This window comes from Spirosoma knui (genome assembly GCF_054780635.1).
The window spans coordinates 57,672-173,014 of sequence record NZ_BAAGVY010000006.1; the positions used below are offsets into that span (position 1 = coordinate 57,672).

The following is a 115,343-nucleotide window of genomic DNA, read 5'->3' on the forward strand; positions in this document are numbered from 1 at the left end:
CGATCACGACCACGCGCTTCATGCCGTTGTGGCCGGACCCGATGGTAAATATTACTTCAATACGGGCAATGCCGGGCCGCACATCGTTACCGACAAAGACGGCTGGACGCTACGTTCGGGGAGTCTATACACCGGTGGAACGCCGTATAACAAAATCAACCACGGCAATCAGGTCAGCGACGATGGCCGGATTTGGGTCGGTGGGCTGGCGTTACGGATCAACGCCGATGGCTCCAATCTGAAAGTGATGGGCCACAACTTCCGGAATAACTACGAAACGGCGCTCGACTCGTACGGAAATATGTGGCAGAACGACAACGACGATCAGGTAGTGGCCTGCCGAACCAGTTGGCTCATGGAAGGAGGGAATGCCGGCTATTTCAGCAGCGACGGTACGCGATACTGGCAGGCCGACCAACGGCCCGGCCAAACCATACCCACTGCGCACTGGCATCAGGAAGATCCGGGCGTGATGCCGGTTGGCGACATTACCGGAGCCGGTTCGCCCACGGGCATGGTCGTGTACGAGGGCGATGAGTTAGGGCCGCAGTATCGGGGTATGGTGCTCAGCGCCGAAGCGGGACGTAACGTAATTTATAGTTACAGGCCCGAAGTGTGGGGCGCTGGCTACCGACTACCTCGTACGGACTTTATCAGTACGTTTCCCAAAGTAGAGGAAGATTATAAATGGAATAACGTTGACCAGGATACGCGCAAATGGTTTCGGCCCAGCGACGTAGCGGTTGGCACTGACGGAGCACTTTACATTGCCGACTGGTACGATCCGATCGTGGGTGGTCACCAGATGCAGGATCAGAAAGGATACGGGCGGATCTATCGGATTACCCCGAAAGGCCGAAATCTGAAAACACCTAAGATAGACCTGCGTACTACCCAAGGCCAGATTGCGGCTTTGCTTAATCCGGCCGTAAACGTTCGTATGCTCGGCTTTGAAGCCCTACAGGAGCAGGGTGATAAGGCCGTAGAGCCGGTCATGGCGCTGTTGTCGTCGCCAAATCCATATCACCGCGCCAGGGCGATCTTTCTGCTGGCTCATCTGGGCGCTGAAGGTCAGTTTGAAGTCGAACGGCTGTTGAAGGCGGTTGACGCCCCCGTGCGAATGGCGGCCATTCGGGCACTACGTAGCATCACGCCGGAAAATACAAAATCGAATCCTGGACTGACCGCTTCACAGAAAGCCCTATTGCCGTTGTTAGGTAACTTATCCAGCGACCCAAATCCGGCCGTTCGTCGGGAAGTTGCCATTGCGCTGCGCGACATTCCGTATATCGACTGCCGGTATATGCTGCTCAATCTGCTGAAAGGCTACGACGGGCAGGACCGATTTTATTTGCATGCGCTTGGTATTGCGGCCGATGGCAAAGAAGAAGCCGTGTTTGCGGACCTGCGCCCGAGTCTGCCGACCGACCCGCTGGAGTGGGATCAGCGAACGGCGAACCTGATGTGGGAACTTCATCCCGCTTCGTCGGTGACGATGTTGAAGAAACGGGCCGAAGCACAAACGCTTTCAGCCGATGCCCGAAAACAGGCCGTTACGACGCTGGCCTTCATCAAAAGCGAAGCTGCGGCTAAAGCAATGGTTGATCTGGGAAAATCGCCGGACAAAGACGTAGCTGCTCAGGCAACGTACTGGCTCGGCTTCCGGCGGGGAAATGATTGGGCAAAGCTGCTGAATTGGGAAGAGCTTATGCCCACACAGGTGTCGGCCGAGGAGCAGAAGATGCTCGCCAAACGGCAGATACTGCTCGACGAGTACAAATCTGACGCCGAAAAACGGAGCGTAGCGCTCACCATGGCCCGCGACCCGGAGGGGGGCAAGGTGCTGGTTGGCCTGGCGGCCGATGGGAAGCTATCGGACGCGTTGATCAAAAGTGTCGGCCCAGCTATTCTGAGAAATTCGGACCAGACCGTTCGCACCATGGCGAAGGAATATTTTGCTCCTAAAAAAGCGACACCGGCTCCGGAGCCGCCTGCTGTAGCCATCGCTGCTCCAACAACCCCGGAAAAGCCGCCGGTGACTGCACCAGTGGAAACGAATATCACTGATCCGGCCATTGCCGAGATCGCCCTGCTGACCGGCAACGAAAACGCTGGGCTTAGCGTCTTCAAAACAAGTTGTGCTGGCTGCCACCGACACGGCAAACAAGGTAACGATGTTGGGCCGGAGCTGACAAAAATTCATCAGAAATTTGATAAAAACGGCCTGTTGGATGCCATTCTCCGCCCGAGTGCGGGGATTGCGTTTGGCTACGAACCCTGGCTGATTACAACAAAAACGGGTCAGACGTATTACGGCTTTCTGGTAAGCGATGGGAGTCAGTCGATTGTGGTGAAGGGCGTAACGGGGCAAAAACATACTATCCCAACGGATAAGGTTTTCTCCCGACGGCAGTACAAAACAAGCCTTATGCCCGACCCCACGTCAATGGGGCTGAAACCGCAGCAGATAGCCGACTTAACTGCTTTTCTCCTGAAACAATAAACCCAGGATGCGAAACCCCGCCAGATGCTTAGCGGGGTTTCGCATTTCTAAGCAGTTGTTAGTAACGAATGACGTATTGCAACTAATTCGTAGTATCGTTTGTGGAAAACTAAACCATTAGGCATCCAAAGGAATCAATGGACTGTTGACCGGATTATTTACCCGCCCCAACCATGAATCGTACACTCATCAGCTTGTTATTAACCTGCCTGGCCCTAGCCGCTTCGGCCCAAAACCGTCCCTTGCCCGATTATGCCCGTGATTGGCGTCGGGCCGATACGCTGGCGGCTAAAGGACTACCCAAATCGGCGCTGGCCATAGCGAATCGCATCTACAACGAAGCCAAAGCCGCCCGGAACTATCCACAACTGGCCAAAGCGGCCATGCACCGAATGATCTTCCGCAGTTACTCGGATGAAGATACGTACGTAGAGTTGGTACGTTCCATGCAGGCCGATATTCAAGATACACCCGAACCAGCGCGGTCGGTGTTACAATCGGCATTAGCCACGATTTACTGGCAGTATTTTCAAAAAAACCGGTACAAATTCTATAGCCGGGCTACAGTTGATAAGCCAGCTAACCAAAAAACGCTTGCTGATTCGACTTCTGATTTCACAACCTGGGACGCTCATCAACTGATAGCGGAAATTACCCAGGCGTATCTGGCTTCGGTGCAAAATAAGGAGCTGTTGCAGCGTATTCCCGTGTCGGACTATGAGGTACTGATCGACAAGGGGGACGCGGACACCCGTGTGCTGCGCCCTACCTTATATGATTTGCTGGTTCACCGCGCCATTGGCTTCTTTCAAAATACCGAACCCGATTTGCTGAAGCCAGTTTTTCAATTTGTCCTCGACAAACCGAATTACCTCTCCGGGCCTGAAGGCTTTGCGCAGTTAACTATCGAAAGCCTGGATTCGCTGTCGGGCCGGTACCAGGCCCTGCGGTTGTATCAGCAATTGATCCAATTTCACCTGGCTGATAAAGATCCGTCTGCACTGGCCGATGCCGATGCCATGCGACTATCATTTGTTCGGGGATATAGCACCGTGACCAACAAGGACACATTGTATCGGCAAACGCTTACCCAGCAGATGAGTCGCTATAAAGGCCAACTGGCTGAAGCCGTTTATGCATTCGAGTTAGCCAAATTGCTGGCCGATGACAACGGACCCCGGCCGTTACAGGACGCCGACCCACTGGACAGTGGTACGCCAGCGCCCGATCCGGCCAAATGGAACCGTAAGCAGGCTGCGGATATTTGTCGGGACCTGGAGAAGCGGTATCCTAAAACATACATCGCGCAGCAGGCAGCCCGTTTGTTAAGTCAACTGCTCAATCCAACGTTTTCGGCTCAGGTAGAACTGGTCAACAGTCCTGATCAGCCGTTTCGGGCACTCGTTACGTATCAGAACGTCTCCCGCCTACAATACCGAGTTATCCGGCTGTACGCTGCGGAACGACAGGTCTATCGGAATCTTTATAACACGCCGGAACAGCGACAGTTGGTGGTCGATGAGTGGCTCAAGCGGCCAGTCGTGACTGAGGGAGACGTTACGTTACCCGATGATGGAGATTTACGCGAGCATAGTACTGAAATCGCCCTGCGGGGATTACCACTTGGGTGTTACGCGCTGCTGGTGACATCCGATACGAAGTTTCAGGCCAAGGGCGGGACTATAGACTGGGCTTCGTTCTGGGTTTCGTCGCTGAGCTATGTGCTTCAGACCGACTCGAAAAATAAGGATAATACCTTATTCGTGACAAACCGGCAGTCTGGCGAGCCGCTGCCGAACGCGATGGTAGCAGTGGTTGATCCTACAACCCGGCCCATAGCCGGTGGCCAACGAAACAAAGCTACTAATGCCGAGGGGCGTGCGGTTGTTCCTATTAGCGAGGTACCAATGCAGACGGCCTTCTTTTACCAGATTACCCTCGGCAAAGATACGCTGCTCTCTGATCAGCAGTACCGATATAACTACAACACGAACGTAGATGACGAGCGAGTTACTACGTATACAAACCTATTTACCGACCGGGCTATTTACCGACCGGGCCAGCCGATTTACGTGAAGGGTTTATTGTATGAAGGCCAAACAAACCAGTACAATGTAGTGGCTGGTCAGGATGTTGCGATTCGGTTTCTCGATCAAAACAGAGAGGAAATAGGGAAGCAGACGGTTAAAACCAACGAATTTGGTACGTTCAATACGTCGTTTACGGCGCCTGTCGGGCGATTGACGGGAGTTATGTCTATTCAAACGGGCCGGGGTAGTACGGTTGTTCGGGTCGAAGAATACAAACGTCCGACTTTTGAGGTAACTAGTAAACCCATTAAACAGACGTTCAAACTTGGTCAGACCATAACTTTATCTGCACAGGCCAAAACGTTTGCGGGGGCGGTAGTGGATGGTGCCGAAGTACGCTACCGGATCACCCGAAACTTGCGGCAGCGATGGGATGGCTGGTACACCTCCTGGAATCGAATTCCTCAACGGTCCGTAGAGGCCGAGATTGCCAACGGAACCGCAAAGACCGATGCGCAGGGAAATGTTGTTGTTACGTTCGTTGCCCTGCCCGACCCCGAAAAGAAGCGGGAAACCAATCCCATCTTTGACTTTAAAATAACCATCGATGTAACGGATCGGGCTGGCGAGACTCGCAGCAACAATCAGACGCTACGTATTGGCTACACCGCTTTGCAGGCTGAATTACGAATTCCGGCCCAGATTGAAAAAAGCCCCACCGCTGCACCAACGCCCTTTGTTGTGAAAGCGACAAATCAGTCGGGCGAAAAAATCCGGGCCACCGGACAGCTTACGGTATATCGGCTACAGACTCCCCATCGCCTGCTACGCAAGCGGCTCTGGTCTCGCCCCGACCGCCAGTTAGTGACCCGTGCCGAGTTCGAGCGCTTGTTCCCGAACGATGTTTTTGACACTGAAGACAATCCACGTTCGTGGCCCAAGCAAACCGTTGTTCAGCAGCAGCCGATCGCAACCGCTGTCGATTCGCTGATCAAGCCAGACTTGTCTCGCTATGAGCCGGGTGAGTACGTAGCGGAACTAAATTTGACCGACTCAACGGGGGAAACTGTTCGCGAGCGAGCGTATTTTTCGGTGCTGGACGAGCAACAGCCCACGGCGTCGGCGCTGGCGGATGCCTGGTTCCAGGTCCGTAAGGCAACCGCCGAACCGGGCGAAACGGCCGTATTCTGGGTCGGTAATGCGAAACCAGGCTGGGTACTGATGCAGGTCGAAGAGAAACAACGCATCGTTCGGCAGGAATGGCTGAAAACCGATGGGCGGCCTCGCCAGGTAACGTTGCCCGTTTCAGAAAAGCAACGCGGAGGATTTGCTGTCCATTTCACGATGGTGCAAAACGGACGCCTGTATCAGGAATCACAGATCATTACGGTGCCGTTCACAAACAAGCAACTACGTATTGAAACGCAAACGTTTCGTAACAAACTAAAGCCCGGTCAGGCCGAAGAGTGGACGCTGACCATTGCCGGACTGGACAATAAACCGGCTGAACTGGTTGCGACGTTGTACGACGCTTCGCTGGATGCCTTTAGTCGGCTCGACTGGCCAACCACGTTTTATCGTCCTTACTTGTCGACGTTCTATCGGCCAGGTCAAACGATGAGCTTCAATACTCATCGTACCAACGTATTGCTGCATCCCTCCCGGCCTGAGCTTCCCGTTCCAAATCGAAAGTATGATGAGCTAGGCTGGTCGGGGTACCGGTTGACGTTCGCGGGTGGAAAATTATTCCGACATAATCCGATTGGTCCGTATGGCGTTTCCAATCAGGCCCTGCGCATTACCATTAATCGGGCGGGTAAGCGATTGTCCGGCACCGCGAAAAACCCAGATGGAACCGCTGTATCGGGCGTTACCGTCCTCATAAAAGGATCTACCACCGGTGCTATAACGGATGCGCAGGGCATGTTTACCATAACGGCTAATTCGGATAAAGACCCCGTAACGCTGCTGTTTGCCAGTATTGGCTACGTAACATCCGAAGTCACGATCAAGCAAAAAACGGTTTCACTACGTATGCCGCCTGATGTTCAGCAATTGAATGAGGTTGTCGTTACGGGTTACGAAACCAAACGCATGCGAAGTGTAACAGGGGCATTTGCTATGGCAAAGGTTGGGGGAGGAGCTGCCCCTGCACCAGCTATGGCGGCTGATGCTACCGTTGAGGAATTAAACGAAGCGGTTGCCGCCGAACCCGATAAGCCGCGCTCAGATACGCCACCTGTTAATCCCAGACGTAATTTTAACGAAACGGCTTTTTTCGTTCCACAGGTTAAAACCGACGACAAAGGCCGGGTTGTGCTGAAGTTCACCATGCCCGAAGCACTTACGCGCTGGCGGCTGCTGGCGTTCGCGCACACGAAAGACCTGAAAATTGGTACGTTGGAGCGCGAGGTTGTGACGCAGAAAGAACTGATGATCAGCGCTAACGCGCCCCGTTTCTTCCGCGAAGGTGATACCATTCGGCTTACGGCGCGGGTGAACAACCTGACGGATAAACCACAAACGGGCGTGGCTAACCTAGAGCTACTCGATGCGTTAACGGGTGAGCCGATTCAGTCGAAGCTCAAACTGGCCAATGCACAACTGCCGATTTCTATCTTGGCCGGGCAAAGCCAATCCGTCGGCTGGACGTTGGTGGTTCCGACAGGGTTGGAAACGGTTACGTGTCGGCTGACGGCGCAAGCTGCTGGATTTACCGATGGCGAAGAATTCACGGTTCCTGTTTTACCGAACCGAATGCTGGTGACCGATACTAAACCGTTTTGGGTGAATGGGTCAGGTCCTCGTTCTACGCAGACAAAGGAGTTTAAGCTTACTGCGCTGACGAATCTTAATCCTGAACTGCCTGTGCAGCATGAACGGTTGACCGTTGAAGTAACCTCTAATCCGACGTGGTATGCCCTGCAATCGCTGCCTTACCTGATGGAGTATCGCTACGAATGTGCTGAGCAGTTGTTTAGCCGGTTGTATGCCAACACGCTGGCAGCTCACATTGTCGGGAGCAAACCTGAGTTTGCGCAGGTTATTGCGCAGTGGCAGAAGAACCCGCCCCGCAGCCCGCTCGACTCGAACGAAGAATTAAAAGCCATTACGTTGGAAAACTCACCCTGGCTGGCCGATGCCCGCTCCGAGTCAGCCCGGCAGGCGCGGCTGGGACAACTGCTCGATCAAAACCGGATGCGTACCGAGCAGCAGGCCGCTTTCGATAAGCTCCGGCAACTACAGGTAGCAAGTGGTGGATTTCGGTGGTTCGGCGGGATGGAGCCCAATCTGTCGATGACGCTGCACATTCTGAGTGGATTTGGCCATCTTCAAAAGCTCGGTGTTCAGTTTCCAGACGATATGCAGGCGGAGTTGGGGGAGATGCAGGCCAACGCCATCCAGTACGTCGATGCCGAAATGAAAAATTGGATTGAGGAGCAAAAAAAACACAAAGCCGTTGACGGTTGGTCTTTTCTGGAAACGCAATATCTCTACGTCCGTAGCTTCTATACCAGTAAGCCCGTGGCTAAAGATATACTCACCTATGTGAAGCAGCGCGTTGCCGCAGGTTGGCTAAAACAAAGTTTACAGGGACAGGCACTCTCGGCGCTGGCGCTGGCCCGTTTCGAGGATGCGAAAACGGCTAACGGCATTCTGGCATCGTTGCTGGAACGATCGAAAACGTCGGAGGAGCTGGGTACGTATTGGCCCGATAACCAAAGTGGCCTGCACTGGTACCAGACACCCATCGAAACCCAGGCGTATATTATTGAAGCGTTTGAAGAGCTTAACCGCGACCGAGCTACGGTTGATGCGATGAAACGCTGGCTGATTCGTCAGAAACAAACGCAGTCATGGTCATCCACCAAAGCGACGACTGAGGCCATCTACGCCCTTCTGCTGCGCGGCAGCGATTGGCTCGATACGAAACCAAATACTACAGTAAGCCTGGGTGGTCAGCCGATCGACAACCGCGTAACGAAAACAGAAGCAATCACGGGTTATCAAAAAGTAACGTATGCCGCTAGCGAGATCAAGCCGGAGATGGGCGTTATCCAGATTGCGAAGAAAGGAGAGGGGCCTGCTTGGGGCGCTTTATATTGGCAGCACTTCGAGCCGCTTGATCGGGTGATGCCGGGCAGTGCCGGTTTGTCCGTTCAGAAAACGCTCTATGTACAGCGCGATTCACCCGGCGGGCCCGTTATCTCACCCGTTGCGTCGGCAACGAGTCTGAAGCCGGGCGACTTGATCAAGGTCCGGCTCGTGCTGAAAACCGACCGGGAAATGGAATATGTACACCTGAAAGACAGCCGGGCGTCAGGCTTTGAGCCCGTTGCAGCCTTATCGGGTTATAAGTACCAGAATGGACTCGGCTACTACGAATCGCCCCGCGACGCGTCAACCGACTTCTTTATTAGTTACTTAACTGTAGGTACGCACGTTTTTGAGTATGATCTGCGCGTTGCCCAAGCCGGCGATTTTTCTGCCGGGGTTGCTACGGTTCAGTGCTTCTATGCGCCAGAGTTTTCGGCTCATTCCGCCGGAGAGCGAGTACGGGTAAAGTAAGGTTCAGGAAATAACGGCTATGGCTTCCAGCTCGATCTGGAGGCCATAGTGCAGAGGTAACACTGGCACCACCGAACGCGCTGGCTTATGGTTGCCGAAAAACTGCGCGTACCGCTGATCGACCGTACCCCAGGCGTTAATGTCCGAAACAAAAATGGTTACTTTGAGTACGTGTTCGCGTTGGCTGCCAGCGGCTTGCAGTATAGCATCGAGATTGACCAGCACCTGTTCGGTCTGCTCAGCCATAGTGGCGTTGGTAAGCTTCTCACCGGTCGGCTTTATCGGCAAAATTCCTGATAGGTAAGCAAGGCCATTGTGAACGACGGCTTGCGAATAATGGCCTCCGGGGGCCGGGGCATTTAGGGTATCGATACATGTCATAGGACGTGTTAGTTTATAGCGAGCTAACAGATCAAGCGCGTTAAACAGAGTCGCCCAACTGCTCCAGCACTTCAATGGCCACCCGTTCACCGGAGCGTACGGCACCGTCGATATAACCATTCCAGATGTCGGAAGTTTCGGTACCGGCCCAATGGATTCGGCCGACGGGTTCTCGAAGTGCTTTGCCAAGCGTTGTCCACACGCCCGGGCCCATCAGACCTGCGTAACATCCGCGTGACCACTCTTCGTTGATGAACGAATGATCGAGGTAACGAACGGGTTTGAGCGCTTCTGGTCCAAAGAACGTAGCAAATGCATGAAGCGCCGATAGCTTACGGCTTTCATCCGATAAGGCTGAAAACTCTATGGCCTGGTTGCCAAGTACAAACCCCATCAGCACGCCCTGGCTTGCGTCCTTTGGTGAATTATCGAATGTAACCGTTACGTGTCCATCGGGCGTAGCGGCCAATCCATTTAGACCTTGTTTACGCCAGAAAGGGTTGTCGTAGATCGCGTAGCATTTCCAGACCGAACCCATCGGCATTCGCTGAGTTAACTGGGCACGTTGAGCGGGAAGTAGCGGCTGAAAATCAATTTTGGCCGTAAGGGTGGGAGGGATGGCTACAATTACTCGCTGCGCTAAGATGGTAGCCTGTTCTGTAATAACCCGCACCTGCTCATCATCCTGTAAAATAGCTTTCACCGGGCTATTAAACATAATACGGTCCTGGAACGTAGCGGCCATGCGGTCGGCGATGGTTTGAGCACCGCCCACAAAACGCTCTTCCTGAGCCCCGTTCTTTACGTTCATCAGGGTGTCCAGATCCCGACCTGACTTGATGTAGAAAAGCGCATGAAGCAAGGAAATCTCCGCTGGGTCGGCCGCCCAGATCGCTTCAGCGGCAATCTTGAAAAACTGCCGGGCTATGTCGAAACGCATCTGCTTATCCATCCAGGCTGATAATGTCATGGAATCAAGCTGCCGAGCATTGGGCGTTTCCCAGGGGGCTGTAAGGTTAACCGTCTTCGACAGCTTACTAAGTGCTTTGATAGCAGCATCCAGACTGAGTAGCGCCCCAACCGGTAGCGGAGGGATTAACCCCTTGTAGCGTTTAACCTGACCCCGAAAGAACTGGGTGCTTTTCCCTTCGTCAAAGGTCTTGAACGTCTCAACGCTAAACTCCTTTGCAAGCGCATAAAGCCGATCCTGCGTTGGTCCAACCCAGGCTCCGCCCAAATCGACATAAGACCCATCGTCGAAACGTTGCGTCCATACCCGACCGCCAACGCGGCCCTGAGCTTCCAGAAGCAGGACGTTTTTACCAGCTTTCAACAAATCACGCGTTGCGGTCAGGCCCGCGTAGCCTGCACCGATTACCACAACGTCGTAGGAGGGGGAATGACTCATCAGTACGTAGGAATAACTGTGGAAACCTACGTAAAATTTGGGAGCCGTAAAAACAACGAGGCCTGCCGACAGTAAACTAGTCGGCAGGCCTGCACGATCTTGTTAAGCTCTAAACGATGGCGTCGATCAGCGCGGTTACTATGGATACGACAAAGCTAAAGAGTAAGGCAGCAATGAAGCCTGTTACGTGAAAGCCGCTGACCAAATAATCGGTTAAATAGACCATCAATACGTTGATTACCAACAAAAATAACCCAAGAGTCAAGATGGTAATGGGTATGGTCAGTATTGTTAAAATTGGTTTGATAAACGCGTTTAACAGACCGAGCACAATGGCTACAATCAGGTAGGTACCCGCTCCACCGGTTACCGAAACGCCAGGAATGAATAAGCTGGCCACGTAAACGGCCACGGCACTAATAAGAATTCGAATGATGAGACCCATGAAAAGCTTGAGGTTTGGTGAGCAGCGCTGCCCAGATACCTTCGTGATACCTGACAACACCGAACAAACCCCAAACCCGGAGCTATTGTTTATGGTGACGGCTTTGCAACACCGCCAGAATATCGTCGAGGTTAATATTCTTATGCTCCAGCAGGACTAAAAAGTGATACAACAGATCAGCCGCTTCCCCCTTGAACAGGTCGTCGTTGTCATCTTTCGCTTCGATAACCAGCTCAACGGCCTCTTCGCCTACCTTCTGCGCAATCTTATTGACGCCCCGGCTAAACAGCTTCGCCGTGTAAGAACCCTCGGTTGGATTTACTTTTCGCTCGTGGATAATGTCTTGCAAGTAATTCAGGAATTGGCCCTGTCCCTGATTTCGTTCATTGAAGCACGTATCAGCGCCTGTATGGCATACCGGACCGGCGGGACTAGCTTTTATTAACAGTGTGTCGCCGTCGCAGTCGACTAGGACTTCGCTAACGTGCAGGAAGTTATTGGAGGTTTCGCCCTTTGTCCAGAGCCGCTGTTTGCTTCGGCTGAAGAACGTGACAATATTCTCCGCGAGGGTTTTGTCGTAAGCCTCACGATTCATATACCCCAACATCAGAACCTTGCCGGTTACTTTGTCCTGAATAACGGCGGGTACAAGCCCGTCGGGAGATTTATCGAAATTAATTTCGGAATTCATGCTGTAAAGGTAAGCCGCTACGCCCGAATCGTCTGCACAAAAGCCTGAATGCTCTCCGGCGAAGTGCCATGTTGCTCCAGATGACGAATAAAGGCGCTACCGACAATGGCTCCGTTCGCGTATTGGCAGGCCGTATCAAACGTATCGTGATTGTTGATGCCGAAGCCAATCAGACGAGGGTTACGCAGGTCCATGGCCTGAATACGCTCGAAATACGCCCGCATCGGCTCACTGATTCCTTTGACCGAACCGGTAATGCTCGCCGACGAAACCATGTAAATAAACCCATCTGACTCCGCATCGATCATGCGGATACGTCCTTCCGACGTTTGGGGAGTAATCAGGTTAACGTTGACAAGGCCGTATTCCCGGAACGTTGACGCATAATCAGACAGGTATAAATCCAACGGCAGGTCCGGCAAAATAACGCCGTCTACGCCTACTTCGCGGCAGGCCCGACAAAAGTTTTCAATGCCAAATTGCAACACCGGGTTGATGTATCCCATTAGCAGAATGGGTACCGTGACTGGATTGTCGGAGTCCTTCTGCCGACAATGAGCTAACTGCGCAAACAGCGTCTTCAGCGACATGCCGTTTTCCAGAGCGCGACCGTTGCTTTGCTGAATGGTTTCGCCATCGGCAACCGGGTCTGAATAAGGCATCCCGATTTCAACCAGATCAACACCAGCGGCCTGCAAACCACGTAACACGGTCACGGTATCGCCGAGGTTCGGAAATCCGGCAGTAAAATATACATTTAAGATCCGCTCGCTTTTCTGAGCAAACAGATCCGTAATACGGTTTTGGGTCAGTTCCTGTGTCATAAGTAACGCGGGCCGCGTCATTTACAAATACTTTGAATACGTGCTTAGGTCTTTATCTCCTCGGCCAGACAGGCACACGACGATCACATCGTCGGCACGGAGGTTCATTTTGGGAAGAGCGGCCAGGGCGTGGGCCGATTCCAGAGCGGGAATGATGCCTTCAAGCTTGCTAAGCTGAAAACCGGCCTGCAACGCTTCGTCATCGGTGATGGCATAAAAATCACCCCGACCCGAATCGAACAGGTGCGCGTGAAGCGGCCCGATTCCGGGATAATCCAACCCTGCCGAAATTGAATACGGCTCCGTTACCTGTCCATCTTCAGTTTGCATCAGAATGGTTCGGCTACCGTGCAAAACGCCCGGTTTACCCAACGCAGTCGTTGCCGCCGAATGACCAGACGTAACGCCTTGTCCAGCGGCTTCAGCAGCTACCAAACGTACCAACGGCTCGTTAAGATAATGGAAGAATGCCCCAGCAGCGTTACTACCACCACCTACGCAGGCCACCACGTAATCTGGGTTCTCCCGACCCGCTTTGGCCAGAAGCTGCTTGCGGACTTCCTCCGAGATGACCGACTGGAAGCGGGCTACCATGTCTGGATAAGGGTGGGGACCAACCACTGAGCCAATAATGTAGTGCGTATCAACCGGGTTGTTGATCCAGTGCCGCATAGCTTCGTTGGTCGCATCTTTAAGCGTCTGACTACCCGACGTAGCTGGAACTACCGTTGCGCCGAGCATCCGCATCCGGTCGACATTGGGTTTCTGGCGTTCCATGTCGATACTGCCCATGTACACAATGCACTCTAAACCCATCAGGGCACAAACGGTGGCCGTTGCTACACCATGTTGTCCGGCTCCGGTTTCGGCCACAATGCGCTTTTTGCCGAGACGCTGTGCCACCAGAATCTGACCAATGGTGTTATTCACCTTATGGGCACCCGTGTGGCAAAGATCTTCGCGTTTTAGGTAGATGGTTGCACCAATTTGATCAGACAGGCGCTTCGCCAGAAACAACGGTGTTGGCCGACCTACGTAATCTTCAAGAAGTTGCCAGAACTCAGCCTGAAATGACGGGTCGGCAATGATTTGAAGATAGTTCTGACGAAGTTCTTCAACGTTTGGGTAGAGCATTTCGGGAATAAATGCTCCGCCAAAGTGGCCATAAAAGCCTTTATCTGATACCCCGAAGGAGGTAGTTGGTTCAACTGTGGTTTGCATTGTAATCAGTGCTTTACTAATCGTAATCCTAACGCAGGTAAGTGATCAAAATCTTTGTCGGTGGTGTGCAGTTCCATATCCAGGTATAAGGCCGTAGCCGCTATCCAGAGATCATTCTTACCCATGTTACGGGCGGAGGAGTAGAGAGGAGCCGTTTTGAGTTTGCCTTGACTGAACGCATCAACTTGTGCATAAACCGGAATAATCAGCGGCTCTAGATCAGCAATCGGATAACGATCAACCAGGTATTTTACAAAATCTATCTTTTGAGCACCCCAGTCTGCTTTTAAGGAGAAGGCTTCTAGTTCACCGACAACTACTATTGGAATGATAGTTTGAACAGGTGGTAAGCTTCTTTTACGAATGTGATCGATTAAAATATTTGTGTCATAGATCATACTTCACCTCTATCTCCCTCGGCTAATAACTCATCCATACGCCGGTTTTCCTCTTCGGTGAACTCCGGAAACTCCCGTAAGAACGGTTCTCGTATTGCAGTAGCTTCTAGAAAGCGCTCAGCGCCCCAGCGTTTAATATCGCTGGGTTTATAAACGTTCAACTGCCCTTTTTTCATGGGCGGAATTTCATCGTCAATGTGCTTCGTCGTTTCCATTAGCGTTGTCGTTTCTGGTTTAACACAACTGACTATGGCGTAGTTGCAGTTAACACTACACTGCTTCTTCCTCTTCGATTGGCCGTAGGCGAGTGATGAGTTCTTTTACCTTGACAACGTCTTTTACACCCGGCGAGGTTTCAACCTGACTGTTAACATCGACGCCGTACAGCTTCATGCCTTTCAATTGGGCGAGCTGATCGAGGTTATCCAGGCCAATGCCGCCACTGATGAAAAATGGCTTGTCGTTATCGTACCGACTCAAAATACTCCAGTTGAACGTTACGCCATTGCCTCCCGGCTGATCTCCCTTAGCGTCGAATAGAAAGAAATCGCACTGCGCTTTGTAGTTGTTTAACATCGAAAAGTTAAACGACTCGTCGACCCGAAATGCCTTGATGATGTTGATGCCTCTATTCCGCAGGCTCCGACAATATTCAGGCGTTTCGTTACCATGCAACTGCACGTATTGAAAATCATACTTCTTTACGTTCCGCAGAATGTAATCCGGACTGGCGTTTACAAACACGCCGACTTTACGAATCGAACGGGGTAAGGCTTTCACCGCATCAACATCCAGATCATCACCGACGAAGCGGGGCGATTGATCGTAGAAGATGAACCCAACGAAGTCAGGACCAAGGGCGGCAATCTCTCTCAGGTTGTCGGCATCACGCAGACCGCACACTTTGATTTTCATGAGGTAAACGAGTTTGTAAAGGTGGGCATTTGATCTTTAAAATCGGTTACCAGTGCAGCCAGGGCCGCAGCCGGGTCTTGGGTTTTCATAAACGCTTCGCCAATCAGGAAGCCATCAAAGCCTGCCTTGAACAGCGTAATCATGGTAGCAGCATCATGCAGTCCGCTTTCGGTGATTTTGGCGAAGGTGTCCGGAATGCGCTCGACCAACCGGAGCGACGTATCAACGGAAGTCGTAAATGTTTTAAGATTTCGGTTGTTAACGCCAACCAGATCGACTGTATGGGTCAGCGAGCGATCTAACTCCTCTTCATCGTGAACTTCCAGCAGTACCTGAAGCCCCAAGTTTTGCGCTTGTTGACTAAAGTCTGCTACTTCTTCGGGCGTAAGGCAGGCGGCAATGAGTAACACCAGGTCAGCACCCCACGCTTTTGCTTCCAGTAGCTGATACGTATCGACAATGAAGTCTTTACGAAGAATCGGTGTTCCAGGGTTGGCCAGACGGGCGGCTTGTAAGTCGGCAGGTGTTCCTCCGAAAAATGGCTCGTCGGTCAAGACAGAAAGCACCGCAGCTCCGGCCTTAACGTAACCCTGCGTAGTCGCAGCGACGTCGGCCTGATCGTTGATGATGCCTTTGGAGGGTGATTTACGCTTAAACTCCGCAATGATACCCGTTGACCGGAAATCCTGAACGGCATCTCGCGCAGAGATTGGCGGCCGTTTGAAGTCAGGCATTTGTTCTAACACAGACGTGGGTGTAGTTTCCTTACGCTGGGCTACTTCTATTCGCTTCTGAGCAACAATCTGATCTAAAATTGTCATATTCTAAAGGTCATTAACCATCAGCAGCGGCTGACAACAATGACGAGTAATGACTACGAATAACGTACTAACCAATTAACTTCTTAAAACTCATCAACGCCCGTTTGCTTTCCAGCGACTCACGCGCCATCGCTATGGCTTCCTCCGGTCCCTTTGCTTTCCCGGCGGCTAACAGCGCCATGCCCGCGTTCGCTAGAACAGCCTGCTTTTGCGCTGAGGTTGCTTCGTCGTTGAGCACGTTCATAAATATCTGCGCTGACTCGTCTAACGTTTGGCCTCCGGCCAGTGCTTCCGGCGTCAACGTTTCCAGACCTAGCTGCTCAGGTTCAAGTACTTGTTCGGTCTGGTTACTGATTACTTTGAAGGCGCCTGTCAGCGAAATCTCGTCGTAACCATCCAGCCCGTGCAGAATCATGAACTGCTTGTCTGTCTGCTGATAAAGGTACGCATATAATCGCGCCAATTCAAGACTAAACACCCCAACGAGCTGCTTTTGAGGCTTCGCCGGGTTGATCATCGGGCCGAGTACGTTGAAAAATGTTTTAACGCCAAGGTCTTTCCGAATCGGCGCTACGTTCTTCATAGCCGGGTGAAACAACGGCGCGTGCAAAAAGCAGATACCCGCGGTCTCCATTTTGCGCTGAAGCTCACCCACATCGTTCGTAAACGTATAGCCAAGCCGTTCCATGATGGTCGACGACCCAACCAGTGATGACACGCCGTGATTACCGTGTTTGGCTACGCATTGACCCGCGCCAGCGACTATAAACGACGAAAGGGTTGAGATGTTGAACGTATCTTTTCCGTCGCCACCGGTGCCACAAAGGTCCATCGGGTCGTAAGCTGCCAGATCAACCGGAAGGCATAGCTCTAGCATGGCGTCGCGGAAACCTTCGAGTTCTTCAAGCCGTAAGCTCCGCATCATGTAAACCGTCAGAAACGAGGCAATCTGGGCCGCGTTGTATTCACCCCGGCCAATGCCTAGCAATACTTGTCGGGCCTGGTCTTTCGTGAGGTGTTTGTATTCGAATAAGTGATTTAGAATTGCTTTCATAGTCAATTAGTGAATGAGTGATTGAGCAAATGAGTGAATGTTGAAATTTCGCTAACTCACTCATTCGCTCAACCACTGGAACGCCAGCCCGGTCTTTATTTTTTTAGCCAGTTTTCGAGCATTTTAACGCCGTTTTCGGTTAAAACCGATTCGGGATGGAATTGCAGGCCGCGGACATCGAAGCGAGTGTGGGCTAAGGCCATAACCCGGCCATGTTCGTCTACGGCGGTAGTTTTAAGCTCGGCAGGCATCGAGTCTGGCACGACTGTCCAGGAGTGATACCGACCTACGGTTAACTCTTCGGGCACGCCAGCGAAAAGGGGCTCGCCAGGGTCAGTAACGGTGGTTCGGTGGGCAACGCCATGCAGTACGTCACCCAGGTTTTCGAGTCGTGCGCCATATACTTCACCGATTCCCTGGTGGCCAAGACAAATGCCTAATATGCTTTTCGTTGGGCCATACTCGGTCACCAGGTCCTGCATAATACCGGCTTCGGATGGAATCCCGGGGCCCGGCGACAGCATGATTTTGTCGTATTGAGCAACGGATTCCAGCGCTATTTTATCGTTACGAATTACGTCGGGCCGTTGCCCTAACTCCCGAAGAATGTAAACGAGGTTGTACGTAAACGAATCGTAGTTATCTAAAACGAGAAGTTTCATAGTTTAAAGGGAACAGGGAGGAGCGGGAAGAAAGGGACGAGGGGAAGTACCTTCTCCCGTTCGTCTTTTCCTTCCTTTTCTCCGTTACAATGTTTTTGCTTGTTCAATGGCCATCCGCAGAGCGGCTAGCTTGTTGTGTACTTCCTGAAGTTCGCTCTCCACAACTGACTTGGCTACTACGCCAGCACCCGCCTGGTAATACAACGTATTATCTTTACTCATAAACGTTCGGATCATGATGGCGTGGTTGAACTCACCGTCGAAACCCATGTAGCCGATGCTGCCCGAATAGAAGCTGCGGCTTAAGTTTTCGTAGCGGTCGATCAACTTCATCGCCATGTGTTTGGGCGCTCCCGAAAGCGTGCCCGCCGGGAAGGTTTCGGCTACGATCTGTAATGGGTCGGCCGTTTCGGTTAAATCGCCGACAACCTTCGAAACCAGATGAATAACGTGCGAGTAGTACTGAACCTCTTTGAAGGTTTCGACTTTCACGACGTCGCAGTTGCGGCTTAGGTCATTACGTGCCAGATCAACCAGCATAACGTGCTCCGCCGACTCTTTGGGGTCATCATACAGCTTTTGCGCAAGCTCAGCGTCCCGAATATCATCCCCGGTGCGCCGGAACGTACCGGCAATGGGGTAGATGGTGGCTTTACGATCTTTCACCACAATCTGCGATTCGGGCGACGAACCAAAAAGCTTGTAGTTGCCGTAATCGAAGTAAAACAGATAGGGAGAGGGATTCAACGATCGTAATGCACGATACACGTTAAACTCATCACCAATGAAGGGGGTCGAAAACCGGCGGGATAGAACGATCTGGAATACGTCACCGCGCTGGCAGTGGTCTTTACCTTTTTGGATAACCGCTCTGAACTCGTCGTCGGTAAAGTTGGATTGCTCGGGTCCGGCCGGGCTAAACGAATACGTAGGGTAATTGCGGCCCGTGATCAGATCACTGATGTAATCTAATGTGCTTTCTGGCTCTGCTTCACCCTCACGCAGATAACTGTGCTCGAATAAGTACAGTTCATCTTTGAAATGATTAATGGCGAGTACGTAGCGATAAACCGTAAAAACGGCAGCTGGGATTTGATTCTCAGTAGGTACAGGGGCCTGTAAATTTATGTCTTCAAAGCCCTGCACAGCTGGATATCCAAAATAGCCAAACAAGCCATTGGTGATAAAAGGGAAAGGTGCTTTTTCGTGTTGGAAGCTATCCTTGAAGGTCTGCAAAGCCTCGCGCATCCCGTCAACGGGAAGCTCGTTGGTTTGCTCTGTTTCGTTAGGTAACTGAATGGTTAGCCGTCCGGCTGAACCCGGCTGGACAACGTAGGAGAATTTGGCAACGGGATCAAACGCGATGTAGGAGAAGCTGTTGTCGTTACCGTGGTAGTCGGAGCTTTCGAGCAGAATGCTGTTCAGGAAGCGGTCGCGGATGCGCAGGTAAATACTAACCGGCGTAATGATGTCGGCCAGCATGCGCTTGTGGCGGCTGATAACGCGGTAGGTGGTTGAAGGGGCACTAGTAGTCATTGTATGGTTGTTAAATGGTCATTTAATAATCATTTGCCTGTTGTCATCTGGCTGGTCAACGGAAAATAGACGACAAAAAATAAGGCTCACCGGGATGACGGTGAGCCTTGTATATGTTTGCTGGTGAACAACAATAGCGGCAACCCTCATCCCCAATGAGAAGAGTGCCACCACCAAATCATGTTGTTAACCGAATTTTTCATTGTCTTCAATAATCTCGGACGTAGGCTACTAGATTCTGTTTCTTGTCGGGGTGGCGGGATTCGAAGGCGAACGCGCCCCCGGCCACAACCCCTATATCCCGAACATAGGCCGCTAATCCTGTTCTTGTCGGGGTGGCGGGATTCGAACCCACGACCTCTACGTCCCGAACGTAGCGCGCTACCAGGCTGCGCTACACCCCGAATGGTAGGCAAAGGTAATGGCTTTGTTTATGTCTGAAAAATTAAGCGCTAATTTTTTTTGTAATGAAGGCCACCAGCTTATCCGGTGTCTCCCATGGCAGTAAGTGACCCGCCTTTGGAACAACAGTCACTGTGGCGGTTTTAAGGTAGGGAAGCACAAGCTCATGTTGTACGTCAGGCGGTAGGGCCCGATCTTCGCTCCCAACAATAATGTGCACCGGTACGTCGATACCAGCCATACGTTCCGAAATATCTTCTAAACTGCCCGCCGTTAGCCAGGCCATCCAGGCGGGTTTGGCCGTTCGTAAGTCGTCGGCGATAATCTGCTCCCGAACGGCTTTGGATACCTGCGCTTCGGTTATGTTTTTGAGGGTCTCTTCGGCTCCCGGACGCTGGCCATAGGTCGCGATTAACTTTTGCCGCTCATCATCTGGTATGGGTTCGGGAACTGGGGGCGAGGGTGACACCAGTATCAGTGACTGAAGCCCCGAAGGCTGACGGGCGGCCAAAGCCAGTGCCACTTTTCCACTCATCGAATGGCCAACCAGAACGTAGCGCGTTACGTTAAACTGACTAATAATCGCTGTTACGTCATCGGCCATATCATCAACGGAGAATGTCGTATGAGCTGGAAAGCCGCCCTCGGGCTGCGAGTCGCCAAAACCACGGAGGTCTACAGCAAGGCAGCGGTAGTACCTGGATAGATCTGCCGTTACGTGCTGCCATTCCAGGGCCGAACCCCCAAAATAATGCAGGAAAACAAGCGTTACGGGACCACTACCGCTTTCGAGTACGTTCAGCGGAATGCCGTTAATGGGTGTTGTCATTAAACGTTTACTTTTAAACGAGCGGGCTGATCCGTCATCTCCAGCATTTCGCCGTAAGGAACGATGGTTATCTGACCGAATTCTTTTAGCAAGTCTTTATACGCCTGGGCAACGGGCCTGGGTTTACGGTTTAAGTCGTACAGACCGCAGGCATTCACATTGTTGTTTAGTTCGCCTAGCTGCGAATCCCAATCAATTTGATCAATCAGGCTGTACCACGTAAATCCAAGCACGGGAACGCCGTCCTGACGCATGCGCAGGACGTTTGTCCACTGCTTGTAGAGCCAGATTGGTGCCTGATCGGCTTCAAACACATTCGTTTCGGTGTGCATTACAGGCATGTGGTACCGCTCGTAGTAGTCTCTCGTGATTTCGTACCAGCCCAGTACGTCCATTGAAATTTTGATCGACCCATCGGGCAGCTTGATGCGTTCGTTACGTCCGTAATAATCGTTGCCCATGATTTGGTAGCCGGGCGGTTTGCCCACCATAAACCAGTTGTATTCTTCCCGCGTCAGGCCGTTGTCCATCATGTACATAGCTACTGTTGCCGAAGGCGGATTTGCGTACAAGAGGTCGAGCGAAAGAAAGCGAAGTTCGTTATCGAGGGCAGTTTGGGCAGAGGGAGTTGCGCAAAGTTCATGCGTATACTCAGCGCTTTCACTCTGCACGATAACGCAGTCGTTCCGGTACTTGGCAATTTGCTGATTGCCCATAATACTGGCGGCTGCGCAGTGTTTCAGGGCCGTAACGAAGCCGTGGTCCGTTTTCAGCTGTTCATTCCAGATGCCGTCTCTACCGCTGATACGTGCTGTTACGTAGATTTCGTTGACGGGCGTATAGTAACGAACCCAGGGATAACGCTCGGCAACGGCTCCGGCGTATTCCGCGAAGTGAACGGGAAGCTCAGGGTTTTGAAAGTTGCCGATCCAGTCCGGCACGCCAAAGTGCATGAGATCCAGTATCGGGACGATGTCTAAGCGCTTAATTTCGGCCATGACCTCATCCGCAAAGCTCCAGTCATACTGGCCCGGCCCTTTTTGGATACTGTAATAGGGGAGGCCGTAGCGAAGCACCTTAAGCCCCATTTCTTTAACAAGGCCTAAATCTTCGCGCCAGCGGTCATAGTGGCCGCACTCCCGGAGCTGGTCGCGCCGGACAGTGCCGTTCTGAATCGTTGGATACGAGCACTCTATACCTGTGGCGAACATGAAGTTACTAGGGTTGGTATCGGGTAAACCGCTGCCATTATGACCCCGAGCTCCCCCGAACTGGTCACCATCGTAGTCACCGTTGCCGAAGTGCTTTTTGATATTATCTAAAAATCCGTGTTTAGCCATGCTGCTGGTTATTAATCCGCCTGCCGAACCGACGAACCGGTCGGGGTGACACTGAACGCGGTCATGAAAATTGGTAGTTAGTTGTCCAGTCGCTTCTGCCGCGCCAGAAATCGGTCGGCGGTACGTAGCGACAAGGCCATAATGGTTAGGGCAGGATTAACGCTTAAGGCACTCGGAAACGTTGAATTGTCGCTGATGTATAAGTTCTGAATATCGAACGACTGCCCCTCGGCATTGACAACCGCCCGATCCGGATCGTTTCCCATCCGGCAGGTGCCGATAACGTGCGCATTTCGTGGAAATGCCCAGACGTGTTTAGCGCCCGCTGCGGCCCATACATCGCGCATGATTTTGTCGGCATGAGCTGTCATCCGTTTTTCGTTCTCGCCATTCGAGAAGTATACACGAGGTTTGGGTAGACCACGGTCGTCTTTTTCGTCCGACAACTCCAGGTAATTGTGTTCGTACGGCAGGCAATCGCCCAAAATGTTGATACCTGCTACGTGGTTGTACGCTAAAGCGGCTCGTTTTAGATCCTGTCCCCAGAGTTTTCGGGCCCGCACCAGTTGCGACAGATACGTAACGGGCATAACCCCAATGGATTGCAGCAGATACCCCCCGGCGAAGTCGGCGTTGGCAGGCCTATGCGTATCTTCTGAAATTATTGCCCCCGGTATGCCTTTGTACGGACGCACATCTTCGTCAAACTCGCCCCAAATTTGCAGAGCGGTGTGAGCCATGATGTTACGGCCAACCTGACCACTGCTATTCGCCAGGCCGTTCAGTAGCAGCAATCTGGGGGTCTCTACCGTACCAGCACACAGAAAAACGTATCGGCACCGCTGACGTTCTTCCTGTCCGTTACGTATGTAAACGACTTCGCTGATTCGTCCCGAAGAATCTTTTACCAGTTGCGTTACGAAGCTTTCGGGACGAATTTCAGCGCCGTAATGTATGGCTAGCGGAATGTACGTTACGTCCATACTCGCCTTGGCACCCGTGTTGCAGCCGGCCTGACAGAATCCCCGGTTTGTGCAGGCGGGGCGGTGGCCAACACCTTCCCGGTAGTAACCGGCGGATAGCGCTGCGTTTGCTGCCGGAGAGGTTTTAATGCCTAACTCCTTACAACCGCGTTCCATCAACTGCCCTGCTCCATTAACCGGTAGCGGCCCAAGGGCATAGGCCTGTTTTCGAGCGGGCCCCCACGGATACTGCGCCGGACCAGAAACGCCTAAAAAGTGCTCAATCTCGTTGTAATAAGGCTCAATGTCGTTGAAATCAATAGGCCAGTCTTCGCCCACGCCAAATTCGGTGCGGATGCGAAGGTCGTCGGGTTGGACACGGGGCGTGTACGCGGTATAATGCAGGGTAGAGCCTCCGACACCCGTGCCTGAATTGTTATTACCAAAGGGTAACGGATCGGTACCGGCGCTCAGGCGTTCGTCGTTCCAGAATAGTTTCGACTGCGCCCGCTCATCGGTAGGGAAGTCGTCTATGGGTTTCCAGCGCTTACCCGCTTCCAGGGCAACCACCTTCAAACCGGCTTTGGCCAGACGCGCCAGTAAAGGAGCCCCACCTGCGCCCGTACCAATCACAATGGCGTCGACGCGTTCATGAATTGAATACTGCTGCATTATGTAGTAGGGTGTGATTGACCAGCTGATAAGGGTCTCGGTTCGTGGTCGTCCAGTTGATTCAGGCCAATTCGTTGCCAGCCAGGTACGTCGGCCATAGCTACGCAGCCAATCTCCTCCTGCGCCAGTGGGTGACTGTAATAATTTTCAACCGCTTCGGCCAGTAACTCCTCGAAGAAGCGTTCGGCGGGCAACCCTTCCCAGCTCATACCGGTGCTTTGCGCTGTCTGAATACTAGTCAAAACCTGGTCTTGCTGCTCGGAGGACAGTTGCTGAAAAGGTTGCTGAAACAGAGCCATCGCTGTTTCAGCAACGCCTTTCAGGCCCAGGCGATAGGCATCGCGGTCGGGCGGCATCGTGTCGTACCGCCATCCATTCGATTCGTTTTGAGTTAGCCGTTCGTCGATGCCACCGGCCAGATCAATGTATACAGGCCGATCCTGCTGCGGAATCAACCGGTCGCAAATGGCCTGGAGTAAGGCAAATTCATCCGCCGAAAAGAACTGCGGCTGCCTTTCTGGCAAGTTTATCCGGTCCGTCAGGGCCTGACGCGTAGCCGCCGTAACATGATCGGAAGTAAGCAGGGTACGTACCGTGCCAGCGGGATAGTATTCGGTCGGAATCATGTCTAACCGAGTTTGCCGCCAGTCACCTCTACAATGCTGCCGGTCATGAAACTACCGTCGCTGGAGGCCAGCATCACATAAGCCGGGGCTAGTTCTTCGGGTTGGCCGGGTCGGGCCAGCGCCACTTCGTGACCAAAGTTCTTAACCTCGTCCTCGGGCATCGTTCCTGGAATATTCGGTGTCCAGACAGGACCTGGCGCTACGCAGTTCACCCGAATGTTACGTTCGCCCAGTTGAATGGCCAGCGATTTTGTAAAGGCATGAATAGCGCCCTTTGTGGCACAGTAATCAAGCAGGATCGGGTTGCCGACGATACCGACAATACTACCCGTATTGACAATGGCATCCCCTTCGTGTAAATGGGGTAAGGCAGCCTGAGCCATGAAGAAATAACCCAGAATATTCGTGTCGAACGTTCGCCGGAGTTGTTCTTCGGTAATGTCCTCCAGCTTTTGCTGCGCCATCTGGTAAGCCGCGTTGTTGATCAGGATATTTAGTTTACCATACGTATCGACCGTTTGCTGAACGGCTTGCGCACACTGGGCTTTCTGGCGAACGTCGGCCTGAATGACTAGGCATCTGCGCCCTTTCGACTCAACCAAGCGCTTCGTGTATTTGGCGTCGTCGGTATTTTCGTTGTAGACAATGGCAACATCCGCCCCTTCCATCGCAAACGCAATAGCGACGGCTCGGCCGATACCTGAATCGGCACCAGTAATGATGGCCACCTTATCGGTAAGCTTGCCCGCTGGTTTGTAGTTCGATAAGTCACTGTCGGGGGCCGGGTCCATGTCCGACTGGCGGGCCGGATAGGGGAGTTGCTGACCGGAAATGTCTTCGGCTTTGGGCCGGAATTCAGATTCATTCATCGCACCTTGAGCAAAGTAGTGAGTAACAAAAGCTAATGCTGATGGGTAACTGGCTGTCGCATTATTTTGTTGAACACTCCGCTGAAGAAGTCTGATTTACGGGCTATAGACTCTTTAATAAGGCTGTATGAATAGCAGTACGTCTGCAATAGTCAATCTGGCCCGATCAAGCCAGATTCAATGTAAGATTGCCACTTTTGGTATAGCGGATTTCCTCCTCGGCCAGCATTTGCTTTACGGTTTCGGCCAGTATATCCGCGTCGGTTTGTCCGAAGTAGTGCGCGAGCTGCCTGGGCGAAACGCCCGGTCCGTTGGCCAGGGCAACGTACTCCCGGACCTGTTCACGTACCCTGGATGGTACGGCTTCTGCTTTTTTCTTCTTTTTGATGCAGTTGTCGCAGATACCGCAGGCTTCGCCGGGTTTCTCGCCGAAGTAAGCCTGCAACAGTCGGGTACGGCACTGGGTCAGGTGCTCAGTATAAATACTGGCTGCCTGCACCTTACGGGTGGCTAACTCCTTCCGACGGTTTAGCTCCTGGATGTTTATGGGTAGCGTTGGCGCATCGAAGCGGGGTGTCAGAAAGGTAAGCTGGGGTTTGTCCTTCTGTTTTTCGTAAATCACTACGTTCCGCTGGTGAAGCTGCTGGAGCAGGCTTTCGATCTCGTTCTGATTGATCATGTACGCCCGCGCCAGTGCCGACTCCGAGATTGTAACGAAATCAGTAAACAGTTCGCCCCCGTACATCCTCAGGGTCAGCTTCAGAAATGAATCGAAGCGCGGATTCAGGACCTGAAATTCATAGAGCTGGCGGTTATCTAAGACAAAGGACAACCGGGACGGATGAAAATAATTCTCGGTGAGCTGAATGAATCCTTCCAGTTGGAGCTGTTTAAGGGCGTAATGGGTTTCCTGCGGAGGCAACTTGAACGTATGCGCGAAGGCGTTTAAATCAAAGTCGTAACTGGTGAACTCACCTCCGCCCACGGGCACGGCCGTATAATTCGCCACTGCCTGATACACCCGCCGAAGCATGTCGACGGGCTGATAAAGCTGCTCGGTTCGGTAGTGCAGGTTTTCCAGATCGGCTTTCGTATACAGCAGCACAGCATAGGCCTTATCACCATCGCGTCCCGCCCGCCCGGCTTCCTGGTAATACGCTTCGAGCGAATCGGGTACGTCGAGGTGAACAACGACGCGGACATCAGGCTTGTCGATGCCCATCCCGAACGCATTGGTGGCGACCATCACGCGGATTTGATCCTGTATCCAGGCGTCCTGCTTTTCGGCTCGCTGCTGGGTCGATAAACCGGCGTGGTAAAAATCCGCTGAGATTCCTTGCCGGGACAGCCACTGGGCAATCTGCTGGGTTTGTCGTCGGCTCCTGACGTATACGATACCGCAGCCCGGCACCCGTTGCAGAATACGAAGCAAACGGGCCTCTTTGTTTTCTTCCAGTACGGCCGAGTACGATAGGTTCGGGCGGGCAAAGGTCTGGCGAAATACCGGAACCGGGCTTCCGTCGCTGGTACGAAGGGCCAGTTTTTCCAGAATATCCGTCTGTACATCGGGCGTTGCCGAGGCCGTTAGCGCAATAACGGGCGTATCGGGAATCAACTCGCGAAACTCCGCGATCTGAAGGTAGGGCGGCCTGAAATCATACCCCCAGGCCGAAATGCAGTGGGCTTCGTCAACGGCCAGCAAACAGACAGTCATCTGCTTCACCCGCTCGATAACGATCTCGGTCCGTAAGCGTTCCGGCGATACGTACAGAAATTTCGTATTGCCGTAGATGCAGTTGTCGAGCGTCGTGTCAATTTCGCGGTAGTGCATGCCCGAGTAAATGGCCGCAGCCGGAATACCGCGTTTACGTAACTGCTCGACCTGGTCTTTCATCAACGCAATCAGGGGCGTTACCACGATGCATACACCTTTCATAGCTAGGGTCGGCAGCTGGAAACAGATCGATTTCCCGCCCCCGGTTGGCATCAGCACAAGCGTATCCTGCCGGGCCAGCACCGTATTGACCACATCCTCCTGCATGGGCCGGAAGGCGGTATATCCCCAAAATTGCTGTAAAATCTGCCGAACAGTCACGATAGGTAATGGAACGTAACGGGTTAACGAATGCCGCGTTCTTTCCAGTTCACGCGTTTTCTCTTATGCTAACCCCTGCGTTACAAATCAGGTTCTGTCTGCGAATTTACAACGGTACGTAGACAAATTGGATCATAAAGCGGTTTAGACTTGGAAAGCAATTCGAATACGTAATCTCAATCCTTATGATTCAGAAAGTTATCAAGTCCGACGAAGAATGGCGTAGCATCCTGACGCCTGAGCAATACCGGGTGGCGCGTGGCAAAGGTACCGAACGGCCCTTCTCGGGCGAATACTGCGAAGCTCACGACCCTGGTCTGTACGCCTGTGTGTGCTGCGGAACGGAGCTGTTCGAGTCGACAACCAAGTTTGAGTCGGGCACGGGCTGGCCAAGTTTTACCGAGCCGATCGACGAGGAGCGCATCCGACTGGAAAGCGATTACAGTTACGGCATGTCGCGCGTGGAGGTGCTGTGCAACGTCTGCGATGCGCACCTGGGTCATGTATTCAACGACGGACCTCCACCAACCGGTCAGCGGTATTGTTTGAACTCGGTTTCGCTAGTGCTCAAACGTACGGCGGATGCAAACTAAATTTTGGTTGTTTAGACTCAATAAACTGCAACAAACGGCCGTACCGGTACGTATACAATAAGCCGGAGGCCGTTTCAGTAAATCGAACAATTCGTTATTGACCATCCGATTAGACAACCGGCGATTTTGTAACGCTGAATTCCAACTCTCAACACGTTCTGCACAACTTCTACTGTCTGTATGCTTTTTGTGAAATCGCCAGTGCATGTGCTGGTACTGGGTCTATTGCTGGCTGGGATCGTTGGCCCTGACTCGCTCGTGCTGGCGCAAAAAACCGGTAATCAGGAGTCGGCTTCGTCGGCAACGTATCGGCACTTTGTCCGGCAGATGCACGTAGTGGCGGCTCCTAAAACCATCTGCTACAAAACGGAGCAGAACGCCTTTACCCAGATACCCGCTCCCGAAGCGTTTATGAAGGCCCGGAAAAATGCCAGGGCTCGCGTAGCGCCTACTTCGCAGTTTATTGTTACGTACTCGGGCTTTACGGCCGAAGCCCAGGCCGCCTTTCAGTACGCCGTTGATATCTGGTCTAACCTGCTGGTGTCTTCGGTACCCATCCGGATTCAGGCCAACTGGACGCGTCAAAGCCCTGGTGTCTTAGGGTCAGCCGGGCCAACCGATTACCGCCTTGCTCCCGATGGGGCGCAGAAAAGTACGGGCTTCTACGCCATTGCGCTGGCCGAAAAAATTGCCCGTCGTCAGTTGAACAACCCCAACGATCCTGACATCTCGGCCGATTTCAACCAGAACAACAACTGGTATTTTGGTACTGACGGCAAAACGACCGCCGGGCAAACCGATCTGGTTACGGTCGTCTTGCACGAGATTGGGCACGGACTGGGCTTTATCGGTTTCTTTGGCGTGAGCGGCAACCTGGGTCAATACGGTGCGGGTCTGCCTGCGGTCTACGATCACTTCATCGAGAATAACCAGGGTGAACGGCTGGTCGTATCGACGGATACGTATCCAGATAACTCGAATGCGTTATACCGCCAACTGACGGGAAACAACCTGTTTTTAAACGGCCAAATTCTGCGGCAGCGGACCGGCCAGCGGGCCAAACTGTTTGCACCGTCCAGCTTCGATGCAGGGTCGAGTATCTACCACCTGGATGAGAATACGTATCGTCGGGGAGACACCAACTCGCTGATGACGCCCCAGCTGGCTAATGCCGAAGCGATACACTCACCCGGTCCGCTCGTGCTTAATTTCTTCTCCGATATGGAGTGGAAAAACACCTCCGTCCTGCACGACAACGATGCGCTGGTTACGGCCCTTGGCGAAGACATTCGAGACGTAGACTTTCGAACCCGGATTCTTAGTGATACGACGTTAGTGGAGGGCTCGGTTCGATTTTTTTACCGGAAAGGCGCTCCTAGCGGACGAGACACTCTGTTTACGGCCGTAACCCCAACGCGTGTGGGTGCAACGGATGAGTATAGTTTTGTGCTGCCAGCGGCTCAGGCGCAGGGCGACATCTGGTACTACTTCCAGGTGCAGGATGCCTCAGGCCGTACGTTCAGCAACCCCGGTAAGCTGCCAAATGGCGCACAGACGTATCACCGCCTGCAAGTGGGTCCCGACAACATTCCGCCCCTTATCCGCTACAGTCCACCCAAAAATTTCATTTATACAACCGCTGTAGCCGATAGCCTGCCCATCCTGGTCAATATTTCGGACAACCGACCGACTGGCATTGACACGGCTTACGTGGAGTACCAGATCAATGGAGTGGTGCAGCCCAGCCTGACGCTACGGTATAGCCAGGCTACGCAGGTGAGTGACGACAGTCTGTCGTTCAGCGCCCTGTACCGAAATCGACTTGATTTTCCGGCAAATTCGTTAAAAGCAGGCGATGTGATCCGATACCGAATTGTTGCGCGAGACTCATCGCGCGCCCGAAACCAGGCTGTCAGTCCGGCAACGGGCTTTTACGAACTGACCGTAGTGCCCTTATTGGCTCCTCAACGGGAATACGCCAATAACTTTCAGAGCCCGACAACCGCCAGTGACTTTGTCAGCTACGGGTTCAGCATTACGCAACCCGCTAATTTCAGCGACCCGGCGATCCACTCCGAACACCCGTACCGAAATGGCAGCAGTTACGCCTACGAGAGTAACTACGAAATAGTGCTGCGAACACCCATTCAGGTCAAAAACAATCCGGACAGCACGGTGATTCGCTTTGATGAAATTGTGCTGGTGGAGCCAGGCGAGGCTGGTAGTACGTTTGGCAGCGCTGATTTCTATGATTATGTAGTTGTAGAAGGCTCCAGCGACAACGGACGAACCTGGCGACCGCTAGCCAATGGCTATGACTCAAACGCGAACGCCGACTGGCTGGCGGCCTATAACCGCAATACGACAACCGGTTCGCAAAACGACCGAAACTCAACGACTGTCGGCATTCCCAGCCTGTATAAACCCAGAGCCATCCCTATTTTGCGTACGGGCGGTGCCTTTCGGGCGGGCGATCAAATCCTGATACGTTTTCGCCTGTTTGCCGACCAATTGTCTCACGGCTGGGGATGGGCCATTGATAACTTACGCATTCAATTGCCCCCTCCATCGCCGGTCCTGGCTACAGAACCCACCAGCGTTGGGCGATTTACGGTGTATCCTAACCCGGTTAGTAGTGGTGCGGTACGTATCGACGCTGATTTTGCTAAGCCCGTGTCAGAAGCTGGCCTAACCATCACGAGCGCAGCGGGTCAGCCACTTCGGCAGCAGACACTCCGGGTAGGAGGGGTCAAGCTTAGCGAACAGCTGGACATGAGTCAGTTGCCAACGGGTCTTTACTTCCTTAAACTCCAGGCGGGCGATGCTGTGTTAACGCAGAAAGTGATTATTGGAAAGTAATACGTTAATGGGCCATGCAATGAGGAGGAAAGACGTTCTTCATTGCATGGCCTATTAATTGTCGCTCTTGATGGCGTTGAACTTTACAACGTGTATCCTAAGAACACCCCTGTTGTCCGGGTAGCCATAAAGTTGTTGTCAAACGAGACCGTTCCGTTACCGCGTTCGTGTCTCAATTCGATAAAGCTTCGTTTATGCTGTAGGCCAACTCCGCCAACCACGGCTTGTTCGTAAGCCCGGTCGCCAACGGATCGATACGTGTTACTCATCTGGATAGCCAGTCCGTTCGTTATGCCCAAGAATATGTACCCTTTCCAGCGCAAATCACCTGGCTGTTGCCAACGAAAAGCGGTTAATAACTTAATGTATGTGGCATTTGAGGAGATGTTTCGCTGGTTCGATATTGCCTGATACTTTTGATAGCTAAGTACTCCATAAACTGACCATTGCTGCCGATTAGTAGGCAGGAACAGATTGCCCCAAAGTCCGCCACTAATTTGTGGTGAACTCGTTAGCGGAAACGAATTTACTCCAGGCCCGTACCCCGTGCTTAGATCTGGTTCGAATCGAATATCTGTTTTTGTAGCGCCCGCCTGAATGCCCCAGTCAAATCTAATTTTTCGGGCCGACGTAGTTGCCACTGACCGTTTCGCATGGGGTCTGTTACCCTGGCAGCCGTTTAAACTAAGGACAAATTGTTGAATCGCTGACAGTTGGAAAGGCAAATAAGGCGTCTGCTTTTGCAGCGACGGACAAGCCTGCGCCAGTATAAACAATTGTTGCCGAAACCGATGTTGAGTCTTGATTTTATCCTCGGCATCGTAATACGTAATAAGTACCAATTCCTCAAGATCAGCGTCGGCTACTTTCACCCAATAATGATCTCTGGCCATTTTATCGTGGTGATGAAAAAGCGATACGCTGTCGCTGACTAGTTCTCTGAGTAAAAGTGTTTCAGTGCCCCACATAGGATCTGGCCCATTTTGAATCTTGCCAACCTTGTAAGGGGTCTGATCGATACGTACGGTTTGCCGGATAAAACGTTCGTCAGACGGTTGTAGATATACCGCCTTAATCGCATCAACCGGGTAGTCTTGGTACGTAGCGGTTGACATTGGGCGAAACCGGAAATTGGTGGGCGTACTTTCAGTGCCTCGGTTGAAGAGCTGGCCGCGCAACGTATCGTTCTGATTGATAACAATATACCCATCTACCCAGCCCATCGTTGGGGTCTGTGCCTGCACAAAAGCGTAATTGAATAACAAAATGCATAGAACTCCGTAAACTATCCTCATGCGAAGGGTGTGGATTAAATGAAAGGTGGACGATTTGAATTTAAACGTATTCAACGCGCTAGATACTAAAAATTAATGATTGATATGACATGTAAGATGCTTTGCTCAAAAATGACATCTTGTCTGTACGTTTGTAATACGTCGGTTATCTCCTCGCTTTTTGATGAAGTATTTGTCCTTCCTGATTGCTGTCTCGCTTGTCTATAGCTGCTCGCCCGCCCGGCGTCTGAGTCGTGATTTACAGACGAAGTCGGTGTATACCGATCATTTCACGGGCGTGGCGCTATACGATCCGGTTCGCCAGCGGGCACTGATTCAACACAATGCCGGTAAGCCGTTTACACCCGCGTCGAATACCAAACTGTTCAGCTTTTATTTGGGCGTGTTGACTATTGCTGACTCGCTACCGGTATTGCGGTACGTTGTTCAGGGGGATTCGCTGATTTTCTGGGGAACGGGCAACCCACTTCTCCTTCATCCGGACTTACCCGACACAAGTGCCCTGGCGTTTTTGCGTAAACGACCGGAGCGGTTGTTCTTTTCCCCTGCTAATTATACGGGGCCGCGCTTTAGTCCGGGCTGGGCATGGGATGATTACAATGACGACTATTCGGCCGAGCTGGCTCCGCTGCCCATCTACGGAAACGTAGCGCGTTTTACGAGCAAACACGTTAGTCCACGGCGATTTGCGGATAGTACGCGGGTTGTTCAAACAGCTAAAGCCGTGCAGCGTACTGAGTTTTCGAATCAGTTCGTGCGTCCGGCAAACCTGAAATCGGCCAGGCAGGATGTGCCGTTCCGCTGGTCGCCAGTGCTGGCTGCACAGTTACTAGCCGATACACTCCACCGGCCGGTGGGCGTTGTAAATCGACCGGTACCTTCAAACGCCCGTTTGCTCCGTGGTCTGTCGGCCGATTCGCTCTATAAACGAATGCTGCATGTGAGCGATAATCAGTTTGCCGAGCAAGTCCTGTTCATGGCGTCGGCTGAGCGAAATGCGAAGGAGCTTGAACCCGCTCGTGAGTTAAGCCGAATGGCCGACAGCGTGCTGCGTTACCCGGCCGCATCGGCAAAATGGGTCGATGGATCGGGCTTGTCGCGCTATAATCTGTTTACGCCCAATACACTGATTGATCTGCTGTCCAGACTATACGCTAAAGTGCCTCAGCCGCGCTTGTTTGCTTTACTGCCCGCGGCTGGTCAGTCGGGCACGCTCCGCAGCATCTCCTCGCCCGGCACGCCGTACGTATTCGCTAAATCAGGGTCGATGAGTGGAGTCTATAACCTGAGCGGCTACGTAGTGACCAGTCGGAATAAAATCCTGTTTTTCAGTATTATGCACAACAATTTCACCCAGCCTGTGAGCGAAATGCGCCGTCGGACGGCTGAACTGCTAAAGGAGATTCACGAGCGGCTCTAAAAGTACTTCATGCTGGTTGCGGACAAGAAACATGCATCAGTGCCCACGTTTTACACTTCATACAATTCTAAAACACGTATCAACGCTAAGTAAATGAGTGATCACACGTTCCGTTTTCTTGTTCTTTGTTTAATCGTCGCGTTCACATCAACCGTTGGTCTGGCGCAGAAGCAACCTCAGGCTCAGGTCATGATTGTTGGCTTCGATCATTTAAACCAGCTCTATAATCAACAGCCGAAATCCGATGTATTCAGCCCGAAAAAACAAGGTGAAATCAAGCAGTTGAATGATTGCCTCCAGGCCTACGCTCCCGATATGATCATGGTGGAACTGGAGCCGAGTGAACAGCCGCGCATCGATAGTCTGTACCAGCTTTATTTGGCCGGAAAACTCAAGCTCGACGAGCTGAAAGGGGGACGTAGCGAAACGTACCAGATTGGCTTTGCGCTGGCTAAACGGTTGAAGCATCCGCGCGTGTATTGTGTCGATCATTACGAAGCGACGTCCCAATCGTTGCTGACGGATGGCGAAAATATTGAAGGCTACAAGCAGGCTCTCCAACAACTTCAGGGCTTCGCTCGTCCATTGAAGAGACAGGTTCAGCGGGATAGTCTGTCGATCTATACATACATCCGAACGCTTAATCAACCCGAGGTGATCGCACAGACGCACCGACTTTTTTACAACCTGCCAGCTACGATTATTAATGGAGAGTTTTCCAAAACGGCTACCAATACCGTAGACATCAGTAAGATTGATAAGCGCTACATCGGAGCTGAGTTCATCAGCTTGTTCTACAACCGGAATCTTAAAATTTATAGCAACGCCTTAACCAGTCAGCGCAAATACCAGGGCAAGAAGCTGCTGCTCTTGTTCGGTCAGACCCACGTTGGTGTACTTCAGGAGTTGTACCAGGCGAATCCGGACTACCGGCTAATCCCGGTGCTTAACTATTGTAAGTAGCAGCCAACGAGCGGGGCAGCGTAATCGTTTGAGGTCAAGATTTAACGTTTATTAAATAGCCGATCGCTGACTATTTATCTAGTTTTGGCTCCAGTCAACTTCTTGTATTGGCATGGTAGTCAGAAAAACAGCAATTAAATGGCTCTGGGTGGGCTTATCTGTACTCTTGCTAGGTTATTTGGGCACGTACTGGCTGCTCTACACGGATAAAGATCAGCAGGCCAATCGGTACCGATCTGTTACGTTGCCGAGTGATTACAAATTCAGTTACTCGCCACCCGTCGAAGAACTCAACTTTCAAACGCCCGGAGATGGCCAGTTAAGTGCGCTACTGTTTAAGGCTACGCAGGCAAAAGGAGTCGTTTGCTTTTGGAAAGGCAACGGCGGTACGTTAGCGAACTGGGGGGCCATGGCTCCCCAGTTTCTTGTCAATCACTACGACGTATTGATCACCGATTATCGCCAGCACGGGAAAAGTAAAGGGCCAATTACGTTAGCCAATTTTCACAGCGATGCGCAGGCGGTTTATGATTATCTGAAAAAACGCTACCGCGAGTCTGAGATCGTTGTGTGCGGATTTTCGTTAGGGGGCCGGGTAGCGGCTCATCTGGCGGCTGGTAATCAGCCGCGTGTTACGTTGCTGCTGGACCCTGCTTCGGCTGGTGGTGATTTCAGTGACCGGTTTACCGATTGGTTGTTTTATCCGCTACCTTCCCTAAATGAGTTCACATTCTCAACCGAGCAGGACGTTCAGCAGGCCAGATCACCCGTTGTGGTTGTCAGTACGGATAATGTAAATAGTACGGCCTATAAGCTGAAGCCCTATTTAGCCGCTAAAGACCAATTAGTAACCATACCGGGCGCTACGCACGAGACCGTCTTAACTCACCCGCAAACCGTGAAGCTGCTTAACAGCGCATTGGCTAAATGACGAGTAATGTGATTCGTTAATGCGTCAGCAACTTAACTCAATCCTCTGGCTTGTCTTACTTCATTTGGCCGATGTACACCGACACGTTTAAGCCTACAAACGAGCGCTTTGCGTTCAGGTTGCCAAAACCAGTCACGCCAATGCCCACGTCTTTCGTCGACGTAATAAAACGAATCTCCGCCGGTACACCTATGGTCGCATACTTAACGGGTTCGTGGACGTAAGAGCCATAGATGAGCGGATCAGCATCAAATGACAAAAACTTGCCCCGGTTGGTACCCCATACGCCACTTAAGCCGGTTGAAAAACGGAACTTCCCAGCTCTAAGCCCATAAAGGACTGCCATCTCATGAATGGCAATAGCCGGTCTGTAATCTGGAAAAACTTCGCCATTAAACGTATACCGGGTAACCAGCAAGGTCGGCTTGTTCGTAAATTCATAGCCCAGCGCAATCATACCACTCGGAAATTGGCTCTTGCCGAGCCCCAATCCAAGCCAGTAATTGTTCTGATAAAACTTCTGGGAGTAAGCTACGTGCGTTGACAGAAAGAAAAACGCCATAGCGCAAGAAAATGTAACGTATTTAGTCATACTATTAATTTATTGTAGAGCTAAAATTACGGACATGAGTTATGAAATGCACGAATGGTTACACTATTTACTGAAGTTAATCTAACGAGTTAAGTACGTTACGCTAGGAGGTCCTTACGTTCGTTAAAGGTTTTGAGCACCAGCTCACCAAAAATGGTATTGGCCCACGCAAACCACTTCCGTGTGAACTTGGTCGGGTCATCTTTGTGAAACGACTCGTGCATAAAGCCCGTACCTCCGTGCGTTTGACGAAGCATGGTCAGGCAGTGTTTTATCTCGGTTGGATTTGTGCTGGTCAGGCCACGTACAATGATGCTTAGTGGCCAGATCATATCCATGCCCGCGTGTGGTCCACCGATACCCTCGCCTGCTTTACCTTTGAAATAGAATGGATTTTCCTCACTGAGGAGCAGTCGACGGGTATTCTGGTAAATCGGATCCGTTGCTTTTACCCCGCCGAGATAGGGCAGAGCCAGCAAACTCGGCACGTTTGCGTCGTCCATCAGATTGTAGCTGCCGTAGCCATTCACTTCGTAAGCATACACTTTACCAAAACGGGGGTGAGTTGTCACGGCGTGCTGCTTCAGGGCTGTTTCAACTTCTGTTGCCAGTGCGAGCGCCTGGTTCGCAACGGTCTTGTCCGTTATCTTCATCGCTGACCATAGCTCGGCCAGTTGCCGTAGTGAGGCCACTGCGAAAAAGTTAGCGGGTACTAAATAGGGATAGATGGTTGCATCGTCGCTGGGTCTGAATACCGAGCAGATCAATCCATTTGGCTTAACGGGGTAGCCATAGCCGCTCAGCGGTACACCATCCGTAGCCCAGAATGTTTGCCGCTCGAATTTGTACGGACCAGGCCCTGTCTTCCGCTGCTGTTCTTTAAAGGTCTTAATCACCAGGCGCATAGCCTGTTGCCAATTGGCATCAAACGGCTTGGCGTCGTTCGTGCGTTTGTAATAGTGGTAGGCCAACCGGATTGGGTAGCACAGACTGTCGATCTCCCATTTGCGTTCGTGCAAACCCGGCTTCATGTCCGTCCGGTCGTCTTTCCACTCGCCAACCTTCGTTGCGTCTTTATAAAACGCATTGGCGTAAGGGTCTATGTTGATACAATGCGCCTGACGCCGAATAACCCCCGCAATGAGTTGCTGTAAAGGAGCATCCTGACTCATCAACGGTAAATAAGGCCACACCTGTGCGGTAGAATCACGCAACCACATAGCGTCAATATCGCCCGTAATGACATACGTATCGGGTTGGCCATTAGCCAGTTCAAAATCGACCGTTGTGTCCAGTGTATTGGGAAAGCAGTTTTCGAATAACCAAGCCAATTCCTTATTGCCAATTTGCGTCTTAACGGCTCGAATGGTGTCTTCTACGGCTTTGCTGGTAAACTTTCGTTGTGCTTCAGGCGTACGTACGACTGGAAAATCCTGAAACAAGGAGCCAAATGTTGGCGTAACGGTAACTGCGGCTGTGGTAAGGGCCGCATTTTGGATAAAGACCCGACGGTTCATGCTAGTTTAGATAAAGACAAAAGCCCCTAATCCAGGCTTAAAATTTTAACTGTTGTTCGCATCAGTTTATACTCGTGTGGACTGAACCTTTATTGACGATGGTTCTGAACGTCATCAATTTCTTTTTTGAGCCGCTGCCTGATATCAATCTTAGCACCCGTGAAGCTAAAAATAACAGTCCCGCCTTCTCTGGCGAAGGGATTCGTTATCGAATCAGCGACTAAGGACGTGCGAAAGAACGGACTTGTTTCCTGTAATTCATCGTCTCGTTCTTCATGTTCCTTGACCCGAATCAGATTTGTGTAACGCTGGTTGAGGTCGAACCAATTCAGGTAATCTGCATTGAACGATACGGCTTTGATACCTTTTCGGGTATAATAATTAATCGCGCCAGCTTGGCCATAATTGTCACAAAGAACGAGCGTACTATTGGGCTGAGGAAGGCTTGCATATACCTTATCGACCTTAATGGCCAGCTCTTTCCATCCCAGCATATCGGCATAATCCTGCGGTAGTAAATGGTCTTTACCGTCTTCCCAGCGCAGCATGCCTAACTTCTGGTATGTTTCACGATGGGCCATAATGTACTCCGGGCTTCTATTGGGAAACGCTACCCGGTACATGGGAATGAACAACAGGATCGGAATTGCAAGCATGACGGGTTGTAGATACCGTTTACGTCCTGTTTTCAGTACGTCCGCGATAAATACCGAACCGAAGGCAATGTATATTGGATATAGCCCGATCGCGTAATAATCCTTGGCCTTCAAGTACATGAAAACAGCCAACGTAAAGACTATAGACCAGAAAAAACACTTGTAATCGTCAAAGGGCTTATAGGCGAGCAAAGCATATAGGCCGGAGAAAATCGCCAATAAGGAACCCGTAAAAAACAAGAGCTGTGCCTTCAAAAAATCACTTCGACTAACCTTTACTAACTGAAGAGCAGATAGCTCTTTCATGTGATACACCACTGGAAAGTCATGGTTGTACTGCCAGATCAGATTCGGTGAAATAAGCAACAGACCAAGCAAGGCCGCTCCCCAAACATGGCGGTTGGCAAAGAGTTTACGTTGCTTCGTCAGTGCTAAAGCAGGAGCCAATCCGGCGAGTAAAAAGATGATGTTGTATTTGTTCAGAAAGCCGATTGCAAAAACCACCGAGCCTATATACAGCCAGCGGTTCTTGTGGGTATGAATGTAGTTGATGAGTAGGTAATAAACGGACGTCCAGCACAGAACGTCGAGAGAATTGGGTTGATAAAGGGTGTTGAGTCGCAGCAGCACCGAAAACAGCACACAAGTCGCTCCCAAGATCAAGGCAAATAAATTGCCACGTAATACGTCAATCGCTTTCCAAACGACAAACATAGTTAAGGCGCCAAATAGAGCCGGGAAAAACTTGACCCAAAACACTGAGTTGCCTAACTGTTTAATGCACCAGGAAAGCCAGGAGGTAACCGGCGGAACCGACAAATACCCCCAGGCTAAGTGATTGGCCTGGTCAAGGTGCAGGTATTCATCCCGTTGTAAATCGTACTCTGGACTGATCAACGTGTATTGTAGCCCAAACTTGAGCAGGATCAATCCGATCAGGATAGCCGTTTTCCGGGTCATTAGAAATGCCCTGGTTGACTGGGTGTTCATTAGCTAATTGTCATCTGTTGAATCCAATCAATTGCGAGATTTTCAGTACGTAGGAGACAGGTGTTATGCATTACGCTTGATTAAGAGGTACACCGGATAGCTGATGGCAATAAAGGCCAACGCGTATAAACTGCTGGAAAAGTCGCCGATGACCACACCAACCAGAAAGGCTAGTGACGCTATAAGCAATGTCCAGGTAGAGAACGGATAACCCCAGGCCCGAACGGGTCGGGCCAGTTCCGGTTCGGTTTGTCGTAGCCGAATCAGTGAGGCAAAGCCGGACGCGTAACAGAGCACAAAAAAAAACGTAGCAATATCCGATAGTTTGCCGTACGTATTAGTCAGGATCATCAGGGTCGACGCACCGGCGGTTAACAACGTAGCGTATATCGGCGTGCCGCCCGAGTTGACGTGGGTAACAAAGCGAAAAAACAGTCCATCGCGACCGATAGCGAAAATCACGCGCGGATTAAACATAATCTGGGCGTTGATAATCCCCATGATCGAAATCATGAGCAGGAACGTAACGATCTGGGCACTGCCTGGTCCAAACAGGCGTTGTATGGCATCGGCAGCGGGCAGCTTCGAGCCAGCCAGGTCCTGTACCGGCAAGACGTACAATAAGGCTACGTTTACCAGGACGTAAATTCCGATAATCAACAGGACTCCGCTGATCATCGACCGGGGCAGGTTGCGGCTGGGGTCAACGTCTTCCTCCGTGAAATAGGCCGCCGTATGCCAGCCGTCGTACGTATAAAAAACGGCCTGTAAAGCCGCCAGAATACCAACCCATAGACCGCCTTCGGCCAGTGGACGTACCGCCTGAGTAGAAACCGGTGCCGACTGATCCGGCGAAATTGTAAAACAGACAATAACGAAAGCTAACAGACCGACGGCCTTCAATACGCTCATAATCTCCTGCGACCGACTCGCTAATCGGACACCGACAGAGTGGAAAGCGACAAAAGCTGCCAGAATGCCAATGGCCACCACTTTCTGGTAATTGACCAGCGAAGGCGCCATCAACCCGATGTATTCGCTCATCACGGCCGCTCCAAATGCCATCGCGGAGACGCTGCCCAGCCAGCTGCTGATGCCGATGATGAATCCGGGGTAGTTACCAAATGCCCGTCGCGTATATACGTACCAGGCCCCAGCTTTGGGAAGCATAGTGCCCAGTTCCATAACTGACAGCGACCCTACCAAGGCATAAAGGCCAACCGCTAACCAGACCGCAATAATGAGGGTTGGGTTACCAATGTCTTCGGCAATAGGACCGGGTTTGCGCAGGATGCCGGTTCCGATGGTGCCGCCAACCGTGACCGCTACGCCGAAGCCGACGCCCAGCAACTTCTTTAATTGATTTTGTGCCATAATCGTGCGGATATCAATCCGCCAGGGTGCGCTGACAAGTCCGGAAAGGTTTCGACTGGTACTACACGCAAACAATGATAGCAAAAAACGGGATGCTATCCTGAGGGTTTCGGGCGGCTTTCCGGTTTTTCGTATGTTTGTCGCTATGAAAACCTACTTGTTTGTTTTCGTAGGTGGCGGTTTGGGGAGTTTGCTCCGGTACGTTGCGGGGCGGTTGATTCCGGCTACTCTTGGTAACAATCCATTCCCGATGCCTATTCTACTGGTAAACGTACTGGCGAGTGCGGTGCTGGGAACCGTTGTGGGCTGGGGACTGAGCCGCTCGGCCAGTGACGATCTACGACTGCTGGTCGGCGTTGGGTTTTGTGGTGGATTAAGTACGTTTTCGAGCTTCAGCAACGATACTGCGACTTTATTGCAGCACGACCGGGCAGGCGCTGCCTTGCTTAATATTGGCCTGAACGTCGTATTGTGCCTTATGGCTTCTTTCGGCGGTTTATGGGCCGGGCAAAAATTATGAAATTATCTTCAACACCATCGAATGCAGAAAGGCCGACGAATGGCTCGTCGTCAGCTAATCAATCCGGCCGATTCGTGTTTTTGGTTCTTATCCTAATGACTTCATTTTCTGTGCAGGCACAAGACATCGCGCGTCGGCTTCACGATGCGCACGAAACGTATAAGGAAAAAACGCTGACGCATCGTCGGTTTAAGCATAAAGATATTGTACCGTTACTAACGGCTTTAAACGGTCCAATGACGGTGAGCCAGGTGGGACAATCGCTCGAAAAGCGGGCAATTTATCAGGTGCAGGCAGGAACGGGGCCTAGTAAGGTGTTGCTGTGGTCGCAGATGCACGGCGACGAAGCTACTGCCACCATGGCCCTGTTCGACATCTTTAATTTCCTCAAAGCATCGAACGATGGTTTCGATGAACTTCGGCGGTCAATTCTCGAAAAAACGGCTTTGTATTTCGTGCCTATGCTCAACCCCGACGGGGCCGAGCGTTTTCAGCGTCGTACAGCCACCGACATCGACATGAACCGCGATGCCTTACGGCTTCAGACGCCCGAGGGAGCCATTCTTAAAAATCTGCAGCAGACCCTCAAGCCACTCGTTGGGTTTAACCTGCACGACCAGAATCCGCGCTATAGCGTGGGCAAAACCGGAAAACAGGCGGTTGTATCGTTTCTGGCTACGGCCTACGACGAAGATCGTAACATCAACGACATTCGGCAGCGGTCCATGCAGTTGATTGTCGGCATGAATCGCGTGCTGCAACAGTTTGTGCCGGGGCAGGTCGCGCGCTACGACGATGAATTTGAGCCGCGGGCGTTCGGCGATAACATTCAAAAGTGGGGAACAACTCTACTTTTAATTGAATCGGGCGGCTACAAAGGCGATTCGGAAAAGATGGCCATTCGGCGGCTCAACTTCGTCGCCATCCTATCGGCCCTGAGCGCCATTGCCGACGGTACGTATAAGCAGGAGAACATCGCCGACTATCAGGCTATTCCGGAAAATGGTCGGGCTTTGTTCGATGTGTTGATCCGTAACGCCACCGTAATGCGGGAAGGGCAGCCGGTGCTTGTCGACGTAGGTATCAATCAAATTGAAGAAAACGATGAGTCGGCAACCACGTTCCAGTACAAAAGCACCATAGACGACATCGGCGACTTGTCCACATTCCACGGAATTGACGAGATCGACGCGACCGGCTTAACACTGGTTCCTGCGCGCGCCCACAGCGATACGCTTGAGAATGTTGCCGACGTAACTAAGCTTGACCTGGATGCACTCCGGCGTGAGGGTGTAGTGGCCTTTAAGGTACGTCAACCCCAGAAAGGCGGTTTTCTGACCCAACCAGTGCATATATTATATGAAGGAGAGTTGCCTGCCCAACCCGTACAGATCGGGCAGATTCCGACCTTTCTGCTCATGAACGGCAAGCAGATTCAGTACAGTTTTGTCAATGGATTCTGGGCGAGTAAGGCCCTGAACATAAGCTATTATAAGAACGGAATCATAGACTGAACTAGTGTAAACATTCAATTCCCTCTGTGCGAAAAGGTGCTGATCAGCACCTTTTTTGATAAGTAATTAGTCTGTTACGTTGTTGTTAAATAATTGATTGCTAGTGGATTATTTAGAGGGGTAAACATAATTCAAGCGTAACGTTGGCGTAACGTTGACGTAATATTGGGCCGGTAGCTTTGCGGTGCGAAAGCGATACCAGAACCAATATGAAACGTAACGTATTACTCATTCTATTTTCTCTCTTCACTACGGCCATCCTGGCCCAGACCGGCACCGTCCGGGGAAGCATTAAAGATGCGAAAACAAAAGAAGCGTTAATTGGCTGCACTGTCCGAATCGACGGAACGCAGTTGGGAGGAACTACCGACATAGACGGCAATTTTACATTAGCCAACGTACCCGCCGGAGCCCAGAAAGTTATTATCTCCTACGTATCCTATAAGACAAAAGAAATTCCGAATGTCCGGGTTGAGTCGGGCAATACAACGGCCATCGAAACCGAGCTTGACGAAGAAGGAACGGCACTCCAGGAAGTAGTTGTAAGAGCCAACCGGGCCACGAACACCGAGGTAGCTGTTATTACGGAAATTAAGCAGATGAAGCCGATTGCGGTTGGTATTTCGGCCATGCAGATTCAAAAATCGCAGGATCGCGATGCAGCCGCAGCCATTCGCCGGGTGCCTGGAGTTAGCATTGTCGATAACCGATTTGTCCTGATTCGTGGGCTTGGTACTCGATACAACAACGTATTAATCAACGACGTCATCGCGCCCTCAACTGAAGTTGAGTCGCGCTCGTTTTCGTTCGATATTGTCCCCAGCAATATCCTTGACCGGATGATTGTCTATAAATCCGGTTCGGCGGAGCTTCCGGGTGATTTTGCCGGTGGTGTCATCAAGATTTATACGAAACGTCGGCCCGAGCAAAACTTCACTGACGTTGGGGTGACCGTAGGATACCGGGCAAATACAACCCTCCAAAATGTTCAATCGCACGAACGAGGTGGCTTAAATTTATTGGGTCTCTGGGATGCCAAGCAACAGATTCCGTCGAGCTTTCCGAAAAGTGCTGCCGAGTTCAACAACTTAAGCTCGGTGCGCCGTGCTTCGTACGCCCGTTTACTGCCGAATAACTGGGGACTAAAAAATGCGATGGTTTCGCCGGATATACGGCTTGCCATCAATACGGGTCGGCGATTCGATATTGGCAATGTGCGGGTCAGTAATCTGACAAGTGTCAACTATGCGGTAACGAACCAATTCTCTAACGTTGATCTGAAGTTGTACGAGAACACCACCGCGAACGACGTTCAGCAACAGTATAACGATGCTACGTACGCACGGGGCACTCGATTGGGCCTGTTGCATAACTGGACGTTACGTTTCTCGCCAGCCTTCACCTTGGAATGGAAAACCCTGTTCAATCAGCTAAGCTCTACTGAAACAGTTGCCAGAAATGGCAGCTACGTAATTGATGGGGTTGACATTCAGAGCATCTCAGAACGCTTCGAAAACCGCAGTATCTTAAATACGCAGGTTACCGGTGAACATACACTCAGCGAACTAAGCAAGGTGAACTGGATCGCTAGTTATAGCTATTCCGGCCGGTGGGAGCCCGATTGGAAACGCGCTCAGTATACCCGTACGCAGGGGGCCGTTGGACCGGATGGTCAGCCCGAACCAGTCCGGCTCAACATTCCTGTACAACCCAACCCGCTCAACGTTGGTCGATTCTACTCGAATCTGAATGAACAGGTTGGTTCATTGGTGGGCAACTATGAGCATACGTTTGGCAATCCGGGTGACCGCGAGCCAAACCGCATTCGGGCGGGTTTCTACGGTGAACACCGAAACCGCGATTTTGCCGCCCGCTTCTATGGGTACGAACGGGTAGGGTTGATCAATAACATCAGCGGGCTTGGCATTGGGGACGTATTTGCTCCCGAAAACGTAACGGGTAGAGAAGGAAGCTTCAGTCTAATGGATGGTACGGTCAATAACGACTCGTACAATGGCAAGACGACGTACGCGGCTGGATACGTATCAGGCGATATCAACTTTGGAGCCTGGGCGAATTTAACGCTTGGTTTCCGGGGCGAATTCTATAACCAGACGCTGCGGTTGGCTCAGGCGACTAACAACTTAGTGGACAACAACATATTCAGTCCGCTACCATCAGTCAACTTTACGTACAAACTAACCGACCGACAAAATTTACGGTTCGCGTACTCGTCGACGGTGAACCGGCCTGAATTAAGAGAGTTGGCTCCCTTCCGGTACTATGATTTTGCCCGTCAGCTTGAAGTACGTGGCAACACGGCACTTAAAACAGCTACGATTCAGAACTTCGACCTGAAGTACGAGTTCTACCCGACGCCAAACGAATTAATCTCGATTACTGGTTTTTACAAAGACTTTACTAACCCGATTGAGTCGTTCCTGATTCCGATTCCCGGCGCGTTCCAATTCACATTCACCAATGCTATAGCGGCCCGCAATTATGGAGTCGAAGTGGAGTTCCGGAAAGGGTTTGCCAACTCGAGCAGTGCGTTCCTGCAAAACCTTCAGGTTGTTGGTAATGCGTCCTACATAAACAGCCGGGTGACGACGGGCGAATTTATCGAAGCGACCGGACCAAGTGGAGCCATCGAACGCTTTGGTAACAGTACAGATCGGAACCGGGCCTTAGCTAACCAGTCGCCTTATCTTATCAACCTGGGACTGTACTACGCCAATCCTACTTCTGGATGGCAGTATAACCTGCTCTATAACGTAGCGGGACCACGAATTTTCCTGGTGGGAAATATTGACGACCCCACCACCTACGAGATGCCCCGGCATGTGGTTGACGTCAATATCAGCAAAACCTTCAAAAAGCAATTTGAATTGCGACTGGGCATCCAGGACATTTTCAACGCGCCATTCCGCTACGCTCAGGACTTCAACGGAGATCGCAAAATTGGAAAAGATGTGACCTCACGTAGCGCCAATGCGGACCAGAATTATATAAACTATCGACGTGGCCAGTACGTAACCCTAACCGGAGTTTACACCTTCGGTCGCCGGACCATTGTGCCCTAATCAGTAAGCATTACCCAAAGTACAGTTCATTCAAACCAATCCATTCTATGCAGTTTCTTAAACGTTTCCAGTATCTTTTGCTTTTAGCGATAGGTCTGACGGGGGGTATCTCTGCCTGTAAAAACGATGACCAGCCAACGCCCGATCCGCTGTCTATTACGTCGATCAATCCAACGTCAGCACCCATTGGCGCTTCGGTTGTTATTACTGGAACGAGTTTCAATGCAACACCAGCCAGTAACACCGTTGTATTTAGTGGCAATGCGGCCGCGCAAGTTACCGGAGCCAGCCCAACATCGCTGACCGTGCTCGTACCGGCCACTGCCCAGAATGGTCCCATTACGGTTACGTCAGGTGGTACTACCGTGCAATCGCCTTCCACCGCAAATTTCACGTTAGCGAATCGCCCGGTTGTAACGCTGCCAAATTCGATAACGGCAAATATGACCTTGTCACCGGGTACTATTTATCAGCTTCGGGGTTACGTATACGTTAGAAGTGGGGCGGTATTAACCATTCAGCCCGGCACAATCGTTCGTGGTGGTAATCAGAGTCAGGATCCGGAAAACCAAAACCACGCGGGTACATTGATTATAGAACGGGGTGCACGTATAGAGGCCCGCGGTACAGCGCAGGCTCCGATTGTATTCACATCGGGTCAGCCAGCGGGTTCGCGGAAATATGGTGACTGGGGTGGGATCGTCTTGATTGGCCGCGCTCCCACTAACCAGGGAAGTGACCGTGCCTTCGAAGGGGGTATCGCCGGTACATTCGATGCGACCCTAAATGTAGCAGATGATAACTCAGGTACGCTCCAATATGTTCGGATCGAGTTTCCGGGGGTTGCTTTATCCGCTACGCCGAACAGTGAAATCAACGGGTTAACCTGCTATCAGGTAGGTTCGGGTACCACCATTGACCACGTGCAGGTTTCGTACAGTGGTGACGATGCATTTGAGTGGTTCGGCGGCACGGTAAACGCTAAATACCTGGTTGCACACCGTACATTCGATGATGATTTCGATACGGATTATGGCTACACGGGTAAACTTCAGTTTGGCGTTGCCCTGCGTGATCCAAACGTTGCTGACCAGTCGGGCTCTGAAGCGTTCGAATCGGACAATTTTGATCCCGGTGTACCCGTTGTGGCCGGTCGGCCACAAACGGCACCGATATTCGCTAATTTCAGTGCGTTCGCGTTTAATCCAGGTGTACCAAGCAACGCCAATACGGCGGGTGGTTCAGGCGCTTACAGAGCAGCTATGCACTTACGTAGAAATACAAAAATCAGCATCTACAATACGGTTTGTACGGGTTTTCCGGAAGGTTTACGTTTGGAGGGTACAACCGCTGGTACGTTAGCGAACATCAACGATAGTAGTCTGGACCTGCAGGGCATCGTATTCGGCAATTCGGAGAATCCTGGTTCGACAACTGCCGTACGTGGCATAGGGGATATTACGACAGCCGCTGCTCAGGCTTACTTCAATGCGGCCGCTCGTAAGAATCAGATTTTGCCAACGGACATTACGCCCTTGTTGCTAAATGCGCAGAACTTTACTCTGACAGCTCCTAATTTCCTACCACAGGCCGGCTCACCTTTGCTGGATGCTTCCAAAGCAGTAACGGGCGGAAAATTAGCGGATTCGTTCTTTACCCCGGCTCCTTACCGGGGGGCTTTCAATACCGAAAACTGGTTGGCTGGCTGGACAAATTTCAACCCTCAAGACACAAACTACGATCAATAGGTAATCAATTTAATTTCATATTGGTGTCGCACGAAAGGGCCGGGGCTTTGCTCTGGCTTTTTTCTTACAAGGTTCCGCGCAGGTTCCGTGGCTTGACAAAATCAGGTGAAAAACGCCTGTGTGTTACGTTACTAACCAGCCGCCTGTTGCTGCGGCCTGAGTACTATTTCGGGTAAAGTAGGCATGAAAATTGTTTATGTAGTTAGGTATTTGTTACCTAACGGCCTTAATTTCGTCTAACATCTACTTAGTCCATGAACTTTTGGGCTATATATGTGCGTTTGGGAGTAAGCCGTTAGGCGCGTTCATTATCAGTGCCAAGACTCACACCACTTAGCACATTTTGTGTAAAAGACAGCTAAGATTTTGGCTGATTGTTAAGAGCTTACTAATTTGGCCTCGTGTAAAGTATGTACTCTGCACAGGTAGTCCTTACCAAATCACTATAACCCTCTTAGGCACCGTAACAATGATCTCTAAGAAAGCTAAGTACGCCATCAAAGCCCTCAAGGTTTTGACTGAAGAGTACGGGAAAGGCCCGGTACTGATTTCCTATATTTCGGCGAAAGAGAATATCCCGAAAAAATTCTTAGAGGCCATCCTGCTGGAACTTCGGAATCATGGTATTCTGCAAAGCCAGAAAGGAAAGGGGGGAGGCTACCTGCTTCGCGTTGATCCAGGTCGGGTCAACTTAGCTCAGGTTCTGCGCGTTATTGATGGGCCGATTGCGCCAACACCCTGTGTGTCGTTTAACTTCTACGTGAAGTGTGACGATTGCACTGACGAAGTAACCTGCGCCCTGAAACCAATTATGGAACGCGTTCGCGATGCGAACCTCGGTGTGTATGAAAATACAACACTACTTACGTTCCAGGACCCATCTTCACTGGAAACAAAAGAAATTCCAATCGGTGCTAAAGCGGCCGAACTGGCAGACGCCACAGCTAACCGGATGTCTGCGTAAGCTGAAGTTATAAATTTAAAGGGTTGTATAGTTGTATAGTTAACAGGTAGCATTACCAACTATATAACTGTACAACCCTTTAAATTTATAACGGATTTACTCCGGTTGGTGCTCTTTCCGCAACAGGTCGTTCACCGTTTTAACCGGGTTAAACGTAATCAGCGGAACTTCCACGAAAAGCGTGGTCCAGTCGGCCATAGCACCGTTCCAAAGGCCGGGTAGTTCCTGGGCTTTTAAATCTTTTCCATCCTTCGATTTTGCCGTAATGAAGCCCGTCTGCGGATCGCGGAACGCAGGTAGATCGTATTTGCGTCCGTGCTGGTCTTTCAGGCCACAAACCAGGTCTACCGGATTGAAGTGGGTTGCCTCATCAAAAATGGCTTTCTGGCCAGAGTCGTTCAGGTCAATTTGCGCTGACTCAACCACCTGTAACGATACCGATCCATCCTGATTTTTGGCCCAGAACGGTCCTCCGCCGGGTTCGCCCACGTTTTTAACCATACCGCATACGCGGACCGGGCGATCTAGCTTCCGCCGGTAATAATCGACCTGTTCGGCTTTCGAAAGCGATTCAAATCCTTCGGGTGGCTGGGTAAAGAGCGTCCGGCGGAACAGTTCATCAGCTTCAGCCAGGTAACCCTCGCTGACTTCGTTTGACTCCGTGAGCAGGTTCTGTAACCGCGCAATCTGCTGCTGCGTGTCGAGCAGAACAGCCGCCAGCACCTTTTTATACGTAACGGTTGGCTCCTTGATGTCATCGGGCACTACGTTGTCAATGTTCTTGATAAAGACAATGTCTGCGTCAATGTCATTGAGGTTTTCAATCAACGCGCCATGCCCGGCCGGCCGGAACAATAGCGATCCATCCGGATTGCGGAACGGCGTATTATCGAGATTTACCGAAATCGTGTCCGTTGATTTCTTTTGCTCGGAAAAGCTGATATCGAACGTAACGCCAAGCCAAGCTTCGTAATCAGCTTTTTCCTGCTCAATCAATTGTTCAAAACGATCCCGGTGTTCAGGTGATACGGTGAAGTGAATCTTGACCAGGCCGTCGGAATTCGCGTAAGCAGCGCCTTCGACCAGATGCTCTTCAACGGGTGTACGGGGCGCATCGGCGTAGCGGTGGAATTTGAGCAGGCCTTTGGGCAAGTTGCCGTACTCAAGTCCGTCTTCCGTTAACAAATAGCGGAGCACCGTCTGCCGGTCGTTCTCGGCTACCGCCTTGTCCAGATCCAAACCGTTTTCGGCCATAACCGCCTTCAAATCTTCATAGAATGCAAAGTCGGTTAGCCGGGCAAATACCTCATCGGTTGCCTTGTCGAACTTGCCATCGAGGGCAGCAAACAAAGACTTAAACATCCGGGTAGCCGCTCCCGACGCAGGTACAAACTTGACCAAAGCGCGTTCGTGAGCGGCTTCATCAAAGCGGTGGATGTAAGTAGCCAGCTGGTCTTCGTCGATGCGAACGATACCATCGCCAACGGTGGCGGCCTTGATCACATTCAGGTAGGGGAACCCCTGAACAAAGTGTTGTATTTGCTGATCGATCTGGTCGAGGGAGGCACCCTGCGCCAAAATCTGGTCTTGATCCTGTTCAGAAAATTGCATGGAATACACGGGAATAGTCATTACAAACAGCTAGCAAATTGTATATTTCAATAACATGACGCAAATCAAACTTACTTATTAAGTCAATGTAGGATGGGTAATTACTTACCGGGTCGCTCGCGTAAGTTTTTGATTCGTCGGTTACCTTTGTTACAAGATGAAACTAATCGCTTTCGACGCCGACGATACGCTTTGGGTGAATGAGCCGAATTATGTTAATGTTCAGCAGCGGCTCTGCGACATGTTGTCGCACCATATTGATCAGGACACCTTGACCCAGCAATTCTACAACACGCAAATCCGGAATCTGCAATTGTTTGGCTACGGCGCAAAAGGCTTTACGTTGTCGATGATTGAGACGGCTATTGAATTAACGGATGGAGCCGTAAGTGGTCGTGAAATTCAGCAGATCATCGACGTAAGCAAAGAACTTCTGACGTTTCCGATCGACGTGCTTGATGGCGTCTATGACGTACTGGACTCACTGTCGAAGCAGTACGAGCTGATGGTATTGACAAAGGGTGATTTGTTTGATCAGGAGAGTAAGATCGCCCGTTCCGGGTTAGGTCATTTTTTCAGCCATGTCGAGATTGTCAGCGAAAAAAACGAACAATCGTACCAGCGTATCCTCAACCGGTACGGCGTAAAGCCGGAGGAGTTTCTGATGATCGGCAATTCGCTGAAGTCGGATGTATTACCGGTTCTTACTATTGGTGGCCATGCCATTCATGTTCCGTACGTCATTACCTGGGCGCATGAACGCGTAGACGAGGACCGTCTGGCGGGTAAATCGTTTACGACGCTGGAAAATATACGAGACGTATTGAACTGGTTAGAGACTATAACCGCGTCTGAGCCGTCCAACCCCTTAACTCACCGGACGTTTAGGGACTGATAGAGTCGTTAGCTGTTTGATTCGTAGATGAATTGCTGAGTATTCATTGCGCATCCTAACCAGCGATAACGAACGAGTCAGCATCCAGATTGGCGGGGAAGGCTGACCGGAACGCTCGTAACTCATCCAAAGAGAGCGTTTGCTGATGCACCACCTCGTTGTCGGTTTCGCAGAAGAGAACGTCTCCCTTGAAGTTGATGATGGCAGAGTCACCGCTGTACTGGTGCTGATTGCCATCCTGTCCTACGCGGTTTACGCCAACGACATAACTTAGATTCTCGATTGCCCGAGCCTGCAACAGTACGTTCCAGGGATTACGCCGAACGGCAGGCCAATTCGCGACGTAGAGCAGCAAATCATAATCGAACTGACCGGGCGTTGTGGTGTTCCGACTCCAGACGGGGAAGCGCAGATCGTAACAAATGAGGGGACAAATACGCCAGCCTCTCCATTCTTTCACAATACGTTGACTACCGGCGGTGTAAATGCCATCTTCGCCCGCCATGCGGAACAGGTGACGCTTATCATACGTATCGAATTGGCCGTCGGGCTGCATCCAGATCAGCCGATTGAAATAGCGTCCTCCCTCCTGCACAACGTAGCTACCGGTAACAACCGCATTGGTTTGCGCGGCCATTTGCTTTAGCCACCGGAATGTGGTCAGATTCATGGGTTCCGCCACTGATTTGGCGTCCATCGTAAAACCCGTCGTGAACATTTCGGGCAGTACAATCAAATCGGTCGGTTCAGGCAACGAAAAGATATGCTCCTCCAGCATGGCTCGGTTTGCCACCGGGTTATGCCAATACAGGTTGGTTTGCAGGAGCGTAACGTGCATGAACGTAGGGGACGAGAAACGTAGTAAGGGTGTAAGACTAACGCTTATAGCTCTCTCTTTTTCTCTAATGAGGGAATTTCATTCGATACTCGGCGTCGGTCTTCCCTTTTGTAATATCGGTGAGTTTTTTCCGGATAAGCTGACGGCGGAGCGCAGGCAGATAGTCGGTGAAAAGCTTACCGTCGAGATGGTCGTATTCGTGCTGGATAATGCGAGCCGCCATACCGTCGTACTCTTCCTCGTGTTCGTTCCAGTCGGTGTCGAAGTAGCGGATGACAACAATTTCGGGGCGGAACACCTCACCCCGGATACCTGGTATGCTCAGGCAACCTTCTTCAAATCCCCAATCGTCACCGGCTTCTTCAATAATCTCAGGATTGATGAACACTTTCTTGAACCCAATCAGGCTTTTGTCAATGTCTTCTTCAGGTTCGTCTTCGTTGATCGGCTGACCATCGACTACGAACAGGCGGATGCTCTGGCCAATCTGCGGAGCCGCTAAGCCGACGCCCGATGCAGCATACATCGTTTCGAACATGTTTTCGCTCAATGTTTTCACGTCGATTGAGCCGGGTTCAATATCCTTGGCCCGTTTCCGCAAAACGGGGTCGCCGTAGGCAATAATTGGGAGAATCATACTGTTTATGAATATCTAAACTGCCGTTCATACGATTTGATGAATCCACAAGGCTTTGCTTTCTGAGTGAATAGCAAAATCCAGTTAATCCATTCAATCCTATAAATCCCGGTTCAGACGGTTACTTTCCATATACGACTGAAGAATAATGGTTGCACTGACCTTATCAATGTTCCCTTTCTCGCGTCGGTCCTTCTTTGTACTTCCGCTGGCAATCATAGCTTGAAGAGCCATCGCTGACGTAAAGCGCTCATCATGCCAATAAACCGGAATATCCGGCAAAGCGTTCTGCAAATGCGTCACGAACTCCCTGACACGGGGCGTGTTATCCGTATCGGTACCATCCAGGCGCTTGGGTAAACCGACAATAAACGCTTCGACCGGCTCACGTGCTACGTAGGCTTTAAGAAACTTCAGCAGCTCGTGCGAAGCGACCGTTTCCAGCGCCGAAGCAATAAGCTGCAACGGATCCGTAACGGCAATGCCGGTGCGCTTGGCACCGTAGTCGATTGCTAAAAGTCTGGCCATTTCAGGGGCAAAGGTACGAAAATTAGGTGAAGGGCAGAGGGCGTGGGGCTTAGGGTGAGCGGTATGTAATATGAACTTCAGTTTGTTCCCCTAAGCCCCACGCCCTCTGCTCTTCGCCATTTGTCAACGTCCTCTCGGGTGTCGAGGTCGATACTGGCCAACGGGAAGGCAACCTCGGCGCAGTCGTCCGGAAATTGACGAATTAACTTTCGAGCGCCTACATCGCCCGAAAGTTTCATAAAATCGGCTTTGTATCGAATGTCGAATAAGGCTGGGACGCCTAAAACGCTCTGCTCAGCGTTTCCTGGCTCTGCGTAACGACTGGCAACGATACCCAGACCGGTCTGCTGCCTGACCGCAATGAGCTGACGTAATAAATCAGCCGTTACGAAGGGTTGATCGGTTAGCAGAACCAGAAAGGCATCAACGGCTATAGCCATTAAGCCCGTTTGTAAGGAGGCTGCTAATCCTTCACGCCAGTTCTCATTGTACGTAATAAGCAGGGGTAGGCCGTCTAGTTCAGCTTCAATTCGTTCACGATTCGCTCCCACGACGACCACCACCGGGCCAGCCTGTAAGGATAATGCTTCCTGGGCAATGCGTCGAACTAAAGTCTGGTCATTGTAACGTAACAACTGTTTCGGCTCACCGCCTAACCGACTTGAGCTACCTGCTGCCAGAATAAGGGTGGCAATGCTCATACCTCTGAACTGACCGCATCCGCCTGCCGACGTTGCGCTGACGCATTGCCCGACAGTCGCTCATGAATAGGGCCAGGAATATTTCGTAGGAAACCACCCGACCTTTTTGCGAAGAACGCCCTAACCTCGGCAACGATCGACAAGGCAATCTCGTCGGGCGTTTCTGCACCCAGGTCTAGGCCAATAGGCGCGTGAACGCGGTCGATTTGCGCTTCTGTGAGAAACAGATTGTCTTTCTCAAATTCGGCCTGCATCTTTTCAAAGCGCTTCCTGGGACCCAACATGCCGATGTAAGGAATGTCACTGCCAAGTAACGATTGCAGTACGGCTCGGTCGTAATTGAAGTTGTGCGACATCAGAACGGCAGCTGTGCGGTTCGTAATGGTAAACTTATCCAGCACCGCCGTTCGATCGGCGTACAGCACACAGGTGGCCACCGGAAACCGCTTGGGTGCCAGGTGAGCTACGCAATCGTCGGTAACCGTTACCTGCCAACCCAGTTCACGAGCCAGTTTCGCAACGGGTATTACGTCGTAGCCCGCCCCAAAAATGACTAGTTCGATACCGGGGTCAATACGTTCGATGAAGACCTCAACATCGCCCTGTTCAACTGAATACGACTTTGTTAACGGCTTGCCGGTGCCAAAAACGTCCTGCATATCGGTGAGCAGCCAGTCAGGTACAAATTGGTTGTTGTCCTGCGTAAGCGTGAAGCGGCTTCCGGGTTGGAAACCGCTCCGCTCACTTTTCAGGACTGTCGCCAGGGCGCGGACATCGCGCTTTTGCACAAATTCAGATAAGACAGCAACTGGATTTTGCTCATTCGCCGGGTCGATTGGCTCAATCAATACGTCGATAATGCCATTGCAGCCCAGCCCAACGCCGAAGCTATTGGCTCCGTCGTCCATGGTGTCATACGTAACAACGATGGGCTCTTTATCGAGCATGACTTGGCGGGCTTTTCGCAACGCATCGCCCTCCAGGCAACCGCCACTGATGGCACCTTCCCAGCGACCATCGTCCGTAATGAGCATTCGGGCGCCGGGCCGACGGTACGACGAGCCTTCTACCCAAACCACCGTTGCTAAAGCTGCTTTGCGCTGGGTAAAATCGATTTGTTCGTAAACCTCCAGAATTCGACTTATTTCTTTCATACGTTAACTCACATTAGCCAGATCAAACGGCAACCGACGCACGCGCTTACCCGTAGCGGCAAAGACCGCATTAGCCAGAGCAGGAGCGAGTGGTGGTAAACCAGGCTCTCCTACGCCCTTGATGGTTGGGCCGCCTTCGGCAAGTATATGAACCTCAACTTGTGGCATTTCGTTGATGCGCAGCATCCGGTTCGTATCAAAATTCGATTGTTTGGCCTGGCCACCTTCAAACGTAATGCCGTCTTTCGTAGCGGCCGTTAGTGCCATGGCTACGGAGCCTTCAACCTGGGCTTTTACGTTGTCGGGATTAACAACGGTACCTAGATCAATAACGCAGTAAACTTTCTCAACTTTTACCGAGCCATCCGTTTGTTTCGATACTTCAACGACCTGGCCCGCCAGCCCGGCAAAGAAGACCCACTGCGCCACACCCCGGCCCCAACCAGCGGGGAGGGGTTTATCCCAGTTCGATACTTCCTTCAACTTAGTCAGCACGCGCTTCGTGTCGGATTCTTTCGTAAGCATGGCGAGCCGGAACGCCATCGGGTCTTTACCCGCTTTTACGGCCATCTCATCCAGGAAACATTCGTGCGCAAACGCCAGCGTCGAGCTAGTTACCGACCGCCAGTACGTAAGCGGAATCTGAATATCAGCATGAACGTAGCGCGTGTTCAGGTTTGGGATTTCGTAGGGCTGCTCGTTGGTCCCTTCCAACATAGTGCTATCGGGTTTCGCCTTGTCATACGTCGCATTCATCGTAGCATCTATAGAAGGCGAAATGACCTTGTGCTGAAACGCTACAGGTTTACCGTCGGCGGTAAGTGCTCCCCGAAGGGCTGAGAATGTCATAGGACGGAATGGGCCGAGCTGGGTATCATCTTCCCGTGTCCAGACCACTTTCACGGGTTTGCCGATTGTTTTGGACAGAAACGCGGCTTCCGTGGCGAAGTCCTGCGTCAACCGACGACCGAAACCACCCCCGTTGAACATGACATGTACGGTCACGTTCTCTTTTGGAACGTTCAGCACTCTGGCTACTTCATCGACGACCAGGTCTCCGCCCTGCGACGATACCCAAAGCTCAATCTTGTCGCCAGGCGACTCCACGCCGGATTTGTAATGAGCTAGCGCATTCATCGGCTCCATCGTCGAGTGACTGACCATGGGCGTTTCGTAGAAGGCTTCCAATTTGGTTGGCGCGTCGGCGAAGGTTTTATCGAAGTCGCCTTTGTTGTGCCCAACTACACCGTCAGTTTTGGCTAAGTCGCGAAGGTTGTTTTCGAAAGCCGCCGTGTTGAACGTATCGAGGCCCTGGTAGTCCCACTGCACCTTAAGCGCTTTCCGGCCTTGCAAAGCGGCCCAGTAATTGTCGGCTACAACGGCAACGCCATCGAACCGATTTTTACCCAGTACGCGCTCCACTTTCACAACCTGCCGAACGCCTTTGATCTTCAGGGCCGGGCTGGCATCGAAACTAACGAGCTTTGCGCCTAGCACAGGGCTGCGCTCCACAGACGCATAGACCATGCCTGCCACTTTTGCATCAATGCCGAACAGGGCTTGTCCGATTGATTTCAACGGAACATCAGGTCGTGGAGCCGACTTGCCGATCTGCGTAAAATTCTTCGGATCTTTTAACGGCGGTTCTTTGGGAACAGGAAGTTTGGCTGCCGTTTCGGCCAGTTGACCGTACGTAAGCTTTTTGCCCGTTGGAGTATGAACAATGGTGGCATTTTCGGCAAGGCATTCCCCCATCGGTACGTTCCATTGCTGGCTGGCAGCTTGCCGAAGCATTTCGCGTGCCGAAGCCCCAACGGTTCGCATCTGTTTATAGCCACCGCGGATGGAGCCACTGCCACCCACCGCCTGCGACCACAAGCCGCCGAACTTACTTTCTCCGCCGGTTTGCTGGATGATGATTTTCTCCAGCGGAACCTCCAGTTCTTCGGCAATCAAGGCCGGAACGGATTGGAACGTTCCTTGTCCAATTTCAGGGCGGGGATTCATGATGGTAATCCGCCCCGAGGTTTCGATACGTATGAAGGGGGTAAGCTCAACCGACTCCGGCAAAGCACTTAGGTTCAGAACAGGTCCGGCGATAGCATCCGTGGTCGGAAAGCCAAGCGCGAAAGCGGCACCCGTAAGGCCGGCGGCTTTCAGGAAATTCCGACGGCTAGTTTGGTGTTGGGAGTTGCTCATCGCTTACCGACTTTTGGCGTAGATTTAGGTAATTTAGGGGCAGCAGCCATTTCGGTCGAGGCTGTATGAATGGCCTCCCGAATCCGAACATAAGTGCCACAGCGGCAAATGTTCCCCTGCATTGCCGCATCAATATCGGCATCCGTCGGTTTTGGATTTTGCTTCAATAAAGCTACCGCCGACATAATTTGACCGGACTGACAATACCCACACTGCGGCACCTGATGCGCTACCCACGCTTTCTGCACCGGATGGTTTCCGTCACGAGAAATGCCTTCGATTGTTGTAATCTTCTGACCAGTGACGGCCGATACCGGAACGCTGCACGAACGGATCGGGGTACCGTCGAGGTGAACCGTGCAGGCACCACACTGGGCAATGCCGCAACCGAACTTGGTTCCGGTCAGGCCAACAACATCGCGAATGGCCCACAAGAGTGGCATGTCCGGCTCTACATCGACCGTATGCGCCTGGTTATTAATTGTTAGTTTTACTAAAGCCATTGTGATGAGAAGTGAAGGAAATCAGCTTACTAGTGACTTCGTAGCCAAATTATGGGAAAGTTAAGACCTATAAACGGGAAATCATACACCCTAAGCCACTACCTTCGTGCTACCTAACGCTGAGCCCTGACACCCATGCCCAAAATGAATTTTTGCCCACAGTGTGCCAGTCCACTAGTACCTGGTGAGGCTAGTGGTCGTGAGCGACTGATCTGCTCAAAACCATGTGGCTACATCTTTTACGATAACCCGCTCCCGGTTGTCGGGGGCATTGTTGAATATGACCATGACACCGTCGTATTAACGCAGAATATTGGCTGGCCTGCCGATTGGTTTGGTGTCGTTACCGGCTTTTTAGAAAAAGGGGAGGAGCCCGCCGATGCCATCTTGCGTGAGATTCACGAAGAGATTGGTCTGACGGACGCCCGCATTGTGGAGTTCCTGGGTATCTACACCTTTTACCAACGTAACGAAGTAATTTTTACGTATCACGTTCGGGCATCGGGTACAATTGTCATGGATGAGACCGAGTTGCAGGCGATTAAAGTGGTGCCAATTGCCGAGATCAAGCCGTGGCCGTTCGGTACCGGACCTGCCTTGAAAGAATGGAAAGAGAAACGGCTGGGTAAACGTTGAAAAGTGAATGCCACTAAGGGTATTTGTGCCTTGCAGGGGTACTTGACCCATTACGTTAGGCTTTTCGAGCGACTACTTCCTATCTCTGAAGTTCGCTTTATCTTTGCGGTCGATTGACTAAAGACTGAATTTATGACCGCCCTCGATATCGTCACCGAGTATTACAACGCCTTTAACCGCAAAGACTGGACCGGTATGCTCAACCTGGTTCACCCTGACGTTCGCCACGATAGTAACCAGGGTGCAACGCGCGTCGGTAAAGATCTGTTTACTCAGTTTTTGCAGCACATGGATGACTGCTACGACGAAACGTTAACGGACATGATGGTCATGACGGAGCCGACCGGAAAGCGTGTAGCCTGTGAGTTTGTTGTGAATGGCGTGTACAAGAAAACGGATGGTGATCTGCCCGCTGCTACTGGGCAAACATACACGTTACCTGCTGGGTCGTTTTTAGACGTAGCGGATGGGCTTATCACCCGAATCACGACGTATTACAATCTGCCGCTCTGGGAATCATTGGTGTTAGGTAAATAAGATACGTCTTGGCAACGGAGCCACATCACTCGCTGACATTTACCCGCCTGACCGGCTCAGGGATTCGTACCGTGTTCGATGAGTTAGCCACCCTGCGAATTACCGTTTTTCGCGAGTTTCCTTATTTGTACGAAGGCACCATTGCCTACGAGAAAGAATATTTGGAGACGTATGTCCGCTCGGAGCGCTCCCTTCTTTTTGCCGCTTACGACGGGGATCAACTAGTTGGTGCTACGACGGCCCTGCCGTTGCTAGACGAAACCGAAGAGGTGCAGAAGCCGTTTCGGGCAGTCGGCTACAATCTTGACACGATATTCTACTTTGGCGAAAGCATCCTGTTGCCCGAATATCGGGGCTTAGGGCTGGGACATCGGTTTTTTGACGAACGCGAGGCTCATGCCCGCCAATTTGGTCAATACACTACGACCTGTTTTTGCGCGGTCGAGCGCCCTGCCGACCATCCTCTTCGCCCTGCTGAGTACCAGCCCTTGAACGCCTTCTGGACGAAACGAGGGTACCACCGTGAATCGAGCCTGCAAAGCCTATTCATGTGGCCGGACCGTGGCGAAACGGAGTCTACGCCTAAACGGATGACCTACTGGATGAAGGCGATTTAGTAGTAGCGGCCAACATAAACAGCAAGCCAGCGGTTGTTTTGTCGAATACAACAAACAACCTTATGGAAACAACCCCAATGGCGGACCGCGCGTCCGAAGATCACGAAATAGGTATTGGTGTTATAGGCATGGGTGGATTTGGCCTGTTTGCCGTTCAACAATTCTTACAAACGCCCCACACGCGCCTGGTCGCCATTGCCGGATCGAAACGCGAGGAAGCCATCACAACGGCAAAACGCTTTGGTGCCGATCAGGTCGACAGTATTGACGAGTTAGTGAACCGCCCGGACGTAACGCTCGTGTATATCGCTACCCCGCCCTTTCTGCATTACGAACAGGCGATGAAAGCGTTACAGGCGGGTAAGCACGTAATCTGCGAGAAACCATTGGCCATGGACCCTGAGCAGGGCCGGGAAATGATCGAAACGGCGCGTCAGAAAGGCTTACTGATGGTAACTAACCTGATGCAGCGCTATAACCCAATGTTTGCCCGCATTAAGCACCTGATTGACAAGAGACTGCTGGGTGAGTTTTTGCACGGTTATTTCGAGAACTACGCGGGCGATGAGGGATTGTCGCCTGAACACTGGTTCTGGGACCGTAGTAAAAGTGGTGGTATCTTCATCGAGCACGGGGTTCACTTCTTCGATATGTTTGCCGGATGGCTTGGCGAAGGTAAAGTGGTCGCGTCGCAGGTGGTTAAGCGTCCGGGCAGCAACCAGGCGTCGGAACTTATAGAGGACCAGGTACAGGCTACGGTTGAGTACGGCGATGAGGAAACGGGTCGCAAGCTGGTTAACTTCTACCATGGTTTCACCCAAACGGGCCGAATGGATCGGCAGGAGATGCGGCTTTTGTTCGAGCGCGGAGACATTACGTTGTTTGAGTGGGTGCCGACCCGAATGGTCATGCGTTGCGTGGTGGATGAAGAAACGACCCGAGCCTTACTGGATTTGTTTCCTGGCGCTCAATTGAACGTAACAGAGAACATTGGCGGTAACGATCGAATCCTGCGGGGGCGGCACAAGGAGTTCGAAGCCTACCAGCGTATTGAGCTTCGCTTTGGCTTCGGCGAAGAAAAACAGCACCTCTACAGTGAGCTGCTTCGGCTGATGTTCCGCGATCAGGTCAGCGCAATAAAGTACCCGGAGACGCATCGGATTATTAGCGAGTTGAACGGGCTTCAGTCGCTCGAAGTAGCCACAGAAGCGGATCGGCTTGCCCGGCAGTAGGTGGCTGCGGGAGTAAACGATCCGATTTTATAAAAAATTTTAAAAAATATGACTATCGCAGGATAAACTGGGCCGTTGGCTGATGTAATCAAGCTGAATTTTTCAGACCTTTGTGCTGTCTTACCAACTCTCCGCGCAGCGCATGATTACGGAGTCTCCACTACTCGACAATCCGGATGGACAGGTGCCAGCAACATCAGCCATCGGTGGCCCTATCCAGTCGGCCATTACGTACGAAAAAATTCCTACCCACATTTATGCTGACGCTAAAGATGCCAGCCGGGCTGTGGCCCAGGAAATTGCTGATCTGATTCGGCAAAAACAAAGCGAAGGAAAGCCTTGTATACTGGGCTTAGCAACGGGTTCATCACCCAAAACGGTCTACGCTGAATTAATCAGGATGCACCGCGAAGAAGGGCTGAGCTTTCGAAATGTAGTTACGTTCAACCTGGACGAGTACTACCCAATGGAGCCGGATTCGCTGCAAAGCTACTGGCGCTTCATGCGGGAGCAACTGTTCGACCATGTCGATATTCCGGCTGGCAATTATCATGTTCCGGACGGGACTATTCGTACGGATAAGGTTGCTGAATTTGCCAAGCAATATGAAGCGGATATTGAAGCTGCCGGGGGACTCGATTTCCAGCTATTAGGGATTGGGGGTAACGGCCACATTGGCTTTAATGAACCGGGTTCGCTGGTCAACTCGCACACGCGGCTGATGATGCTCGACAATTCGACACGGGCTGCGGCATCGTCAGATTTTGGTGGTTTACCAAAAACACCTCGCAAAGCCATTACAATGGGGGTTGCCAGTATTCTGAGTGCCCGTCGTGTGGTTCTGCTCGCCTGGGGTGAGCGGAAAGCGCCCGTAATACGTGGTGCCGTGGAGGGTTTGGTTACCGAACTGAATCCAGCCTCTTACTTGCAAACGCACCCCAATGCTTTATTCGTAATTGACGAAGCGGCTGCTTCTGAGTTGACCCGCATGAAAACGCCTTGGCTGGTGGATTCTGTTGTGTGGGACAACAACATGAATAAAAAAGCGGTGACGTATCTGTCGCTGACTCTCAATAAGCCAATCCTGAAACTCACAGACCGTGATTATAATGATAACGGGATGAGCGATCTGCTGGCGCAGTATGGGCAAGCTTACGATATCAACATCGACGTTTTCAATCAACTTCAACATACCATTACGGGCTGGCCGGGTGGTAAGCCCAACGCCGATGATACCAATCGGCCGGAACGGGCCCTACCCGCTCAGAAGCGCTGCCTAATCTTCAGCCCGCACCCCGACGACGATATTATTTCGATGGGCGGTACGTTCCAGCGCCTGGTTGACCAGGGGCATGAAGTACACATCGGCTACCAAACCTCGGGTAATATTGCCGTCGCTGATGACGAAGCGCTCCGTTTCGCTGACTACGTAGTAGATTTCAACACGAAGTTTGGCATCAACAGTCCGGAGGCAACCCGTATTTTCCAGGATGCGGCTGCGTCGCTTCGCGAGAAAAAAGATAGCGAAATGGACACGGCTGAAGTTCGGTACGTGAAAGGCCTGATCCGGATGGGTGAAGCGAAATCGACCTGCCGGTTTGTCGGTATTCCGGTTGAAAACGCACACTTCCTGAACATGCCGTTTTACGAAACGGGTACTGTTGCCAAGAAGCCGCTCGGCGAAGAAGACATTAAAATCACAATGGCCCTCATTGAAGAGGTCAAACCGCACCAGATCTACGCGGCTGGTGATCTGGCTGACCCGCACGGGACGCACAAAGTATGTCTGGATGCCGTCCTGGAAGCAGTACGTCGGTTGAAGCACAAAAACTTCATGAAAGATTGCTGGGTGTGGCTCTATCGCGGTGCCTGGGCGGAGTGGGATATCCACGAGATTGAAATGGCCGTTCCCATGTCGCCCGACCAGGTGATGAAGAAACGCCTGGGGATTTTCAAACACCAGTCGCAGAAAGACGGTGTGGTATACCAGGGTACCGACTCGCGGGAGTTCTGGCAACGGGCTGAGGAGCGTAACCGGGGCACGGCCGCCCTGTATAATCGGCTTGGCCTAGCTGAATACGAAGCGATGGAGGCCTTTGTTCGCTGGCGTTTCTAGTACAACTCTGCTTATGCAAATGCCCTCTAGTTGACCGTGCGGTCAACTAGAGGGCATTTTTGTTTATGTTGTTGGGAGTTAGGTATTTAGTGCCGAAACGGTAGGAATTGCTTGTCGTTTTGCCTGTATCAGTTCTTGCTTTAAAGCCAGCACCGTAACTCCATAAACGAGAGCTACAAGTAGGGGCAACACGATAAAGCGTTCATCGGGAAAGAGATACCAGCAGCCAACCGTGAGGATGGTTCGAGCGGCTACGTGAAGCTGGCAGGCCCGACTGTCATATAACCACCCAATAATGGGCCAGTGAATACTCATACCAACAGCCAGACAAAGTGGAACCAGTGATTTATCGATGCTCGCGGCCGGAATTGTGATTGCCCAGCTTAGCATCATGGCAATCAACGCGAACGGAATCAGGCTGGTAAGCGGTGTTTTTAGCAGTAAGTTGGATTTAAATGGCTTTTGCAAGGCGAGTCCTAAAGGAAAGAGTAAACCACTTGTGCAAAAGGCGAGCAATACCCACGCTCCTGGCTTTAAGTAATACCCAGCGATTCCTAATAAGGTCCAGTAAATAGCCCCGGCTACGGGTAAAGAAATACCAGCATTAGCATTTAAGAAATCCTGGCGTTTTTGTGCGGTGAGGGCCTGATGAAAGTTCATACAGAAAATAGAGTATTACGTATTATTTGCGAGCGCAAAAAAGCTCACAACTTACTACTGGCCAATAGTAAATCGATCAATTTGAATTTTTCTTTAACGAACAGACAATTTATCAAGATGAACTTTAGAAGAGGTTGAACGACCTTTTTTCACATCATTCGTCCTAACAGATAAGCTTAGCTTAGGAAGTTTAGCTTTTACCAGTTTATCAAAAATTAAAGGATATCATAAGGCTATGATATGAAAATTGAATATACTTGCATGAATATATAATAGTTATATTATACTACATCAACGCTTTCCCAACAATATGATTAAGGATACAAAACAAAGAGCGGCTCGACTCTTTGCCTTACACGAATACATTCGGGCTTTTTTTACAAAAGCCGACTGGTTTCGTGTCGCTTATTTAACCGACAATGTAGAACTGATAGAAGACCATCCTCGTCTGTTGCGGAGCCTCGACTTCCGTGATGAAGATTATGATGGCAACAGCATGCAGGTACTCTCGAAACTTATTGGTGAGGGTGGCGCTAACCTGAGCGAAATCGAGCGCTACGTCGAAATTCGGAAAGCGGCTACAAAACGACCTGTTTCTCTAGCGCCTGAATTTATCTCAACCACTCAGGCTCGGCCACCAGAACGCACTGTTACGTTTGCGCCTGATGTATTTCGCATTCCCGACAAATCCGTTGAAGCAAATACACTGTCGGTGATGATGCCTTTTGAAAGCCGGTTCACGGGTACGTACACTGCCATACGTAACGTTTGCGACCGGCTAGGCATTGCCTGTCGGCGGGCGGATGATATTTGGGACAACAGCATCTTGATTCAGGATGTATTCGACTTGATTTTTACCAGCCGGGCGGTCATTACGGATTTTACCGACCGGAACCCGAACGTATTTTATGAGACGGGCGTGGCGCATACGCTGGGCAAAATTGTGATTCCCATTACGCAATCGGTCAATGACATTCCATTCGATTTACGCCACCACCGCGCCTTGACGTATCTCGCTAACGCGGAAGGATTAGCGAAGCTGGAAAAGGATCTGGAGAAAAAATTAAAACAGGTATTCGCCTGATTTAGACGTAGCGTTTGCTGTAAAATTGTGGGTGTAATCTGTTAGCGTAGTTTAGTGTACGCCGTTTGCTTAGGTGGCGGCTTTTGTTTTTGGCCATATTCCGTGAACTTAGCGGAGAACTGACTTACGCCTATGCAACCGTCCGACCTAACCGCCGATCAGGCAGTACACAAATCCAGTGACCGCCCCGGCCGCCTGCTCTCTCTCGACGCGTTTCGGGGATTAACTGTCGCCGGTATGATTCTGGTAAATAACCCCGGCGACTGGAATCATATCTACGCTCCTCTTGAACACGCGGCCTGGAACGGTTGGACACCCACGGACCTGATTTTCCCATTCTTTCTGTTCATCGTCGGCGTGTCTATTACGTATGCGTTAGGTGGAAAGGTGCAGGATAATGCTGGCGTAGTGCGTAAAATCGTGAAGCGTAGCTTTACCTTGTTTATGCTGGGGCTATTCCTGAATTTCTTCCCCAAATTCGACATCAGTACCGTCCGCATTCCTGGCGTATTGCAACGTATCGCGCTGGTGTATCTGGCTTGTTCACTGATCTTTCTAAAGACTACACCCCGACAGCAGCTATACATTCTTTGCGGTATCCTGGTCGGTTACTGGCTACTGATGACGGCAGTGCCAGTTCCTGGTATTGGTTACGCTAACCTGGAGCCGGAAACGAATCTGGCGGCCTGGATTGATCGCATCCTACTAACGCCAGCACACGTATACAAACCCGCCAAAGTTTGGGACCCCGAAGGGATTCTGAGTACGTTGCCCGCCATTGGTACCGGTTTGATCGGACTGTTGACTGGAGCCTTGCTGCGAAGTCGTCGGCCGGAAGCCGAAAAAGTGGCCTGGCTCTTTACCGCTGGCTGCTTGTCAACGCTGGCTGGCCTGATCTGGGGCGGTTTCTTTCCTATTAATAAGGCACTCTGGACAAGTTCCTACGTCTTGCTAGTTGGCGGATTGGCAATGTTGGGGTTAGCCCTGAGCTACTGGCTGATCGATGTTAAAAAACGCCGACGGGGTGTGTTGCCCTTCGTGGCGTTTGGCGTGAACGCCATCACTGTATTCTTTTTGTCGGGACTCATTCCTCGTATGATGAGCCTGATTCACATTCAACAGCCGGATGGGAGTGAGGTAGGGCTGCGCGAATATCTTTATCGTTCCTTTATTGCCCCGCCCTTTGCCGACCCGAAAAATGCGTCGCTGGCGGGGGCCTTAACCTTCGTGCTCATTTGGTTTGGCATTCTGTGGTGGATGTATCGGAAAAATGTCATCATCAAAGTGTAATCCCTAAACCGGTACCTGTCATCTGCTCTTGCTCGATTCGGCGTGGAGACTGCTTACATCAACGATCTCAAATACCAGATTGAACGGATTTTGCGTTGGGAACCATCCCAACATTGGCGGCATCGCGACTTTACCTTGCTGAGCGAGCAGACCATGGCTCATACGAACCACTGGGTCGAAGCGCATGACCTTCGGTTATTCTGGCAGAAATCCGTGACGACGCCGGGGCTGTTGGATTCGCTGGCGCAGTTTGCCGATTATGCCGACTGGTTGGATTTCTGTACCCGGAATCAGGTTGGCGAGATGGTGCCGCTTAAACCCGATGCCTTTCATGCGCCCAGGTGGGAAATACCAATGCGATGGGTAATTTTCATTTGTTGGCTGTCTGTACTCGCGTCCGTTATCATCTGTATACTTTTGCTGTGGAAGCGCTAAACGATTCAGTACCACTGAACGTTATTAGTCCATCTGTTAATTGCATAACCTTAATCCTCTATAAACGACCGAATGGTACGTTTCTCATTCTCTCTGAGCCTGTTGCTCAGCGCCACCATTGTGTTGGCGCAGCCAACGGCTAAACCCAAGCCAGCTGCATCGGCACCACGAAAGACTCCGGCTGCTCCCCAAAATCTATCCAGTCCTATACCGACTGATCCAAGCGTAAAAGTTGGTAAGTTGCCCAACGGACTGACGTATTACATTCGGAAGAATAGCGAGCCAAAAAATCGGGCTGAGCTTCGGCTGGTCATCCGGGCTGGTTCGGTATTGGAAACTGATAACCAACAGGGCCTTGCGCACTTCATGGAACACATGGCGTTCAATGGCACAAAGAATTTCCCGAAAAACGAGCTCGTCAATTTTCTGCAATCGTCGGGGGTTCGCTTTGGCGCCGACTTAAACGCGTACACGGGTTTCGACGAAACCGTTTATCAACTGCCCGTACCGACGGATTCAGCTAACGTGTTTCGGCAGGCATTCCAGATTTTAGAAGACTGGGCGCATAATGCAACGCTCGATCCGGCTGAGATCGACAAAGAACGCGGGGTTATTCTGGAAGAACGGCGACTGGGACGTGGCGCTGGCCAGCGGATGCGGGATCAGTATTTTCCGATTCTGCTGAACAATTCACAGTACTCCAAACGCTTGCCGATCGGAACGGAGCAGGTCTTGACGACCTTCCGGCACGAGACGCTCCGCCAGTTCTACCAGGATTGGTACCGGCCCGATCTGATGGCCGTTGTAGCCGTCGGCGACTTCGATACCAAAGAGGTAGAAGGCATTATTCGCGAAAAGTTCGGGCGTATTCCAGCCGTTAAAAACCCGAAACCACGTACGGAGTTTCCGATACCGCCCCATAAGGATACAAAGGTGGTTATCGTGACGGACCCTGAACAGCCAAACACCGTTGTGCAGGTAATTTATAAGCGGCCCGAAATAAAAGAGCGTACCTTAAACGATATCCGCGAGAGCATCAAACGGGGTCTGTTCAATACCATGCTGGGTAACCGGATTCAGGAATTAACCCAACGGAAAGATCCTCCGTTTCTGGGCGGCTATAGCAACTACAGCAACTTCCTGGGTAACCTCGATGCGTTCACCTCAATCGCCGTTGCTAAAGAAGGCAACGTAGAACGGGCCATCCGGGCGGTACTAGACGAAAATGCCCGTGTCAGGCAGTTTGGGTTTACAGAAACCGAATTAACCCGTGCTAAACAGGAGTATTTCACGGGGGTAGAGCAGGCCTATAACGAACGGGATAAAACACGTTCGGCCAGCTTTGTGGAAGAATACGTTCAGAACTTCACGAAAAAAGAGCCGTATACGAGCATTGAGTTCTATTACAACTTCTTCAAGAAAGAGCAGGCTGGTATTAAGCTAGCCGAAGTGAACGCCCTGGTCGATCAGTTTATCCACAACGATAACCGGGCCGTTATTGTCATGGCTCCGGAGAAGGCCAAAGATAAACTGCCGACCGTTGAGCAGATCATTGGCTATATCGACGATGCAGGCAAGGGCTTGACCGCCTACGAGGATAAAACCCTTAATACGCCGTTGCTGGCCAAAGAACCAACAGGTTCGCCTGTGGTTAGTGAGAAGCCAGTGAAAGACATTGGTGCCACCGAGTGGACACTTAAGAATGGCGTCAAGGTAGTGCTGAAGCCTACAAACTTTAAAAACGATCAGATTCTGTTCTCCGGTACAAGCTTCGGCGGTACGTCGCTCTATGATCTGAAAGATTTTCAGTCGGCCCGGTTCTCGTCCACGCTGGCGTCACTCGGCGGAACAGGAGAATACAACCAGATTCAGCTCGGGAAATTCCTGGCCGGTAAGCAAATTAGTGTTTATCCGTACGTGGGTGAACTTAGCGAAGGCGTGAATGGTAGCGCATCACCAAAGGATCTGGAGACGGCTATGCAGTTGCTGTATAGTTACTTCACGCAGCCGCGCAAAGATGCGGATGTGGTGCAGGGTTTCCTGTCGAATCAGCGGAGTGCCTTACAGAACCAGATTAATACGCCAACGCCCGCGCGGGTATTCCAGGATACGGTGGCTGTAACGCTTGGCGCCAATAACCCGCGTCGGCAACCGCTCAAACCCGAAGATCTGGACAAGATTAACCTCGACCGGGCGCTGAAGATTTACCAGGAGCGGTTCAGTAACGCCGGCGACTTTACCTTCTTCTTTGTGGGTAACTTTAAAGAAGAGCAACTGAAGCCATTGGTCGAAAAATACCTGGGTGGATTGCCAGCAAGCGATAAAAGCGAGAAGTTCAAAGATCTCGGTATTCGGATTCCAAGTGGACAATTAAGCAAGACTGTATACCGGGGTCTCGACCCAAAAGCTACGGTGCAGTTGGTTTACAGTGGTGATTTGACGTGGTCGTCCGAGAACGCTACCCAACTCGATGCCTTAGCGGAAGTGTTAGAAATTAAGTTGATCGAAAAATTACGGGAAGAGGAAGCGGGTGTCTATGGCGTGGGTTCAAACGCGGTTTATAGCAAGTATCCCGTACCGCGCTATACATTCCGGATCAGTTTCGGCTGTGCGCCCGAAAATGTAGAGAAGTTAATTACCAAAACGCAGGAGCTAATCAACGACCTCAAGCAGAAGGGTGCTCTGCCGACGGACATCGCTAAGTTTAAAGCCGAGACCCGGCGGGAAACCGAGGTGCAGTTAAAGGACAATCAGTTCTGGCTAAGTTATCTACAAAACCAGTATTACAACGGCGACGCGCCCGATGAAGTGCTTCATGAGGAGGAGCAGTTAAAGAAGGTGACCGTAGAGAGCACCAAAGAGGCCGCTAACAAGTACTTTGGAAGCAACTTTATCCGGCTTGTGCTAATGCCAGAGAAGAAACAGTAGTTAACAAGGTAAGAAGGGTGAATGCTAAGGTTAGTGTTTAGAAAGCCTTAACACACGTATACACCAAACTAAGAACCACAGAAGCCGCTGATCACTCAGCGGCTTCTGTGGTTTCATAACTAGCCACAGGCGTTAACCGATTGGAAGCCAGATCGGAGAAGATCGTAGGAACTAAGCAACGTACCGGCAGTTGTCTCCATCGGAACGCTTGCTCTACAGATTATCGAGCGCCTGCCAGCATTGATACAAGCCTCGGGGAACATGAAAGCAACCTTTCCATTTACCGCCCTTCAATGGTAACAGCACCTCACCCCGTCGATTGAGGTAGCCGAACCACTCGCCATGTTCGGGATCAGGGAAATGTGACCAGGTATAGGCATGAACACGCTCAAACCAGTCCCAGCAGGCGGGATTTTTCGTTATTTGATACCCTTTTAGCAGGCTAATGAGCGTTTCGACGTGCACCCACCAGAGTTTCTGGTCCCACTCCAGTTGCTGAGGAGGATGACCATTAGCGTCCATGAAATACAGGATACCACCGAACTCTTTATCCCAGGCATAGTCGAGCGTATCGAGTGTAATTTGTACGGCCCGTTCCAGCAACGAACGATCACCACGTCTGGCGGCTAAGTCCATAATAAACCACATAGCCTCAATGGCATGACCAGGATTCAAGAGCCGCCCCTCAAACGAATCAGACACTTGCCCATTGGGCGTAACGTTTTCCCGAATCAGCCCCAACACCGGATCGAAAAAGACATCCATTACTTCGTGGATACATTCGTCGATGGTCTGCTCAACTAGCGGATTATCGAGCAGGTGTTCGATTTCGAGCGCCAGGTTGCACAGAATCATCGGCAGCGCGAAGTTCTTCAGCGGTCGGGTTCCCGGAACGGCTTTGTTCCAGTTCCCTTTTGGGTTGTCGCGCCGGTTTAGGATCTGCCGGAACGTTGACTCTGCAATGTGAGCGTACTCGTCGTTGTTCGTAGCCAGCGAAAGTTGGCCAAAGGCCATTGTCGCAAAGCAGTCCGAAAAAATGTTGTACGGTTGCACGAGCGGTTGCCCTTCGCGGGTGAGCGAAAAATACCAACTACCGTTCTCTGCGCGGCCATGCGTTTTGAGGAAGTTAGCGCCGTGCTGGGCCAGCTCGAGCCAATCGACTTTCTGGGCTGGCGACGTACCATCCAGGTCGCCCAGCCGGTTGTACAACATAGAATACGTCCATACCTGCCGAGCTTGCAGCCAGATGAACTTATCGGTATCGTAAACCTTTCCTTGTCGATCTAAACAAGTAAAGAAGCCACCCATTTCCCGATCAGGCGAAAAGCGCTGCCAGAACGGAATCACATCATTCAGCAAGTTATTGCGGTATTGAGCAGCGTATTGGGTAGACTGTATGGACTTCATGAATGGGTAAAACGGTTACTGAACTAGCCAGGTATAGGGGAAGTGGGCGTAGGTGATCGTGGTATAATTGTCACGCTCGTAAAGCAGACCAACCTGGCCATCCTGCTGAATAACCAAATCGGAGTAAGCTGCCGACCCAGCGTAGATCTCACGACCCGCCGACCAGCTTTTCCCGTCGTCCTGACTGACGCGCACGGTCAGTTTCTCCCGCTTGGTCTGGCTGTTGGCGTTCGCAAAAAGGAGTACTGGTTTCGAACTCTGGCGGTAATTGATCATGCTGCCCTGGCAGACCGGGTCGGGCAAATCACGGGCTACCGTTACCGAATCCCAGGTTTGGCCCGCATTGGCGGAAAAGGCCAGTATCCGATTTTTAACATCACCCGACTGATTTCGGATGTTCATGAGCAGACCACCGGTGGAGGTTTCGGCGGCTGTACTTTCGTTGCCGCCTGGATACGTAACGGTAGCCGATAGTTTCCAGGTTTTTCCGTGATCGTCCGAATAAAAGCCGTGTGCCCGATAGTCCCTAAACTGTGGCTGAACCGGCCCCTCGGAGTGATTGGCAGCTACAAACAGACGGCCTTTGTAGCGCCCGTTCTGAATTTGCAGGGCGTGGCCCGGGGTGTTGGCGTACGACCGCCAGTCTTCCTTGAAATTGTATTGGGGATTCACCAAAGGCTTATTGGGACGGTTGACCGATGTGGTGATATTGACCGCTTCGGACCAGGTTTGTCCGCCATCGGAACTGGTTTTATACCACACCTCCCGAATGGCTTTCCCGTTACGTACATCGCCTTCGGAGACGGTGCCCGTATTGTACACCAAAAACAGTCGTCCTTTCGGAAACCGGGAGTCGGTCAGGTCGAATACTGGTGCTGGATTACCGGCCTGCGCCTGCCCATAATCGGCCACCATACGCAGCGGGCTCCATGTCCGACCGTTATCCCGGCTGGTCCGGAGCACAATATCTACATCACCAAAATCTCCGCAGTCGGTTTTCCGCCCTTCGGCAAAGGCCAGCAACTCGCCCGAGGGGGCCTTCACAATAGCCGGAATTCGGTAACAGGTATAGCCGCCTTCGCCATTTCGGAATACGACGGTTTGCTCGACGCTGGTAGACGATGGGGTGGTGGAGACCGGTTGGGCGCTGGTTAGAGTTAGCCCACTAGCGGCTAGGCTAAGGCAGATCAAAAAAGATTTATACATAGACCATTACGTTAAAACAACCGCTGGAAATGATTCTCGAAATGGTTGCGCATGGCGTTGCGGAACGTTTCGGGATTGCCATGCTGGAGTACGTCGACCAGGCCCCGGTGCGATACAAATTTTTTGTGCTGCACCGGCTTTTTCAGTAGGCCGCTTTCGTGGACGAATTTGAACACAGGAAGTAGCATCCGCTGGAACCGACGTAACGTATCGTTGCCGGTAATGTCGTACAGTTTGCCGTGAAACCGAATCTCCTGTTCGGCATCAAACACCATTTCCTGTGTGTTGATCGGTTCGTCGGCGACGATGGCATACAACTCATCAATATCGGCCTGAGTGATTCGCTCGAACAGCAGATCACCCATGCCGATTTCCAGCACGATCCGTAACTCAAAAATATCGCGGAGGGTATCGTCATTTAAGATACCCGGATACATGGTCTTCTCTAGTAGCGCAAGCGGATCAGGGTTGGTAATGACCGTACCGCGCTTTTTCCGGGATTCGATTAAGCCGCGCGACCGCAGCCGAAGCATCGCTTCCCGAACGACCGTTCGACTAACCCCCAACTGCGCGGCTAGTTCTACCTCTTTGGGAATGGCATCACCGGCCTTAAGCTGATGCGTGTTGAAGTAGTCCAGCAGGTCAGATTCTGTTTTATCGACTAGCGTGTTTGGCTCGTTCGATTTTGAATCAGCCTGCATAGCTGCATAATCCATCTTATATGTATGATTTATTAATCGCGGAACGTTTTATTAAGTTGGACAATATTCGTAATAATCAGGCATAAATAAAAATTTGTTCTCATTTATTGACTATTAAGTATAACATAATAATTTTGGGTCATCAATTTGTTCTTTGTTTCATCCTAAATACAGTTCGGCAATGCCAACTTATCCCAAAACATTCAGGCGATATGTAATACTTATTGCCAGCTTGCTCGTTTGTTTGACGAGTTGGGCGCAGACTACAACCCGAACGGGAACCGTGCGCGACAAACGTACTGGCCAGGGATTACCTGGTGTCAATGTCGCCATTAAAGGAACCACTCGGGGAACGGTAACTGACAGTGACGGTCGCTTTTCACTGTCGGCTCAACAAAATGATGTGCTGGTCATCTCTCAGATTGGCATGACAACCCAGGAATTGCCAGTCGGCAACGAGACTACATTGACGATTGACATGGTCGAGAGTGCCCGCAGCCTCGATGAAGTGGTCGTCGTCGGCTACGGACAGCAGAGCCGCCGAACCCTGACCGGTTCTGTCGCCAGCATAGACAACACTGTTCTCAAGTCGGCACCACGTACCAACGCAGCCACGGCTTTGCAGGGTACGGCACCGGGCTTGCGGGTTCAGCAAACATCCGGTCAGCCCGGCGCTACGCCCACCATTGTGCTGCGGGGAGGAACCGAATTCAGCGGTTCCGGCTCTCCTTTATACGTAGTAGACGGTGTGATTGTACCTTCCCTCTTTGGAATCAACGCACAGGATATCGAAAAAATGGACGTGTTAAAAGATGCCGCTTCGACGGCCATCTACGGGGCACGGGCGGCTAATGGGGTCATTCTGGTGACGACCAGAAAGGGTAAAAAAGGCCGTACATCCGTGACATACACCTTCAAACACGCGGCTAATTACGTTCGGCGCAACCCGCTCCAGTACATGAGTGCCGAAGACTACATCAAGTGGAACCGCCGGGGGTTGGCGAGTCGCTACGAAGCAGCCGTAGCCGACAACAACACGGCTGAGATTAATAATGCCCGGAACCAGCTCACAGGAGCCTGGGGTTGGGGATTGAACTCTGGCTGGACAGCCCCCGACGGAAAATACTCGACCCAATTGCTGACCAATGCTAACCGGGGGTTGCTCAATGATCCGCAGTATCAGTTATTCGTCGACAACAATCCATTCAACCCGGCCCAACGGGATAGTATTCTGTACCGCTCAACCAGCCAGCAGCAGCTGGAAGATTTGATTCTTCAAAACGGCGTATTAAATGAGCACTACCTGAATGCATCAGGCGGTAATGATATGGGTAATTTCTCGCTGGGCGTGGGAAGTCTGAACGATCAGGGAATTATTATCGGGTCGGGTCTGAAACGGCTCAATATGAACTTTAACGGGGGCCTGAATGTAGGCAAAAACCTGACGATTGGGCTGAACTTATCGGGCTATAACACAACCAGTACGCCTTCTTACCTGACGGCCGACGCTGATGGTGGACTGGCGGGGGGAATCGTTCAGCGGTTCACGGGTATTGCACCCACCGTTCGCTTAACCCGTGATGGAACAGGTGAACAACTACCTGGCGTAGATGGCAGTACGTTGGGCAACCCCAACTACTTCCGGGATAAATTCATCAACAGTACGTTAGAACAGCGGTATGCCGGTGGACTGAATCTGGAGTACCGAATTACGCCATTCCTCAAAGCGCTGGGTAGCGCATCTGGCTATTACCAATACAGGACGAATGATCGGTTTACTAAATCATACATTAACGGTACGGGCGGGGCACTGGTAGCGACCCGGAATGCATCGTTCTCCAACGTGCGCAACAGTCAGTATACTTATAACGGATTTCTGCAATACGACCAGGATTTTGGCCTGCACACAGTGTCCGTGCTGGGAGGAGGAGAGTTCTACGAATACCGTCAGTACAACTACGGTGCGACGGCCAACCTGGCGGCTACCGACTTCATTCCCTGGCTGTCGGCATCAACGGCGGCAGTTGGTGTTCCTAGCTCTTCGTTTAGCAGCTGGCAGCGGCTGGCATCGATTATCGGGCGCGTTAATTACAACTACGCCGATAAGTACCTGCTAACTTTAAATATGCGCTACGACGGTACGTCGAAGCTGACGACCAACCGCTATGGGTTCTTTCCGGGTATATCGGCGGGCTGGAACCTGACTAATGAAGAATTCTTCGCAGACTCACCCCTGCGGCAGTACGTATCGGTGATCAAACCGCGCATCAGCTGGGGCGTCAACGGCAGTATCAATCCACTGGATGCAAATGGCAATGCAATCATTGGTGATTATGCGACGACTCCTCAGTATGGCACCATTAACGCCAACGGCGCACCGGCAAACATTTATAGCGGGCAGCCAGGCTTTGCCGCTACTGGACTGACCAATACGGATTTACGTTGGGAGCGGGCCAGTACGCTGAACGTCGGTCTGGACCTGGGGCTATTGAATAATCGCGTTACCATCATTGCCGATTATTTCATCCGTAATGTTTACGACAAGATCTCAACGCTGAACATTCCGGCCTGGACGGGGTACAACTCCTACGTAACTAACCTCGGACAACTTCAAAACCGGGGCATCGAGCTGGACATCCGTACGCAGATCATCCGGCCCGAACGCGAAGGCGGCCTGTCTTGGTCAGTCAATGCGAACCTGTATAGTGTCAAGAATTTTGCCATTAAATTACCCAGTAATGGTCTGCCCCTAAACCGTCAGAGTGCTTCGCAGGTGTTTGATCCGGTTACCAATCAGCTCGTCTGGGTCGGTGGTTTGCAGGAAGGGCAACGTATTGGTCTGGATCAGATCTATGCCCCCGCCTATGACGGCGTCTATACCACGCAGGGTGAACTGGATGCCCGCGCAAACTTCTACAATTCGTATCTACCGTATACCAACAAACGAATCAAACTGCTGGGGGATGCTCGTTGGCGGGATCTAGACCGAAACGATACACTCGATTTTCGGGATTTTACCTACGTAGGGCGCACGACGCCGACGCTTCAGGGTGGGTTTTCGTCGAGCCTGGGCTGGAAAGGCTTTACTTTGTTCGGGCAGTTTGACTACTCGCTGGGCTTTGTCATCCTGAACCAGTCGTATCTGCGGGGTATGTCGCAGGTGCAGGGATCGCAAAACGGGCCGATCGACGTAACCAACACCTGGTCGTCGGATAATACAACCGCAACCCTTCCCCGCTATTACTGGGCCAACTACGGCCGCAACTACTTCACTGACGCCGGAGGTACCACCACGGCACCCGCTAACTTCTGGCAGAAAGGGAACTACGTAGCCATGCGCGAAATAACGCTGAGTTACGACGCCCCCGCAGCCTTGCTGGAACGACTCAGCGGCAAGCGGGTTCAGGGCATACGGGTGTTCCTGACGGGCTCGAACCTGGTGTATTTAACCAAATACAATGGTACGTTCCCCGAAGTAGGGGGCAATGACGTGGGCCGTTTCCCGCTACCTCGTACGGTTACCTTAGGGGCTACCATCAGTTTATAACCCTCTTTCCAGACTATCATGAGAACACATACACGTATCATCGCGCTCACTGGTTGTTTAAGTTTGTCAGCGGGCTTGTTTTCCTGTCAGCAACAGTTGGCGGAGGTGGTGCCGCAAACTTCTTTGAATCAATCGTTGGTGCTGTCGGACGCCAACGCGGCTCAGACGCTTTACACGGGTGTTTATGCCTCCTTACGAACTTACCAAGGCACCTTGTTCCAGCTTGGTGAAATGCGCTCTAACCTTTGGGCCGATGGACTGTACACTGAATCGGAGGATGGCGGGCTAAAACAGCTTTGGTCGCACAATATCAGCGCGGTCAACGTGCCTTTCACTAACTGGGCCGGGCTGTATACCCTTATCGATCGGATCAACACCGTCATTAAATTATTCCCTAACTCTCCCCTGGCCGAAACAAGCCGCAATCGGTACCTGGCCGAGATGCACGGACTCCGGGCTTACGTATACTATACCCTGCTGAAAACCTGGGGGGGCGTTCCCATCACGACCGAGCCAGTTACCTCGGTCGGCAGTTTAACGGATCTGTACCGTGAGCGGGCTACTCCGGAAGCGGTCATGCAATTAATCAAAAGCGATCTGGAGCAATCGCTGACTCGTTTCGGGAGCGATAATTTCGTTTCAACCAAACGAGTTTACTGGAACCGGGCCGCTACGTTGACCCTGAAAGGGGATGTATTTATCTGGTCAGGTACGCACATGGGGGGCGGAGCTGCCGACTTCACCACTGCACAAACGGCCCTGGATGAAGTCAAAGCCTTATCGACGCTGGGCTTACAAGCCAATTATGCTGATGTTTTCGACCCGACCAAAGAAGCCAACAATCGGGAGATCATTTTTGCGCTCAGCTTCGAGAAAAACGAATCTGTCATGGGGGCTTACGGAAGTTTTCTGGTTAACACGACGCAAGCCGGTACGCTGGTGCTCGACCCGGTACCGGGACCGGCGGTAGCGGTGAGTACGGCTTATCCCTTCGTGAGTGGAGCCAGCCGCGTTGGCTTGTCGCAGGAGACCATCAACCGCCTGAGCGATCCAAAAGATAGTCGGATCCGGAATTCGTTTCGGGTGATGTACCGCAATACGGCGGGCAATCCGACAGCGGGTGTTCTGCTGACAAAGTTTATCGGGCGCGTCGACGCGGGATTGCAGCTTTACGACAACGACTTTCCGGTCTATCGCTACGCCGACGTATTGCTGTTGCTGGCCGAAGCCAAAGCAAAGTTAGGAGCTGATCCGTCGGCAGAAATTAATGCGATTCGGGCGCGTGCGTATGGTACGGGATATACGCCCTACACCAGCGGCAGCGAGCAAGCGAATATGAATGCCATTCTGGAAGAGTACCTGCGTGAATTTATCGGGGAAGGTAAACACTGGTGGGCGCTCCGTCGGGCCGGTAATCCGTATGTGTTCAGCGCGATCAATCCGACGTATCTGCCTGCTGCGCAAACCTATAAACTCCTGCTTCCAATTTCGATAGCGATGTTGAATACTGATCCCAAACTGACCCAAACGCCGGGTTATTAAACGATAAATTTCATCATAGGTTAGTATTACAGTATTTCTCCGGGAAATTTCCCGGAGAAATCTAAGCACTGACCGAATCAACTCACGCGAATGACAAATCTGTCAAAAATTACGGGCCTGGTAGCCGCTCCGTTCACACCCATGCACGCTGACGGGCAGCTTAACCTTGGCCTGATTCCCCACTACGCCCGGTTGCTCGTTCAGAATGGCGTTAAAGGAGCCTTTATTGGTGGCTCAACAGGTGAAGGCGTAGCGCTTTCGTACCCCGAAAAAATGGCTTTAATCCAAGCCTGGGGCGCTGTTGATGAACCGGATCTGCTGAAGATTATGCTAGTTGGCGGTACCTCGCAGGCCGAAAGTATTTTGCTGGCTCAGGAGGCTGCTCAGCACGGATTCAGTGCCGTAGCGGTGCTCGCTCCCTTCTATTTCAAACCTGCCAGCGTAGAAAAGCTGGCTCAGTTCTGCATTGGAATTGGGGAGGCCGTTCCTGAAATGGGCCTGTACTTTTACCATATCCCGGCCCTGACCGGAGCCCATCTACCGATGATTGATTTTCTGGCGGCTATCGATGGACGACTGCCTAACTTCCGGGGCATCAAATACACCCACAACGACCTGATGGACTATCGGCGGTGCCTGCTTTTCGGCGATGGGCGGTATGACATCCTGTGGGGCTGGGACGAGATCTTCCTGGCGGCTATGGCGATGGGTGCACGGGGTGCGGTGGGCAGTACGTTCAACTACGCGGCCCCGGTTTATCACGAACTGATGGCTTCGTTCGAGGCCGGGGATCTGGTAAAAGCTCAGCAAATGCAGGATCAGTCCATCGAAATTGTTCGGTTACTGGTCAAATATGGTGGTATCGCTACGGGAAAAGCCTATATGCGTGCTATCGGGCTGGATTGTGGGGAGTTCCGGCTGCCCATTACGAACATGACCGAGCCGCAGTATCAGGATTTCCTGACTGATTTAGACGCCATTAATTTCTACGCGCAGGCGTCACAAATGCCGATGATGGTCTGAGATGAATGAGGAAATATCTTGTAAGCCTATTGCTGATGATGAGTTTGCCAACTACCCCGCCCCTGCACGCACAGGCTTTGTTTCACTATGATCAGTTGCCGGAGCTGCCGGGCGTAAAAGGTCGGCCAAATCCGGGCGTAGCGGGGGCCTTTGCGGGCGTAAGCCACGGAGCCTTGCTTGTGGCGGGGGGGGCTAATTTCCCGAATGGCTACCCCTGGGAGAACGGCACCAAAGTCTGGCAGTCGGCTATTTATCTACTTGCCCAGCCTGGACAATCGGCTGATTGGCAGGTGGTTGGTGAGCTAAAGAAACCACTGGCCTACGGCGCATCGGCGGTCTGGAAAGAGCGGCTGCTGTGCGTGGGCGGAAATAACGCTACGCAGCGGTCGGCAGAAGTATTCGCGATGACCTGGGATGCCACCGCCCGGCAGGTACGTTTCGATTTGTTACCTGACTTACCCCAACCGCTGGCTAATCTGTCAGCGGCTGTCTTGGGCAACGATCTATACGTATTCGGCGGTGAGTCGAGCCAGGGGCCGGTACGGAGCTTATACGCACTGAACCTGGAAACGCCCCAGAAAGGCTGGCAACACCTCGCTGAGTTGCCGGGCCTGGCGCGTGGCTACTCGGCACTGGTGGCCTTATCCCAACCCGAGAGTCCTGGCCTGTTCGTTCTGGGTGGCCGCCAAACGGTTGACAACCAGACCACTGTTTTCGGCGATGCGTATCAATACCATCCCGCCCAAAATAGCTGGACCCGACTGCCCGACCTGCCGGTGGCTATAGCGGCCCATCAGGCGGCTGCCCTGGGTACAAACCGTTTAGTGATTTTGGGGGGAGACGATGGCACTCGGCTCCGGCAAATTGAAGCGCTCAATAGCCAGATCATGCAGCAGCCCAACGATCCTGAAAAAGCCAACCGGATAGCGCAGCGAAATGATCTGCAAATAAAGCACCCCGGTTTCCGGCGGGAGATCTGGCAGTATGAGACAGCCACAAAACGCTGGTCGGTGTTGGGTACGCTGCCTTTTCCTGCACCCGTAACGACCACTGCTGTTCATTGGGGAAAATCGTTTATTCTGCCTTCGGGCGAGGTGTCGCCCGGTATTCGTACGCCAGCTATTCAGCTGATTAAGCCGATTAACGCGCATGATTAAACCAAGCCAAAACGAACGTGTGTACCCCTGGGTAGTCGTAGGCCTGCTGTGGTTCGTAGCTATGCTGAACTACATGGACCGGCAGATGCTGGCCACGATGCGTCCTTCGATGCAGGTAGATATTCAGACGCTGCAATCGGCCACTAACTTCGGTCGGTTGATGGCTATTTTTCTTTGGATTTACGGCCTGATGAGTCCAGTATCTGGTCTTGTGGCTGACCGCTTCAATCGAAAATGGCTGATCGTGGGAAGTCTGGCGGTCTGGTCGGGCGTTACGTTTTCGATGGGATACGCGAGCACGTTCAACCAGCTGTATGCACTGCGGGCAGTCATGGGCGTCAGTGAAGCCTTGTATATTCCGGCCGGGCTGGCACTGATCGCTGACTACCATACGTCCCGAACCCGTTCGTTAGCCGTGGGTATTCACATGACTGGTCTATACATGGGGCAGGCCTTGGGCGGATTTGGCGCTACGGTGGCGGGTACGTATTCCTGGCAACTGGCATTCCAGGTATTTGGACTAGCCGGTTTGGTGTATGCCGTCGTGCTGGGCATTTTTTTGCGAGATACCAATCGGGGTTTCCGCGCGTCTGTGTCGGGAGCCGCTTCGCTTACATTGAGTCACACGCCTTGGCAGAGTCTGAGCATATTGCTAAAAAAGCCTTCGTTTTGGGTGATTCTGCTTGTTTATGCCATTCCCAGTTTACCCGGCTGGGCTACCAAAAATTGGCTGCCAACTCTTTTTGCTACTAATCTAGGCATCGACATGACCACCGCCGGACCCCTATCGACCATTAGCATTGCGGTTTCTTCACTGCTGGGCGTAATTTTTGGCGGTATTCTATCCGATCAATGGGTACAGACAAACGTACGGGGCCGTATCTACACTAGTGCTATCGGTCTGTCGCTGACCATTCCTGCCTTGTTATTGCTAGGATACGGCAGCTCTCTGATTCACGTACTGGGGGCTGCTCTTTGTTTTGGTGTAGGGTATGGGATGTTTGATGCGAATAATATGCCTATTCTTTGCCAGTTTGTTCCGTCCGAGCGTCGGGCAACAGCCTACGGGCTGATGAATATGATGGGCGTTTTTGCGGGAGCCCTGGTGACAGACTGGTTAGGCAAATCGACGGATGCTGGTAGCTTGGGTTCGGGTTTTGCCGGGCTGGCGCTTATCGTACTAGGCGCATTGGTTATGCAACTAGTAGGGCTTAAGCCTAAAGCGATAGAGTACGTACCGGCAGACGAGCCTGAACAAAGCCAGTTGATCCGTTCATGAAACAAACATATTTCTGTTTAATCGCTTGCCTTGCAACGCTTACCGGTAGTTTAGTTAGTCACTCTGTTCGGGGGCAGCTCCGATTAGGCGAAGTCTGGCAGTCGGGTATGGTAATCCAGCGCGATCAACCCATCCGGATCTGGGGCTGGGCAACGCCGGGCGAAACCGTGCGGCTTCGGTTGGGAAAAGAGCAGCAGCTTACTACGGCTAAGGCCGACTCGACCTGGCTGGTAACGTTTCCGGCCCGTTCGGTGTCTGCAAAAGGTGATACGATAGCCGTGCAAACGGGTACTCAACGCATTGAGCTGACGGATGTGTTGGTGGGCGACGTCTGGGTTTGCGCCGGTCAATCAAATATGGCCTTTCAGCTCGCTAACGACCAGTTTGCCAAACAAACGTTGCAACAGGCACGCAACCCGATGCTACGTCTGCTGAACCGGTTGCCGACCACGACGGTCTATAATCAGCCTTATCGCCCCAAAGATTTACCGCATCTTTACCCGAACCAATTCTACCACCCAGCTCACTGGCAACCGGCGGATTCGCTGTCGGCCCGGCTCTTTTCGGCTGTTGGTTACTACACCGGGGCCGAGTTACAGCGTGAACTGGCGATACCCATTGGTTTGATTCATGTTGCTGTCGGTGGCTCGCCCGCCGAAGCCTGGCTGCCGGTTTCAACTCAGAAAGAAAAGCCGGTTGTGGAGGCAATGTTCAAGGGAAACTGGTTTTCTAATGCTGCCTTAGAAGCCTGGTGTATTCAACGCGGTCATGAAAACATCGACTCGCTGCTGGCGGACGGCTACTCGGTTCCGTCCGATTCATTCGGGTATAATCATCCGTTCAAGCCTGGCTTTCTCTATCAGGCTGCTTTGCAACCCATCCTGCAACTGGGCCTGAAGGGGATTCTCTGGTATCAGGGAGAAAGTTACGCCCTTAGCCTGCCCCGTGTTCAGCAACATCAGGAGTTGTTTCCAGCGCTAATTTCGGCGTGGCGTGCGGCCTGGCAACAGCCCAACCTGCCTGTCTATTTTTGCCAGCTCTCATCCATCGGCACCGAACGGGGCTACAAGTCGACGTACTGGCCTTTGTTCCGCGACGGTCAGCGACGCATAGCAGACAGTTTGGCGTACGTTGGCATGGCCGTCACCAGCGACGTAGGTCACCCCTGGGATGTTCACCCTACCAACAAGAAGGCCGTGGGCGACCGGTTAGCCCGCGAAATTCTGGTGAAGACATACGGAAAAAGCAGACTGCTTTCACCCGCCGTTAGCCGTATCCAGCGACGGAAACAAGAATGGGTTGTTACGTTCTCGCAAACAGGAAAGGAACTACGCACCGCTGATGGTCGTGCTGTTCAGGGCTTTTCGGTTGGGAACGCCGACGGACCCCGGCAAGACGTGACCGTAGCGCTTACCGGAAAAGAAATACGATTACCCGCCCAACAGGGTGGCGAGCCAGTGTATTTGTACTATGGATGGCAGCCGTTTAGCCTCGGAAACCTTGTCAACGCCGAAGGCCTGCCACTCTCAACGTTTCGCATTCAGTTACCATGATCTTTTTTCGCTTTATTCTTCTTTTTTTCGGTTCAATTCAGATCGCCGTTGCCGGGCACCCTCCGCTGATACCCGCCCCGCATCAGATTAGCTGGACAGAACAGGCCTTTCGGCTACAGGGTTCGGTTCTTATTACGACTAATAATACGAATGGTCAGCCAGTTGCCGATTCTATAAGGCATTGGCTTGGTGGGTTCACGGTTCGAGTAGTACCCCAAACCGGAGATCGGCAAACAACGAAACGTATTGACGTACGGCTTGAGCCAGATGGACCCTTCCGTGCTCAACCCGAAGGGTATGCGCTCAATGTTTCTGGCTCGACAATCCAGTTGAGTGCCGCAACGGAGCAGGGCCTGTTCTGGGGGTATCGAACCCTTCAGCAACTGCTTCAGACCAAGCCTCAGTCCTCGCTGGCGGGCTGTGAGATTGTTGACTCTCCGGCTTTTCCCATCCGGGGTTTCATGCACGATGTCGGCCGGAGCTTCATTCCACTCGAACGGCTTAAGCAGCACATCGCGATACTTTCGCGCTATAAAATCAATACGTTTCACTGGCATCTGACCGAAGACCTTGCCTGGCGGCTGGCAAGCGACAGCATTCCGGCTTTAACCGATTCGGCCGTTACGCGTCGTTTCCCCGGCCTGTTCTACACAAAACAACAGGCTCGTGATCTGGTCAGTTTCTGCAAAGCTCATCATGTGCTGTTGATACCGGAGATCGATATGCCCGGTCACAGCGCGGCCTTTCAACGAGCAACGGGCTACAACATGCAGAGCGATTCGGGTAAAGTGCGGGTGAAACAATTGCTGCGGGAAGTGTGCGCCCTGTTCGACGTACCGTACATCCATATCGGTACGGATGAAGTGGAAATTAAAGACGCGACGTTCGTGCCAGAAATGGCCGCCGTAGTGCGGGCCTGTGGTAAAGAAGTTATCGGCTGGTATCCGGGCGCGGTACTCGATACCATGGCTATCCGGCAACTCTGGATGCGTAATGACCGACCCATTCCACCCGTGCGGTTCATTGAATCCCGGAATTTGTATTTCAACCATTTCGCCACGCAGGCGGACCTGATCAGTATGTTCCAGCAGAGCCTGTGCGATGTGCCCAAAGCAACGCCGACCAGGCTCGGAGCCATTGGCTGCATCTGGAGTGACCGGAAATTAGCCGACGTCGACCAGATTGAACGACTGAATGGGTTTTATCCGCTCATGCTCACTCTGGCCGAACGGTCCTGGCGGGGAGGAGGACAAGCCGAAACCCTGGCGGGTACTGTGTTGACCGATAAAGCCGACTTTGCCGAGTTCGAAAACCGCCTGCTGGCGCATAAGCAGATGCACTTTACGAAACTCATTTTCCCTTACGTACAGCAATCGGGTTTACACTGGCGAATCAGTCAGCCTTATCCCAGCGCCGGAGACCTGGCTGCCCGGTTTGCGCCCGAGATCGAACAAACCGATTTTGAGGGAATAGCGGCAACCGGAGCCACGATCTACCTACGTCATACGTGGGGGCCCGGCATTGTTCGCGGGTATGTCGATCGTCCCCAGCCTAACCATACGGTCTATGCCTATACGTATGTCTATTCCCCGCGTGAACAGCAGGTAGGGGCCTGGATTGATTTTCACAACTACGGACGCTCGGAAAAAGACGCAGCTCCTCCCGCTGGACAATGGGATTACAAGGGCAGTCGCATCTGGTTAAATAATCAGCCAGTGGCCCCTCCGGTCTGGTCAACGCCGGGTCGGCGTCCTACCGACCTAGAAACTCCGTACACCAATGAACCCTACGAAAACCGACCGCCTACCGTCGTGCTTCTGCGTAAAGGATGGAATAAGGTGCTGATTAAACTTCCGATCGGTGCGTTCCAAACGTCGGAATATCGGCTGGCCAAGTGGTTGTTCACGTTCGCCAGCAGGGAGTTAATTATGAGCTTGCCAGCGATTTACGCTTCTCTCCGGAGCGACGCTGATTTGAGCTTGAAACGGTGAGTAACACCCGTCAACGTACCCTCAGTAGCCTGTTCGATTGGGCTACTGAGGGTATATCTTTACTAGCTTACCGGTGTTGCAGCCTCGATGGGTACCCTCGTTTTCCTGATAGCGGCCATACCGCCTTCTACATTGACGACATTATCGAAGCCCCATGCTTTTAAGATAGAGTTTGCCACCATCGACCGATAGCCACCGGCACAATGAACGTATACCGGCTCGGCGCGACGAATTTCGGCCATGTGATCATTAAGATTGTCGAGAGCGACATTCTCGGCACCACGTACGTGTTCCGGGGCAAACTCGTTCGGTCGGCGAACATCGATTACGGCCAATTGAGGGTTACGTTCCCACCGGTCGGCGAACTCATCCGCTGAAATAGACTCAACGGTGTCGAACTCCTTGCCCGCTTGCTGCCAGGCAGAGAAGCCGCCATCAAGAAAACCAATGCAATGGTCGTAGCCAACCCGTGCCAGACGTAGAATGGTTTCGCCTTCCTGACCGACGGGCGTAACGAGTGCAATAGGTTGTGTTAGATCAGGAATCAAAGCTCCAACCCAGGGAGCGAATTGGCCGTTTAAGCCTATGTTGATCGCGTTCGGAACAAAGCCTTTGGCAAAGTCCCCTGCTTCGCGCACATCTAAAACAAGAGCACCTGTTTCGTTAACTGCTATTTCGAAGGCGTCGGGCGAAAGTGCCTGACTGCCACGCTGCAATACCTGGTCGATTGGTTCGTAGCCTTCTTTATTGAGCCGGGCATTCTCGGCGAAATACGCCGGAGCTGTTGTCAAACCATCCAGTACGTTCTGGATGAACTCATCTTTCGATTTGGCCCGAAGGGCGTAATTAAAGCGTTTTTGATTGCCGAGTAAGTCGGTGGTTTCCTTGCTCATATTCTTGCCACAGGCTGAGCCCGCACCGTGAGCCGGATAGACGATGACGTCATCCGCTAACGACATGATTTTATTGTGTAGACTGTCGTAAAGCATACCCGCCAGATCATGCTCAGTCAAATCACCTTTGATGGCCAGGTCAGGGCGGCCCACATCGCCAATAAAAAGAGTGTCACCGGTGAAGATGGCGTGGTCTTTTCCGTTCTCGTCAATAAGTAAGTACGTTGTTGACTCAAGCGTATGACCTGGCGTATGCAGCACTTTAATCAAGACGTTACCCACAGCAAAGGTCTCACCGTCCTTGGCGTGATAAGCCTCGTAAGCCGTATTCGCGTTAGGTCCATAAACGATAGTAGCTCCTGTTTTCTTGGCTAAATCCAGATGACCCGATACAAAATCAGCATGAAAATGGGTTTCAAACACGTACTTGATTTTAGCCCCAGCTTTATCGGCTTTTCGTATATAAGGCGACGTTTCGCGAAGTGGATCAATGATCGCGGCTTCTCCCGCGCTTTCGATGTAATAGGCGCCCTGCGCCAGGCAGCCTGTGTACAATTGTTCAATTACCATAGCTTCTACGGATGGTGGGTCCGTGTTACGTAGTCTCCTTCAGAATCATAAAAACGGCAACGATCAGCACAAACCAGCCAAAGCCTTTCTTGAGTCGATCAGGCTCAATAAAGCGGGCCAGGTACATGCCAATCAAGATGCCTGTGATTGATAAACTCGTAAACGGGAGGAGAAAATTCCAGTTCAGGTTCGTATGCTGAATATCGCCTAAAAATCCGACGAAGGAATTTACCGCAATGATCAGAACCGACGTAGCAACAGCGCGCTGGATGGGCAGCCCGGCAAGAAGCACGAGCATTGGGACGATAAGAAAGCCACCACCTGCTCCAATGGTGCCGGTTAACAATCCAACGGCTAGGCCATCAAGGGCCAGGGTCTGATAACGAGGGTGCCCATCCGCAGCTACGCCCTGCTCGGGCCGGTCGTTACGTATCATGGCCCGGGCGGCTAGAATCATGACACCCGCAAAGAAATAAAGGATGGCATCACTTTTGGACAGGCTAAACTGGCCAACCTGGAGCATCGGATCAGGCAGCGCTGGAACTAGAAACCGTCGGCTTAAATAAACCGATACAAACGACGGCAAGGCAAAGGCCGCTGTTACGCGCAAATCGACCCGCTTCTGCCAGATGTGATTCAACGAACCAACCAGCGAGGTTGTACCAACGACGAAAAGCGAATACGTAGTGGCTAGTACGGTTGGAATGCCAAAAACATAAATAAAAATAGGAACCGTCAGGATTGATCCGCCCCCACCAGCTAAGCCAATGACTAATCCAACGACTACAGCTGCCCCGTAGCCTATAGAGTATTGAATATCCATCCGATGTAAAACTACGGTATACTCGGAAGATGTTTTAACCAACGGGCAATAAAAAGCCCCAACCGAAGAGCTGGGGCTTTTTGTCCGTTTCGAATCCGTTATTCCTGAGGTTTATTCAGGTTACTGTGATGGCGGCTGTAGAAGAAATAGACCAGCAAACCAACGATACCCCAGATGACGAATGTAATTTTCGTATCCGTGCGGAGGTTCCACATCAGGTACAGATTAGCCAGGATGCCAAGTGTGGCGATTAGAGGCAGGGCAGGCGTTTTATAAGGACGCTCCAGGTTCGGCTCTCGAACACGTAGCAGCCATACTGCTCCGCAGATCATGGCAAACGCGAACAACGTACCTGAACTGGTTAACTGCGATACCTTATCAATTGGCGTAACGGCTGCTACGACCGAGACAATGGCGCCTACAAAGATGGTACTCTTCCAGGGCGTTTTAAACGTTGGGTGAATGGCTGCAAACAAACCTTTAGGTAACAGGCCGTCTTTAGCCATACCTAAGAAAATACGGGTCTGGCCAAGCATCATCACGAGCATAACGGATGTTAACCCCGCAATGGCCGCAATGGTAATCAGATAAACCGCCCAGGTCAGCCCTGCATCTGCAAACGCCTGCGCAACGGGTGCTTTCATGTCCAGACTGTCGAACCGAACCATGCCGGTCAATACCAGCGACACCAAGATGTACAGCGTTGTACAGATCAGCAGCGAAGCAATAATGGCGAAGGGAACGTCTTTAGTCGGGTTAATGGCTTCGCCAGCCTGGGTTGAAACGGCGTCGAAGCCAATGTAAGCGAAGAACACAATACCCGCGGCCGTTACGATACCCGGCCAGCCAAAGTGCGTCTGTCCGGTTTCATCAACAACCTCCATGGGAATAAACGGCGTCCAGTTGGCGGTATCAATAAAAAACGAACCGGCGATAATGACGAAAATAACAGTTGCCACTTTAACAATTACGATCAGGTTGTTTGTGCTGGCTGCTTCTTTGATGCCTTTCACCAGAATATATGTAACCACCCAAACGATCAGGAGAGCCGGTAGATTGATGGCAAATGAAAAATCAGGGACGCTTTGACCGGCGGCCCGTAAGGCTTCGGCTTTTTCCTGAGCCGTAACGGGGTCATTCATTAACCATAGGGGTGGCTCGATGTGGAACAGGTGCAAGAATTTTTCGAAGTAACCCGACCAGCTAACCGCTACCGTAGTAGCCCCCATCATGTATTCTAAAATGAGATTCCAGCCAATCAGCCAGGCAAACAGCTCGCCTACTGTACCGTAGGAGTAGGCGTAGGCCGAACCTTCGACGGGTAAGATAGAAGCAAACTCGGCATAGCAAAGCGCGGCAAACGTACAGGCTATGCCTGCGATGACGAATGCTAGCGCCAACGCCGGTCCAGCCCAATCGTGAGCCGCAATACCCGTAAGTACGAAAATTCCACCCCCAATTACAGCTCCGATTCCCAGTGAAGTTAAGCCCCATCGGGTGAGTACCCGTTTGAGCTCACTTTTCTTCATATCAGCTTCGTAGGCCGCAAGGGGCTTTTTTCGCCATACGCTTGTACTAGCCGGTTTCAATCTTGTTTCCATGTAGGAAGAGTTAATGTTTGGAGATTACGTGTTTTAAGGAAATAATCTAAGGGTAAACGTCGTGAAATATACGAAAATTAATGAGCGAATGAGTGATTGGGTGAACGAGCGACTTATTTCGCACTAGTATTCACTCAATCACTCATTCGCTCAGGCACTCATTCGTTTACGACTGAGAAGGACGAATCAACGGTTTCTTCTCTTTCTTTTCTTTCTTGGCTGTGAACTCTTCGGGCGTAGCCGGAGCTGCGGTTGTGAAATCCGAAGGAATCGCATCGAAGCCAGTTTTCTTTTCGGTGACGGTTGCAACCGTCGTGTCTTTCTCCTGGTCGCGGCTCAGGGCGTCAACGACAATCGGCGTAGCAACAAACAGCGACGAATACGTACCAACGACTACCCCGATCAACATTGCGAACGAGAAGCCCCGGATCGTTTCGCCACCAAAGATGAACAAGACCAGCAGGACCAGAATCGTTGAGAACCCGGTCACGGCCGTGCGGCTCAGCGTACTGTTCAAGGCGTTGTTAATAATCGTAGGGATACTTTCTTTCTTACCGCGGTTTTCGTTCAGATACTCACGCACCCGGTCGAATACCACAACAGTGTCGTTCATGGAGTAACCCATGATAGTCAGCAAGGCACCGACGAAAGCCTGGTCAACGTCGAGCGAGAAGGGCAGCAGGCCGTTGAAGATCGAGAAGATAGCCAGGATAATCAACACGTCGTGGAACATGGCAACAACGGCCCCGTAACCAAACGCTAGTCGCTTGAACCGAATCAGAATGTAGGCAAATACGACAGCTACCGCCAGCAGAATTGACCATAAGGCGGATGTCAGCAGGTCATACGCAATGGTTGGCCCTACTTTCTGCGAGCTTTCGATGCGGGCAGGGTTACCCTTGATGTTGCTTAAGCCTTTATAGATGGTTGCTTCTGCACGCTTATCGGCTCCCTGCGAGTTATCATCTACTAGGTAAGGCGTGGTCACCTTCACCTGATTGGCACCGATACCAGTACCACCGTACGTTTTAACTTCCGGCGAAGCGCCCAATACACCTTCCAGTGAATTCCGGACGTCATCGGTACTTACCGCTTTTTCAAACCGAATTACGTATGAGCGGCCGCCTTTGAAGTCAACACCTAAGCCGAAACCTTTGAAAATAGCTGAGATAATACCCAGACCAATGATGACCGACGAAACGGTGTAATACAGCTTCCGACGCGATACGAAGTCAAAATCAGAATCTTTAAACAGGTTCTTGGCCCATGACGACGTGAATGACAGCGTCTTGCCATTACGGATGTAGTACTCCAGAATCAGGCGCGTAATGAAAATAGCCGCAAACAACGACGTCAGGATACCGATGATCAGCGTAGTGGCAAAGCCCAGAATCAGGCCTGTACCGAAGATGAACAGGACAACGCCGGTCAGGAACGTTGTTACGTTCGAGTCAATAATCGACGATAAGGCATTCTTAAATCCATCAGCAACCGCCACCTTGAACGTTTTTCCTTCGGCCAGTTCTTCTTTGATCCGCTCGAAAATTAAAACGTTAGCGTCAACCGCCATACCGATCGACAACACGATACCGGCAATACCTGGCATGGTTAACACAGCACCCAGAGATGCCATTACGCCCAGCAGGAAGAACAGGTTAATGATCAGCGCAATGTCAGCGATTAAGCCGGCCCGGTTATAGTAGAAGACAACAAATCCTAAAACCAGCAGAATACCAACAATCGATGAAAGAACCCCGGCGCTAACCGCTTCTGAACCTAAGGTTGCTCCAACTACGCTTTCCTCCACAATGTTGGTCGGCGCAGGCAGTTTACCGGCTTTCAATACGTTGGCCATGTCTTTGGTCTCTTCAACGGTGAAGTTACCCGAGATGCTTGAGCGGCCATTTGGTATCTCGTTCTGTACGTTCGGTGCCGTGTAAACCAGGTTATCCAGCAGAATAGCTACGGGACGGCCAACGTTTGCAGCGGTCAGGTTACGCCATTTCCGGGCACCTTCCGGGTTCATGTTCATCGTTACTTCCGGACGGCCACGGTCATCGTAGTCATTGGTAGCGTCGGTGATTACGTCACCTTCTAGCGGAGCGCGGCCACCTGGTTTCTTCAGGAAGTAAAGCGGCAGAATCTCTTTGCCATCCGTGGCTTTGAACGTCTTGCGATCCCAGGCGAATATAGCGTCGGACGGGAAGAGGCTGCGTACTTCGGCGGCATTTAGAACGTCATTGGCCCGAGCCGTATCTTTCAAGTACACGCCTAGCTGGTCCTGACCGACAGGTAAAAACAATTGGGTTAAGGCAGTACCCTGGGCAGCGGCCGCTGCCGTATCCTTAGTGGCGGTCGAATCTTTTTTGGCACCCTGCGCCAGTTGTGACTCAAGGCTGGTTCCTTGCGCAGCTGAACCAGCCGCTGGAGCGCTTGCTTTCAGAGCCGCTTTACGGGCGGTTTCTTCACGCAGTAAGTAAGCGCCCATGCCTTCGATGGCTGGGGCTAGTTCATTCAGGCGGTATACTTCGGTGAACTCCAGTTTAGCCGCGCCCGTAAGCAGACGACGTACACGCTCTGGGTTGTCAACGCCCGGTAGTTCAATCTGAATCCGGCCAGAGCCTGGCAGCCGCTGGATGTTTGGGTTAGCAACCCCAAATTTATCGACACGGGCCTGAATGATCTGATAAGCGCGGGTTATGGCCCCTTCAACTTCGTCGTTCAGTAGTTTCCGAACTTCGGTATCGGACGATTGATAGTTGATTTTGCCCCGGTTGGCGCTGGTAGCGAAGATGCTGGCTAACTTAGTGTCAGGAGCCAGTTTTTTGAAGTTATCCGCGAACAGGTCAACAAACTTAGCATTGCTTGATTTTTTATCTTCAAGCGCCTGCTTTAAGGCCTGATTGAACTTTGGATCACGGTTGTTGCCCGACAAACCTCGCAGAATGTCGGCAGGAGATACCTCAAGCACTACGTGCATACCGCCTTGCAGATCAAGGCCGAGTCCTAGCTCCCGTTCGGTAACTTCCTGAAGTGTACTTCCCAGGAAAACCGGCTCTTTCCAGAGCGAATCAAGGTATTTTTGCTTTTTAGCGGGGTCTACCTGACCCTGCTTATTAGTAGCGTAAGCCTCCGCATCCGTTTTGACGCTGTTTGAGACGAACGTAAACGACAGGAAGTAAATACAGATCGCTGTAATCACGCCCGTCAGAATGAGAATCCCGGTTCTGTTTTGCATTAGACTATAAGATAGGCGTCGCCTATTTCTTAATTAAAAAGGAATTGAAAAGAAGATAAGCACAGGGAACGTGCCTCTAGTATGTAGTAGGATAACCACAAATATGCCCACGGAAACCGTTAAGGAGCATTCGGCGCAATTGCATGCCCGAAAACATGCCTGAAATACGAAAAGAAATAATGAGGAAGCGCAAAGTGTCGAAGCAGGGGAACACAAAGCAGCAATAAGATAACGAGCGTAGGCGTAGGCAGCAAAAACGCCGTTTGGCTACCCCCGTCGATGGTGATGGCTGGCGTAACGACCGCTTCGAATTGGGCCGCGCTCAGTTGCGCTTCATCCGAAGATGAACGGGTCGATTTACTTGATTTTGCGTGGTCCGCAGCCGTGGCTTGACCGGCCTGAACCGACTTTTTGACGCGCTCCGCTTGCTGCACCAGGCCACCTTGTCCCCAGGCTGCCGTAAACAGCAGTAGGGAAGCCAGAAAAAGCCCCGAAAGACGTTGGACGATGCGCGGTTGCTTCATAATTTTCCTAAGCGGAAGACAAATTTCGTACCATTTTACGAAGAATGCAAGTGTTTATAGTCTATTAATAATGTAGATTTTTGTTGGGCCATGAGCTACTTAAATCAGGGCTATTTCTAAATATTCGATTAACTTTCGGCCATGAATTTGCACGAATTTATACAACTGGCGCTGGCCGAAGACGTCGGCGATGGTGATCATACCTCCTTATCGACAATTCCGGCAGACGCTCAGAAACGGGCCCGCCTGTTAGTAAAAGAAGCCGGTACTCTGGCGGGTGTTGAAGTTGCTCAGGCTGTATTTGCCGAAGTTGACCCGGCCTTACAGGTTGATATTCTGCTAAACGACGGCGTATCTATCCAACCCGGTGATGTTGTGTTAACCGTTAGCGGACGGGCGCAGTCGATTCTGAAAGCCGAACGCCTGGTGCTGAACTGTATGCAGCGCATGAGCGGTATCGCTACGTATACGCGTCAGATGGTTAATCTGTTGGAAGGTACTCGAGCGCAGCTGCTGGACACCCGCAAAACAACGCCCAACTTCCGCATTTGTGAGAAAATGGCGACCAAGATCGGGGGAGCCGTTAATCACCGGTTCGGCCTGTACGACATGATTCTGATTAAAGACAATCACGTTGATTATGCCGGGGGTATCGAAGCCGCCATTACCAAAGCAGTCGCTTATCTGAAAGAAACGGGCCGTTCGCTACGTATCGAGATCGAAACGCGCAATCGGGCGGAGGTTGAAGAGGTATTACGTGTAGGGCAAGTTGACATTATCCTGCTGGATAATTTCCAACCCGATGGTATTCGGGATATGGTACGTCTGATCAATGGCCGGTTCGTTACCGAAGCATCAGGCGGTATCGACGAAACAACCTTACGCGCTTACGCCGAAACAGGTGTTGATTACATTTCGGCGGGGGCGTTGACGCATCAGATCAAAAGTCTTGATTTAAGCCTGAAGGCGTATTAATGCGTTGGGCCTGCGTTCGGTTGAACCGAACGCAGGCCCAACGCATTACCTTGTAAAGTAGACCTTTTTGATTTTGCCGTTCTCAATTGTGTAGATAGCTACTGCTTTTGCCGGTTCTTTGTCGGCGGCAAACGTAACGCTCTCGTGATCGATCACGGTATTGCCCACGGCAATTCGGTTCACTAACTCGCAGTGCAGTAGCTTCGTCCGCTCAAACATGCCGCTGTATTGCTTCCGCATCGTTTCTTTACCCTTGTAGCGAAGTTTGTCCGGAAAATCGTAAATCTCTACGTCATCAGCATACGGTTCCAGAAACGCGTCTATGTTCCGGGCGTTATAGGCGTTAAGCTGACGCTGGGCCAGATCAGCTGGTGTGTCTGGCAAAAGTGTTTTGGGTGTCGTTACGTAGCCCCGGTTAATGACAGTTTCAATAGCGGTAATTGCTTCAATACGTTCCAGTGGATTCTGATTCAGAATTACTACGTTCGCCAGTTTGCCTTCGGCCAAGCTACCGATCTGAGCATCTTTCCCAAATATTTTCGCTCCATTGATCGTCGCTGATCTGAGCAAATCAGCATTGGACAGCCCAGCGGCCTGCATAGCTTTTAACTCATCGATAAACGACGTACCATGAAACGTACCGGGGTTACCGGCATCAGTACCGGCCGCTACGTTGATACCAGCGTTCCATACTTTTCTCAGGTTAACCCGCTTGATGGAATCAACCTTAGCCGCCCGATCTTTATAGGCTGAACTCGTCAGAAAATCAACGTAACGCTTTCGTATCTCGGGCTCGGGCAAGTGTTTGAAGTCAAATAGAGTGCCCAGTACATACGGGTTGGCCGTGCTAAACTCATAAGGCGTTAGCGTTCGGTTGTCCGTAAAGAAGCCGACAATGCCTCGGTTCACAATCATGGTGGGGCAGTAGCTGACCTTGTTCTTCCGAATCAGGTTCAGCAGTTCGTCATCGACAATGCCATCTTCGGGGCTATGGACAAGAAAATCAGCCCCATATTTTACCCCTAGTTTAGCGGCCAGCAATTCCTGCGTGTGGATCGCCAGCTTAAGCTCGTTCTTGTGGGCTTCGTCAATAGCCGCCTGAACGACCGGAATCATTTCGTCGCCTGTCTTTCCCATACCGCGGATAATAAACCAGACTTTAATGAAATCTGGCTTGTAGGGCAACTGCTGACGCACAATTTCGCGGGCTTCCTCGGGCGTATTGGCTTTGATAATTGGCGAATCCGGGACTTTAAACGCGTTGGGCTGATAGGTGGATACCAACGGCCCGGTCATCAAAATCTGCGGACTGGTGTACTGCTTGTTGAACCGGTCGCGATACGGGAATTGATACATAGGGCCACCAATGTCAATAACGGTCGTAATGCCGCAGGCCAGATATCGACGTAACAAATCGCCCATGTTGTCGCGTAACCATTGGCGTTCGGTTTCGTAGGGACGATATTTGCTGAGGTTGACCCCGTCTGGGCGGGTGTAGATGCTGCCCGATTGAAACAGGTGAATATGACTGTCTATCAATCCCGGAATAAGCCACTTGCCTTTAGCGTCGATGACGGTTGCCCCGGCGGGAGCATTCAGGTTTCTGCCGATTTTTTTAATGATTTCGTTTTCAATCAGGACGCTGACATTATCCCGAACCTTACCCGTTTCAACGTCGATAAGATTACCCCCTACGATAAGCACGGGTTGTTTAGGCTGACTCGCGCTATCAGCGCCGACTTGCCCGTACGCAACTAAACTGTTGAGTACGTACGCGAGCCATAGGCTATGTTTGATGAAGTTCTTCACGGTTTACGGAAAAGAGTTGGCGTAGTAAACGCTTAATTATCGACGTTTTTGACGGTTGGCCGATTATCCGTCCGTCGTGTTTCGTACGGAATCTGAAAGGATTTAAGGTTCGGCGTATGGGACCGTTTGCGCTTTAATTCGTACTGATAAATCGTTTGCCCAAGCTGATATAAAAAGGGGTGCCCGACCTGATCGTATTCGTATTTGTCGTCGTTGAGAATGCCGTCGCTATTCACGTAAATGGTAGCGCTCAGCATGTATTCAACCTTGTTGGCAAAATCGGCTACGTATGAGGCATCCGTTAGAAAGCCGTAAGCCCAGCCTACTTTGTTGAACACGCGTACGTTCTTCGGCATTTGGTGGTGAGTACTGTCCATGAAAAAGAACTTTACGTAACTGTCGTAATACTGGGTTGGGTCGTACTTGGGATAATTTGTTTCACCCGAATATTGAGACAGGTACTGGTACAGGAATCGGTAATCGTCGGCGGTTAAGTTGAAGCGTTGCTTAGCCGGAACCGAAGCTGGAAACATAACTGACTTCAAAATCTGGTGCAGCGACTCTAACGGCAGCTTGTTTCGACCGGTAAAATCAAACGGCTCATTCACCAGACTGTCCCGAACGTAGTAGCCCTTGCCAAGCTTGATAGGGCGGCTGAAGTCGAACGGGATAGTATTGTAAGCAGCCGCTTGCCTGTAAATGACCGTGCCATCTGGCCGGATAAACCGAACCGGATTCGTATGGCGGTTTTCTTCGGGTGTCATCCGAACGAAGCGGTGCGTAATCCGCGTGTCAAGATACCCTCGGGCGTGTAAAGACGTATTGATCGCCTGCTGGCCGACAAATTCATACATGCGGCTATAGGGATCATTCTCGCTAACCAAAAACGCTTTTTTAATCAAATGAGCCAGCGAGGGGTAACCGCTTTGGGACGTACTGTCGGCCCATTCCTTAGTTTGCTGGCTGTAGGCGCTGTCGAACTGCATGGCCGTATGCTTGGTCACCTGCGGTAGGTTCAGGTTGTTTACCTTCTCCAGCGACAGTAACGCCAGGGGCAGTTTGACGGTGGACGCGGGGTTGAAGTACTCGGTGCTATCGACCCGGAGATAATAATTGGTAAAGGAGGGCGTATTGGTTTTGTCCCGGTTGATCTGGGTATATATAATCTGTAATCGATACGTCTCCGGATGGTTGATAACCTGCTGGAAAACCGCATTTTGATTCGTTGCAAACAAGTTTCGCAGAAAATCGTCGGTTCGAGCCTGCCCATAACTAACGGATAGGTACACGCACAAGAAACCGGTGAGAAATATCGTAAATCGTCGCATGGCCAACAAAATACGAAATTGATCAAGACATCCTTCGGACATGACCCTATTTTACCGGCCCGGATTCTCGTCAATGCCGAGTCTGGGAAGTGCTGGGTTTAACTCACGGGGAACCACTTTAATCCGGAATACGCGGGTACCCGCTACGTCGAAATCGCAGCTATAGAACCCTCGGAGTTTAACGCCCCGGTAAACGGCGGTATAGTTCACTTTAGGTGGCCAGTTGTTCAGCGCAAGCTCGGCGCTGATGGCATCGACTGCTTTTCGGAGGTTAGAAAAGAAAATGACCGTCGGCTCCCGATGACGTAGCGTATTAAGCGAACCAACGTACTGAGTTGTAATTTCATAAATCAATCGGCTACTCGGCTTTATCCGGACAGGTTTGGCCGTATTGACAGACAAAGGGTTCATATTTAACAATAATGAGAAAAATAATTAGACAATTTTTCTACACCTAAACTAAAACGAGGTTATCGCCGTTTTTAAACTATCACGCCTACACAAGCCCGACTGCTCAGAGACAGTGGGGCTTTTTTATGCTCAAATAGAAAGGTCGGCTACGTAGCCGACCTTTCTATTTGGGGTGTATACATCCTGAAAGCCGAACGGTTATTTCTTATACATTACGGTATCAACCGCCTGTATCGTCCGTTTCACGTTTGGCAGGATGGCCTCGATAAGCGTAGGGGCATATGGCAGTGGAAGATCCATGCTGTTTACCCGCACAACCGGAGCATCCAGGTAATCGAAGGCATTGCGCTGAATGTTGTAAGTAAGTTCCGACGAAATAGCCGCCAGTGGCCACGCTTCTTCTACGATTACACACCGGTTGGTTTTCTTCACCGAGCTGATGATCGTCGCGTAATCGATCGGACGTACCGTGCGCAGATCAATGACCTCCGCCGAAATTCCATTTTTTGCCAGTTCATCGGCCGCTGCCAGTGCTACCTTCATGATCTTACCGAACGAAACAATCGTTACGTCGTTTCCTTCGCGAACGATGTTTGCCTGACCAATCGGAATCAGGTACTCTTCTTCCGGAACCTGCCCTTTGTCACCGTACATTAATTCCGATTCCATGAAGATAACCGGATCATTGTCGCGGATGCTGCTTTTCAGCAGACCTTTCGCATCGTAGGGGTTCGAAGGCACCACCACTTTCAGGCCCGGCGTATTGGCAAACCAGTTCTCAAAGTTCTGTGAGTGCTGCGACGAAAGCATACCTGCATTACCCGTTGGCCCACGGAACACAATGGGACAGGAGTATTGCCCGCCCGACATTGACATTACCTTGGCCGCCGAATTGATAACCTGGTCAATGGCAACCAGCGAAAAATTGAAGGTCATGAATTCGATAATGGGACGCAGACCATTCATGGCTGACCCCACCCCGATACCGGCAAAACCAAGTTCAGCAATAGGCGTATCAATTACCCGCTCCGCGCCAAACTCGTCCAGCATACCCTGGCTTACTTTATAAGCGCCGTTGTATTCAGCGACCTCTTCGCCCATTAAATAGACTTTAGGATCTCGGCGCATTTCTTCCGACATAGCCTCCCGAAGGGCCTCACGGAACTGTATTTCTCTCATGCTGAATGCGTTGATTGCGTTTGATGACTCACCGCCCGCCCTAAGCTGTTGACGTGAGCTGGCTTAAAAACTAGCCAAAATTAGGCAAAATGGGCTGATTCATCAAATGACCAGCTTATACAGATACGAAGTTATTGGCGGTGGCTCAGCAACGAAAATAAAATAAGTCGTTCAGGCAACCTTGCTCACCGGAACTGCATCATTGAGCCATACTGCCACTGATGCGTTTGCCCGAATGCTGTTAAATGATCTTAATTCGGAAGCAGACCGCCTAAGGCCAATCTACTTTTGCCTGCACATCAAAAAAAACCTCCCCTCATGAAGTTTTTACTTTACGTTATTTTATGCTTCGGTGCCTTCACAGCAACGGCTCAGTCACCAGGCATAGCTGAATCAACCCCAGGACAAATTAGAGGGGTACTAGCTGATTCGACTACTGCCAAAGCGGTTCCGTTCGCTACCGTTGCGCTTCAGAACGGAGCCGGGAAACTGGTTACGGGTGCCACGACCGACGACAAAGGGGCTTTCGTACTTGAGAAACTCGCGCTCGGTACGTACCGGCTGGCCATTTCGTTTGTTGGTTATCGGTCACGGGTGATCGATAAGGTGACGATCTCGACGGACAAACCGGTGCTCGACTTGGGGAAAATTACGTTAGCTGCCGATAGTCGTAACTTATCCGAAGTAAACGTAGTCGGTCAGAAAGCGCTCGTGGAAGATAAAGGCGATCGGCTCGTTTACAACGCCGAGAAAGATATATCAAACGCCGGTGGTACGGCTGTCGACGTATTGCGAAAGGTGCCCACGCTCACTGTCGACCTGGATGGTAATGTGCAGATGCGGGGCAACGGGAATATTAAAGTTCTGGTCAACGGGAAACCGTCGAGTATTATGGCGCGTAACCTGGCTGATGCCCTAAAGCAGATGCCGGCCTCAATTATCAAAACGGTAGAAGTGATCACTAGTCCCGGCGCTAAATACGACGCGGAAGGAGCCGGTGGCGTCATTAACATCATTACCAAAAAAGCCCTACAAGGCTTCAACGGTACGGTGAATGCCACCGCCGGAAATTACAATCAATCGGTAGGGACGAGTCTTAATCTGAAAAAGAAAAAGATTGGTTTGTCGCTATCGGCAACGGGTTACCAGTACCGTAATATCCGCGAAAACCAATCGATCCGAACCGCCCTAGCTGGCGGAGTACCAGTGAACATTCTCTCGCAACGCACGACCATGGATAACACCGGTATGGGCGGTTACGGCGAAATGAGTTTCGACTATGATCCCGACACAACCAGCCGTATCAACTTCGCGGCTAACGTCTGGGGCGGTAACTTCCCCAATAACAGTATCGTCACGAACCGGTTGACAACGCCGATGGGTGTTGAGCTACAGGCGTTTCGGAATGAAATCCGTTTCCGTAACCCGTACGGTAATGGGCAACTCGATCTGGGCTACACGAAAACATTCAAAAAGCCCGAGCAGGAGTTTTCGCTGCTGACCCAGTACAGCCGTATGCCCGACAACTATTTTTACGACACGGACCGTTACGCTACGTCGGAAGTGGTTACGTATCGGGAACGTAGCACGAACTACAGCCGAAACAATGAATTCACGTTCCAGTCCGATTATACACATCCGTTCAAGTTTACGGGCCACAAGGATACCACCAGCCTGAAACTTGAAGTAGGAGCGAAAGCCATTTTACGGTACATCGGCAGCGAATACCGGGTTGACCAGGCCAACGACCCGCGTGCCGATTTTGTGCCAGCGCCTGAGTTATCCAATGATTTCGCCTACACCCAGAAAGTGTATTCGTCATATACGTCGTTACGGCTGGACAACAAGCGCAAGTGGGGCCTAAACGCAGGTGCTCGGCTTGAACGTACTGAAATTCAGGGCGATTTTTTGACGACCCGTACGGCCTTTACCAGTCAGTACAATAACCTCATCCCAAGCGTTACGTTATCGAAGGGAATCAAAACCCATACGTTGAAGGTAAGTTATACCCAGCGGATTTCCCGGCCGCTGATCTGGTATCTGAACCCGTGGGTCAATGCCGCTGACCCTAAAAACCTGACTACCGGTAACCCGTATCTGTCGCCGGAACTGAGTCACGCCACCGAGTTTGCCTATAGCGTAACGACCAAGAAGGGGCTGTCTATAAACTCCTCTCTGTACTGGCGGCAGACCAACAACGCTATTGAATATCTATCTACGGTGGATGCGGATGGCGTATCGCTCTCGAAACCCCAGAACATCGGTCGGCGCGCCAACTATGGCTTAAACGTAAACGGTTCGGGGCAGCCCAACAAAAGCTGGAATTTGAGCGGAGGTGTTGACATCCGGTACGTCGACATGAGCAGCCCAACGCTCAATCTACGGAATAGCGGGTGGATCTGGAACGTCAATATGAACACCAGCTATAAGCTACCGAACAACTTTACGCTTCAGGCCAACGGCAATTACGGCTCCGGCTGGATCAACCTTCAGGGAAACTATTCAGGCTGGTACTGGTACGGAATTTCGGGAAAACGGGAGTTCTGGGATAAAAAAGCCAGTCTGACCTTAAGTGTTAACAACCCATTCAGTCGCGGTGTCCGGCAAACGGGTACGCAGATGGCTCCATCGTTCGTATCGGAATTCAGGGCACTTAACGTAACGCGGGCTGTACGGTTGACCTTTGAGTGGCGATTCGGGCAGATGGGAAATGGCGGAGGTAAGCAGAGCAAGAAAATCAGCAATGACGACCGGGGACGGTAAGATAAATCGAGTAATGGTAGGAGGTCGGTTTTATCGAACGACCGCCAGCTTACCCGCTAACCCTTCCGACCCGTCGGCGGCTACGACGACCACTAAGTAAACCCCCGTCTGTGCCTGGCGCCCCCGATAGTCGCGCAAGTCCCAGGTGGCGGTGCCCCCCTGAGAACGGGTTTCGTAAACCAGTTGACCACCCGCATCCAGAATCTTAACGGTTGCATTTTCGACCAGGCCATTGATGCCAACCGTGCCTGTATAGTCAGGCCGGACAGGGTTGGGGAAAATGGTCAGGTTGCTCAAGGTTTCGGCCGGTTCGGTAGCGGAGCCTCGGTAGGAAATCAACCCATTGGGCGTTTGAATAAATACCTGCCCGCTGACTGGTTCGATTGCCAGCGCCTGAATCTGATTTGTCGGCAGTGGACTGTTGCTGGCTGTAAAGGTTTCGAGTAATTGAGAGCCGTCTGGAGCCACAAGATAAAGGCCAGTCTGGGTGCCGAGCCATTTTCGATTACCTCCATCTACGGCAATGCTTGTAACGGTTTCGGTAGAGAGCAGTCGGCGTCGATTCAATAGGGGAGGCTGTGCGTCGATAGTAACATCAAAAGCACCGGCGGGATTGTCGAAAACGGTAGGGCCCTGGTCGGTGCCGACCCAAATGGCTCCTGAGCGGTCTTTAACGAGAGTGCGAACGCTATTCGTAGGCAGGCCTCCTTCGCCACGGGTCGTAGTCAGATAACGAACCCGGTTACCCTGCGGATCAACAACCAGTACCCCTCCGCCTGCCTCCGGGCGAAGCCACAGGAAACCGTAATCATCGGCAACAACCTGAACAATGTTAGTTTGGCTGACAATAGGAAAGGATTGAAACTGACCATCGGACCGTCGAACGTGCAGCGTTGCCGAACGTGCATTGCTCCCGCCGGTCGTTATCCATAAATTTCCGTCGAAATCCGTGGTTAGGCTCGTGATGAAAGGGCCGATGCTGGCGGGTAACGTAACAGCCGTAGGCAACTGCCCGACAGTCTGGCTCCACAGTCCTCCTCCAAAACTGCCTAAATACAACCGTTGCTCAGCCGGAAGATAAGCCGCAGCGTTGAAACTACGGTCCAATCCCGGCAGGGGGGGACTGCTCCACCGGCCCGCAGGTACCGAGTACGTTTCAACGGGGGCAGAGTTGGCCGGTTGAATCGTCGACATCAGTGGAGAGCCGGGCAGCGCAACCAGGGTTTCTGAATAAGCAACGAACTGCGGAAACTGGTCGCGGGTTGGTCCTTCCGGAGCGATGCGCTGGAAGGTGCTGGAATTGCCAAGTAGTAAACCCCGCTGTACATCTGCTACCCAGATTTGCGAGCCGTCAGCAACTACCTCACGGGGTTCAGCCAGTAACGGTCCAGTGAACGTCCCCACGTTGGGTAACGTAACAGACTGATTGGTGGCTAGGCCCACATCATTCCCAGATCGAAATAGCTGCGCAGTCTGGTTGTTTAGAGGCTGAGTCAACACCCAGCTGTTTGTCAGACGTTCGAATACACCCTGTCCAGGGGCTGATGCCAGTAACCGATTCTGTAGGCCAATAATACTGGTCAGGAAGGCTCCAGGCGCTGTAGCTGTCGCGCCGGGCAGTGGAATGGATCGCCAGTTTGCCGGATCCGCAATGTTAACGTTTGGCAGCAGCCGTATGGCTTGCAGATTATTTCTGAAGCCGCCAACGGTAGCAGGAAATGTCAGGGCGTACAAGCTGTCGGTTGTTGCAGCCATTTGCAGAACCGGTAACGAAGAGCCGTTGTCAGTTCGTTGAGTAAAGTATGTATCTCGAATCTCGTTTCGGATCAGATCGAACACCACTAAGCCAAAATCCGTGCTGAGGTAAACGCTGTTACCGGTTCGGTTCAGGTGGTTTATAGTACGGGATTGTGGCAGGTTCGAAGCCGTGGCAATGGTGTTTATATTCTGGACGGAGACGGGTTCTCCAGTGGGCGAAACGGTCAAAATATCCAGATTACCGGTTCGGTAAGCAATCAGTAGTCGATTCTGGTCGGCGAGATACAGCAATCGGCTGATGCCCACGTCGCTCAGGGCGGGAGATGTACCCTTCCCCAGCGTAATGGTCTCCTGAGTCGTTTTATCGTAATAGAAAAAGCCGTTTTGAGTGGCGGCATAGACTTTGTTAGCAACCACCGCGACCGATTGACCGGATTGATAACTAACGTGTGACTGCCAGGTCCCAAGCTGGCAATACCCAGTGGATACAAGACTGAGAACGCTGAAGAGCAGCCAAAAAATAAAGGATAAATGGTGGGGCGAGACAGGCAGCTGATGAGGTTGGTTCGGCCAGTTTCTGCTCGGTTTCGTCTTAAATTTTAGGGTTGAAGGCCCTAGCCTACTCATCTTCGTCTTCATAGACCCACTCTTTCCGGCCGGCATCCTCTCCCAGGTTAAAGCAGCGTCGGCAGCGGGCCTCGTAACTGTCTGTCTCTCCGAGCAATACGCGCTCCTGCGAGGGTACCAGTCGGTACGAATATTGTGCTATATCGCCACAGACCACACAAATGGCATGAACTTTCGTTACGTATTCAGCGATGCTCATCAACTGGGGCATACAGCCGAAAGGCCGCCCGGAAAAGTCCATGTCTAACCCGGCAATGATCACGCGTTGTCCCTGGTTGGCTAACGCATCACAGACTGTAACGATGTCTTTATCGAAAAATTGGGCTTCATCAATGCCTACGACGTCACAATTACCCGCGAGTTCTGTAATCTGGCTCGCTGTTTGCACAGGTATCGATTGAATTGTCACCGCCGAGTGCGAAACGATGTTCGCTTCGTGGTACCGGGTGTCGAGGGCGGGCTTGAAAATACGGACGTTAAGTTTGGCGATACGTGCCCGGTTGAGCCGACGAATCAGTTCTTCGGTTTTGCCCGAGAACATAGAGCCACAAATTACTTCGATCCAGCCCGTTCGGAGGTGGGGCGGTTCGCGTCGGCGGGTAGGTTCAATAAACATACGTATCGTTGGGCGGCAAGTGAGCGGACGTAACGGATTGCTGCAGGCTTACTTTAGGGCCATAAACTGCTTTTTTTGATTTATTTTCAACGAAAAAAAGGTTTACGACTGAAAACTTTATCTTTACAAAACAAAGGCTTTTCCTAATGTCGAACAAGTTTAACGCCAACGCTCTTACCGAATATAGCAAGTCCTACACTCGTCGGATAGCCTCTGACTTTTACCAAAATCACTCGGTAATTAGTGGACAGCAAATCTTATCGCTGACGCCAATCAGCCAGATCAACTTATTCGTTATTAGTAGTTTGTCGGAGAAATGGCGAGCCGATGCGCAGAAGTTCCGTAGCCCCTTTTTCGATTTTACCCACGCTGACGTACAGGAGGCCCTGCAAACGTTTATGAATGTGGTGTCCCAGCATATTTCTGTGCGCCGGGAGCATCTGGAGCCGCTGCTGGTCGAAGCCGTTCGGCGAACCATAATTATGGTTTTTGACCCGCGGGCCTATTTCGATGAGGTTCTTCGCGGACAACCGGAGTTTACGCTGACCGCTGATGCGCTCAAACAGATTACGCGCTATACGAAAATTAACCAGTTTATTCCGGAGTATCTGACCCAGCGGATGAATGGGAAATCGTTTGTGTACGTCAATCAGGCCTTAACGTATCTCGATGAAGCCTTTGCCCAGCGGGCGCATGAGTTAGAGCATTACGACAAGTTTGTGGCTCTATTCTCGGAGAAAGTGCCCATGAACGTACCGGCGCTGTTACGTAGCCATGTACCCGATACAATTCCGTCGGCCAATGCCCGCTCATTTTTTGATACGGCAACCGAACCTGTTGTGCCTCCAGCTCCGTTAGTGCCCGCCGATGCAACGCTCGAGGCCGTAGCACCGGCTATTCCCCCGCAACCTGACCTAACCCCCGCGCCCGTCGACGATACTAGCTCGCACGGACCACTGTTTTTAAATGGTCACGAAGGGCCGGAACCGGTTGCGCCAATCAGCCAGCCCTCGCAGGTGGAGACCGGAGCCATCAGCCAGCCGTCGACGGTGGATGCCAGCCCGGCTGCACCATCGTCGGATGGAGCCTCGTTGAACGACCGGCTCCGGGAGACGACCACGACTGAGCCAGCCAGTATTGCCGAAACGTTCCACCGGGCTCCGATCGAAAGTATTGCGCGGAGTATCTCGTTGAACCAGAAGTTTCGGTTCATCAATCAGTTGTTCAATGGCAATACCAGTGCCTACAATCAGGCTATTGAAGAGATTGATACGCTGAACAATTACGGGCAGGCGCTCGATTTGATTTCGTACCGCTACGCGTCTCAGTACTTATGGGATATGAGCAGTGATGAAGTCAGCGAACTGGTCGAAATATTAAAGCGTCGGTTTTCGTAAACCTAACGGCAGGCCTGGCCCCGCAGCAGCTTAACTCAACCCCACACGTACAACGTTTCTTTTCAACCGAACCGAATGCTCCGGTCAGTAGGTAGCATTCCCGTAACTTGACTAAAGAATACGTTGCGTACTGTTTACGTTCTGGCTATGGGCATCTGGCTCATGGCTGTTTCTGCTTACTCGCAAAGCCCCCTATCTTCAGCCTCTTCTGATCGCTCTGTCGATATTAGTCGGTACATACAGGATTTGTTTCCGGTTCAGTCGGAAGGTATCGATTATCAGGCTGTCTACGACGCTTTAACTCAGCTCTACGCCAGCCCACTTGATCTGAACCGAGCCAGCCGCGACGAGCTAAGTGCCACGAATCTACTGACCGAACGTCAGCTAACTAGTCTGATCACGTACCGGGCCGATTATGGTGAGTTCCTGTCATTGTACGAACTTCAGGCCGTACCCGATTTTGACGTAGTAACAATTCGTCGATTGTTGCCATTCGTAACCGTGCAGGGGACGTCGAGGTTGTTCGGTTCCCTGCCTACTCCCACCGATAATTACCTGATCGTTCGGTATGAACAGATTATTGAACAGCAGAAAGGCTTTTCAGAAGCCATTGCTGATAAAAAGGGTAATCTACCCACGCGTTACGTTGGTAGTGATGGTCAATGGTACGCCCGATACCGCTATAACCGACCTCACGCGTTCAGCATCGGCGTGACGGCAGAAAAAGACCCTGGAGAAACGTTCGGCTGGCAACCTTCGGCGCGTCGCTACGGCCTCGATTACCTGTCATTTCACGCGCAGATTCAGAACCGGGGCCGCTGGCGGAATATCATCCTGGGCGATTACCAGATGCAGGTAGGGCAGGGGCTCGTTCTGGCCGCTGGGTTTGCGCTGGGCAAGAGTGCCGAGACTGTACAAACCGTTCGGCGTTCAACGCTGGGTGCCCGCCCCTACACATCGCTGACCGAGTACGGCTATTTTCGCGGGGCGGCTGCTACGTATGCCTTACACCCCCATGTAGATTTGACCATTCTGGCTGCCCGAAACCGACGGGATGCGAATACGGCTCTTGGAAATGCAACCGAAGGTGTCATTGCTACGTCGATCCAAACGTCCGGTCTGCATCGGACGCTTTCAGAACTTGATGATCAGGGCAGTTTACTCGAAACTAACCTCGGCGCGCATGTTTTGTACCATACGGGCCAGCAGCTTCAACTGGGTCTGACGGTATTACAGACAACGTACGACAAGCTGTTTCGGAAGCGTGACCTACCCTATAACCAATACGAGTTTACGGGTAAGCAGAATCTGGTTGTTGGCGTTCACGGTGGTTACGTGTATCACAACTGGAATTTCTTTGGGGAACTAGCCCGCAGTACCGGTTCACAAACGAACAGCGGGGGCGTTGGCGTCGTTGGAGGTGCCGTAGGTAGTCTCACCAAACGAGTTGATGTCGCCACGGTACTCCGGCATTACGACCGGAATTTTCACAGTTTTTACAGCAATGCATTTGGTGAAGGGAGCCGCAGCAGTAACGAAACCGGTGCTTATCTGGGTATCAAGTATACGGTATACCGAAAATTAACCGTGGGCGGGTTTGCTGATTTTTACCGGTTTCCGTGGTTAAAATACCTGGTTGATAAACCATCCAGCGGATTCGACTATTTGGTACAGGTTCGCTACACGCTCGACCGGAAGACGGCTTTTTACGCATTCTATCACGAAGAGCACAAAGAAAAGAATCGGCCAGCTAGCAAAGTCAAAGAGGTTGTTGGGACAACCCGTCGTCAGTACGCTATCAACGCTGATTACGTACCAATACGCGGTTTATCGCTGAGGTCGCGGGTACAATGGGGCAATTTTCAGTACGCGGGTCAACCCGCTTCGCAGGGTGTTGCGCTGGTTCAGGACGTTACGTTCGAGTACCGGCGATTCAGTGTAAGCGGGCGGGCTGCGTTGTTCCATACCGACGATTACGATAGCCGACAGTACGTGTACGAACGGGACGTTTTATACGCGTTTTCGTTTCCCGCCTATGCTGACCACGGTATGCGGCACTACGTATTGGTGCAGTACAATCTGAGTCGCCACCTGGATGTATGGGTGCGCTGGGCTCGAACAGATATTACTAATCAAGATACGGTCGGCTCAGACCTCGATCAGATTAGTGCTCCCCATAAGTCGGAAGTAAAAGTGCAGGCTCGCTGGCGATTCTAAGCCCGACCAGCAAAGTTGATTGCTGGTATACATCAACGCCCATCGTTTATTTCTGCATTTCCCGAATCAGCTTGCTGGCGTAAATGAATTCGTTTAACTCCGGCACATCCGAGTGCGTTAACGTATCGCTGTTACCCTCCCAGAGCTTGTTGCCCTTATACAGAAACATGATCTTTTCGCCGATTTCCATCATTGAGTTCATGTCGTGCGTAATCACAACGGTCGTAATCTTGAACTCATCCGTGATCTCCTTGATGAGCTGATCGATCTTGATCGACGTCAGCGGGTCAAGACCTGAGTTTGGTTCGTCGCAAAATAAATACTTCGGATTCAGTACGATGGCACGGGCAATACCCACCCGTTTTTTCATACCGCCACTAATTTCGGAGGGCATCCGGTCGGCGGCTGCATCCAGACCCACCCGCCGAAGGCACTCCTGAGCTCGCTCTACTTTTTCCTCTTCCGACTGCTCGGTGAGCATATCCAGTGGAAAGCGCACATTCTCCAGAACGGTCTTTGAATCGAACAGCGCTGACCCCTGGAACAGAACGCCCATTTCCCGCCGAATCGTTTTCTGCTCGTCGATATTACTCGTCAGAAAATTACGTCCGTCGTAAAGGACTTCACCCGTATCGGGTTTGACAAGGCCAATCATGCATTTGAGCAAGACACTTTTACCGGTACCGCTACCGCCAATAATTAAGCTCGTATCGCCGGGCTTAAACGATCCGTCAATACCCGCCAGCACTTGTCGGTCGCCAAACGTCTTTGTTATGTTTTTAATGTCAATCATACGTAAAGAACGAACACCTTAAATGGGACATTCATTCGCTCATCAGGTGAGCAGTACCTGGGTTAAAACGAAGTCAGCGGCCACAATGGCAATACAACTATTAGTTACCGCCGATGTCGACGCGCTACCGACTTCGAGGGCTCCACCGCTAACTGTATACCCCTGATAGGCTGAAATCGTTGACACCAGAAACGCGAACACCACTGTTTTGATCAGGGCGAACGTAACGCCGAACGGCTTATAATCGAAACGCAGGCCAGATACGTATTCTTCCGGCGTGATAACACCCGACAAAACCCCCGCGATATAACCACCCAGAATAGACAAGAATCCGGCCATAATGACGAGCAGCGGAAACATGAGTACCGACGCAATAACTTTGGGGAGCACCAGGTAAGAGCTTGAATTGATCCCCATTACCTCTAAGGCGTCAATCTGTTCGGTGATGCGCATGGTGCCCAGTTCACCGGCTATGTTTGAACCAACTTTACCGGCCAGCACAATGCAGGAGAGTGTTGGGGCTAATTCGAGAATGGTACTGTCGCGCACGATCAGGGCGATGATGTTACGCGGAACAAAAGGGTTTGTCAGATTGTACGCGGTTTGAACGCAGGTAACGGCCCCGATAAATGTGTTCACCAGCGCCACAATAAAGATAGAACCGACGCCAATCGACGTACATTCGTTGAGAATGAGTCCCAGATAAACACGAAGTTTCTCACGGTTGCGGAAGAGCGTGCCTAAAAAAATTAGATAATTACCTAAACGTGACATAGAAAGCGTGTAGCAAACCAGAGCGCTGCACAGGCGGGGCGCTCGGGGTATGTATTCGGGAGAACTTCAACAAAGGTAGAATGGTTTCTGACGTAACTTGCGCCGTATCCTAAACCGATCTGTCTTTAGGCAGAAGCATTCGTTCAGGATACGTTGTATAGCTATGAACCCATTAATTGTTGTAACGGGAGGTACTAAAGGTATTGGCCGAGCCATCGCGAATCGGTTTGTTGCGGGCGGATTTGACGCCGTCATCTGTGCCCGCTCCATTGACGATAGCAGCGGCCCTGGCCTCTTTCCCTTTGCCGCCGATCTGTCGACCCGCGCTGGCGTTGATTCGCTGCTCAATTACGTTCGCTCACTCAACCGACCCGTCGATGTGCTGGTCAATAATACTGGCACTTTTCAGCCTGGGCAGATTCACAACGAAGCCGAAGGTACATTCGAGCAGTTGATGGACACGAACGTAGCCAGCGCCTATCACCTGACCCGGGGGCTGGTAGGGGAGATGATGAATCGACGGCAGGGTCATATTTTCATGATGTGCTCGACGGCCAGCATTACGGCCTATACAAACGGAGGTTCGTACTGTATATCCAAATACGCTCTACTGGGTATGAGCCGGGTACTCCGGGAGGAACTCAAACCGCACGGCGTAAAAGTAACCGCTATACTGCCCGGCGCGACACTGACGGCTAGCTGGGCGGGTACTGATCTGCCCGAAGATCGGTTTATGAAGCCCGAAGACGTAGCCGAAAGTGCTTGGGCAGCCTATACATTGTCCAAAAGCGCGGTCGTTGAAGAAATTCTGATTCGGCCTCAGTTGGGTGATATTTAGCTTATAGTAAGATCGTTACGGATTAGTCGACGGCATTTTATGCTCTGACTGGTTACTCTTTTGTATCTTGCGGCCCACTTCGTTCTTCCTACAGTATAAATCGCAACCACGTAATCGAAAAGCAAGTACATGTCTTCTGTTGAGTATCTGGGTATTGACGTCGGCGGTACGAACGTCAAAATGGGTATAGTTGACGCCACGACCGGCAAAATTTCTAATTTTTACAGCCATGATACCATCAGCTGGCGCCAGTCGGGTCACTTCATTGAGCGCTTTGGCGATGCCGTTGCTTTGCAGTTATTAGCCAACAAGGACGTTAAACAGGTCGGCATTGGCCTGCCTGGTATGCTCAATCGAGAACGTACTGTTCCACTCGAAATAACGGCAATCCCTGAAATCAACGGTTTGCCAATGGTTGATTTGCTAACCAAACGGTTTCCCGGTATTCAGTTCTTTCTGGAAAACGACGCTAATGCAGCCGCTCTTGGGGAGTACTACTTTGCCGAAGAAAAAATTACTGAGAATTATATATTCATCACGCTTGGAACAGGCGTAGGCGGGGCCGCTATCATTAATAAGCGAATTTTTACCGGTGGCGATGGTAACGCGATGGAGCCTGGGCATATACCGTCGCGCCACGGCCGGGTACTGGAACGTAACATCGGTAAAAAAGAGCTTTTAGACCTGGCCAATCTGCGCCGGAGCGAATTCCAGGGCGATACTCATCTGGCTGGTGATGGCAGCATTTCGACAACGGGCCTGGTGGCGGCTGCGGCTGAGGGAGACGAGCTTGCTCTGAAAATCTGGGGTGAAGTGGGTGAGATATTAGCCGAAGGGCTAGCTTCCCTGATTAAAATTCTTGATATCAAACAGGTATTGATTGGCGGAGGGCTATCGGCTTCGTTTGATTATATTCTACCCGCGGTCAACGAAACGCTCGACTACTGGCTCAATCCCTATTACAAAAACGGTTTAAGCATCAAACGTGCTACGTTGGGTAATGACGCTGGTCTGCTAGGAGCCGCTTCGCTTTGCTTCGAGTAAGCTACATAAGCTTTGACAAAAGGGCATGGGTGTTTACAAACCCCATGCCCTTTGCGTTAAGAGTCGTTAAACAATATTTACTTCCGGCGAAATCGCCACGCCAAACTTCTCCATCACCGAAGCCTGTACGGTTTGAGCCAGTGCCAGAATTTGCGGCCCGGTAGCTCCGCCGAAGTTAACCAACACCAGCGCCTGTTTGGCATGAACACCAGCGTCGCCGGTTCGATAGCCTTTCCAGCCGGCCTGCTCAATTAGCCACCCCGCTGGCACTTTCACGATTCCATCGGTTACAGGATAGCCTGGCAGATCAGGATAGGTTGCTTTCAAAGCCTCAAATTGGGCTGCTGGAATTTCAGGATTTTTGAAGAAGCTGCCTGCATTTCCAATTTGGGCCGGATCAGGAAGTTTACTCCGTCGGATGCGAATAACAGCCTCGCTAATGGCTTTAATCGACAAGGTATCGTCTGTAACGCCCATTTCGGTGAGCGTTTCCTGAATAGCTCCGTAGCGCGTGTGAAAAATGGGTTGCTTATTAAGCTGAAACGTTACGCTGGTAATGATGTACTGGCCTTTCAGGGCCCGTTTGAATACACTTTCCCGGTAGCCGAAGGCGCAATCGGCATGAAGAAACGTTCGTTGCTGGCCGGTGTGTACGTTCACGGCAGTTAGCGACTCAAATACCTGCTCTAGTTCGACGCCATAAGCGCCTATGTTCTGCATCGGAGCCGCCCCCACAGTACCTGGTATCAACGATAAATTTTCTACACCGGCATACCCGCGCTCAACGCAAAATACGACGAATTTATGCCAATTGACTCCCGCACCCGCCCGGACAAAAACATGCGTATCGTCTTCTCGTACTACCTCGATACCCTGGATGTCCATTTTTACGACCAGCCCGTCGAAATTATGGCATACGAGAACATTACTTCCTCCGCCGAGTATTAGTTTGGGAGTATCAATGAAATCGGTCAGCTGAAGCAAGGTTTGTAGATCGTCTTCGTGACAGATATCGACCCAGTACCGCGCATCGGCATCAATCCTAAACGTATTGTAAGGTTTGAGCGACACATGGCTTTGTATATTTAACATGTGTTGGTTGTAGTATTGCTCAAAATTAACCAAAATACTGAACGGCTGAGTGCGTCCGGTAACTGGCTTCATTATAGAATTAACAAATTGGTTATTTTTACCAACTCATTTCCTTTTGTTATGCGCTACGAATTTAGTGGAGTGATTTTGGTGGCTTCTCTGCTGGTGGGATGTGCAACCAGTCGGCCCGCTGCAACGAGCCGTTCGTCGGTTGATTACAATAGCTATAACGAGGATCTGGCTTCAGTACGTCCGGTTTACGGAACCACGAAACCCGCCACGTCATCAACGCCAGCACGGCCCTCAACACCCGTAGCGTCACCACCCGCGACCGTAACACCCCGCAAGACAGAACCCCGGAAGACCACCGGCCCAATTGAAGCGCTGCATGTGAACCGTCGGCTTGATTTGGTACTGGACACAATTGCTACGAAAAACCGGTCGATCCGGTACGCTCCAGGTTTTCGCATTCAGATATATGTCGGTAACCAACGCCAAGAGGCTGACGCGGCCAAGCTGTTGATTTATCAAAATTACCCTGAATTGAGTCCTTATTTAAGCTATAATCAGCCTACGTATAAGCTTAAAGTCGGCGATTTTATGCGTCGAATAGACGCCGAACGCTATTACGCTTCCATCCGACGTTTGATCGCTTCGGCACAGTTACAGCCTGATAAAGTTGATGTTAGACGAAGCCTGTTAATAAGATAAGTTATATACTATAAGCAAATTTAACCTCCTTGGGCTACCTTTGATAGTTTTTGTACTATTGAGCATTGGTCTATAAACCGTTAGCGGTATGAAGAAAGCGTTAATTACCGGAATTACCGGTCAGGATGGAGCCTATCTGGCCGAGTTGTTATTAGAGAAGGGATATGAGGTACATGGTATCAAACGCCGTAGTTCGCTGTTCAATACGCAACGGGTGGATCACATGTATGAGGACCCACACGAGAAGAACATTCGTTTCAAACTTCACTACGGTGATCTGTCTGACTCAACGAATGTGATTCGTATTATTCAGGAGACTCAGCCCGATGAGATCTATAACCTCGGCGCTATGTCGCACGTTCGGGTAAGTTTCGATGAACCGGAGTACACAGCACAGGTAGATGGTATCGGTACGCTGCGGATTCTGGAAGCTGTCCGGCTGCTGGGCCTGACCGAGAAAACCCGCATTTACCAGGCATCGACTTCAGAGCTTTATGGTGGTGTGCAGGGCCATGCTCAATCTGAAACGACTCCGTTTTACCCACGCTCTCCCTACGCGGTAGCAAAATTGTATGGCTACTGGATTACCGTCAACTACCGTGAGGCCTACAATATGTACGCGTGTAACGGTATTCTCTTCAACCACGAATCTCCGCTACGGGGCGAAACATTTGTAACCCGTAAGATTACCCGCGCGGTATCCCGTATTGCCCTGGGCTTGCAGGATAAGGTGTACTTAGGAAACCTGGATTCACTGCGTGACTGGGGCCATGCTAAGGATTACGTAGAGGCAATGTACTTGATTCTGCAGCAGGAGAAACCTGAAGATTTCGTTATTGCTACGGGCGTTACGACCAGCGTACGCGATTTTGTTCGGATGTCATTTGCTGAAATTGGCGTGGAGTTGGCCTTTAAAGGCGAAGGCGCGTCGGAAGTAGGAACGGTTGTAAGTTCTACAAATCCCGATTTTCCAGTAGAGGTCGGTAAAGAGGTGGTTTGCATCGATCCGCGTTATTTCCGCCCAACGGAAGTGGATCTGCTTCTTGGCGACCCAACCAAAGCGATGACAAAACTGAACTGGAAGCCAAAATACGACTTGCCTGCTCTTGTAAAAGACATGATGACGGCCGATATAGAGCTGTTCCGTCGTGATCAGCTTTTGGCGCAAAGCGGCCACCCTGTGCTGAACTACTACGAATAGTCAACTGATACATATTAGTTCCTTATCAGTCTATAAACAAGAAACCCGCCTACAGGCGGGTTTCTTGTTTATAGACTGATGTTGCGGAATCCGCTTGTTAAACAGGGACTGCGTAATAGTACATGCGGGAGCTGTTCGGATACATGCCGATCAGCATCAGCCCTTCGCCTTCTTTTACCGAAGACATAATCGTTTGAAGGTCTTTCGTAGTTTTGACATTCTTGCCGTTCGCTTTCACGATGATGAAACCTTCTTCGATGTCGGTTTCGGCAAGTTTACCATCTACGATTTTCTTCACCCGAACCCCACCGCTAATGCCCAGCTGCTTCGCATCCTGAGCGCTGAGTTCTTCGAAGTCAGCACCTAAGGTTTTCAGCGTTGTGTTCGCTGCTGTAACGTCGGTTTTCTTGATGACATCACGGCCACCGTTCCGGTTACGTAATTCCACTTTAAAATCACGTTCGCTGCCATCGCGGTTTACCGTTACGGTCACTGCATCACCTGGACGACGACGGCCAATGATTTCACGCATCTGAGCGTCCGAATCAAGTGGTTGGCCTTCCATTTTCACAATTACGTCTCCTTTCTTCAGACCGGCAGCTTGAGCAGCACCGTTTTCTACTACGCTTTCTACGTAGATACCACGGCCTACTTTAGCGCCTTTCTCTTTAGCAACCGTGCTATTCAACTCGATTGGCAGAATACCCAGGTAACCGCGTTGTACGTTGCCATACTTGAGCAGGTCAGCCGATACTTTCTTCACGAGCGATACAGGTACGGCGAAGCCGTAGCCGCTGTAGAAACCGGTTTGTGAAGCAATAGCAGAGTTAATACCAACCAGCTCACCACGCAGGTTTACGAGCGCACCACCGGAGTTGCCTGGGTTGATAGCCGCATCCGTTTGGATAAAAGCTTCTACCGGTGTATCCGTTTGTTTGTTATCCGTGTTGTTTTGCTGGCCTTGACGACGCGCAAAATCCTGATCCAAAATACCAATCCGACGACCTTTCGCACTAACAATACCTGCTGTTACGGTCGATTCAAGGTCAAGTGGATAACCAACGGCCAGAACCCATTCTCCTAACTTCAGGGCATCAGAATCGCCCAAAGTGATAGCAGGCAGGTTATTAGCCTCAACTTTAATGACAGCTAAATCAGTCAGTGGGTCGGTACCAATCACTTTAGCTTTCAGGCTACGTTTGTCGGTCATGATAACCTCAACCTCATCGGCATCCTGTACTACGTGGTTGTTCGTAACGATATAACCGTCTTTGCTGATGATTACGCCCGAGCCAGACGCCTGACCTTGCTGACGACGTGGGCGGCTTTGGCCACCACCGAAATCGTCGCCGAAGAACTCCCGGAATATGTCAGGAACCTGCTGTTGACGAACAGTCCGCGTGATGGTCGTACGAATGTGCACGACAGTTGGCGTGACCGCTTCAGCGGCCGTTGAGAAGTCGTTAGAGCCGGGAGCTCCTGAGCCACCCGTTAGGGCTGCCAGACGGCCAGTAATCGTCGGTGCTGGCGACGACTCGTTAAACACCACATCCCGCTTGTTAAAGCCTAATAGGTTGTAAGCGGCCAGCGTTACGACGCTCGATAAGAGTGCCATCAACGCCAATAATTTCCAGTTACTTTTCATGGTTAAATGGGAAAAATCAGATTGCTGTCTTTTTGTATTGAACGGCGACTTTTAGTCTGCCAATATAACGGAAAGAAACGCTTTATAAATCCGGTGTGTGTCCGTCCTTAACAAAATTTAACAAGCCTTTGTTAGGTGGTTTTTTAAAAGCCGGAAGCCCGTAGCATTTACTATACGGGCTTCCGTTTTCTAATGCAAACGGTCAGTGATTAACCTCTGATCTCAATTTGACGGGGA

Annotated in this window: 89 protein-coding genes and 1 tRNA gene (2 of these 90 cut by a window edge); 37 read left to right on the top strand and 53 right to left on the bottom strand. The window is 51.5% G+C overall.

The window, feature by feature from the left end:
- Positions 1 to 2,503 carry the 3' portion of a PVC-type heme-binding CxxCH protein gene (locus ACYVIY_RS14285; RefSeq protein ID WP_460977039.1) on the top strand. It extends 551 nt beyond the left edge of the window, so the window shows 2,503 of its 3,054 coding nt (coding positions 552-3,054); the start codon falls outside the window, past its left edge; it ends in the stop codon at positions 2,501 to 2,503.
- Positions 2,504 to 2,676: 173 nt separating this feature from the next.
- A complete protein-coding gene (locus ACYVIY_RS14290; protein ID WP_460977040.1) occupies positions 2,677 to 9,102 on the top strand; it encodes an alpha-2-macroglobulin family protein in 6,426 nt (2,141 codons plus the stop codon).
- Between the two features lie 3 nt (positions 9,103 to 9,105).
- Here ACYVIY_RS14290 and ACYVIY_RS14295 read toward each other — a convergent pair whose 3' ends face one another.
- From ACYVIY_RS14295 to ACYVIY_RS14390, 20 genes are all read right to left on the bottom strand, one after another.
- On the bottom strand, positions 9,106 to 9,483 hold the full coding sequence (locus tag ACYVIY_RS14295; protein WP_460977041.1) for a RidA family protein: 378 nt from the start codon (positions 9,481 to 9,483) through the stop codon (positions 9,106 to 9,108).
- A 40-nt stretch (positions 9,484 to 9,523) separates the two neighbouring features.
- The gene (locus ACYVIY_RS14300) at positions 9,524 to 10,891 is read right to left on the bottom strand and encodes a flavin monoamine oxidase family protein (protein ID WP_460977042.1); all 1,368 of its coding nucleotides are present in this window, start codon (positions 10,889 to 10,891) and stop codon (positions 9,524 to 9,526) included.
- A 109-nt stretch (positions 10,892 to 11,000) separates the two neighbouring features.
- Positions 11,001 to 11,336, bottom strand: a complete 336-nt coding sequence (locus ACYVIY_RS14305; protein ID WP_460977043.1) for a phage holin family protein — start codon at positions 11,334 to 11,336, stop codon at positions 11,001 to 11,003.
- A gap of 82 nt (positions 11,337 to 11,418) precedes the next feature.
- Positions 11,419 to 12,027, bottom strand: a complete 609-nt coding sequence (hisIE, locus tag ACYVIY_RS14310; RefSeq protein ID WP_460977044.1) for a bifunctional phosphoribosyl-AMP cyclohydrolase/phosphoribosyl-ATP diphosphatase HisIE — start codon at positions 12,025 to 12,027, stop codon at positions 11,419 to 11,421.
- A 17-nt stretch (positions 12,028 to 12,044) separates the two neighbouring features.
- On the bottom strand, positions 12,045 to 12,851 hold the full coding sequence (gene trpA / locus ACYVIY_RS14315; protein ID WP_460977045.1) for a tryptophan synthase subunit alpha: 807 nt from the start codon (positions 12,849 to 12,851) through the stop codon (positions 12,045 to 12,047).
- A gap of 21 nt (positions 12,852 to 12,872) precedes the next feature.
- Positions 12,873 to 14,072 carry a tryptophan synthase subunit beta gene (gene trpB, locus ACYVIY_RS14320; RefSeq protein WP_460977046.1) on the bottom strand — a complete coding sequence of 400 codons (1,200 nt, stop codon included), beginning with the start codon at positions 14,070 to 14,072 and terminating at the stop codon, positions 12,873 to 12,875.
- Positions 14,073 to 14,077: 5 nt separating this feature from the next.
- Positions 14,078 to 14,470 carry a type II toxin-antitoxin system VapC family toxin gene (locus ACYVIY_RS14325; RefSeq protein ID WP_460977047.1) on the bottom strand — a complete coding sequence of 131 codons (393 nt, stop codon included), beginning with the start codon at positions 14,468 to 14,470 and terminating at the stop codon, positions 14,078 to 14,080.
- Positions 14,467 to 14,685, bottom strand: a complete 219-nt coding sequence (locus ACYVIY_RS14330; protein WP_460977048.1) for a hypothetical protein — start codon at positions 14,683 to 14,685, stop codon at positions 14,467 to 14,469. The genes ACYVIY_RS14325 and ACYVIY_RS14330 overlap by 4 nt, the downstream gene beginning before the upstream one ends.
- 55 nt (positions 14,686 to 14,740) lie before the next feature.
- Positions 14,741 to 15,385: a phosphoribosylanthranilate isomerase gene (locus tag ACYVIY_RS14335; RefSeq protein ID WP_460977049.1), complete on the bottom strand. Its 645-nt coding sequence runs from the start codon at positions 15,383 to 15,385 to the stop codon at positions 14,741 to 14,743.
- Positions 15,382 to 16,206 carry an indole-3-glycerol phosphate synthase TrpC gene (trpC, locus tag ACYVIY_RS14340; RefSeq protein WP_460977050.1) on the bottom strand — a complete coding sequence of 275 codons (825 nt, stop codon included), beginning with the start codon at positions 16,204 to 16,206 and terminating at the stop codon, positions 15,382 to 15,384. The genes ACYVIY_RS14335 and trpC overlap by 4 nt, the downstream gene beginning before the upstream one ends.
- Positions 16,207 to 16,273: 67 nt before the next feature.
- Positions 16,274 to 17,260 (bottom strand): anthranilate phosphoribosyltransferase, encoded by a 987-nt coding sequence (trpD, locus tag ACYVIY_RS14345; protein ID WP_460977051.1) that lies wholly within the window; start codon positions 17,258 to 17,260, stop codon positions 16,274 to 16,276.
- 95 nt (positions 17,261 to 17,355) lie between these two features.
- On the bottom strand, positions 17,356 to 17,922 hold the full coding sequence (locus ACYVIY_RS14350) for an anthranilate synthase component II (RefSeq protein WP_460977052.1): 567 nt from the start codon (positions 17,920 to 17,922) through the stop codon (positions 17,356 to 17,358).
- 84 nt (positions 17,923 to 18,006) lie between these two features.
- Positions 18,007 to 19,458 carry an anthranilate synthase component I family protein gene (locus ACYVIY_RS14355; protein ID WP_460977053.1) on the bottom strand — a complete coding sequence of 484 codons (1,452 nt, stop codon included), beginning with the start codon at positions 19,456 to 19,458 and terminating at the stop codon, positions 18,007 to 18,009.
- A gap of 330 nt (positions 19,459 to 19,788) precedes the next feature.
- A tRNA-Pro gene (locus ACYVIY_RS14360) sits at positions 19,789 to 19,862 on the bottom strand.
- A 41-nt stretch (positions 19,863 to 19,903) separates the two neighbouring features.
- Positions 19,904 to 20,689 (bottom strand): alpha/beta fold hydrolase, encoded by a 786-nt coding sequence (locus ACYVIY_RS14365; protein ID WP_460977054.1) that lies wholly within the window; start codon positions 20,687 to 20,689, stop codon positions 19,904 to 19,906.
- Positions 20,689 to 22,029: a family 1 glycosylhydrolase gene (locus tag ACYVIY_RS14370; protein WP_460977055.1), complete on the bottom strand. Its 1,341-nt coding sequence runs from the start codon at positions 22,027 to 22,029 to the stop codon at positions 20,689 to 20,691. Before ACYVIY_RS14370 ends, ACYVIY_RS14365 begins: the two co-directional genes overlap by 1 nt.
- A 77-nt stretch (positions 22,030 to 22,106) precedes the next feature.
- Positions 22,107 to 23,663, bottom strand: a complete 1,557-nt coding sequence (locus tag ACYVIY_RS14375) for a GMC family oxidoreductase (protein WP_460977056.1) — start codon at positions 23,661 to 23,663, stop codon at positions 22,107 to 22,109.
- Positions 23,663 to 24,289 carry a gluconate 2-dehydrogenase subunit 3 family protein gene (locus ACYVIY_RS14380; RefSeq protein ID WP_460977057.1) on the bottom strand — a complete coding sequence of 209 codons (627 nt, stop codon included), beginning with the start codon at positions 24,287 to 24,289 and terminating at the stop codon, positions 23,663 to 23,665. The genes ACYVIY_RS14375 and ACYVIY_RS14380 overlap by 1 nt, the downstream gene beginning before the upstream one ends.
- Positions 24,290 to 24,291: 2 nt before the next feature.
- Positions 24,292 to 25,158, bottom strand: a complete 867-nt coding sequence (locus tag ACYVIY_RS14385) for an SDR family oxidoreductase (protein ID WP_460977058.1) — start codon at positions 25,156 to 25,158, stop codon at positions 24,292 to 24,294.
- 166 nt (positions 25,159 to 25,324) lie between these two features.
- Positions 25,325 to 27,253: a RecQ family ATP-dependent DNA helicase gene (locus tag ACYVIY_RS14390; protein WP_460977059.1), complete on the bottom strand. Its 1,929-nt coding sequence runs from the start codon at positions 27,251 to 27,253 to the stop codon at positions 25,325 to 25,327.
- Between the two features lie 185 nt (positions 27,254 to 27,438).
- On the opposite strand from ACYVIY_RS14390, the gene msrB reads away from it, so the two are divergent.
- Together msrB and ACYVIY_RS14400 are read left to right on the top strand one after the other, a co-directional pair.
- The gene (msrB, locus tag ACYVIY_RS14395; protein ID WP_460977060.1) at positions 27,439 to 27,846 is read left to right on the top strand and encodes a peptide-methionine (R)-S-oxide reductase MsrB; all 408 of its coding nucleotides are present in this window, start codon (positions 27,439 to 27,441) and stop codon (positions 27,844 to 27,846) included.
- Positions 27,847 to 28,026: 180 nt separating this feature from the next.
- Entirely contained in the window at positions 28,027 to 30,705 is a 2,679-nt protein-coding gene (locus ACYVIY_RS14400) for a T9SS type A sorting domain-containing protein (RefSeq protein WP_460977061.1), read from the top strand.
- An 83-nt stretch (positions 30,706 to 30,788) separates the two neighbouring features.
- Here the strand turns inward: ACYVIY_RS14400 and ACYVIY_RS14405 are convergent, their stop codons facing one another.
- Positions 30,789 to 32,000: a hypothetical protein gene (locus tag ACYVIY_RS14405; protein WP_460977062.1), complete on the bottom strand. Its 1,212-nt coding sequence runs from the start codon at positions 31,998 to 32,000 to the stop codon at positions 30,789 to 30,791.
- A 163-nt stretch (positions 32,001 to 32,163) separates the two neighbouring features.
- On the opposite strand from ACYVIY_RS14405, the gene ACYVIY_RS14410 reads away from it, so the two are divergent.
- The 3 genes from ACYVIY_RS14410 to ACYVIY_RS14420 all read left to right on the top strand — a co-directional run bounded on the left by ACYVIY_RS14410 (position 32,164) and on the right by ACYVIY_RS14420 (position 35,314).
- Positions 32,164 to 33,420, top strand: a complete 1,257-nt coding sequence (locus ACYVIY_RS14410; protein ID WP_460977063.1) for a D-alanyl-D-alanine carboxypeptidase — start codon at positions 32,164 to 32,166, stop codon at positions 33,418 to 33,420.
- A 93-nt stretch (positions 33,421 to 33,513) separates the two neighbouring features.
- Complete coding sequence (locus ACYVIY_RS14415; RefSeq protein ID WP_460977064.1) at positions 33,514 to 34,383, top strand: DUF5694 domain-containing protein; 870 nt, start codon at positions 33,514 to 33,516, stop codon at positions 34,381 to 34,383.
- A gap of 112 nt (positions 34,384 to 34,495) precedes the next feature.
- Positions 34,496 to 35,314, top strand: a complete 819-nt coding sequence (locus ACYVIY_RS14420) for an alpha/beta hydrolase (protein WP_460977065.1) — start codon at positions 34,496 to 34,498, stop codon at positions 35,312 to 35,314.
- Positions 35,315 to 35,369: 55 nt separating this feature from the next.
- On the opposite strand, the gene ACYVIY_RS14425 is transcribed toward ACYVIY_RS14420, so the two are convergent.
- The 4 genes from ACYVIY_RS14425 to ACYVIY_RS14440 form a co-directional block, all read right to left on the bottom strand.
- Complete coding sequence (locus tag ACYVIY_RS14425; protein ID WP_460977066.1) at positions 35,370 to 35,876, bottom strand: hypothetical protein; 507 nt, start codon at positions 35,874 to 35,876, stop codon at positions 35,370 to 35,372.
- 128 nt (positions 35,877 to 36,004) lie between these two features.
- Positions 36,005 to 37,423 (bottom strand): glycoside hydrolase family 125 protein, encoded by a 1,419-nt coding sequence (locus ACYVIY_RS14430; RefSeq protein WP_460977067.1) that lies wholly within the window; start codon positions 37,421 to 37,423, stop codon positions 36,005 to 36,007.
- Between the two features lie 89 nt (positions 37,424 to 37,512).
- Positions 37,513 to 39,039, bottom strand: a complete 1,527-nt coding sequence (locus ACYVIY_RS14435) for a glycosyltransferase family 39 protein (RefSeq protein ID WP_460977068.1) — start codon at positions 39,037 to 39,039, stop codon at positions 37,513 to 37,515.
- Between the two features lie 93 nt (positions 39,040 to 39,132).
- The gene (locus ACYVIY_RS14440) at positions 39,133 to 40,443 is read right to left on the bottom strand and encodes an APC family permease (protein WP_460977069.1); all 1,311 of its coding nucleotides are present in this window, start codon (positions 40,441 to 40,443) and stop codon (positions 39,133 to 39,135) included.
- Positions 40,444 to 40,588: 145 nt separating this feature from the next.
- On the opposite strand from ACYVIY_RS14440, the gene crcB reads away from it, so the two are divergent.
- From crcB to ACYVIY_RS14465, 5 genes are all read left to right on the top strand, one after another.
- Positions 40,589 to 40,963, top strand: coding sequence for a fluoride efflux transporter CrcB (crcB, locus tag ACYVIY_RS14445; protein ID WP_460977070.1), 375 nt, complete (start codon positions 40,589 to 40,591; stop codon positions 40,961 to 40,963).
- A 95-nt stretch (positions 40,964 to 41,058) separates the two neighbouring features.
- Entirely contained in the window at positions 41,059 to 42,477 is a 1,419-nt protein-coding gene (locus tag ACYVIY_RS14450) for a M14 family zinc carboxypeptidase (protein WP_460977071.1), read from the top strand.
- A gap of 209 nt (positions 42,478 to 42,686) precedes the next feature.
- A complete protein-coding gene (locus ACYVIY_RS14455) occupies positions 42,687 to 45,560 on the top strand; it encodes a TonB-dependent receptor (RefSeq protein ID WP_460977072.1) in 2,874 nt (957 codons plus the stop codon).
- A 47-nt stretch (positions 45,561 to 45,607) separates the two neighbouring features.
- Positions 45,608 to 47,308, top strand: coding sequence for an IPT/TIG domain-containing protein (locus ACYVIY_RS14460; protein ID WP_460977073.1), 1,701 nt, complete (start codon positions 45,608 to 45,610; stop codon positions 47,306 to 47,308).
- A 469-nt stretch (positions 47,309 to 47,777) separates the two neighbouring features.
- Positions 47,778 to 48,272 (top strand): RrF2 family transcriptional regulator, encoded by a 495-nt coding sequence (locus ACYVIY_RS14465; protein WP_460977074.1) that lies wholly within the window; start codon positions 47,778 to 47,780, stop codon positions 48,270 to 48,272.
- A 96-nt stretch (positions 48,273 to 48,368) separates the two neighbouring features.
- Here the strand turns inward: ACYVIY_RS14465 and ACYVIY_RS14470 are convergent, their stop codons facing one another.
- A complete protein-coding gene (locus ACYVIY_RS14470) occupies positions 48,369 to 49,883 on the bottom strand; it encodes a DUF4301 family protein (RefSeq protein WP_460977075.1) in 1,515 nt (504 codons plus the stop codon).
- A 157-nt stretch (positions 49,884 to 50,040) separates the two neighbouring features.
- Between ACYVIY_RS14470 and ACYVIY_RS14475 the strand changes: the two genes are divergently transcribed.
- The gene (locus ACYVIY_RS14475; protein ID WP_460977076.1) at positions 50,041 to 50,778 is read left to right on the top strand and encodes an HAD family hydrolase; all 738 of its coding nucleotides are present in this window, start codon (positions 50,041 to 50,043) and stop codon (positions 50,776 to 50,778) included.
- A 55-nt stretch (positions 50,779 to 50,833) separates the two neighbouring features.
- Here ACYVIY_RS14475 and ACYVIY_RS14480 read toward each other — a convergent pair whose 3' ends face one another.
- From ACYVIY_RS14480 to ACYVIY_RS14510, 7 genes are all read right to left on the bottom strand, one after another.
- Positions 50,834 to 51,616, bottom strand: a complete 783-nt coding sequence (locus ACYVIY_RS14480; protein WP_460977077.1) for an amidohydrolase — start codon at positions 51,614 to 51,616, stop codon at positions 50,834 to 50,836.
- Between the two features lie 64 nt (positions 51,617 to 51,680).
- Positions 51,681 to 52,253: a peptide deformylase gene (gene def / locus ACYVIY_RS14485; protein ID WP_460977078.1), complete on the bottom strand. Its 573-nt coding sequence runs from the start codon at positions 52,251 to 52,253 to the stop codon at positions 51,681 to 51,683.
- Positions 52,254 to 52,352: 99 nt separating this feature from the next.
- A complete protein-coding gene (gene ruvX / locus ACYVIY_RS14490; protein WP_460977079.1) occupies positions 52,353 to 52,781 on the bottom strand; it encodes a Holliday junction resolvase RuvX in 429 nt (142 codons plus the stop codon).
- Positions 52,782 to 52,858: 77 nt separating this feature from the next.
- On the bottom strand, positions 52,859 to 53,482 hold the full coding sequence (locus ACYVIY_RS14495) for a nucleotidyltransferase family protein (protein WP_460977080.1): 624 nt from the start codon (positions 53,480 to 53,482) through the stop codon (positions 52,859 to 52,861).
- Positions 53,479 to 54,636, bottom strand: coding sequence for an XdhC family protein (locus ACYVIY_RS14500; protein ID WP_460977081.1), 1,158 nt, complete (start codon positions 54,634 to 54,636; stop codon positions 53,479 to 53,481). The genes ACYVIY_RS14495 and ACYVIY_RS14500 overlap by 4 nt, the downstream gene beginning before the upstream one ends.
- A gap of 3 nt (positions 54,637 to 54,639) precedes the next feature.
- On the bottom strand, positions 54,640 to 56,835 hold the full coding sequence (locus ACYVIY_RS14505) for a molybdopterin cofactor-binding domain-containing protein (RefSeq protein ID WP_460977082.1): 2,196 nt from the start codon (positions 56,833 to 56,835) through the stop codon (positions 54,640 to 54,642).
- Positions 56,832 to 57,338 (bottom strand): (2Fe-2S)-binding protein, encoded by a 507-nt coding sequence (locus tag ACYVIY_RS14510; protein WP_460977083.1) that lies wholly within the window; start codon positions 57,336 to 57,338, stop codon positions 56,832 to 56,834. Before ACYVIY_RS14510 ends, ACYVIY_RS14505 begins: the two co-directional genes overlap by 4 nt.
- 135 nt (positions 57,339 to 57,473) lie before the next feature.
- On the opposite strand from ACYVIY_RS14510, the gene ACYVIY_RS14515 reads away from it, so the two are divergent.
- The 5 genes from ACYVIY_RS14515 (at position 57,474) to nagB (ending at position 62,476) form a co-directional block, all read left to right on the top strand.
- Positions 57,474 to 57,974 (top strand): NUDIX domain-containing protein, encoded by a 501-nt coding sequence (locus ACYVIY_RS14515; RefSeq protein ID WP_460977084.1) that lies wholly within the window; start codon positions 57,474 to 57,476, stop codon positions 57,972 to 57,974.
- Positions 57,975 to 58,106: 132 nt separating this feature from the next.
- Positions 58,107 to 58,511: a nuclear transport factor 2 family protein gene (locus ACYVIY_RS14520; protein ID WP_460977085.1), complete on the top strand. Its 405-nt coding sequence runs from the start codon at positions 58,107 to 58,109 to the stop codon at positions 58,509 to 58,511.
- A gap of 8 nt (positions 58,512 to 58,519) precedes the next feature.
- Positions 58,520 to 59,128: a GNAT family N-acetyltransferase gene (locus tag ACYVIY_RS14525; RefSeq protein WP_460977086.1), complete on the top strand. Its 609-nt coding sequence runs from the start codon at positions 58,520 to 58,522 to the stop codon at positions 59,126 to 59,128.
- A 62-nt stretch (positions 59,129 to 59,190) separates the two neighbouring features.
- Positions 59,191 to 60,360 carry a Gfo/Idh/MocA family protein gene (locus ACYVIY_RS14530; protein WP_460977087.1) on the top strand — a complete coding sequence of 390 codons (1,170 nt, stop codon included), beginning with the start codon at positions 59,191 to 59,193 and terminating at the stop codon, positions 60,358 to 60,360.
- A gap of 142 nt (positions 60,361 to 60,502) precedes the next feature.
- Complete coding sequence (gene nagB / locus ACYVIY_RS14535) at positions 60,503 to 62,476, top strand: glucosamine-6-phosphate deaminase (RefSeq protein WP_460977088.1); 1,974 nt, start codon at positions 60,503 to 60,505, stop codon at positions 62,474 to 62,476.
- Positions 62,477 to 62,554: 78 nt separating this feature from the next.
- On the opposite strand, the gene ACYVIY_RS14540 is transcribed toward nagB, so the two are convergent.
- Complete coding sequence (locus tag ACYVIY_RS14540) at positions 62,555 to 63,136, bottom strand: DUF7010 family protein (protein WP_460977089.1); 582 nt, start codon at positions 63,134 to 63,136, stop codon at positions 62,555 to 62,557.
- Positions 63,137 to 63,446: 310 nt separating this feature from the next.
- On the opposite strand from ACYVIY_RS14540, the gene ACYVIY_RS14545 reads away from it, so the two are divergent.
- The 4 genes from ACYVIY_RS14545 to ACYVIY_RS14560 all read left to right on the top strand — a co-directional run bounded on the left by ACYVIY_RS14545 (position 63,447) and on the right by ACYVIY_RS14560 (position 68,873).
- Entirely contained in the window at positions 63,447 to 64,220 is a 774-nt protein-coding gene (locus ACYVIY_RS14545; RefSeq protein ID WP_460977090.1) for a hypothetical protein, read from the top strand.
- A gap of 132 nt (positions 64,221 to 64,352) precedes the next feature.
- The gene (locus ACYVIY_RS14550; protein ID WP_460977091.1) at positions 64,353 to 65,510 is read left to right on the top strand and encodes an acyltransferase family protein; all 1,158 of its coding nucleotides are present in this window, start codon (positions 64,353 to 64,355) and stop codon (positions 65,508 to 65,510) included.
- 42 nt (positions 65,511 to 65,552) lie between these two features.
- Positions 65,553 to 65,945 carry a hypothetical protein gene (locus ACYVIY_RS14555; protein ID WP_460977092.1) on the top strand — a complete coding sequence of 131 codons (393 nt, stop codon included), beginning with the start codon at positions 65,553 to 65,555 and terminating at the stop codon, positions 65,943 to 65,945.
- A 72-nt stretch (positions 65,946 to 66,017) separates the two neighbouring features.
- Positions 66,018 to 68,873, top strand: coding sequence for a M16 family metallopeptidase (locus ACYVIY_RS14560; protein WP_460977093.1), 2,856 nt, complete (start codon positions 66,018 to 66,020; stop codon positions 68,871 to 68,873).
- Between the two features lie 213 nt (positions 68,874 to 69,086).
- Here ACYVIY_RS14560 and ACYVIY_RS14565 read toward each other — a convergent pair whose 3' ends face one another.
- From ACYVIY_RS14565 to ACYVIY_RS14575, 3 genes are read right to left on the bottom strand one after another with little or no spacing between them, the layout of a single operon-like run.
- On the bottom strand, positions 69,087 to 70,280 hold the full coding sequence (locus ACYVIY_RS14565; RefSeq protein ID WP_460977094.1) for a n-acyl-d-glucosamine 2-epimerase: 1,194 nt from the start codon (positions 70,278 to 70,280) through the stop codon (positions 69,087 to 69,089).
- Positions 70,281 to 70,295: 15 nt separating this feature from the next.
- Positions 70,296 to 71,486, bottom strand: coding sequence for a sialidase family protein (locus ACYVIY_RS14570; protein WP_460977095.1), 1,191 nt, complete (start codon positions 71,484 to 71,486; stop codon positions 70,296 to 70,298).
- A gap of 11 nt (positions 71,487 to 71,497) precedes the next feature.
- A complete protein-coding gene (locus ACYVIY_RS14575; RefSeq protein WP_460977096.1) occupies positions 71,498 to 72,202 on the bottom strand; it encodes a FadR/GntR family transcriptional regulator in 705 nt (234 codons plus the stop codon).
- A gap of 166 nt (positions 72,203 to 72,368) precedes the next feature.
- Between ACYVIY_RS14575 and ACYVIY_RS14580 the strand changes: the two genes are divergently transcribed.
- The 7 genes from ACYVIY_RS14580 to ACYVIY_RS14610 all read left to right on the top strand — a co-directional run bounded on the left by ACYVIY_RS14580 (position 72,369) and on the right by ACYVIY_RS14610 (position 84,279).
- Positions 72,369 to 75,734, top strand: coding sequence for a SusC/RagA family TonB-linked outer membrane protein (locus ACYVIY_RS14580; protein ID WP_460977097.1), 3,366 nt, complete (start codon positions 72,369 to 72,371; stop codon positions 75,732 to 75,734).
- An 18-nt stretch (positions 75,735 to 75,752) separates the two neighbouring features.
- A complete protein-coding gene (locus ACYVIY_RS14585) occupies positions 75,753 to 77,276 on the top strand; it encodes a RagB/SusD family nutrient uptake outer membrane protein (RefSeq protein WP_460977098.1) in 1,524 nt (507 codons plus the stop codon).
- A 90-nt stretch (positions 77,277 to 77,366) separates the two neighbouring features.
- Positions 77,367 to 78,299, top strand: a complete 933-nt coding sequence (locus tag ACYVIY_RS14590; protein WP_460977099.1) for a dihydrodipicolinate synthase family protein — start codon at positions 77,367 to 77,369, stop codon at positions 78,297 to 78,299.
- Between the two features lie 5 nt (positions 78,300 to 78,304).
- Complete coding sequence (locus ACYVIY_RS14595) at positions 78,305 to 79,456, top strand: Kelch repeat-containing protein (protein ID WP_460977100.1); 1,152 nt, start codon at positions 78,305 to 78,307, stop codon at positions 79,454 to 79,456.
- Entirely contained in the window at positions 79,449 to 80,735 is a 1,287-nt protein-coding gene (locus ACYVIY_RS14600) for an MFS transporter (RefSeq protein ID WP_460977101.1), read from the top strand. Before ACYVIY_RS14595 ends, ACYVIY_RS14600 begins: the two co-directional genes overlap by 8 nt.
- A complete protein-coding gene (locus ACYVIY_RS14605; RefSeq protein WP_460977102.1) occupies positions 80,732 to 82,288 on the top strand; it encodes a sialate O-acetylesterase in 1,557 nt (518 codons plus the stop codon). The genes ACYVIY_RS14600 and ACYVIY_RS14605 overlap by 4 nt, the downstream gene beginning before the upstream one ends.
- On the top strand, positions 82,285 to 84,279 hold the full coding sequence (locus tag ACYVIY_RS14610) for a family 20 glycosylhydrolase (RefSeq protein ID WP_460977103.1): 1,995 nt from the start codon (positions 82,285 to 82,287) through the stop codon (positions 84,277 to 84,279). Before ACYVIY_RS14605 ends, ACYVIY_RS14610 begins: the two co-directional genes overlap by 4 nt.
- Positions 84,280 to 84,341: 62 nt before the next feature.
- On the opposite strand, the gene ACYVIY_RS14615 is transcribed toward ACYVIY_RS14610, so the two are convergent.
- The 5 genes from ACYVIY_RS14615 to ACYVIY_RS14635 form a co-directional block, all read right to left on the bottom strand.
- A complete protein-coding gene (locus tag ACYVIY_RS14615) occupies positions 84,342 to 85,742 on the bottom strand; it encodes an MBL fold metallo-hydrolase (protein ID WP_460977104.1) in 1,401 nt (466 codons plus the stop codon).
- 25 nt (positions 85,743 to 85,767) lie between these two features.
- Positions 85,768 to 86,565 (bottom strand): sulfite exporter TauE/SafE family protein, encoded by a 798-nt coding sequence (locus ACYVIY_RS14620; protein WP_460977105.1) that lies wholly within the window; start codon positions 86,563 to 86,565, stop codon positions 85,768 to 85,770.
- 98 nt (positions 86,566 to 86,663) lie between these two features.
- Positions 86,664 to 88,166: an APC family permease gene (locus tag ACYVIY_RS14625; RefSeq protein WP_460977107.1), complete on the bottom strand. Its 1,503-nt coding sequence runs from the start codon at positions 88,164 to 88,166 to the stop codon at positions 86,664 to 86,666.
- Between the two features lie 166 nt (positions 88,167 to 88,332).
- Positions 88,333 to 91,404 (bottom strand): protein translocase subunit SecDF, encoded by a 3,072-nt coding sequence (gene secDF, locus ACYVIY_RS14630; protein WP_460977108.1) that lies wholly within the window; start codon positions 91,402 to 91,404, stop codon positions 88,333 to 88,335.
- 119 nt (positions 91,405 to 91,523) lie between these two features.
- Positions 91,524 to 91,928 (bottom strand): hypothetical protein, encoded by a 405-nt coding sequence (locus ACYVIY_RS14635; protein ID WP_460977109.1) that lies wholly within the window; start codon positions 91,926 to 91,928, stop codon positions 91,524 to 91,526.
- A 141-nt stretch (positions 91,929 to 92,069) separates the two neighbouring features.
- On the opposite strand from ACYVIY_RS14635, the gene nadC reads away from it, so the two are divergent.
- The gene (gene nadC, locus ACYVIY_RS14640) at positions 92,070 to 92,903 is read left to right on the top strand and encodes a carboxylating nicotinate-nucleotide diphosphorylase (protein WP_460977111.1); all 834 of its coding nucleotides are present in this window, start codon (positions 92,070 to 92,072) and stop codon (positions 92,901 to 92,903) included.
- Between the two features lie 45 nt (positions 92,904 to 92,948).
- Here the strand turns inward: nadC and ACYVIY_RS14645 are convergent, their stop codons facing one another.
- The 4 genes from ACYVIY_RS14645 to ACYVIY_RS14660 all read right to left on the bottom strand — a co-directional run bounded on the left by ACYVIY_RS14645 (position 92,949) and on the right by ACYVIY_RS14660 (position 97,645).
- Complete coding sequence (locus tag ACYVIY_RS14645; RefSeq protein ID WP_460977112.1) at positions 92,949 to 94,712, bottom strand: amidohydrolase family protein; 1,764 nt, start codon at positions 94,710 to 94,712, stop codon at positions 92,949 to 92,951.
- 32 nt (positions 94,713 to 94,744) lie between these two features.
- Entirely contained in the window at positions 94,745 to 96,040 is a 1,296-nt protein-coding gene (locus tag ACYVIY_RS14650) for a serine hydrolase (RefSeq protein WP_460977113.1), read from the bottom strand.
- A 51-nt stretch (positions 96,041 to 96,091) separates the two neighbouring features.
- Positions 96,092 to 96,451, bottom strand: a complete 360-nt coding sequence (locus tag ACYVIY_RS14655; RefSeq protein ID WP_460977114.1) for a hypothetical protein — start codon at positions 96,449 to 96,451, stop codon at positions 96,092 to 96,094.
- Between the two features lie 198 nt (positions 96,452 to 96,649).
- Positions 96,650 to 97,645: a pyruvate dehydrogenase complex E1 component subunit beta gene (locus ACYVIY_RS14660; RefSeq protein WP_460977249.1), complete on the bottom strand. Its 996-nt coding sequence runs from the start codon at positions 97,643 to 97,645 to the stop codon at positions 96,650 to 96,652.
- A gap of 303 nt (positions 97,646 to 97,948) precedes the next feature.
- Between ACYVIY_RS14660 and ACYVIY_RS14665 the strand changes: the two genes are divergently transcribed.
- Entirely contained in the window at positions 97,949 to 100,393 is a 2,445-nt protein-coding gene (locus ACYVIY_RS14665) for a TonB-dependent receptor (protein ID WP_460977115.1), read from the top strand.
- A 30-nt stretch (positions 100,394 to 100,423) separates the two neighbouring features.
- Here ACYVIY_RS14665 and porZ read toward each other — a convergent pair whose 3' ends face one another.
- Both porZ and ACYVIY_RS14675 read right to left on the bottom strand, forming a co-directional pair.
- Positions 100,424 to 102,703: a type IX secretion system anionic LPS delivery protein PorZ gene (porZ, locus tag ACYVIY_RS14670; RefSeq protein WP_460977250.1), complete on the bottom strand. Its 2,280-nt coding sequence runs from the start codon at positions 102,701 to 102,703 to the stop codon at positions 100,424 to 100,426.
- A 67-nt stretch (positions 102,704 to 102,770) separates the two neighbouring features.
- Positions 102,771 to 103,394: a thymidine kinase gene (locus ACYVIY_RS14675; RefSeq protein WP_460977116.1), complete on the bottom strand. Its 624-nt coding sequence runs from the start codon at positions 103,392 to 103,394 to the stop codon at positions 102,771 to 102,773.
- Positions 103,395 to 103,540: 146 nt separating this feature from the next.
- Here ACYVIY_RS14675 and ACYVIY_RS14680 point away from each other — a divergent pair, with 146 nt between their 5' ends.
- On the top strand, positions 103,541 to 104,791 hold the full coding sequence (locus ACYVIY_RS14680) for a hypothetical protein (protein WP_460977117.1): 1,251 nt from the start codon (positions 103,541 to 103,543) through the stop codon (positions 104,789 to 104,791).
- Between the two features lie 162 nt (positions 104,792 to 104,953).
- Entirely contained in the window at positions 104,954 to 107,008 is a 2,055-nt protein-coding gene (locus tag ACYVIY_RS14685; RefSeq protein WP_460977251.1) for a ComEA family DNA-binding protein, read from the top strand.
- A gap of 46 nt (positions 107,009 to 107,054) precedes the next feature.
- Here the strand turns inward: ACYVIY_RS14685 and ACYVIY_RS14690 are convergent, their stop codons facing one another.
- The gene (locus ACYVIY_RS14690; RefSeq protein WP_460977118.1) at positions 107,055 to 107,801 is read right to left on the bottom strand and encodes an ABC transporter ATP-binding protein; all 747 of its coding nucleotides are present in this window, start codon (positions 107,799 to 107,801) and stop codon (positions 107,055 to 107,057) included.
- Positions 107,802 to 107,843: 42 nt separating this feature from the next.
- Positions 107,844 to 108,575: an MlaE family ABC transporter permease gene (locus ACYVIY_RS14695; RefSeq protein WP_460977119.1), complete on the bottom strand. Its 732-nt coding sequence runs from the start codon at positions 108,573 to 108,575 to the stop codon at positions 107,844 to 107,846.
- Between the two features lie 163 nt (positions 108,576 to 108,738).
- On the opposite strand from ACYVIY_RS14695, the gene ACYVIY_RS14700 reads away from it, so the two are divergent.
- Both ACYVIY_RS14700 and ACYVIY_RS14705 read left to right on the top strand, forming a co-directional pair.
- A complete protein-coding gene (locus tag ACYVIY_RS14700) occupies positions 108,739 to 109,413 on the top strand; it encodes an SDR family oxidoreductase (RefSeq protein WP_460977120.1) in 675 nt (224 codons plus the stop codon).
- Between the two features lie 129 nt (positions 109,414 to 109,542).
- On the top strand, positions 109,543 to 110,457 hold the full coding sequence (locus ACYVIY_RS14705) for an ROK family protein (protein WP_460977121.1): 915 nt from the start codon (positions 109,543 to 109,545) through the stop codon (positions 110,455 to 110,457).
- A 66-nt stretch (positions 110,458 to 110,523) separates the two neighbouring features.
- Here ACYVIY_RS14705 and murB read toward each other — a convergent pair whose 3' ends face one another.
- The gene (gene murB / locus ACYVIY_RS14710) at positions 110,524 to 111,549 is read right to left on the bottom strand and encodes a UDP-N-acetylmuramate dehydrogenase (protein WP_460977122.1); all 1,026 of its coding nucleotides are present in this window, start codon (positions 111,547 to 111,549) and stop codon (positions 110,524 to 110,526) included.
- Positions 111,550 to 111,669: 120 nt separating this feature from the next.
- Between murB and ACYVIY_RS14715 the strand changes: the two genes are divergently transcribed.
- A complete protein-coding gene (locus ACYVIY_RS14715) occupies positions 111,670 to 112,260 on the top strand; it encodes an SPOR domain-containing protein (RefSeq protein WP_460977123.1) in 591 nt (196 codons plus the stop codon).
- Between the two features lie 88 nt (positions 112,261 to 112,348).
- Positions 112,349 to 113,461: a GDP-mannose 4,6-dehydratase gene (gmd, locus tag ACYVIY_RS14720; protein WP_460977124.1), complete on the top strand. Its 1,113-nt coding sequence runs from the start codon at positions 112,349 to 112,351 to the stop codon at positions 113,459 to 113,461.
- A gap of 97 nt (positions 113,462 to 113,558) precedes the next feature.
- Here the strand turns inward: gmd and ACYVIY_RS14725 are convergent, their stop codons facing one another.
- Together ACYVIY_RS14725 and ACYVIY_RS14730 are read right to left on the bottom strand one after the other, a co-directional pair.
- The gene (locus ACYVIY_RS14725; protein ID WP_460977125.1) at positions 113,559 to 115,106 is read right to left on the bottom strand and encodes a Do family serine endopeptidase; all 1,548 of its coding nucleotides are present in this window, start codon (positions 115,104 to 115,106) and stop codon (positions 113,559 to 113,561) included.
- Positions 115,107 to 115,315: 209 nt separating this feature from the next.
- Positions 115,316 to 115,343, bottom strand: partial view of an Hsp20/alpha crystallin family protein gene (locus tag ACYVIY_RS14730; RefSeq protein ID WP_460977126.1) — the 3' portion only. 419 nt of this gene lie beyond the right edge of the window; only the last 28 of its 447 coding nucleotides appear in the window; its start codon lies off the right edge, out of view; the stop codon is at positions 115,316 to 115,318.

Coding starts and splice junctions, on each gene's coding strand:
- ACYVIY_RS14290 (WP_460977040.1), top strand. CDS start 2,677: ATGAATCGTACACTCATCAGCTTGTTATTAACCTGCCTGGCCCTAGCC.
- ACYVIY_RS14295 (WP_460977041.1), bottom strand. CDS start 9,483: ATGACATGTATCGATACCCTAAATGCCCCGGCCCCCGGAGGCCATTAT.
- ACYVIY_RS14300 (WP_460977042.1), bottom strand. CDS start 10,891: ATGAGTCATTCCCCCTCCTACGACGTTGTGGTAATCGGTGCAGGCTAC.
- ACYVIY_RS14305 (WP_460977043.1), bottom strand. CDS start 11,336: ATGGGTCTCATCATTCGAATTCTTATTAGTGCCGTGGCCGTTTACGTG.
- hisIE (WP_460977044.1), bottom strand. CDS start 12,027: ATGAATTCCGAAATTAATTTCGATAAATCTCCCGACGGGCTTGTACCC.
- trpA (WP_460977045.1), bottom strand. CDS start 12,851: ATGACACAGGAACTGACCCAAAACCGTATTACGGATCTGTTTGCTCAG.
- trpB (WP_460977046.1), bottom strand. CDS start 14,072: ATGCAAACCACAGTTGAACCAACTACCTCCTTCGGGGTATCAGATAAA.
- ACYVIY_RS14325 (WP_460977047.1), bottom strand. CDS start 14,470: ATGATCTATGACACAAATATTTTAATCGATCACATTCGTAAAAGAAGC.
- ACYVIY_RS14330 (WP_460977048.1), bottom strand. CDS start 14,685: ATGGAAACGACGAAGCACATTGACGATGAAATTCCGCCCATGAAAAAA.
- ACYVIY_RS14335 (WP_460977049.1), bottom strand. CDS start 15,385: ATGAAAATCAAAGTGTGCGGTCTGCGTGATGCCGACAACCTGAGAGAG.
- trpC (WP_460977050.1), bottom strand. CDS start 16,206: ATGACAATTTTAGATCAGATTGTTGCTCAGAAGCGAATAGAAGTAGCC.
- trpD (WP_460977051.1), bottom strand. CDS start 17,260: ATGAAAGCAATTCTAAATCACTTATTCGAATACAAACACCTCACGAAA.
- ACYVIY_RS14350 (WP_460977052.1), bottom strand. CDS start 17,922: ATGAAACTTCTCGTTTTAGATAACTACGATTCGTTTACGTACAACCTC.
- ACYVIY_RS14355 (WP_460977053.1), bottom strand. CDS start 19,458: ATGACTACTAGTGCCCCTTCAACCACCTACCGCGTTATCAGCCGCCAC.
- ACYVIY_RS14365 (WP_460977054.1), bottom strand. CDS start 20,689: ATGACAACACCCATTAACGGCATTCCGCTGAACGTACTCGAAAGCGGT.
- ACYVIY_RS14370 (WP_460977055.1), bottom strand. CDS start 22,029: ATGGCTAAACACGGATTTTTAGATAATATCAAAAAGCACTTCGGCAAC.
- ACYVIY_RS14375 (WP_460977056.1), bottom strand. CDS start 23,663: ATGCAGCAGTATTCAATTCATGAACGCGTCGACGCCATTGTGATTGGT.
- ACYVIY_RS14380 (WP_460977057.1), bottom strand. CDS start 24,289: ATGATTCCGACCGAATACTATCCCGCTGGCACGGTACGTACCCTGCTT.
- ACYVIY_RS14385 (WP_460977058.1), bottom strand. CDS start 25,158: ATGAATGAATCTGAATTCCGGCCCAAAGCCGAAGACATTTCCGGTCAG.
- msrB (WP_460977060.1), top strand. CDS start 27,439: ATGATTCAGAAAGTTATCAAGTCCGACGAAGAATGGCGTAGCATCCTG.
- ACYVIY_RS14400 (WP_460977061.1), top strand. CDS start 28,027: ATGCTTTTTGTGAAATCGCCAGTGCATGTGCTGGTACTGGGTCTATTG.
- ACYVIY_RS14405 (WP_460977062.1), bottom strand. CDS start 32,000: ATGAGGATAGTTTACGGAGTTCTATGCATTTTGTTATTCAATTACGCT.
- ACYVIY_RS14410 (WP_460977063.1), top strand. CDS start 32,164: ATGAAGTATTTGTCCTTCCTGATTGCTGTCTCGCTTGTCTATAGCTGC.
- ACYVIY_RS14415 (WP_460977064.1), top strand. CDS start 33,514: ATGAGTGATCACACGTTCCGTTTTCTTGTTCTTTGTTTAATCGTCGCG.
- ACYVIY_RS14420 (WP_460977065.1), top strand. CDS start 34,496: ATGGTAGTCAGAAAAACAGCAATTAAATGGCTCTGGGTGGGCTTATCT.
- ACYVIY_RS14425 (WP_460977066.1), bottom strand. CDS start 35,876: ATGGCGTTTTTCTTTCTGTCAACGCACGTAGCTTACTCCCAGAAGTTT.
- ACYVIY_RS14430 (WP_460977067.1), bottom strand. CDS start 37,423: ATGAACCGTCGGGTCTTTATCCAAAATGCGGCCCTTACCACAGCCGCA.
- ACYVIY_RS14435 (WP_460977068.1), bottom strand. CDS start 39,039: ATGACCCGGAAAACGGCTATCCTGATCGGATTGATCCTGCTCAAGTTT.
- ACYVIY_RS14440 (WP_460977069.1), bottom strand. CDS start 40,443: ATGGCACAAAATCAATTAAAGAAGTTGCTGGGCGTCGGCTTCGGCGTA.
- crcB (WP_460977070.1), top strand. CDS start 40,589: ATGAAAACCTACTTGTTTGTTTTCGTAGGTGGCGGTTTGGGGAGTTTG.
- ACYVIY_RS14450 (WP_460977071.1), top strand. CDS start 41,059: ATGACTTCATTTTCTGTGCAGGCACAAGACATCGCGCGTCGGCTTCAC.
- ACYVIY_RS14455 (WP_460977072.1), top strand. CDS start 42,687: ATGAAACGTAACGTATTACTCATTCTATTTTCTCTCTTCACTACGGCC.
- ACYVIY_RS14460 (WP_460977073.1), top strand. CDS start 45,608: ATGCAGTTTCTTAAACGTTTCCAGTATCTTTTGCTTTTAGCGATAGGT.
- ACYVIY_RS14465 (WP_460977074.1), top strand. CDS start 47,778: ATGATCTCTAAGAAAGCTAAGTACGCCATCAAAGCCCTCAAGGTTTTG.
- ACYVIY_RS14470 (WP_460977075.1), bottom strand. CDS start 49,883: ATGCAATTTTCTGAACAGGATCAAGACCAGATTTTGGCGCAGGGTGCC.
- ACYVIY_RS14475 (WP_460977076.1), top strand. CDS start 50,041: ATGAAACTAATCGCTTTCGACGCCGACGATACGCTTTGGGTGAATGAG.
- ACYVIY_RS14480 (WP_460977077.1), bottom strand. CDS start 51,616: ATGCACGTTACGCTCCTGCAAACCAACCTGTATTGGCATAACCCGGTG.
- def (WP_460977078.1), bottom strand. CDS start 52,253: ATGATTCTCCCAATTATTGCCTACGGCGACCCCGTTTTGCGGAAACGG.
- ruvX (WP_460977079.1), bottom strand. CDS start 52,781: ATGGCCAGACTTTTAGCAATCGACTACGGTGCCAAGCGCACCGGCATT.
- ACYVIY_RS14495 (WP_460977080.1), bottom strand. CDS start 53,482: ATGAGCATTGCCACCCTTATTCTGGCAGCAGGTAGCTCAAGTCGGTTA.
- ACYVIY_RS14500 (WP_460977081.1), bottom strand. CDS start 54,636: ATGAAAGAAATAAGTCGAATTCTGGAGGTTTACGAACAAATCGATTTT.
- ACYVIY_RS14505 (WP_460977082.1), bottom strand. CDS start 56,835: ATGAGCAACTCCCAACACCAAACTAGCCGTCGGAATTTCCTGAAAGCC.
- ACYVIY_RS14510 (WP_460977083.1), bottom strand. CDS start 57,338: ATGGCTTTAGTAAAACTAACAATTAATAACCAGGCGCATACGGTCGAT.
- ACYVIY_RS14515 (WP_460977084.1), top strand. CDS start 57,474: ATGCCCAAAATGAATTTTTGCCCACAGTGTGCCAGTCCACTAGTACCT.
- ACYVIY_RS14520 (WP_460977085.1), top strand. CDS start 58,107: ATGACCGCCCTCGATATCGTCACCGAGTATTACAACGCCTTTAACCGC.
- ACYVIY_RS14530 (WP_460977087.1), top strand. CDS start 59,191: ATGGAAACAACCCCAATGGCGGACCGCGCGTCCGAAGATCACGAAATA.
- nagB (WP_460977088.1), top strand. CDS start 60,503: ATGATTACGGAGTCTCCACTACTCGACAATCCGGATGGACAGGTGCCA.
- ACYVIY_RS14540 (WP_460977089.1), bottom strand. CDS start 63,136: ATGAACTTTCATCAGGCCCTCACCGCACAAAAACGCCAGGATTTCTTA.
- ACYVIY_RS14545 (WP_460977090.1), top strand. CDS start 63,447: ATGATTAAGGATACAAAACAAAGAGCGGCTCGACTCTTTGCCTTACAC.
- ACYVIY_RS14550 (WP_460977091.1), top strand. CDS start 64,353: ATGCAACCGTCCGACCTAACCGCCGATCAGGCAGTACACAAATCCAGT.
- ACYVIY_RS14560 (WP_460977093.1), top strand. CDS start 66,018: ATGGTACGTTTCTCATTCTCTCTGAGCCTGTTGCTCAGCGCCACCATT.
- ACYVIY_RS14565 (WP_460977094.1), bottom strand. CDS start 70,280: ATGAAGTCCATACAGTCTACCCAATACGCTGCTCAATACCGCAATAAC.
- ACYVIY_RS14570 (WP_460977095.1), bottom strand. CDS start 71,486: ATGTATAAATCTTTTTTGATCTGCCTTAGCCTAGCCGCTAGTGGGCTA.
- ACYVIY_RS14575 (WP_460977096.1), bottom strand. CDS start 72,202: ATGGATTATGCAGCTATGCAGGCTGATTCAAAATCGAACGAGCCAAAC.
- ACYVIY_RS14580 (WP_460977097.1), top strand. CDS start 72,369: ATGCCAACTTATCCCAAAACATTCAGGCGATATGTAATACTTATTGCC.
- ACYVIY_RS14585 (WP_460977098.1), top strand. CDS start 75,753: ATGAGAACACATACACGTATCATCGCGCTCACTGGTTGTTTAAGTTTG.
- ACYVIY_RS14590 (WP_460977099.1), top strand. CDS start 77,367: ATGACAAATCTGTCAAAAATTACGGGCCTGGTAGCCGCTCCGTTCACA.
- ACYVIY_RS14595 (WP_460977100.1), top strand. CDS start 78,305: ATGAGGAAATATCTTGTAAGCCTATTGCTGATGATGAGTTTGCCAACT.
- ACYVIY_RS14600 (WP_460977101.1), top strand. CDS start 79,449: ATGATTAAACCAAGCCAAAACGAACGTGTGTACCCCTGGGTAGTCGTA.
- ACYVIY_RS14605 (WP_460977102.1), top strand. CDS start 80,732: ATGAAACAAACATATTTCTGTTTAATCGCTTGCCTTGCAACGCTTACC.
- ACYVIY_RS14610 (WP_460977103.1), top strand. CDS start 82,285: ATGATCTTTTTTCGCTTTATTCTTCTTTTTTTCGGTTCAATTCAGATC.
- ACYVIY_RS14615 (WP_460977104.1), bottom strand. CDS start 85,742: ATGGTAATTGAACAATTGTACACAGGCTGCCTGGCGCAGGGCGCCTAT.
- ACYVIY_RS14620 (WP_460977105.1), bottom strand. CDS start 86,565: ATGGATATTCAATACTCTATAGGCTACGGGGCAGCTGTAGTCGTTGGA.
- ACYVIY_RS14625 (WP_460977107.1), bottom strand. CDS start 88,166: ATGGAAACAAGATTGAAACCGGCTAGTACAAGCGTATGGCGAAAAAAG.
- secDF (WP_460977108.1), bottom strand. CDS start 91,404: ATGCAAAACAGAACCGGGATTCTCATTCTGACGGGCGTGATTACAGCG.
- ACYVIY_RS14635 (WP_460977109.1), bottom strand. CDS start 91,928: ATGAAGCAACCGCGCATCGTCCAACGTCTTTCGGGGCTTTTTCTGGCT.
- nadC (WP_460977111.1), top strand. CDS start 92,070: ATGAATTTGCACGAATTTATACAACTGGCGCTGGCCGAAGACGTCGGC.
- ACYVIY_RS14650 (WP_460977113.1), bottom strand. CDS start 96,040: ATGCGACGATTTACGATATTTCTCACCGGTTTCTTGTGCGTGTACCTA.
- ACYVIY_RS14655 (WP_460977114.1), bottom strand. CDS start 96,451: ATGAACCCTTTGTCTGTCAATACGGCCAAACCTGTCCGGATAAAGCCG.
- ACYVIY_RS14665 (WP_460977115.1), top strand. CDS start 97,949: ATGAAGTTTTTACTTTACGTTATTTTATGCTTCGGTGCCTTCACAGCA.
- ACYVIY_RS14675 (WP_460977116.1), bottom strand. CDS start 103,394: ATGTTTATTGAACCTACCCGCCGACGCGAACCGCCCCACCTCCGAACG.
- ACYVIY_RS14680 (WP_460977117.1), top strand. CDS start 103,541: ATGTCGAACAAGTTTAACGCCAACGCTCTTACCGAATATAGCAAGTCC.
- ACYVIY_RS14685 (WP_460977251.1), top strand. CDS start 104,954: ATGGCTGTTTCTGCTTACTCGCAAAGCCCCCTATCTTCAGCCTCTTCT.
- ACYVIY_RS14690 (WP_460977118.1), bottom strand. CDS start 107,801: ATGATTGACATTAAAAACATAACAAAGACGTTTGGCGACCGACAAGTG.
- ACYVIY_RS14695 (WP_460977119.1), bottom strand. CDS start 108,575: ATGTCACGTTTAGGTAATTATCTAATTTTTTTAGGCACGCTCTTCCGC.
- ACYVIY_RS14700 (WP_460977120.1), top strand. CDS start 108,739: ATGAACCCATTAATTGTTGTAACGGGAGGTACTAAAGGTATTGGCCGA.
- ACYVIY_RS14705 (WP_460977121.1), top strand. CDS start 109,543: ATGTCTTCTGTTGAGTATCTGGGTATTGACGTCGGCGGTACGAACGTC.
- murB (WP_460977122.1), bottom strand. CDS start 111,549: ATGTTAAATATACAAAGCCATGTGTCGCTCAAACCTTACAATACGTTT.
- ACYVIY_RS14715 (WP_460977123.1), top strand. CDS start 111,670: ATGCGCTACGAATTTAGTGGAGTGATTTTGGTGGCTTCTCTGCTGGTG.
- gmd (WP_460977124.1), top strand. CDS start 112,349: ATGAAGAAAGCGTTAATTACCGGAATTACCGGTCAGGATGGAGCCTAT.
- ACYVIY_RS14725 (WP_460977125.1), bottom strand. CDS start 115,106: ATGAAAAGTAACTGGAAATTATTGGCGTTGATGGCACTCTTATCGAGC.